This window comes from Phenylobacterium sp. RIFCSPHIGHO2_01_FULL_69_31, assembly GCF_001824475.1.
In the GTDB taxonomy this organism is placed as follows: domain Bacteria; phylum Pseudomonadota; class Alphaproteobacteria; order Caulobacterales; family Caulobacteraceae; genus Phenylobacterium.
Map to the genome: position 1 here is coordinate 7,850 of NZ_MHXN01000003.1, position 114,220 is coordinate 122,069.

Consider the following 114,220-nt stretch of genomic DNA (forward strand, 5'->3'; position numbering starts at 1 on the left):
CGCCGCTAGACCGGCGAGTGCTGGTGAAAAGCCAGCTTCCAGCCGCCGTCGCGCCGGACGTAGCCCGAGCTGATCAGGGCTGAATAGGGTTCGCCGTCCGCGCGGGTGACGTCCGCCCGGTAGCTGATGACCGCCACATCGTCGGTCACCTCGAGCAGCAGCCGGTTGCTCATGGTCAGGTCACGCCAGCGCGTCGGCGAGGTGACGGTTTCGGCCACCTGCTGGTTGGAGAAGATTCCGTGCATCTCGCCCGCCTGCGGAAAGGCCAGCAGGCAGGACTCGTCCACGTGCTGCCGGAAGTGGTCCTTGCCGGCAAGCCAGAACCCCTGCTCGACTTGGAACAGATCGTCTTTCACCGACATCGCTTAGCTCCTCGCTTGGCGAACGGGCCGTTCCCAGGCCGGTTCCCCGCAGCAACGGTCGATGCCAACAGGAGTGAGAGTGTGCCTTGCCTCGAGCCTACGCATTGCGCGAATTCCCGCGTAGAGATGCCAGTCACAACTAGGGGTTTTTTGATCTTTGGACCTCGTTACTCATTTTGGGTCCGGACAGTGCGACGACTCACAGATTTGATAGTCATCAATGTCAGTTGTGTGAGGCCGTGAGAGCTCGCCCGCCCCGCTCGCCGGGGCCCAGTTTATTTGGTTAATACATGAGTAAGACCGAAACCGCCGCACCGCCCACTCCGGGCGCCGCGTCGATGCTCCTTGCCTCGGAACCACCAACGGACCGTCAGGCGGCGGTACGCCGGGACGCGCCGCAGCGGACAAGGCGCGTCCACACGATTCCGATCAAGTTCACCGCCGCGCTTTCGATCGCCGTGAGCTGGACGGGCATAAGCGTGTGGCTGTCGGTCCCTTGGCTTCGCGACCTGTCGGCCGCCACCGCACCGGCCTTTGCGGTCATCTCGATCGCCTTCATCGCCTACGTCCCCGGCTTCATGAATGCGTTTCTGTTCGCCACATTGGCCTTCGACCGTCGGCCGGAGCGGATCAAACCTGCCCAGTATCCCCCGGTGAGCATTCTGGTCGCCGCGTTCAACGAGGCCGGGGCGATCGCCGATACGCTCAAGAGCCTAAGGCTACAGGACTACCCTGGCGAAACTGAGATCCTGGTGCTGGACGACGGCTCGACGGACGCTACGGCGCAGATCGTCGGCGAAGCCATCGTCACCCTCGCCTTCCCCGGCCGGTGTACTGCCCGGTTGGTGCGCTACCCGCAGAACGCCGGCAAAGCGGCTGTGCTCAACCGCGGACTGGCATTGGCGAAGCACGATCTGATCGTCACCGTCGATGGCGATTCCTGGATCCACGCCGACGGTCTGCGACACCTTGTCGAACGTCTGATGTCCGATCCGCCCGAGACGCAGGCGGTAGCCGGCGCCGTCATGGTCCGCAACTCGCGGATCAACCTGCTTACCAGGTCGCAGGAGTGGGACTACTTCCACGGCATCGCGGCCGTGAAACGCATGCAGAGCATGTTTCATGGCACGCTCGTGGCGCAAGGCGCCTTCTCGATCTATCGCCGCGCGGCCCTGGAGGCTGCCGGAGGATGGCCGCCGTGCGTCGGCGAGGACATCGTCGTCTCGTGGGGCATCCTCAAGCGTGAAGGTCGGATCGGCTACGCGGAGGACGCGCTCTGCTTCACCAACGCTCCGACAAGCCTCCGACAGTTCGCGCGGCAGCGACAGCGGTGGTCGCGCGGCTTGATGGAGGCGTTCAAGGCTCACAAGGAGCTGTTGTTCCGGCGGCATCTGCGCACCGTGTTCATATGGTGGAACCTGTGCTTCCCGCCGATGGACGTGGTCTACACCTTCGTGTTCATCCCAGGTCTCATCCTCGCCGTCTTCGGACAATTCTACATTGTCGGACCGGCAACCCTGGCCATCCTGCCGCTCGCCGCAGCCTGGAACCTATTCATCTTTCGCATCCAGCGGCGGACCTTCGCGCATGAGCACCTGGTCGTCCGGCGCAACGTCGGTGGGTTCCTGTTCTACGCCTTCGCCTACAATCTTCTCGTCCAACCGGTGTCGGTCCTCGGCTATGCGTCGGAGGTCATGGGGCTCCGCAAGACATGGGGCACCAAATGATCCGTCCAGCCCTCGGCCTGGCTGCCAGCCTTGTGTTGTGTGCCCAGGCGGCGGCCGAAGGACCGTCGCCGTCCCCGTCCATGGGCGTCGATGTCTTCGCGTCGTCGGACGCCGAGGACACGGAAGTTCGCAAGCTCGGCGTGAGTGTCGACTGGCGGAACTTCGGCCCAGATGATCTCTCGGGCTTGCGACTCGAGAAGGCGACCTTCAAGCCTCTGGGCGAGGATGCGCAGACGGACTGGCGAATCTACTATCGGTTCGGCGAGGCTGCTGCCGGCTGGACCTGGAACGGGCAGGTCGGCACGGACGGCGCGGAGCCTCTGGGCGCCCTTACCGTCCACAACGAGGGCCGCTTCCGCCAAGAGTATTTCCTAGAGCGGGAGATCATCGAGACACCTCAGGGCCTCGAACGCGGCGTCTACTACACCTTCGTCGGCGGAGCGTTCGATGTTCCGCTGGGCGCGCGCGACAGCGCTAGCGTCGTTGTGGCAGCGCAGGAGTTCACCGGAAGAAACCTCCGAACCCACTTACGCCTGAACTACGTGCGATCGCTTCGTCCCGAGTGGGGGCTCACCGCGCAGCTTCGCGCTCGCTACTTCCACAGTTCGCACCCTGGCGAATTCGACTATTTCTCGCCGCGCAACTTCGTGCAGGTCACCCCGACACTGCAGCTCCGCCGTCGCACAGGCGGATGGCGCTACGTGGTGGCCGCCGGACTGGGCGCCCAGCGTCAGACCGCTGGAAAGTGGCGTCCGGCGCGTTCGCTCAGCGCTCAGGTCTCGAGCCCCCCCGCCAAGGCGGGATGGAGCGTGGAGGGGGCCGTCGCCTACAGCAATACGCCGGTCGGCGCAGGCGCCACCTACGACTATCGACAGATCACGCTGGGCGTGCGGCGCGCCTTTTAGGCGCCGTTGCCCCCTATGCCGCCCGCTGGTTGTCTCCGTAGACCGGCGCGTCGTCCGGCGGCAGGAAGGCCTTGCCGCGGATGGCGTCGGAGATCTTTTCGGCGATCATGATGGTGGGGGCGTTGGTGTTGCCGCCCACCAGGGTCGGCATGACCGAGGCGTCGACCACGCGAAGCCCCTGCAGCCCCTGCACGCGGCAGTCGCCGTCGACCACGGCCATGGCGTCGCCGGGCGCGCCCATGCGGCAGGTGCCGACCGGGTGGTAGATGGTCTCGGCGCTCTTGCGGATCCAGGCGTCGATCTCGGCGTCCGTCTGGACCGCTGGGCCGGGGGCGTATTCGGCGCAGATGTAGGGCTTCAGCGCCGGCTGCTTGGCCACCTCGCGCATCATCTTCACACCCTCGCGCAGCGCGCGGCGGTCTTCTTCGGTGGCGAGGTAGTTGGCGAAGATGGCCGGGTCGTCCATCGGGTCGGCGGACTTCAGGCCGACGCGGCCGCGGCTCTCGGGTCTCAACTGACAAACGTGGAAGGTGAAGCCGTCCTTGGCCACCTGCACCTTGCCGTGGTCCTGCATGATGGCGAGCACGGTGTGGATCTGCAGGTCCGGCCGGTCTAGGTCGGGCCGCGAACGCAGGAAGGCCCCGGACTCGAGGAACTGCGAGCGACCGACCCCCTTCTTGAACAGCATGTAGGAGAGGCCGACGCTCAGGGTTTTGATCAGGCCCTTGCGCAGGGAATAGAGGGTGATCGGCTGGGGGCACTCCCACGACAGGCAGACGTCCAGGTGGTCCTGCAGGTTGGCGCCGACGCCCTTCAGCTCATGCACCACCGGGATGCCGTGCTTGGTCAGCTCGTCCGGATCGCCGATGCCCGAAAGCTGGAGGATGTGCGGCGACTGGACCGCGCCAGCCGACAAGATCACCTCGGCGTTGGCATGGATCACGCGGCGGCCGCCCTTGGCCTCCTGGATCTCCACGCCCGTGGCGCGGCCGTTCTCGATGACGATCTTCGTGGTGCGGGCGCCGGTGAGCGCGGTGAGATTGGGCCGCCCCAGCGCCGGGTGCAGGTAGCCGCGCGCGGCGCTCCACCGTTCGCCGTCATGGATGGTGAGCTGGTAGGGGCCCCAGCCTTCCTGCTGGAAGCCGTTGAAGTCGCTGGTCAGCGGATAGCCGGCCTGGCCGCCGGCCTCGATGGTCGCCTTGTAGATCGGGTTGGGGGACGAGGCCTTGGAGACCTTCAGCGGCCCGTCGCCGCCGTGCCAGGGATCGCCGCCGCCCTCGAGGCTTTCGGAGCGCTTGAAGTACGGCAGCACGTCCGCATAGCCCCAGCCGCCGAGGCCCATCTGGCGCCACTGATCGTAGTCGCGGGCGTGGCCGCGGATGTAGATCATGCCGTTGATCGACGAGGAGCCGCCCCAGCCCTTGCCGCGGGGCCACCACAGCTTGCGGTCGTTCAGGTTCGGCTCGGCCTCGGTCCAGAAGCCCCAGTTGTAGGCGCCCTGCTTCTGGATCAGCGTGCCGACCCCGGCCGGCATCTTGACCATCAGCGAGCCGTCCTTGCCGCCGGCCTCCAGCAGCAGGACCGTTTTGGTCCCGTCCTCGGTCAGGCGGTTGGCCAGCACGCAGCCGGCCGAGCCGGCGCCGATGATGATGTAATCGTAGCGGTCCAACAGCCGCCCTCCCCCTGAACCGTGTTTAGTTGGCGGCACCGTGGCAAAGGCCGCGGGGGGACACAAGGTGGCCCGCGCAAAAAGATGACGCAGGCGTCACCATTGCCGCGACTTCAGGCCATGTTGAGCCAGAGGATGGCCAGGAGGAAGAACGACAGCGCGATCGAGCAGAAGATCAGCAGGAAGGTGGTGCGCCAGAGGGCGGAGAAGCCGCTGAGGCCGTAGGCGCCCTTCAGCTGGTAGAACATGTGCGCCGGGATGATGAACGGGGTCACGCCATAGGCGATTGCCGCCGTCAGGCCGCCGATGCGGCCGGCGATCGCCACCAGCATGATCAGCAGCGACATGAAGGTCAGCGAATAGAGAACGAAGACCCCGTGGTCGTAGAGCGTGAAACCCCGCTTCCACAGGAACAGCAGGGCCACGAACGGGATCGAGATCGGGATCAGCAGGAACGAGAATTTGTAGAAGGTCTGCTGCAGCTTGTAGAGCGCCAGCTCGGGGTTCTCGAACTTGTGCTGCAGCTTCTCGTCCAGCTTCTTGCTGCCGGTGGAAAAACCCAGCTGGCCGGAGGCCGCGTCCTTGCTGAGCTCCTCCTGCCAGCCGTCGACTTCGGCGGCCTTGGGGGTGTTGCCGATCCGGGACCTTGCCGCGTCGACGTTCGCCTGGGCGAGCGTCACGGCCGCCTCGGCTGCGGCGCGAGCCTCCGGTGGCGCCTCTTTCAGCGCGGCGCGGGCCTCGGCGAGCTCGCTGTTCCTGCGCGCGAGGTCGGCGGTAGCCACCGCCTGTCGGCCCACCGTGCTCCCCTCCTCCGGCTTAGGCGCATAGCTCAGCAGCATGAACATGACGAAGATCGTGAACAGGAAGACCGCCAGCGGCGAGACGTAGCGGGTCCGCTTGCCTTCGCACCATCCGCGGGTCAGCCGGCCGGGGCGGAACACCAGCAGCGGCAAGGTGCGCCAGGTGCGGCTGTCGAAGTGCATCACCCCGTGCAGCAGCTCCTCGCCCAGGTGCAGCAGCGTCCGGTGGACGTGAGCGGCGTTGCCGCAGTTGTGGCAGAACTTTCCGACCGTGACCGTGCCGCAGTCGGCGCAGGCATTGTGAGGCTCCCCGGCCCTGCCGGTCGGCTTCTCGAACGCGCCGGCGATCAGCCCGCCGGTCGCCGCGCCGCCCACCGCCTCCAGATCCACCATGATACGCCCCCGTTACCCGCGCGGAATGTGACGGGATTGCCGGGGAGCGGCAATATTGCGGGGCGATAAGAGACAGCCGTTGAGTCTAGCCGCCTACCGCCCCTTCCACTGCGGCGGGCGCTTCTGGGCGAACGCCAGCGGGCCCTCCTTGAAGTCCTCCGATGTGTAGAGCGCCGCCACGGCCGGGTACTTGTTCTGGCCCTTCAGCGCCGCCTCCAGGCTGGGCTCGTCCAGGCCTTGGTAGACCGCCTGCTTCGAGGCGCGGATCGACATCGGGCCGAGCTCGCAGATCGACTTGGCGAGTTCCCGGGCGGTGCGCATCAGGTCCTGCGGCGCGGTCACCTCGTGCACGAACCCCAGCTCCTTGCCCTCGGCGGCCGACACGCGGCGGGCGGTCAGGATCATGCCCATGGCCCGCTTGGTCCCGATCGCCCGCGGCAGGCGGTGCAGCCCCCCGGCCAGGGCGGCCAGGCCCACCCGCGGCTCCGGCAGGGCGAAGACGGCGGCCTCCGAGGCCACGATGATGTCGCAGGCCAGGGCGATCTCGAATCCGCCGCCCATGGCCACGCCGTTGACGGCCGCGATCAAAGGCTTGGTCAGGTCGAAGCGGGAGGTCAGGCCCGCAAACCCCGACGGCGGGCTCTTCAGCGCCCCGCCGCCGGCCTGGTATTTCAGGTCGTTGCCGGCCGAGAACGCGCGGTCGCCCGCGCCGGTGACGATGCCCACCCATTGGTCGGGATCGGCCGCGAAGGCGTCCAGCGCCTCGTGCATCTCGAAGTGCGCCGGCGAGTGCATGGCGTTCATGACGTCGGGCCGGTTCAGGGTGAAGATCGTCACCGGACCTTCGCGGTCGACCTTGATGAATTCGTACGCCATGGCGTCCTCCCGTTTGCGCGGACCGTCGGAGGGCGACGCTAGGGACGTCAAGAGACCAGCGACAGCTCGCGCTTGTAGCGCTTCCAGTTCTCCACGTAGTGCGCGGCGCCCAGGGCCACGCGGGCGGCCTGCTCGGGGCTGAGCTCTCGGATCACCTTGCCCGGCGCGCCCATGACGAGGGAGTTGTCCGGGATTTCCTTGCCCTCGGTGATCAGGCAGTTGGCGCCGATCAGGCAGTTCTTCCCGATCTTCGCGCCGTTCAGGACGATGGAGCCGATGCCCACCAGGCTGCCGTCGCCGATGGTGCAGCCGTGGAGCATGACGAGGTGGCCGACGGTGACGTTGGCGCCGAGCGTCAGGGGCGATCCGTGGTCGGTGTGCAGGACGCTGCCGTCCTGAACGTTCGAGCCTTCGCCGATGACGATCGGGTCGTTGTCGCCGCGCAGGGTGGCGCCCCACCAGACCGAGGCGTTCTTCTTGAGAATCACGTTGCCCATAACGGCGGCGGTCGGCGCGATCCAGTATTCGTCATCGTTTGGTAGCTCAGGTGTCACATTGCCCAAGTTGTAGACACTCAATGCCGCACCTCATTTCTTGGCCCGTGGGGCTGTTTAACGGATCCTAAAGGACGTTAGGATCATTCTAGTGATGCGATTCGAAGGGGCGAAAGCCCCCGAGAGATCGCCGCGGAGGTTTCCGCCTTCGTGTTCTCGCGCTGGACGGGGTGGATGGCGCTGAGTCTGTTGTTCCATCGGGCCGTTTCGCCCGGACCCGCAGATGGCGAAGGACCTCCGGGATCCTTTCGCGCCCGGCCTGCACGCCGCCGCATCCTACGTTTCCAATCATTCGAAGGGCGCTCCCATGTGGGACGCCCTTTTTTCTTGCCCCCTGAGGAGGCCTTATGAGCAAGCGGGCTCTGAAGCGACAAGTGCGCGAAGGCGCGTTCGACGCCGGTCAATTCCAGGGGGACGATAAAATCCGCAGGCTTCCGGTCGACAGGGGCTGGTCGCCGTTGCAGCACCACAACGACGACCGCGAGCAGGCCTATCTGAAGACCATCAAGGCCAAGTCGCCGGGCCAGCAGGAACTGATCGACGCCATCGACGCCAAGAACCTGGTCCTGGCCCTGGGCCCGGCCGGCACCGGCAAGACCTACCTCGCCATCGCCAAGGCCGTGGAAGCCCTGGAAGCGGGCCGCGTCGGCCGCATCGTGCTGTCCCGCCCGGCGGTCGAGGCCGGGGAGTCCATCGGCTTCCTGCCCGGCGACGCCGAGGACAAGCTCGCCCCCTACCTGCGGCCGCTCTACGACGCCCTGTCCGACCGGCTCTCCATGAAGCGGGTCCGGGCGCTGATGAGCGAAGGCGCCATCGAGATCGCGCCCGTGGGCTTCATGCGCGGGCGGACGCTGAACAACGCCTTCGTGGTAATCGACGAGGCGCAGAACTGCACCTACACCCAGCTCAAGATGCTGCTGACCCGCCTGGGCTGGCACTCGACCATGGTGGTCACGGGCGACCCCGATCAGTCGGACCTGCTGCCGGAGTTCTCGGGCCTCGGGCCTGTGGCCCGCAAGCTGGAAGAGGTCGGCAACATCTCGGTGGTGCGCCTGCACGACCGCGACATCGTTCGCCACCCCCTCGTGGCCGAGATGCTGGGCGTCCTCTAGGCCCGGAGACCAGGCGGCTCAGGCCGCCTGGTCCTCGAAGCTGGCGAGTTGGTCGCGCAGCGCGCGCTGGAAGGCCGGGCGCGCTTCGCACCGCTCGAGATAGGCCTGCAGCCGCGGCTCGCCCGCCACCAGGTCGGTGTGCCGCAGGATCTGCAGCACCGTCGCCATCATCAGGTCGCCGATGGTGAACTCGCCCTCCAGATAGGGCTTGTCGCCCAGCGCGGCGGCCAGTTCGGAGAGCCGCTTCTTCACCCACACCTCCGCCTCCGGCCGCATCGCCTGCGCCCAGGCCTCCTCGGCGTGAAAGAGGTCGACCTCCGCCAACCGCTGGATGGGCGGCTCGATGGTATTGAGCGCGGAGAACAGCCAGCAGATCGCCCGGGCCCGGGCTTTCGGTTCCGCGGGCAGCAGCGCCTCGCTCTTCTCGCCGATGTGCAGGACGATGGCGCCGGACTCGAACAGCACCAGCCCCCCCTCCTCGTAGGCCGGCACTTGGCCATAGGGCTGGCAGGCCCGGTAGGCGGGGCTGTTCTGGTCATCGCCCAGCCCGATCAGCCACTCCTGATAGTCCAGCCCCACCTCTTCCAGCGCCCAGCGCACGCGCAGGTCGCGCACCAGGCCGCGGGCGAAGTCTGGGACCCAGCGGTACGAATAGAGGGTGATCATGGCAGAGGCTCCTGTGTCACGCCCTCGGCATAGGCCAGCTCGCGATCGAAGGCCTCGCTCCAGCCTCCGATATGGCTGTCGCGGCTCGCAACGTCGCGGAAGGGCGTCTGATGGAAGAGCTGGACGGTCTTGCCGTCCCTCTCGGTGAAGATCAGCGTGATGACCGTCTCCGGGTGCGACGCATCGTGCACCCAGCGGAACGTCATCACGATCCGGCGGCCCGGCTCGATCTCGAGGTAGCGGCCGGCCATTCGGGACTCGCCGTACTGGTCGGAGACCATGGTGGCGCTCCAGTCGCCGCCCTCCCGGAAGTCCAGCTCCGCCGCGGTGCAGGTGAAGCCGACCGGCCCCAGCCAGCGCATGAAGTGGCTGCGGTCCGCCCACATGTCGAACACCAGGCGGGCCGGGGCGGCGAAGGTCCTCTCGATCAGCAGTTCATTGTCGGCCAGGGCCCTACTCGCCATCGCGCTCCTCCTTCTGAATCTGCGCCAGGTAGGCGTCCATCCGCTCGAACCCGGCGTCCCAGAGACGCCGATAGGCCCCGATCCAGCCGTCCGCCTCGCGCAGCGCCCGCGTTTCCAGGCGGCAAGGACGCCACTGGGCCTCGCGCCCCTGGGAGATCAGGCCGGCGTTCTGCAGCACCTTCAGGTGGCGCGAGACGGCCGGCAGGCTGATGTCGAAAGGCGCCGCCAGTTCGCGCACCGTCGCCTCACCCTCGCTGAGCCGAGCCAGGATCGCCCGGCGCGTCGGATCGGCCAGGGCGGCGAAGGTGGCGCTGAGCGGATCGGCGGACGGCGTCATTTATCTCACTCGTTAAATAACGGATGCGTTAAATACAAGAGCTGAGAGACCAGTCAAGTCGGCGGTTGCACACAACGCCCACGCAAACTAGATAGTTCGGCGACCTAACTATCATGCCCGACACGCCGCCTGACATCGTCGCCCTCGCTGAAACCCTGCGGCCCGCCCTGCTGCGGGTGTCGCGGCGGCTGCGGCTGGAGGCGCAAAAGGTAGGGCTGTCCGCGCAGGACGCCCTCTTGCTGGGCCACATCACCAAGAACCCCGGCATCGGGGTCAGCGCCCTGGCCGAAGCCGAGAAGATCTCGCGCCCCACCATGAGCGCCCATGTGAAGCGCCTCGAGGCCGAAGGCCTGATCGCCCGCAGCGACGACGCCAAGGACGGCCGCCGCTCCGGCCTCGCGATCACGCCCGCGGGCACGCGCAAGCTCGAGATCATCCGGCGCGAGCGCAACGACTGGCTGGCCGCCCGCCTCGGCCGTCTGTCCCCCGAGGATCGCGCCCTGCTCGAGGCGGCCGCCGGCGCCCTGCTCCGCATGGTGGACGCATGAGCCCCACCGACGAGCCGCTCGGCGAAGCCCTGCCCGAAGCCTCGGCCCCCAAGGACGCGTCCGTCGTGACGCGCGGCTGGCTGGTGCCGGCGATCATCGGCTCGGCCTTGCTGATGCAGACGCTGAACGCCACGGTCATCACCAACGCCCTGCCCGCCATGGCGCGCGCCTTCGACGTCGAGCCCCTGCGGCTCAACACGGCGATCACGGTCTACATGCTGTCGGCGGCGATCTTCCTGCCGCTGTCGGGCTGGCTGGCCGACCGTTTCGGCGCCCGGCGCGTGTTCATGTGCTCCATCGTCCTCTACGCCGCCGGCTCTGCAGCCTGCGGCTTCGCGGGCGACCTCTGGCAGCTGATCCTCTTCCGCTTCCTCCAGGGCGCGGCCGGCGCAACCCTGATGCCGGTCGGCCGCCTGGTGCTGCTGCGGACCACCCCCAAGCGCGAGCTGGTGGGCGCCATGTCGGTGGTGACCATGCCGGCGCTCCTGGGGCCGGTGATGGGCCCCGTCATCGGCGGCGCCATCGTCACCTTCGCCGACTGGCGATGGATCTTTTTCATGAACCTGCCGATCGCAGTGATCGGCCTGATCCTGGTCTGGCGCCATGTGCCCGAGGTGCGGGAACAGGGGCCATCGCCCGTAGACCTCCCGGGCATCGTCCTGACCGGCCTGGGCCTAGCCGCCCTGATTTTCGGCTTCGAGAACCTGGGCCGCGAAGCCCTGGGCCCGTGGGCGGTAGCCGGCCTGTTTGCGCTCGGCCTCGCCAGTCTGGGCCTCTACGCTTGGCACGCCGGCCGCACGCCCCACGCGGTCATCCAGCTCGGCATCTTCCGCAAGCCCACCTTCACCGCCTCGGTGATCGGCGGCGGCTTCATGCGCGTGGCCATGGGCGCCAACCCATTCCTGCTGGCCATGCTGCTGCAGGTGGCGTTCGGGATGAGCGCCTTTGCCGCCGGCCTGATGACCTTCATCTCGGCGGTCGGCGCCCTGGTGATGAAGACCACCGCCCCGCCGATCCTGCGCCGCTTCGGCTTCCGCACGGTGCTGCTGGTCAACGCCGTGATCGTGGGGCTCAGCTTCGTCGCCTACGCCCTCTTCCGCCCGGACTGGCCGCACTGGGCGATCATGGCGGTCCTGGGCGTCGGCGGCTTCTTCCGCTCGCTGCAGTTCACGGCCCTCAATGGCCTGGCCTATGCCGACGTCGAGAGCGACGAGATGAGCCGCGCGGCGACCACCGCCTCGATGGTGCAACAGCTCGTCCAGTCCATCGGCATTGGCCTCTCGGCCAGCCTGCTGCACCTTCTGATGGTCACGGCCGGCGCGACCCGGCTGACCGTCGAGACCGTGGCGCCGGCCTTCGTGATCGTGGGGCTGGTGACCATGATCTCGATGTTCTGGTTCGCGCGTCTGCCGACGGATGCGGGCGATGAGATGAACGGTCGGCGGGTCGCCTAGGAAAGGGCGCCGCCCGTCCCTATGGTGCGCGCTTCATTCTTGCCGCCCGAGTCCCCTCCGATGAAATTTCTTGCCGCCGTCGCCGCCGTCCTCCTGGCGACGGCCGCCCCTGCCTTCGCCGGCGCCGCGCCGGCGAAGCCGGTGGCGTCCACACGGATCGTCCTGCCGACCGACGTGCGGCCCGATCGCTACGACATCCGCGTGGCGCCGGACGCGGCGAAGCTGACGTTCACCGGCCAGGCCCGGATCGAGCTGACGGTGGTTCGGCCCACCGACCGGATCGTGCTGAACGCCGCCGACCTGACCTTCGGCAAGGTCGGCCTCTCCGGCCAGCCCGCGGCCCCGAAGATCGTGCTGGACGAGCAGCAGCAGACCGCCGCCTTCGTCTTTCCGAAGACGCTGGCGCCCGGCCGGTACACGCTCTCCATCGACTACGCGGGCAAGATCTACCAGCAGGCCTCGGGCCTCTTCGCCCTCGACTACGAGGACGAGGACGGGACCAAGCGCCGCGCGCTCTTCACCCAGTTCGAGAACTCCGACGCCCGCCGCTTCGCGCCCATGTGGGACGAGCCGGGGGTTAAGGCGGTGTTCTCGCTCACGGTGGTTGCGCCGCAAGAGCAGATGGCCGTCTCCAACATGCCAGAGCGCAATGACGACGCCGTCGTCACGAGCGATCACGAGCGCGGCGATGGTACGGTGGGGTCGCATTCCCCCGTAAAGCAGGCCGTTTTCGCCTCTGCCCTCAAGATGAAGACCGTCACCTTCGCCGACAGCCCGAAGATGAGCTCCTACCTGCTCTTCATGGCCCTGGGCGACTTCGAGCGCATCCATCGCCAGGTCGGCAAGACCGACGTCGGCGTGATCGTCCGCAAGGGCGACGCGGCCAAGGGCGAGTTCGCGCTGGATGCGGCGGTGAAGCTGCTGCCCTACTACGAGGACTGGTTCGGAACCCCCTACCCGCTGCCCAAGCTCGACCTGGTGGCCGGCCCCGGCAACAGCCAGTTCTTCGCGGCCATGGAGAACTGGGGTGCGATCTTCTACTTCGACTACGCTCTGCTGATCGACCCGAAGCTGTCGACCGAGGCCGACCGGCAGAACGTCTTCATCGTGGTGGCCCACGAGGTGGCGCACCAGTGGTTCGGTAACCTGGTCACCATGGGGTGGTGGGACGACCTCTGGCTCAACGAGGGCTTCGCCTCGTGGATGGAGAACAAGGCCACCGACCACTTCCACCCCGAGTGGAAGGTCTGGCTCTCGACCCAGGCCGGCCAGCAGGGCGCCATGCGGTTGGACAGCCGGGCGGGCACCCACCCGGTGATCGCCGACATTCCCGACGTCTTCGCCGCCGCCAACGCCTTCGACGCCATCACCTATCAGAAGGGCCAGGCGGTGATCCGGATGCTGGAGGCCTATGTGGGCGAGGACGCCTTCAAGGCCGGCGTCCGCAACTACATCCGCGACCATGCCTACCGGAACGCGGTCAGCGACGACCTGTGGCGCGCCCTGGATCAGGCCGCGCCCGACAAGAAGGTGGTCGACGTGGCGCACGACTTCCTGCTGCAGCCCGGCGTGCCGCTGATCCGGGCCAAGGAGGCTTCCGGCGGGATCTTGCTGACCCAGGAGCGCTTCGGCGTCGACGCGAGCCAGCGCACGCCGCAGACCTGGCGCACCCCTGTGGCGGTGGAGGCCGCCAACGGCCGCTGGCTGGAGGTGGTCAGCGCCGATACGCCGAAGACGGTCCCGGCCGCGACGCCGGCCGTCATCAACGCGGGACAGACCGGCTACTTCCGCAGCGCCTATTCCCCCGCGCTCTGGACCAGCCTCGCACCGACCTTCGCGCGCCTCCCGGCGGCCGACCAGCTTGGCCTGCTGTACGACAGCCGGGCCCTCGGCGAGGCCGGCCTCGCGCCCATGAGCGACTTCCTGGCCCTGGCCCGCAACGCCCCGGCCGACGCGGACCCCGTGGTGCTGGACGCGCTGGCCAGCCAGCTCGGCGCCCTCGACTGGCTATATGGCGGACGCGCCAGCCAGCCGGCCTATCGCGCCTTTGCCCGCGGCCGACTGGCGCCCATCGCCGCGCGGCTGGGCTGGGACGCCAAGCCCGGCGAGAGCGACAACGCCGCGGTCACCCGCCGCGCCGTGCTGGGCCAGCTCGGCGAGATGGGCGATGCGGCCACCGTGGCCGAGGCGCGCCGCCGCTTCGACGCCTGGCTGAAGGATCCCGCCACCCTCTCGGGCGCGGCCCGCAGCACCGTCCTGTCCATCGTCGCCGCCAACGCGGACGCGGCGGCCTGGGAGGCGATCCATGCAAAGGCCAAGGCGTCCAAGGACCCCACCGACCGGGCGCGGCTCTACGGCTACCTGGGCTCTAGCGAAGACGCCGCCCTGGCCGACCGCACCCTGGCCCTGGCCCTGAGCGGCGAGCCGCAGCCGACCGAAGTCCCCGGCATCATCGCCGCCGTCGCCGGGGCCTTCCCGGACAAGGCGTACGACTTCGCCTTGGCCAACCGCGCGAAGCTTGAGGCGTTCCTCGAGCCCACCAGCCGCATCACCTATTTCGCGCAACTGGCCACCGGCTCGCGCGATCCGGCGATGCTGGACAAGCTCGCGAAGCTCAAGGCCACCGTGCCGGCCTCAACCCGCGGCGAGGTCGAGAAGGCCGAGGCGGCGGTCCGTTATCGTCTGGGCGTGATCAGGGACCGGGTGCCGGAGATGGACCGCTGGCTGGCCGCAAACGGCGGCTAGTCGCAGGGCGCGGTTTCGCCGGTCTCGGGGTCGATGCGGAAGCACTGGCGCTCGCCGGTGTCCAGGTCCTCGACGTAGAGGCTGACCTCGTTGTCGGCGTCGGCCACGGGGTGGTGCTCGCCCAGGAAACTCAGGGCTGCGTCCTCGAAACTGACGCCTTCAATGAGGTGGGCGCGGGACGCCGACTCAGCGACGCCATGGACACAGAAGCGGCGGGTGAGTTCGCTCATGTCCCCTCAACGCACGACTCAGCCGTTTGGATTCAAGCGGCGGCGTAAACCTGTGGACGGAGGGGGGTGATCCGCACCGACAGCCCCGGACCGACGCCCGGCGGCAGGCTGGGCCCGTGGGCTTGCAGCTCCATAGGCGCGCCCTCTACGTGACAGTCGATCCGCACGTCCGGACCGCGCTGGGCGACGCCGCGCACCTGGGTCGCAAGGCCCGTCCCGCCCGGCGGCGCAAAGGCCACCTCGTCGGGCCGGAAGAACACCTCGACCGGGCCCTGGGGCGCGCCGGCCGGCGCCTCGCCCTCCCAGCCGGCGATCCGCAGCCGCCCCCCGTCCACGACACCGGGCAGCCGGCAGGCCTGGCCCAGGAAGTCGAAGACGAAAGGCGTCGCGGGATGCTCGTAGACCTCGTTGGGCGTGCCAAGCTGGATCAGCTCGCCGTCCTTCAGGATCGCCACCCGGTCAGCCAGGTCCAGCGCCTCCTCCTGATCGTGCGTGACGAAGACGGTGGTGACGCCCGCCCGGTCGTGCAGCTCGCGCAGCCAGCGGCGCAGCTCGCGCCGGACCTGGGCGTCGAGGGCGCCGAACGGCTCGTCCAGCAGCAGCATCCGCGGCTCGATCGCCAGCGCCCGCGCGAGGGCCACGCGCTGCCGCTGGCCGCCCGAGAGCTGGGAGGGGTAGCGCTTGTCGAGCCCCTCGAGCTGCACGAGCTGCAGCAGGTGCGCCACGCGGTCGGCGATCTCGGCCTTGCCCGGCTTTTCCGCCCGCTTCCGGACCGTCAGCCCGAACGCGATATTCTGTGCCACGGTCATGTGCCGGAACAGGGCGTAGTGCTGGAACACCATCCCGACCTTCCGGCGACGCACCGGCAGGGCCAGGAAGTCCTCACCCGCGAAGCGCACTTCGCCGGCGTCGGGCGTCTCCAGCCCGGCCAGCACGCGCAGCAGCGTCGTCTTGCCCGAGCCGGACGGCCCCAGCAGCGCCAGGAATTCCTTGTCCTTGGCCTGGAGCGACACCTGCTTCAGCGCCGGAAAGCGGCCGAAGGCCTTCGAGATCCCCTTGATCTCAAGGGCGGTCGGGGTCGGGGCGCTAATGTCGTCGGCTTGCCGAAAGTTCACCGGAATGACGCCATTCGAGGACGGTCTTGAGGACCAGGGTGAGGAGCCCGAGGCCGGCCAGGATTGAGGCCGCCGCGAAGGCGCCGACGAATTCGTAGTCATTGTAGAGCACCTCGACGTGGAGCGGCAAAGTGGTGGTCAGGCCACGGACGCTGCCGGAGACGACGGAGACCGCGCCGAACTCGCCCATGGCGCGGGCGTTGCACAAAAGGACGCCATAGAGCAGCGCCCACTTGATGTTCGGCAGCGTCACCCGAAAGAAGGTGGTCCAGCCGCCGGCGCCCAGGGTGAGCGCGGCGGCCTCTTCGTCCGCGCCCTGGTCCTGCATCAGCGGGATCAGTTCGCGGGCGACGAATGGGAGCGTGACCAGGGTGGTCGCCAGGACCAAGCCCGTGGTGGCGAAGATGATCTTCACGCCGTGGTCCTGCAGCCAGGGGCCGAACCACCCCTGGGCGCCGAACAGCAGCACCCAGACCAGGCCCGAGACCACCGGCGACATGGAGAACGGCAGGTCGATGAAAGTGACCAGGAGGCTCTTGCCCCGGAACTCGAACCTGGCCACCGCCCACGCGGCCGCCACGCCGAACACCGCGTTCAGCGGCACGGAGATCGCCGCCACGACCAGGGTCAGCCGGATCGCGGCCAGGGCGTCGGGCTGCTTCAGCGGCTCCAGATAGGCCTCAAGCCCCCGGGCGAACGCCTGGTGGAAAACCACGCCCAGCGGCAGCACGATCAGCACGCCCAGGACCAGGAGCGTCAGGGCCAGGAACAGGGGCGCAAGCCCCGGCAGACGAACGAGGGGGCCCCGCCCTGCGAAGCCTTGGCGAAGCAGGGTCATGCGCGGCCTCGCCGGGCCAGGACGAGCTGCAGGCCATTGACCGCCAGCAGCGCGCCGAAGGAGATCAGCAGCATGGCCAGCCCCACCGTGGCGGCGCCGGCGTAGTCGTACTGTTCCAGCTTGATGACGATCAGCAGCGGGGCGATCTCGGACTTCAGCGGCATGTTGCCGGCGATGAAGATCACGCTGCCGTACTCGCCGACCGCCCGCGCGAAGGCCAGGCTGAAGCCCGAGACCAGCGCCGGCAGGACGGCTGGAAGCACCACGAGGCGAAAGCGCTGCAGGTTGGTGGCGCCGAGGGTCTGGGCGGCCTCCTCCACCTCCCGGTCCAGGTCCTGCAGCACCGGCTGGACCGTACGCACGACGAACGGCAGGCCGATGAACAGGAGCGCGATGTAGATCCCGATGGGATTGTAGGCGGCCTTGATCCCCAGCTTCGCCAGGGGCTCGCCGAGGACGCCGGTGGGGCCATAAATGGCCGTGAGCGCGATGCCCGCCACCGCTGTCGGCAGAGCGAACGGCAGGTCGACGAGCGCGTCGATGACCCGTCGGCCCGGGAACTCGTATCGGGTGAGCGTCCAGGCGGTCATCAAGCCCAGCGGGATGTTGGTCAGCGCCGCCAGGAGCGACACGCCGAAGCTGAGGCGCAGCGCGGCCAGCACCCGGTCTTCGGTCAGGGTCGACCAGATGCCCGAGAGCCCGACCTCCCAGGGCCGAAGCACGAGGGCGGTGAGCGGCAGAACCACCACGAGGCCCAGCCACATGAGGGTCCAACCCATGGCCAAGGGGAAGCCTGGGAGGATGCTGGGCTGCAGCCAGCGACGGCGAGGCGTCCGCGGCGGGGACGCCAGTGCGGCGACGGTCATCCGGCGCTAGCGCCTGTAGATGCGGTCGAACACGCCGCCGTCGGCGAAGTGCGCCGCCTGGGCCTTTCGCCACCCGCCGAACTCGCCATCGATGGTCACCATGGGCAGCTTCCGGAACTTGGCCCCGTACTTGGCCAGCGCCTTGGGGTCGCGCGGCCGGAAATGGTGCTTGCCGATCAGATCCTGCGCCAGGGGGCTGTAGAGGAAGTTCAGGTAGCCGGTGGCGACCACCCGCGTACCGTGGCGCTGGACGTTCTTGTCCACCAGGGCCGCCGTCGGCTCCGCCAGGATCGAGAGGCTGGGATAGACGATGTCGAACTTCGGCCCGAACTCCTCCAGCGACAGATAGGCTTCGTTCTCCCAGGCCAGCAGCACATCGCCCAGGCCGCGCTCGGCGAAGGTCGTCGTGGATCCCCGCGCGCCGGTGTCGAGGACGGGCACGTTCTTGAACAGGGCCGACAGATAGGCTTCGGCCTTCGCCGGCGTCCCCCCCGGCTGCTTCAGCGCCCAGGCGTAGGCGGCCAGGTAGTTCCAGCGCGCGCCGCCCGAGGTCTTGGGGTTCGGGGTGATCACCTGGACGCCCGGCTTGACCAGGTCGCCCCAGTCCCGGATGCCCTTCGGATTCCCCTTCCGCACCAGGAACACGATGGTCGAGGTGTAAGGCGCAGAGTTGTTGCGCAGGCGGCTCTGCCAGTTCGCGGGCAGCAGCTTGGCGCGCGTGGCGATCTCGTCGATGTCGTAGGCCAGGGCCAGGGTGACGACGTCGGCTTCCAGGCCGTCGATGACCGCCCGGGCCTGCTTGCCCGAGCCGCCGTGGCTCTGGTTGAGGGTCAGGGTCTGGCCTGTCCGCGACTTCCAATAGGCGGCGAAGGCGGCGTTGACGTCCTTGTAGAGCTCGCGCGTCGGATCGTAGCTGACGTTGAGCAGCGTCAGCGACTTGCCCGACTCGGCGCTGGCCCAGCCGGGAACCACCGCCACGGCGGCTGCGGTGGCGATGAGGCGGCGGCGGTTCAGTATCTCGTCGATCGACATGGCAGGCTCCCGGAGCGGTCCAGCAACTAAGCCAGATCATCCCCATAGATTAAATAGGAATAAGATGAAGGCGACCGCAGTTTTTCTGCGCCCGCCTGGTCAGAACGCTGCCTTCAGCGTTACGCCGAAGGTCTGCGGGTCGCCCGGCGTGCCGGCGATCAACCCGGTGTTGCTGGGGCCCACGGCGAGCTGTTCGAAGTAGTCCTCGTGGAAGGCGTTGCGGACCCAGGCGTAGAGGTTCAAGCCCTCCGGCGTCCGGAAGCCGGCCCGGAAGTTGGAAAGCGCATAGCCGTCGACCCAGGTGTAGGCGGAGGGCGAGGCGTTGGACGAGAAGTTCGACCGGTAGCTGCCGTCGTAGCCCAGGTAGAGCTCGCCCTCATTGCCGAGCAACGTCGCCGGCGCATTCATTTCGGCGCCGAACGAGAGGCTCCACTTGGACACGCCCGGAAGTCGCTGGCCCGAGATGTCGCAATTGGCCGGGCTGAGGCCGCCAGGCGTTCCCGGCGCGCTCGGGGTCTGCCCGGCGCCGACCGTCGTGCCGCCCGACAGTTCCGGCGGGCACGGGGCGTCCACGAACTTGCGGTAGGTGGCGTCGGTATAGGCGCCGTTGAGATAGGCGTTGAACCGTTCGCTGGGCCGGACGGCGAAGTCGAACTCGAAGCCCTGGCTGCGGACCTTGCCGGCATTGGCCAGGTAGCCCCGCAGGACGCCCAACTGACCGTTCGTGACCGTGGCCTGGTAATCCTTGATGTCGGTGCGGAAGGCCGAGAGGTTGAGGGTCGCCCGCCGATCCCAGAACTGGGTCTTCAGGCCCGCCTCGTAGTGGTCCACGTCCTCGGGCTTGATGGCGCCCGCCGCCAGGATCGGGTTTCCCGCCGCGTCGGTCGGCAGGCCGTTCTGGTTCACCCCGCCGGTCTTGAAGCTCTTGGCGTAGGTGGCGTAGCCCAGCACGTCCCGAGCGAACCGGTAGCTGGCCGTCAGGTCGTAGCTGAAGTTCCAGTCGCTGAACTCCGGCGCACTGAGCTGCGGCGTGAAGACGGCAAGCTGCGCGGCCCGGCGGGCGCCCGTCTGGCCCAACAGGACGGGAAGCCCCTGCCCGTCGAAGACGAGGCGCTGATAGAACCCCTCCTTCTTGTCGTAGTTCAGCCGCACGCCCGGCTGGATCGTAAGGTCCTCAGTCAGCTTCCAACTCGCCTGGCCGAACAGGGCGAAGCTGGTGTTCTTGAGCGATTGCGTATTGCGCGCCACCAGGCCGTCCAGGACGGTCGGATCGTTCGAAAGCGGGTTGCTGGGGGTGATGTTCCAGCGGCTGGACGCAGGTCCCTGCTGCTCCACGCCCTGGGTGTCCACCCGTTGCTTGAAGGCGAAGGCGCCCACCACGAGATCGAGCCGCTCGTTTGCGTAGTTGTAGCGCAGCTCCTGCGAGTACTGGTCCTGCTGCGACGGGTTCTGCGACTTCGAGACGATCGACAGCCCCAGGAAGTCGCGGTCGTTCTCCGGCTTCCAGTCCCAGAAGCGCCAGGCGGTGATCGACGTCAGCGTGCCCGGCCCCACGTTCCAGACCACCCGCGCCGAAGCCCCGCCGATCTTGTTGCCCGCGTTGAGATTGGCGTCGACGTCGGTGAGGCGGTCGAAGGGATTGGTGCTGACGACCGAATAGCCCTGCGCGGCCGCGAGGGCGGCGTACTGGCGGTTCAGCGGCCGCTGGGTCGCGCCGGTCCGCACATAGATCTGGGCGCAGCACTCGGCGTCCTGCTTGCTGTAGTCGGCCGCGAACGTCACCGCCAGATTGTCGCTCGGCCTGTAGAGGATCTGACCGCGGACGCCGAGATTGTCCTGGGCGTTCACGTACTGCCGGCTGGTGACATTGTAGATCGTCCCGCGGCGGGTGGTGGTCGAAACGGCCAGTCGCGCGGCGATGGTGTCCGTCAGCGGGCCCGAGATCGCCGCCTTCGCCTGCTTGAACTGAAGGTTGCCCACCGAGACCTCCGCCTTGCCTTCGAAATCGAAGGTCGGCTGGTTGGTGGTGATGTTCACCGCCCCGGCGGTGGTGTTCTTGCCGTAGAGCGTGCCTTGCGGGCCGCGCAGCACCTCGATCCGCGAGATGTCCAGGAAGTCGAACGTCGCCGTGGCGACGCGGGCGTTATAGACGTCGTCCACATAGAACCCGACGCCCTGCTCGAAGCCGTCGCTGGTCAGGCCGAACGGCACGCCCAGGCCGCGGATATTCACGGCCGTGTTGCGCGGGTTCGACGAATAGTACTGCAGGGTCGGCGTGAGCTGCTGTAGGCGGCCGACGTTGAACGCGCCGGTCGCGTCCACCTTGTCCGCCCCGATCACCGAGATCGCCAGCGGGACCGACTGCACCGTCTCCTGCCGCCGCCGGGCGGTGACGGTCACCTCCCCCACCGTCGCGCCGGCCTCCTGGTCCGCCGCGATGGCGGCCGCGTCGGTCGCAGGCGCCGGCGCGGCCGTCTGGGCGATCGCGCCTGTCGCGACCCCGCAGAGCAGCAGGGTTAGGAGGGCGGGCGCGATCTCGCGCAGGGCTGGTGACGTCATCTCGAATCCCCCGGTTGCGGTCCGGGAGACCTTACACCCTTTAATCCTATCGACTAGATGGGATTAAGCTGAGCCTCGCCGCAGATTTCCTAAAGCCTACTCCGCCGCCATCAGGACGCGGCCCGCGGTGAAGGAGGTCTTGGTGGCGAGTTCGGACTTGGCCCGCTCGTACTCGTCGGACAGGCGGCCGACGAGCTCGGCCACGGTCGGCACGCTCTTCACGGCGCCGATCCCCTGGCCGCAGCCCCAGATGTCGCGCCAGGCCTTGGACTTCTGGTTGCCGCCCGATCCGAAGTTCATCTTCGACGGGTCCGAGTGCGGCAGGTCGTTGGGATCCATGCCCGCAGCGATGATCGACGGCTTCAGATAGTTGCCGTGCACGCCGGTGAAGAGGTTGGTGTAGACGATGTCGTCGCCGCTGGAGGCCACGATCATCTCCTTGTACGCCGGGTCGGCCGCGGCCTCCTGCGTGGCGATGAACGCCGAGCCCATGTAGGCCAGGTCCGCGCCCATGGCCTGGGCGCCCAGGATGGCGTGGCCATTGGCGATCGAGCCCGACAGGGCGATCGGCCCGTCGAACCACTCGCGCAGTTCCTGCACCAGGGCGAAGGGCGAGAGCTGGCCGGCATGGCCCCCGGCGCCGGCCGCCACGGCGATCAGGCCGTCGGCCCCCTTCTCCACGGCCTTGCGGCCGAAACGGTCGTTGATGATGTCGTGCAGGACCACGCCGCCATAGGAGTGCACCGCCGCGTTCACGTCCTCCCGCGCGCCCAGCGAGGTGATGACGATGGGCGCCTTCCACTTGGTCGAGGCCTCCAGGTCATGCTCCAGCCGGTCGTTGGTCTTGTGGACGATGTGGTTCACGGCGAACGGCGCCGACGGCGTGTCCGGGTGGTCGCGATCCCACGCCGCCAGCTCCTCGGTGATGCGGTGCAGCCACTCGTCCAGCAGCGAGGCTGGCCGCGCGTTCAGCGCCGGGAACGAGCCGACGATCCCCGCCTTGCACTGGGCGATCACGAGGTCGGGGACCGAGATGATGAACAGCGGGCTGCCGATCACCGGCAGGCGGAGGCGGTCGCGGAGAACGGGCGGCAGGGCCATGAGAGCGATCCTCGATGTTTGGCAGATAGGCCAGTTGTTAGATTTACGTTGTACGCAAACATGACGCGGCGGGCAATATCCCGACCCAGCGCGGAGATGTTGCCACCCTGACCCGACGGCGGCCAAGCCCGCTGCGATAGAACAACATTGCCGCTTCGACCCTGAGTTGGCCAAGATGCGGAGGCTTCACCTCCGGAGGCGTCCCATGGCCGCGATCAAGGTCTTCTTTGCCACCAACCGCAACTTCCAGCCGGGCAACAAGCTCCAGGCCTTCGGGGGCAAGTTCAACCCGGACGGCGTCGCGGCCCTGCGCTTCGGCTATGCGGAGTTCAACGCCGGCGCGGCCGGGCCGCAACTGGCCGGCGTGACGGTCTATCCCGAGCGCACCACCCAGACCGGCATCAAGGGCGGCTCCGAACGGTTCCTCGAAGACCTGCGCACCCTGATGAAGGGCGGGCTGTCGGACACCCTGGTCTTCATCCACGGCTTCAACGTCAGCTTCACCGGCGCGCTCGAGGCGGCCGCGCGGCTCGCGCAGGACGTGGTCATCGACGGGCGGCAGGTGAACGTCGTCCTGTTCAGCTGGCCGTCCGACGGCCAGGCGGTGCCGCTGATGTCCTACTACAGCGACCGGGAGGACGCGCGGGCGACCGGCCCTGCCCTGGCCCGGACCTATCTGAAGCTGCGCGACTACCTCGTGAAGCTGGACAGCGAGGAATACTGCCAGCGGCGACTTCACCTCCTGGCCCACAGCATGGGGGCCTATGTGCTGCGCCAGGGCCTCCAGGCCCTGATCGCCAAGGAGCCCACCGCCCTCAACCGCTTCTTCGACCAGATCATGCTGGCGGCGCCCGACGAGGACGACGACACCTTCGAGCACGACAGCAAGCTGAAGCTGCTGCCGCGCCTCGGCCGGCAGGTGACGGTCTATTTCAACCCCAACGACCGGGCCCTGCTGATCTCGGACAAGACCAAGACCAATCCCGACCGCCTGGGCTCGGACGGGCCGCGGCTGATCGACATGATCCCCAAGAAGATCGTGCTGGTGGACTGCCGCAACGTGGCCGGCGACGCCGACCCCCTGGTGCTGCACAGCTACTACATCCGCAGCCGAGCCATGGCCCGCGACCTCACTGAAGTCCTCCGCGGCGCTCCGCCTGAAAGCATCGGCAACCGGGCGTACATCACCGAGCAACGAAGCTGGCGGCTCGTGGCGGAGCTGGCGCCCTGACGTCCAAGGCGTTCACGCCCTCCTCTCCCCTTGCGTGAACTTGACGCCCGCGCGTGCGGGGGCGCAATTCCCGGCATGGCCGACACGACCCTTCTCGACCCTGGAATCCCACCCGCCGGCGAAGACGCCTGGCGCGCCCTTGTGGCCAAGACGCTGGGCGACAAGCCCTTCGAGAGCCTGGTCAAGTCCACCGTCGAAGGCCTCGAAATCGCTCCACTCTATGCGGCCAGCGAGCGGCCGGCCGCCTTTCCAGCCCGCCCCTTCGATGGCGAGCGGCCCTGGGACATCCGCGTGCTTTCCGCGCACGCTGATCCCGCGCGTGCAAACGCGGAGCTGCTGGCGGACCTGGAGGGCGGCGCAGCATCCGTGATCGTGAAGGGCCATGCCTCCGCCGAGGCGCTCGGCCGGGCGCTGAAGGACGTGATCGTCGAACTGGCCCCGGTCGGCCTTGACGCCGGATTCCTCGGTCCCAAGGCGGCCGACGCGCTGCACGCGGTGGCGAAGTCCTCGCCGGGCGCCAAGCTGAACCTCAACCTCGACCCCTTGAGCGCCTTCGCCGAGACAGGGAAAAGCCCTGGCCCGATCGAGAGCCACCTGGTCAGCGCCGCGACCCTGGGCGTGCGGCTGGCCCAGACTTATCCGCAGGCGCAGCTGTTCCTCGCCTCGGGCCGGGTGGCCCACGAGGCCGGCGGCGGCGAGGCGCTGGAGGTGGCCGTGGCCGCCGCGACCGCCATCGCCTACGCCAAGGCGCTGGTGCGGGCCGGCATGCCGGTGGCGGACGCCTTCGCGCGGATCACGTTGGGGCTGGCCGCCGACGGCGACTACTTCCTGACGCTGGCAAAGCTGCGCGCCGCGCGCGCCGTGTACGCCCGGATCGCGACGGCCTCGGGCGCCGGCGCCCTGGCCCGCATCGAGGCGCGCACCTCGCGCCGGATGCTGACCGCCCAGGACCCCTGGACCAACATGATCCGCCTGACCGCCGCCGGCTTCGGCGCCGCAGCCGGCGGGGCCGATGCGGTGGTGTTGGGATCCTTCACCGACGCCCTCGGACTGCCCACCGCCTTCGGCCGCCGCCAGAGCCGCAACACCCAGCTCGTCCTCATGGAAGAAGCCGGCATCGGCCGGGTGGCCGACCCCGCCGCCGGCTCCGGCTACGTCGAGTCCCTCACCGACCAGATCGCCCGGGCCGCCTGGGACCGGCTGCAGGCCATCGAAGCGGCCGGCGGGATCATCAAGGCGCTGGAAAACGGCTTGGTGGCGAAGGACGTCGAGGCGGCGGTCGCCGCGCGCGGGGAGCCCAAGATCCTCGGCGTCACCGCCTTCCCCCCGACCGACCCTGCGCCTGTGGAGGTGGAGCCGGGCGCCGCCGCCGCCCTGGATCCCGAAGCGGCGCGGCTCCCCGGCCCGGACGGCAAGTGCGTGGCGCTGAAGCCGGTTCGGCTGTCGGAAAAGCATGAGGTGACGGCGTGAGCTTCCCCGACTTCTCGACCCTGCCGTTCGACGGCGAGTTCGCCCCTTTCCCCGCCCCCGCCGGCGAGGCCTGGGCGACGCCCGAGGGCATCGACGTGCGCCCGGCCTACGCCGCCGCCGACATCGAGGGGCTGGCCGCGCTGGGCGGCTATCCGGGCCTGGCGCCGTTCGTGCGCGGCCCCTACCCGACCATGTACGCGACGAACCCGTGGACGATCCGCCAGTACGCGGGCTTCTCCACGGCCGAGGACTCCAACGCCTTCTACCGCCGCAACCTGGCGGCCGGGCAGATGGGCCTGTCGATCGCGTTCGACCTCGCCACCCACCGCGGCTACGACAGCGACCACCCGCGCGTGACCGGCGACGTCGGCATGGCGGGCGTCGCCATCGACAGCATCTACGACATGCGGACGCTGTTCGACGGCATCCCGCTCGACAAGATGACCGTCTCGATGACCATGAACGGCGCCGTTCTGCCGATCCTGGCGCTCTACATCGTGGCGGCGGAAGAACAGGGCGTGCCGCACGAGAAGCTGGCCGGCACGATCCAGAACGACATCCTGAAGGAGTTCCTGACCCGGAACACCTACATCTATCCGCCCGGCCCCTCGATGCGGATCATCGCGGACATCTTTGCCTACACCAGCAAGGAGATGCCGCGGTTCAACTCGATCTCGATCAGCGGCTACCACATGCAGGAAGCCGGGGCGACGCTGGACCTGGAGCTCGCCTACACCCTGGCCGACGGGATCGAATACGTCCGCGCAGGTGTCGCGGCCGGCATGACGGTCGACCAGTTCGCCCCGCGCCTGTCGTTCTTCTGGTGCGCCGGCATGAACATGTTCATGGAAGTCGCCAAGCAGCGGGCCAGCCGCCTGCTCTGGGCCAAGCTCATGAAGCAAGAGTTCGACCCCAAGGACGCCCGCTCGCTGGCCTTGCGCGCCCACACCCAGACCAGCGGCTGGAGCCTCGCAGCCCAGGACGTCTTCAACAACGTGCCGCGCACGGCCGTCGAGGCCATGGGCGCCACGGGCGGCCAAACCCAGAGCCTGCACACCAACTCCCTGGACGAGGCCCTGGCCCTGCCCACGGACTTCTCCGCCCGCATCGCGCGGAACACCCAGCTCTTCCTGCAGATGGAGAGCGGCCAGCCGCGGGTGGTCGATCCGTGGGGCGGCAGCTTCTACGTCGAGCGCCTGACCGCCGACTTGGCCAAGCGCGCCCTGACCCACATCGCCGAGGTCGAAGCCCTGGGCGGCATGGCCAAGGCCATCGAGGAAGGTCTGCCCAAGCGCCGGATCGAGGAGGCCTCGGCCCGGATCCAGGCGCGGATCGATAGCGGCAAGCAGAGCGTCGTGGGTGTGAACCGCTACCGCCCCGACGTGCCGGACGACATCCCGGTGCTCAAGGTCGACAACTCGGCGGTGCGCGCGGCGCAGATCGCCAAGCTGAACCGCCTGAAAGCCGAGCGCGACCCCGAGGCCGTAGCCGCGGCGCTGGACGCCCTGACCGCCGGCGCGGCGGGCAAGGCCAACCTCCTGGAACTGGCGGTCAACGCCGCCCGCGCCAAGGCTACGGTCGGCGAGATCAGCTTCGCCCTCGAGAAGGTGTTCAACCGCCACAAGGCGCACGCCGATGCCGTGAAGGGCGTCTACCTGCGCGAGGCCGGCGCCACCGCCGCCTCGGACCGGGCGCGGGCCATGACCGAGGCCTTCGTCCAGGCGGACGGCCGCAAGCCGCGGATCATGGTGGCCAAGATGGGCCAGGACGGCCACGACCGCGGCCAGAAGGTGATCGCCTCGGGCTTCGCCGACCTCGGCTTCGACGTGGAGATCGGCGACCTGTTCCAGACCCCCGCCGAGGCGGCCGCCGAGGCGGTGGAGACCGGCGTTCATGCGGTGGGCGCCAGCTCCCTGGCCGCCGGCCACCTGACCCTGGTGCCCGAGCTGAAGGCCGAGCTCGCCAAGCTAGGCCGGCCAGACATCCTGGTGTTCGTGGGTGGCGTGATCCCGCCCGAGGACTTCAAGGCCCTGGAGGACATGGGCGTCGCGGCGGTCTTCGCGCCCGGCACGGTGATCCCGGAAGCGGCGATCACGGTCCTGGACCGCCTGAACGAACAGCTCGGCTACGCCCAGGAGACGGCGGCGCAGTAGGCCCTACTTCGCCGCCAGGTCGAACATTCCTAAGTCCACCTGCTCGTCCAGATAGCGGGAGATGAGGACCGTGCCGTCGGGAGCCAGCCCCAGGGCGCTGGAGGCGGTGGGAACCACGGCGATCCGGCGCGCCGGCCCCTCCCAGGGGTGCAGCCACACCGCCGGCGGCGCTTCTCGCCGGGCGCGCAGCACATAGACGCCGTCGCGGCCCACCGTCCACGAGTCGCTGCCGGAGACGCTGACCTGCGGCCCCGGGCCGTCGAGCGGGCGAACCTGATCGCCCGTCGCCGCCCGGCCGAACAGCCGCCCGTCCGGCGCGATCTGAAGCTCGCGCACACCGGTGGCCGTCGTCGCCTGCGGCTGGCCCCCGCCCGCGGCGATCTTCATGACCCGGTAGCCCGCCGCGGTCCGCTGGACGTAGCGGATGCTGCCGTCCGGCGCCCAGACGGGGTCCAGCTTGTCCAGCCCATCCGTCGTGATCGCCCGCAGTTGCGAGCCGTCGCGGCGGACGGTGTAGAGCTCGGCCCGCCGTCCCTTCACCGCCACGAAAACCAGGCTGCGCCCGTCCGGCGACCACGACGGGCAGTGGACATAGCTGCCGCCGATGTTCGTCAGCCGCACGGACTGGCCGTTCGGATAGGTCACCCAAAGCTCCGATCCGCCGTTCCGGTTCGAGGCATAGGCCACCGCCCCGTCCGCCGCGCCGACGGGGTCCCAGTCGCTGCCGGTGGCGTTCGTCACCGGCTGGGTCGTCCCGTCCGGCGACAGCGCCAGGATGTTGGTGCGGATGCGCGAGGCCTCGACGACCACCCGGTTGCGCCGGTCGATGGACATGCGGCTGAAGCTGAGCTGGCCGGCGCCCAGGCTGATGCGCGTCGGGGGTCGGTCGCGGGCCGTGTCCACGGTCCACAGGCCGAACTCCCCGCCTCGGTTCGACGAATAGAACAGGTGCCGCCCGTCGGCCGACCACACGTAGCCGGCCGCCTTCCAGCCGTCGGTGGTCAGGGCGCGCTCGCGCCCGGTCTTCAGGTCCTTGAGGAACAGGTCGTCGGCCCCGTGCAGCAGGCTGCGGCGGAAGGCGATGTAACGGCCGCCCGGTGAGGTACTGGGATCGCTGTCACCCAGGGTCTCCGCCGGCGGCGCGGTCAGGTCGCGGGCGGCGCCGGTGGTCAGGTCCACCGCACGGATCCGCCAGAGCTGCCCAGGCCCGGGGCGGTCACCGATAGCCACGGTGTTGTCGTCCAGCCAGGCCACCCGGGTGTAGGTCGAGGACTGGCAGCGCGCGGCCACCCGTTCCGGCCCCACCGGCGCCGGGGCCACCACCAGGCTGCACGCCCCGTCCGGATGGCTGCGGACGAACACGATCCGGTCGCCACGGGGCGACCAGGCCGGGCTGTGGTCGTCGTGCGGGTGGCTGGTCATCCGGACCGGCGTGCCCTGGTCCACGCCGCGGATGTAGAGGTCGCGCCCCACCGTGGAATCCGGCCGCTGCGCATAGACCAGCTGCTGCCCGTTGGGCGAGATCGCCGGGTGCGTCTCCATCCCTGTCTCGGAGGTCAGCGGATGGTAGGCGGCGGTGGTCCAGGTCACCGGGCGCGGCGACAGGGCCAGCACCAGCACGCCCACGGCTGCCACGAGAGCAACGCCCAGCGCGATGACGAGCCGCCGCCGCGGCGCGCGCGGGGCCGACGTCGGCGCCGGTGCCTCGTTCGCCGCCACCGGCCGCACGCCGGCCCCGGCCTGGAGGCGGTAGCCCACCGTCGGGATGGTATCGAGGCGGATCTGCGGGTTGTCGCCCAGCGCCTTGCGCAGGTGGGCCACGCAGCGGTTCAGGGCGCCCTCAGTGACGATGCGGCCTTCCCAGCAGAGGTCGATCAGCTCGTCGCGGCTGACCGGATGGCCCTTGGCCCGCTGCAGCGCCACCAGGACCTTCATGACCCGCGGCTCCAGCGTCGTGACCTGCCCGCCGAACTCGACCTCCAGGGCCGAGGGACGCACCAGGGTGCCGGCCAGGCTGAACGGCAGCTCCCGGGCCAGCGCCAGCTTCGGCCATAGCGCGACATGTTCGTTCATCGCGAAACCATCACGTAGAAATCACGCCCGCAGCCACGCCGTCCCCGCCGCAACATCTGACAAACCGCCCGGTCTGAACAGTCAGGTTCGCCGGGATTACAACGATGTCACGCATCACCCGTCCGCTCTTCCTCGCCCTGGCGGCCGTCACGCCCGCCGCGGCCCAGGACAGCGCGGTGAAGTCCGCCGCCGACGCCTTCGGCGAGCGCGTGGGGATCGAACAGCTCGGCCTCTACAGCGAGGGTCAGGTGCGCGGCTTCGACCTCGGCGCCTCGGGCGCCTACCGGATCGAGGACGCCTACTTCAGCCGGGCCTCCCCCCTGAACGACCCGGTGCTGGCGGGCGTGGGCGTCCGCGTGGGGGTCAACGCGGCGCGCCTGGCCTATCCCGCGCCGTCGGGCGTGGTGAACTATCGCCTGCGCGAGGCGGGCCCGGTGAACCAGTTCAGCCTGGGCGCCGGCCTGCGCGACTTCGGCACGCGGACCATCGAGGGTAACGGCTCCTGGAAAAGCGAGGACGACCGGTTCAGCCTGACCGGCGGCTTCGTCGCCCGGCCCCTGGTCCGCTGGGCGCCCGGCACCGAGGGCGAGGCCGTGGATGTCGGCGTGGTCGGCGCCTGGCGGGTCTCGCCCGGCCAGAGGATCCGCGCCTTCGTCAGCCACTACGCGCGGAACTACGACGGCGACTACGCCATGAAGGCGGCAGACGGCGCCGTGCCGCCGAACCCGCGGGCGGTGCACAACTATGGCCCCGACTGGGCGCGGGTGGAGGCGGCCAACACCAACCTGGGCGTCCTCTACGACGGCGCGTTCGGCGACTGGTCGGTGAACCTGTCGGCCTTCCGCTCGATCTTCGACAACGACCGCGCCGACTTCACGGTGGTCGAGACGCGGGCCGACGGCTCGGTGCGAGGCAAGACCCTGGTCAATCCGGGACGCACCAACGTGTCCGACAGCGCCGAGGCGCGGGTCAGCCGCGTGGTCCGCACGGGCGAGCTCAGCCACCTCTTCAGCATCTCGGCCCGCGGCCGGCGTAGCGAGGTGGACCTGGCCTCCAGCCTCGCCGTCGACATCGGCGCCTACACCCTGGCCGGCAAGCCGCCACCCAGCGCCGAGCCCCGCTGGTCCGGCGCCCGGGGCCTGGACGTGGTGGAGCAGGTCACCGGCTCGGTGGGCTATGGCCTGGCCTGGGGCGACCGGCTGCAGCTGCGCCTGGGCGCCCACCGCACCCGCTACGACAAGACCGTCGACACGGTGAGCGGCGCCCGGACCCGCGGGGTCAGCGAGACCACCCTCTACAACGCCTCGGCCATCGTCAGCATCACGCCACGCACCGCGGTGTTCGGCAGCTGGGTGACCGGCCTGGAGGAATCCGGCGTCGCCCCCCAGTCGGCTGCCAACCGCAACGAGGTGCTGCCCCCCGTCGAGGCCGAGCAGTTCGAGCTGGGCGTGCGCCACGCCCTGACCCCGGACCTGACGCTCATCGGCGCGGTCTTCGACGTCTCCAAGCCCACCACCGGCTTCCGCGCCGACGGCGCCTTCGACCTGGTGGGCCGCGTCCGCCATCGCGGGATCGAGGGGTCGCTGGCGGGCAAGCTGGACGAGAAGACCAGCATCGTCCTGGGCGCCGTGGTGTTCGAGCCCGAGGTCACCGGCCCGCTGGTGGACGCCGGCGTGGTCGGATCGCGCGCCGCCGGCATCTCGACCACCGTGGTCAACGCCAGCGTCGAGCGCGAACTCGCCGCCGGCTGGTCCGTGGACGCCCAGTTCACCTACTGGGGCGAGCGGTGGGCGGACAGCGGCAACACGTTCAAGACCCCCGCCGCGCCCCTGCTCAACATCGGGGCCCGCCGGCGCTTCGAGCTGGCCGGCCGGCCGGCGCAGTTCCGGGTCCTGGCCTCGAACATCACCGCCGAGGGCGGCTACTGGGCCTCGCCCTCCAGCCTCCTGTGGCCCATCGCGCCGCGCACGGTGAGGGCCATGCTGACCCTCACCTTCGGCCCGAAGGGCTAGCGGCCGCCCGTCGGCCGGGCCGGCGCGTTGCTGGCCTCGGCGGAGCCGCGGCGGCGGCCGGGAAGGAGGGCCTGGGCCGCCGCCAGCTCGGCCTTGTCCAGCGCGCCGTCCTTGCTGGTGTCGATGCGGTCGAAGTAGGTGGCGATCATCGAGCCGAGCTGGCCCTTGGCCTCGGCCTTCTGCAGCTTGCCGTCCAGGTTGTCGTCCATCATCCCCATCAGGCGGGTCGGCGCGAACCGGGCGTCGCTGTCCACCTGCTTCGCCGCCGTCTCGTCCAGCCAGCGGAACGACAGCTGGGTGAACAGCATCTCCTCGTGGCTCTGCTCGCCCCAGGTGACCTTGATGGTCGGGTCGGGGTTGGCCGGGTTCCGCTTGGAGTTGTCGTAGACGTAGTTGGCGATGATCCGCGAGCCCGCCGGGATCTTCACCGGCTTTTCGAACGTGTAGGCCCGCTGCCAGTTGAAGTCGTAGCGCGGCATGCTCAGCAGCAGCGTCTTCTTCCCATCCGGCGTCTGCAGCCACAGGTCGTTGGCGTAGGCGCGGTAGTGGGCGTGCGGGAAGGCCGAATAGAGCAGCGCGTCGTTGGGGAACTCCACATAGGCCACTTCCTTGTGGCGGCCGCTGTTGGCGGCGATCGTGATGGTGGGGTCGATCACCACCACGCTGCGCATCATCAGCTCCGGCGGCTTGTCGTAGAAATAGACCCCGATCTTGGAGTTATCGACCGCCTCCTTGCCATAGGGCGTGTAGTGCATCTGGAAGCCGATGGCCCCGCCCGGCGGCAGATAGCTGCCCACGTTCGACGCATAGATGTTCGACTCCGCGCCAACGGCATAGCCGCCCACCGAGCCCTTCCACCGGGTCTCCGACGACTGGCCGTTGGCCGGCATCTCGCTCATCCAGCCGGTGAGGACGTGGTGCACCGACTGGCGGTCGCCCGGCTTCACCGTCGTGGCGCGGATCCACTTGCCCTCGGTCAGGGTGTTTGCAATCGCCGGCCGCTGATAGTCCACGATGCCGGAGGCCGGCACTTTGAACGCCGGGATGTCGATCACCATGTCCGGCTTGCCCAGCGGCCACTCGGCGGCCACGTGCTTCACCGCGCCCAGCGGGTCGGTCCCCTCGCCGCGCGGCGCCCCGGCCTCGATCCAGTGGACCAGCGTCTTGATCTCCGCCGGCGACAGGTTCTTGTCGTCCGAGAATTTCCCCACATGCGGATCGGCGTTGTACGGCGGCATCCGGTCGGTGCGGATCACCTCGCGGATCATGGGCGAGAAGCCCTTGACCATCTCGTAGTTGGTCATGGCGAAGGGGCCGATGCCGCCCTCCTGGTGGCAGGCCACGCACTTGGCCTCCAGGATCGGCGCCACGTCCTTCACATAGGTCAGCTTCGCCCCCGCCCCGCGCTCGGGGAACGCGATCGGCGCGCCCGTCAGCGCCGCGGTCGAGGCCGGGATCGGCTGGCCGGCCGCCAGGGCGTCCAGCGCCGGGCCCACGCCGGCCACCGGACCGCGATAGACGACCTGCCAGGTCTTGGGGTTGATCACGAACGCCTCGGCCGAGCGGGTGACCCCCAGGCCCTCGCCCACCAGCTGGTTCACGTCCATGAGGATCGGCAGCTCGAAACCCACCTTCCCCGCCTCGGCCAGGATCGCCTCGCGGCGGTCCTTCAGGCTGGAGTTCAGCAGCCTGAACTCCACGCCCTTGGCGCCGTAGGACGCGGCCAGCGCCTTCAGCGCCGGCGCCGCCGCGCGGATCGCCGCATCGCCGTTCGCCTGGGTCACGATCACCACCGCGGGCGCGTCCGACAGCCGGTACAGCTCGTGCGCCTCCAGGCCCGCGTCCACCAGCATGAAGTTGTCCACGTTCGCCGGCGCCGAGGCTGAGGCGCTGATCGCCGACCCCTGCGCCATCGCGCTGGGAGCGGTCGTGTCGGTGGCGCAACTCGAAAGCAGGGCGGTGGAGGCCAGGAGGGCCAGGACGCCATAGCGGGCGGTGCTCATGAGTTGTCCCCCAAACGAATTTTCTGAGCCGGTCCAGCCGGCATAGTTGAACGCCCCGTCACTTTCCGGGCCCAACATTACGCCAATATTTCGAAAGCCCGGGATGCCCCGAACGCGGCGCCCGTGTCGGCGTCGGCGCCACGGACCACGGACGCCCCTCCTCTCCCCCACGCGAAGAGAGAGGGGAGAGGAATCAAAGTTAGCGACCCATCCGTCTGCGACCCCGGAAGACCCGCTTGTCGGCCATCGACGAACGTCCGCTGTCTGGCTCACCAAGAGAGACCGCCTTCGACCCTTAGCGGTCGGGTTCCACAACCGCCTTCCTAGAATCTCCCTAGTCGGATGCGCGAGCGCGGACGACCTTGCCGGTGGCCTTGTCCACCGTGATGATCGGCCCGCCCGTGCCCGTCACTCCCCAAGGGGGCGGCGGAGGGAAGTGCACTTCCCACTGTCCTCGAACATCAGCGATCCGAGCTGGTCGCGCAGTTCTTTCCCGAAGGCGAGGCAGGCGTTCCGCATAGGCGCGTGCGACGGATACTGCCCTCACCTCGTCCGGATGAGATGGCACACGGGTCTGCACTGATCCGTCTTGTAGATAGAGGAGAGCCAGGACGGGCAGAAGGATGGCCACGGCGACCAGCGCCAAGAGCTTGCCGTTTAGCGCTGGGGCCATCTGGGCTTCCGGAGTGACTGAGCTTCAGCTTAGTGGGCTCAGAGTCCGCAATCCACCCCGCGCAGCCATTCCTCAGGTCCGCTTCCGCGGCGACACACCTGCCCCCCGCCAACATGCGGATCGTCGCCGGCCAGGTTGCCCTGACCGTCAGCCGTTCCCCAGCATCACCAGGTTGCCCTCGCTGTCGCGGAACAGGGCATAGCGCTCGCCCGGCCGCCAGGGCGCGTCCTGGGGGCCTTGCGTGAACACCACGCCCTTGGCGCCCAGCGCGGCGAAGCTGTCGTCCACGTCATCGGAGATCAGGATCAGGTCCGGCTCGTCCGACGGCAGATCGTCGGGCCGCCGCGTGAAGACGATCCGCGTCTCAGCCTCGCCGACCGACAGCTCGATCCAGCGGAAGCCCTCGCCATAGGGCTCGTCCGCCGCGACGGTCAGGCCCAGCCTGTCGCGCCAGAATTCAAGGGCTCGGTCCTGGTCGCGCACCGGCAGATTGGCGAATTTCACGTGCCGCAGCATGGCCCGATCCTAGAGGCTGCCAGGAACTGAGGCGATCCTTGGCATCTCCTCACCCGGAGGGGGAGGGGGACCGCCCGCAGGGCGGTGGAGGGGGAACGCTCCATCCGCCGAGCTCGTGGCAAAGCCCCCTCCACCATGCTGCGCATGGTCCCCCTCCCCCTACGGGTGAGGAGAAGGAGCCAGGAAGCCGGCCCGCCAGTCCCCAAGAGCCTCCAGATCCAGGCTCCAGACACGGAAACGCCCTCCCCGGGTGCTAACTAGGGAGGGCGTTTGGCATCGGCCCAAAGGCGTCAGCCTCCCGTCTGCGCCTTCCCACCAGGCGCGGCGACGATCGTTTGGGTCGAGGCTTGAGCAGCCGATCGCCCCAAATTTCATCAGCTCTATGGTTAAGCCTGATCACATCCGCGCCACATGGTCCACCCCTCTACGCCTGCCAGGCGAATACCTGGGCTTTACCTGCGCGCCTTTTCAACTCGCAGGCGAATCAGCGGGGTTGAGGCTCGGACGACCCACCGGCCTTTCTGGCGCATCCGTCAGTTTTCACCGCGACGGCGGTGACACGCGCGCGCCCCACAACCCCCCTAGACTGACCTTACGGACGGAGAAGAACCTGCGGGGAAAGAACGCCTAGCCTCGCGAGGAAAGACCATGCCCGAAGCCCTGATCATCGACGCCGCCCGCACGCCCCGGGGCGTCGGCAAGGTCGGCAAGGGAGCGCTCGCCGACGAGCATCCCCAGCGTCTCGCCGCCACGGTCCTGGCCGCGATCGCCAAGCGCAACGACCTCAACACCGCCGACGTCGACGACGTGATCTGGGGCACCTCGTCCCAGCGCGGCAAGCAGGGCAATGACATGGGCCGCATGGCCGCCCTGGACGCCGGCTACGACATCAAGGCCAGCGGCGTCACCCTCGACCGCTTCTGCGGCTCCGGCATCACCGCCGTGAACCTGGCCGCGGCCCAGATCATGTCGGGCATGGAAGACCTGGTCATCGCCGGCGGCTGCGAGATGATGTCGTACACCGCCGCCAGCGCGCCGCAGCACGCCGCCTTCTTCGAGGGGCCGGCGCTGATGGACGCCGGCAACACCCACCTGCGCAAGCTGCACCCCCAGTCGCACCAGGGCATCTGCGCCGACGCCATCGCGACCATGGAGGGCATCAGCCGCGAGGCGCTGGACGAGCTGGCCTACGTCAGCCAACAGCGCGCGGACCACGCCATCCGCAACGGCCACTTCGACCGCTCGCTGGTGCCGGTCTATCACGAGGACGGCACCCTGGCGCTGGACCGCGAGGAGTTCCCGCGTCCGCAAACCACCCGTGAGGGCCTGGCCAGCCTGAAGCCCTCGTTCGAGGCCATGGCCAATGCGCCGCTGGACGACAAGGGCACCACGTTCGCGGGCCTGATCAACCAGGTCTATCCGGACCTGAAGATCCAGCACTTCCACCACGCGGGGAACTCCTCCGGCGTCGTGGACGGCTCGGCCGCCGTGCTGCTGGCCTCGCCGGAATATGCGGCCAAGCACGGCCTGAAGGCCCGCGCCCGCGTGGTCGCCATGGCTAACGTCGGCGACAGCCCGACCCTGATGCTGAACGCCCCGGTCCCGGCCGCCTACAAGGTGCTGAAGAAGGCGGGCCTCACCCCCGACGACATCGACCTGTGGGAGATCAACGAGGCCTTCGCCGTCGTCGCCGAGAAGTTCATCCGCGATCTCAAGCTCGACCGCGAGAAGGTCAATGTGAACGGCGGCGCCATGGCCCTGGGCCATCCGATCGGCGCCACCGGCTCGATCCTGATCGGCACCATCATCGACGAGCTGGAGCGCCGCGACCTCAAGCGCGGCCTCGTCACCATGTGCGCGGCGGGCGGCATGGCCCCGGCGATCATCGTCGAGCGGGTCTGATGAGCCTTCCGGGCGGGGAGACGATATCCGCCTCGCCTGCACTGTCGCGCCAGCGCCGGTTCGTGACGCCCGGGCCGGACGAGACGGTGGAGGCGCTCGCCCTGCGGGCCCTCCCCGGCCAGCCGGTGGAGGCGGCCGTGGACGCCATCCGGAGCTGGAACCTGCACATCTTCGCCATGCGCAAGCCGGCGGGACTGCTGTTGGGTTCGGACGTGGTGTTCGTGGAGCCGCCGCTCGGATGAGTCCGCGGGCCGGCGAGGGCGAGGCCGTCATCGTCGGCGCCGAGGTCGTGGCCGGCCATGACGGCTCGGCCGAACTGGTGGTGCGCCTGCGCCACGCGAACGGCGCGGAAGCGCCGCTGGTGCTGGATGAAGAGGCCGGCCTCAGGCTGATGCGGAACTGCGGGGCGTCGCACGTCGACGACCTCGCAGGCCAGTCCTGGCGGCGGATCCTGGAGGGAAGCTGATGTTCGACGTCATCGTGCGGGGCGGCCTGGTGGTCGACGGCTCGGGCCAGCCCGGGTTCCAGGGCGACGTGGCGGTCAAGGACGGCCGCATCGCCGCCGTGGGCCGGGTCGAGGGCGAGGCCCGCCAGGTGGTGGACGCCGCCGGCCGCGTCGTCGCGCCGGGCTTCATCGACCCCCACACTCACTTCGACGTCCAGCTCCTGTGGGACGGCGCGGCCCGGCCGGCGCTGGAGCACGGGGTCACCTGCGTGGTGCCCGGCAACTGCTCCCTGTCGCTGGCGCCGCTCAAGGCCGCCGACCGCCCGCGGGTGGTGGGGATGTTCCAGCAGATCGAGGAAATGCCGCCCGAGGCCTTCACCACCGCCTTCGACTGGACCTGGGAAGACTTCGCCGGCTACCGCGCCGCCATCGAGAAGGCGCTGTCGATCAACGTCGCCCCGCTGGTCGGCCACAGCGTCATCCGGCTCTGGGTCATGGGCCCTGCGGCCCAGGAACGCGCTGCCACGCCGGACGAGATCGCGGCCATGCAGGACCTGCTGCGTCAGTGCCTCGACGCCGGCGCCGTGGGCCTCTCCACCAGCTTCGTGGACATCGACGAGAACGGCCGCCCGGTGCCCAGCCGCTTCGCCCAGTTCGAGGAGTTGGACGCCCTCGCCGCCGTGCTCGGCGAGTACGGCCGGATGCTGCAGTGCGTGCCCGAGTTCTACGCCACCGACATCACCATCGCGCGCATCGACCAGTTCGCCGAGCTCAGCCTGAAGCACAACATCCCCACCACCTTCTCGCCGCTCTTCGACACCTCGGCGGTGCCGGACAACGCCCCCCGCGCCATCGCCCGGGTCGAGGAGCAGTTCGCCCGCGGCGCGCGCGTCTGGCCGCAGATGCAGACCCGGCCCATCGACATCAGCTTCAGCCTGCTGCGGCCCAGCCTGTTCTTCGCGCGGCTGCCGCGCTGGGTGCGGGTCCTGCGCCTGCCGCTGGAGGCGCGGCTGGCCGCCCTGCGCGACCCCGACACCGTCGCCAAGCTCGTGGCCGACACCGGCCCGGATGGCGGCGAGGCGATGATGGGCCGCCTGATCCTGCGCGGCGGCGACGCCGCCCCGGCTGAACTGGCCGGCAAGACCCTGTCCGAGATCGCCAAGGCGCGCGGGCAGGTCCCGGCCCAGGCCCTGATCGACCTCAGCCTGGAGCATGGGCTGGACGTCGCCTTCCTGTCGGCCAGCCAGGGACACCAGTCCACCGACCGCATCGGCCCGATGCTCGCCCACCCCCTGGTCCATATCGGCGCCAGCGACGGCGGGGCGCACATCGCCTCGTTCTCCACCTACGGCGACACCGGCTACCTGTTCAGCGAGTTCGTCCGGAAGGGGCGCCACCTCAGCCTGGAGCAGGCCGTGGCCAAGATCACCGGCGAGACGGCGGACATCTGGGGCCTGAAGGACCGCGGCCGCCTCCAGCCCGGCCTCGCCGCCGACATCGTGGTCTTCGACGCCGAGACCATCGACCGCGAGGCCGAGCTGCCGACCTTCGACATGCCGGGCGATGGCATGCGCTATGTCCGCGCCGCGCGCGGAATCGACACCGTGCTGGTGAACGGCGAGGTCGCCTACGCGAACGGCGCCTACACCGAAGCGAGGGCCGGCGTGGTCTGCGTCTGAGGGCTCCGGCGCGAATCTGAGGGGCCGCCTGCGACTAACCGCCCCGTCGGGCGTTAGCGAAGCCAGCGCATCTCGCCTCAGCTTCCAGGACGCTCACCCATGCCCAATTCCAAGGGCGCGCCGACGCGCGCCGCAAACTCGACCGTGGGAAATGGCGGGGAGACCCACCAGACCGCCTCGACGCCGGACACGCGCCTGACGACGAACCACGGCACGCCGCTCAGCGACAACCAGAACTCCCTGAAGGCCGGCGGCCGCGGGCCGACGCTTCTGGAGGACTTCATCCTCCGCGAGAAGATCCAGCACTTCGACCACGAGCGGATCCCTGAGCGGATCGTCCACGCCCGCGGATCGGCGGCCCACGGCGTCTTCGAGCTGACCAAGTCGCTGTCGAAGTACACCCGCGCCAAGGTGCTGACCGAGGTCGGCGAACAGACCGAGGTTTTCGTGCGCTTCTCCACGGTGGCGGGCGGCGCCGGTTCGGTGGATACGCCCCGCGACGTCCGCGGCTTCGCCACCAAGTTCTACACCAAGGAAGGCAACTGGGATCTCGTCGGCAACAACATCCCGGTCTTCTTCATCCAGGACGCGATCAAGTTCCCCGACCTCGTCCACGCGGTGAAGATGGAGGCGGACCGCGCCTATCCGCAGGCCGCCAGCGCCCACGACACGTTCTGGGATTTCGTCGGCCTCATGCCCGAGACCACCCACATGATCATGTGGGCCATGTCGGACCGAACCATCCCGCGCTCCCTGCGGATGATGGAAGGGTTCGGGGTCAACACCTTCCGCCTGCTGAACGACAAGGACGAGGCCACCTTCGTCAAGTTCCACTGGCGGCCGAAGCTGGGCACGCAGTCCACCTGCTGGGACGAGGCGGTCAAGATCGCCGGCGCCGATCCGGACTATCACCGCCGCGACCTGTTCGAGGCCATCGAGAGCGGGAACTTCCCGGAATGGGAGTTCGGCGTTCAGCTGCTGAGCCAGGCCGAGGCGGACGCCCTGCCCTTCGATATCCTGGACGCCACCAAGGTGATCCCCGAGGAGCTGGTCCCGATCCAGATCGTCGGCCGGATGGTCCTGAACCGGAACCCGGACAACTTCTTCGCCGAGACCGAACAGGCCGCCTTCCTGCCCACCAACATGCCCCCCGGCATCGACGTCTCGGAGGACCCGCTGCTGCAGGGTCGGCTGTTCTCGTACCAAGACACCCAGCTCTCCCGCCTGGGCACGGTGAATTTCCACCAGATCCCGATCAACCAGCCCAAGGGCTGCCCCTTCCAGAACCTGCAGCGCGACGGCCACATGCAGATGCTGGTCCCCAAGGGCCGCGCCAACTACGAGCCCAACAGCCTGGCCGAGGTCGGCGAGGTGGGCGGGCCGCGTGAGGATCCCAAGGGCGGCTTCCGCAGCGCGCCGGTGGCCTTCGACGGGCCCAAGGTCCGGCTCCGCGCCGAGACCTTCGCCGACCACTACAGCCACGCCCGGATGTTCTTCCACTCCCTGACCGCGGTCGAGCAGGCCCACCTGGCCAGCGCCCTGGTGTTCGAGCTGTCGAAGTGCAGTTTCGAACACGTGCGCAACCGCGTCATGGGCAACCTCCAGAACGTGGACGCCGACCTCGCCGCCCGGGTGGCCAACGGCCTCAACATGCCGCTGCCGCCGGCCAATCCGGCCGCCGCGCCGCCGCAGGACATGGCGCCGTCTCCGCCCCTGCGCCTGGTCGGCAAGTACCCGGACACGCTGATGGGCCGCGCCGTCGCCATCCTGGTGACGGACGGCGCCGACGGCGCGATCGTCGAGGCCGTGCGGTCCGCCGTCGTGGCCGAAGGCGCGAGCGTGAAGATCGTGGCGCCCAAGGTCGGCGGCGTGACGCTGAAGGGCGGCAAGGCGCTGCCCGCCGACGGGCAGCTCGCCGGCATGCCCTCGGTCCTGTTCGACGCCGTGGCCCTGGTGGTCTCGGCCGAGGGCTGCGCCCAGCTCCTCGGCGAGAGCGCGGCCACGGACTTCGTCGCGGACGCCTTCGTACACTTGAAGGCCATCGGCCACACCCCGGAAGCTCAGCCGCTGCTGGACAAGGCCGCCGTCCAGCCCGACGCCGGCGTGGTCGACCTGACCGGCGACGCCAAGTCCTTCGTCGCCCCGGCGTCCACCCGGCAATGGGACCGGGAGCCCAAGGTCAGAATGCTGGCCTGACCGACCTAAATACTTACCAAGAAGTTAACGCGGCGCCTTTTGACTCAAGCCAGATCAAGAGGCGCCGTCGTTTTGCCCCATTTAGACTGCAACCATGGGAACTGACGACCGCAATCAGTTGTTGAACAACTACGCGGCGCAAAAGGCGACGTCTCGTATGAAAACAGGCTTGGCCCTAGTATTGGAATAACCCCGCATGTTCGCCGCCGCGACATCCGACCCCGGTCTGGCCCGAGAGCTCTCCGCCGCCCGCGCGCAGCTCGCCAGCCAGGAGCGCCAGATCCAGGAACTGAACCACCGCATCGCCAACAGCCTCCAGCTGGCGGCCGACATGCTGGTGTTCGAACAGCTCCGCTCACGCGATGCGGTGGCCTCCGCGGCGCTGGAGGCCAGCCGGGCGCGCCTGGTGGCCGTGGGCGAACTGCACCGCTATCTCTACGAGCACGCCGGCCGCGCCTCGGTCGAGCTCAGCCCCTTCCTGTCGGGCCTCTGCCAGGCGATCGCGGCCACCACCGGTCTCAGCTGCACGATCCAGGCCGACCCGACGAGCGTGCCGGGCGACATGGCCCAGCAGCTGGCCATCGCGATCAACGAATTCGCCATCAACGCCGCCAAGCACGCCTATGACGGCAAGCCGGGCGGCCGCCTAGTGGTGACCAGCCGCCGCGACGGGCGCGAACTAGTCGTCACCGTGGCCGATCAGGGCAAGGGCCTGTCCGGCGGCATGGGCCGGCAGGGCGGCCTTGGCATGTCCATCGTCGCAGCCATCGTGCGCGACCTGAAGGGCACGCTGACGGTCCAGGGCGACAGCGGAACCGCCTTTACGATCCGCGCGCCGATCCCGGGCGCCGCCCCCGTGGTCGACCGCTCGTTCCAGGCCTGGATGGAATAGACGCCGCTCAGGCGGCGCGGCCCATCCGGGCGCGGGCGTCGCGAACGATATCGCTAGGCGCCCGTTCGGCCGCCTTGGCCATCAGGCCCAGCACGCGCCGCGCCACCGCCAGCCGCCAGGGCCGGGCCTTCAGGCCGAGCTTGGCGCGGATGTCCGCCGGCACGAGGTCGATGGCCGCCTCCACCACCAGCGGCTGCAGCGCCCGCCCGGGCAGGCCCAGCGGCGAGGTGGTCGAGACGATAGCCAGAAACTCGTCGATGATCGGATGGGGGACCAGCTTCGGCCGCATCCGGTCGAACCACCCCTCGACGCTCGCCACGCTGTCCGGCGGTTCGGGGGCTCCGAACAGACGGCCGAGCCGCCCGCCCTCGGCGAAATAGCGGTCCTTGTCGGCCGCGCCGAGACGCGCCACGTGCCGGTCGTAGGCGGTCAGGAAACCCCAGCTCGCCGTCACATGCACCCAGGTCATGAGCTCGGGCTCCAGAGCCTCGTAGGCCTGCCCCTCGGGCGTCACGCCGCCCACGCGGGCGTGCATGCGGGTGACCATGGCAACGCGCGCCTCGGCCGCGCGGGTCGGACCATAGGTCGTGATAAGCGTCGCCTCGCCTGTCCGCTGCATGCGCGCCAGCGGATCTGTGCGGAAGGTGGAATGCTCCCAGACCCCTGTCCGCACCCGCGGCTCGGCCAGTTCCAGGATCACCGCCGCCACGCCACCGATCGCCAGAGCGACGGGATTTGCGTGGACCCGCCAGGCCATGGAGTCGGGACCGAACAGGCCCGGGTCGCCCGGTGGCGCTCTATAGTCGACCTTGCCGCCGCCAATGACGTTCAGTCGCGGCTGTGGAGCAAAGTCTTCGAGCGCGCTCAGGAATCCAGCTCCGCCTTCAGGTGCGGGTACTTGGCCTCGATGAGCGCTGCGGCCTTCTTCAGTTCGTCGATCGCCTCGTCCACATGCTGGCGCTGCTGTTCTAGCTGCTCGACACGGCGGTGGTGGATGCGGAGCGCCTCGGCGTCCTGCGCCGCGGTCCCCTCCTCGTCGTAGGTGTCGAGGATGTCCCGGATCTCCGCGATGGACAGCCCGACGCGCCGGCCGCGCATGATCAGCTGGAGCCGCGCGCGGTCCTTGTAGGAATAGACCCGGCTGGTGTCCCGCCGGCCCGGCGAGAGCAGGCCCTGTTCCTCGTAGAACCGCAGCGCACGGGGCGTCGCGCCGAACTCGCGGCAGAGCTGGGTGATCGAATAGGTGCGGTAGGGCGGACGGCGCAGGTTCAGGAACGTCGACATCGGTCTTTCCTCCCTCACAGCCCGAGAACGAGCCGGGCGATGATATCCCTCTGGATCTCGTTGGAGCCACCGTAGATCGAGGCGGCCCGGTTGTTCAGATAGCGCGGCATGGCCACCAGACCCTCCTCGGGCCCGACGGCCTCGATGTTCGAGCCGGCCTCGCGCGCCGCCGGCTCGTCCACGCCCGCATAGGCGCCCAGCCCCGCGACCGAGATCTCGTCGATCCGCTGCATGGCCTCGGTGCCATTGATCTTCAGCATCGAAGACGCCGGCCCGGGGTTCTTGCCGCCGGCCAGCGCCGCCAGGACCATGCGCTCGGACATGTCGATGGCGGTCACCGCAATCTGCGCCTCCGCCAGCCGCCGGCGATGGGCCGCATCGTCTCCGCTGGCTGCCTCCGCGATCCGCTGGGCCCGCTCCAGCCCCACCATCAGGCCCGGCGCCGACCCGCCCCCGCGTTCGAACTCCAGGAGGTACTTGGCCACCGTCCAGCCCTGGTTCTCCGCGCCGATCCGGTTCGCCTTGGGCACGCGCACCCCGTCGAAGAACACCTGATTCACCTCATGCTCACCCGCGAGGGTGATGATCGGCTTCACCGAGATGCCGGGCGTGTCCATCTCCAGCAGCAGGAAGGTGATGCCCTGCTGCGGCTTGCCCTCGGTGGACGTGCGCACGAGGCAGAACATCCGGTTGGCGAACTGGGCGTGGGTGGTCCAGATCTTCGAACCGTCCAGGACATAGTGGTCCCCGTCGCTGACGGCGCGGAGCTGCAGCGACGCCAGGTCCGAGCCTGAGCCAGGCTCGGAGTAGCCTTGGCACCAGTAATCCTCGCCGGACAGGATGCGCGGCAGGTAGTACGCCTTCTGCTCGGGCGTCCCGTAGCCCATGATCACGGGCCCCACCATCTTCAGGCCCATGGGCGACAGCGTCGGCGCGCCGGCCCTCGCGCACTCGGCCGCAAAGATCGCCCTTTGAACCTCGCTCCAGCCCGGACCGCCGTACTCCCGCGGCCAGGCCGGTGCGGCCCAGCCCCGGGCATGGAGGATCTTCTGCCAAGGCAGGCTGTAGCGGGGTTCGCAGAAGACGCTGGTCAGGCGCTCGCCGGCGCGCCGCAGCTCCGGGGTGAGGTTGGCCTCGATGAAGGCGCGCACCTCGTCGCGGAAGGCCAGATCGGCGGCGGTGAGCTCCAGATCCACGGTTGGGCGCTCCCTAGAACTTCGACCGCAGGGCCACGCCCCAGGTCCGCGGCGCGCCGAGGAAGGCCGCGTAGGTCCCAGACTGCAGCGGCTGATCCACCACCACCTGGTAGTAGTCCTCGTTGGTCAGGTTCTGGGCGAACAGCTCGACGGTCCAGCGCTCGTCCTCGGAGCCAACGCCGATCCGGCCATTCCAGAGCGTGAGCTCCTTCTGGTTCTTCAGCGGGTCGAGGTTGGAGCCGGTGTTGTAAGCCGAGGTGTAGCGGCCCGAGAGGCTGGCCCGCAGCCGGAGGCCCGCCCCGATCTCGTTCTCGTAGGCCGCGGACCAGGACGCCGACCACAGGGGCGCGTAGGACAGCCGCGAGCTGGGCAGGCGCGGGCCGACGCCCGCCGTCGGCGCGAAGTTGCCGAATTGGGTCACCGCATATGTCACCCCGCCCGTCGCCGTCAGGCCTCGCACCGGCGTGCGCCACACGAGGTCCAGATCGACGCCCTTGGACGTGACCTTGGGGATCGAGGCGACCACGAAGCTGATGCCGGTGAAGGTGTTGAGCTGGAAGTCCTTGAACGTCTGGTCGAAGGCGGCGGCGTTCAGGATCAGGCGGTTCTCGAGCAGCTGGCTCTTGAAGCCGAGCTCGTAGCTCTCGACCGTCTCGGCGTCGAAGCTGGTGTCGGGGTTGATGACCCCGGCGCCGAAGCGGGCCCGGTCGAGGTTGAAGCCGCCGCTCTTGTGGCTGTTGGCGTAGGATGCATACGCCATGAACGTGGGCGAGAAGCGGTAGCTGGCCTTCGCCGTCCCACCGAGACGATCCTCGGTGCGCTTCTGGCGCGTATCGACGTTGTTAAATGCCGGATCGGCGCCAGGCGCGCACAACGCCGAACGGGCCGCGGCCGGGATCGGGCGGGCGATCGCGGCGGCGCAGGCCAAGCCCGGCGCCGTGTTGCGATACTGGGCGAAGACCTCCTTGGTGTCGTCGCTGTAACGCAGCCCGAAGGTCAGCTCGAGGGCCTCGGTCACGCGCCAGGTGTTGTTCGTGAACAGCGCCCAGCCCTTGCTGGAGTGGTCGAAGCGGTCGTACGCGCCCTGCCCCGGGATGAAGTTCTGGCCCGCCGGGATGCCGGTCAGGGCCGAGACGGCGGTCGGATTGGTTCCGCCCGAGAGCAACAGGCTGAAATAGGTTTCGTAGGACGTGCCGAACGGGGTGAAGGCGCTGTTGTCGAGCTGTTCGTCGGAGTAGTAGCCGCCGACCATCCAGTCGACCGGCCCGGTTTGGCCGGCCAGGCGCACTTCCTGCGAGAAGGTCTCGAACTTGTTGAAGGTGCGGCCGTCGCTGGGCCGGTACCAGATGTCGGCCGACGAGAAGTCGATGTCCGCGCCCTGGACGTTGGACCAGTCCCGCCAGGCGGTGATCGAGGTCAGCGTCAGGTCGGGATTGATCTCCCAGTCCGCCTGGAGGGAGACGCCCTTGTCCTTAAGCTCCTGGTTGGACTCGCGGTTTGCATAGACGAGGCGGCGGAAGGGATCGGCGGGGCGCAGCGTACCCTCGTCGGCGGCCACGGCGTCGATCAAGGCGCCCGTGGGACCGACCAGCGTCGTGGCCGTCAGGCAGCAGTGCTCATCGCGCTTGGTGTAGTCCGCCATGGCGCGGATGGTCAGGGTGTCGGTGGGCAGCCACAGCAGCTGGCCGCGGATGGTCGCGACATCCTGGTCGTCGTTCCGGCTCTGGGTGCTGGGCCCCGCGCCGTTGCGCACATCGTTGAAGCCGTCGCGCTTGCGGATGGCCGCGAACAGGCGGCCGGCCACGGTCTCGCCGATCGGGCCGGTGATGCTGGCGGACGCCCCGCGGGCGTCGTGGTTGCCGTAGGTGACCTCCGCGTTGGCCCCGAAGTCGAACTCAGGCGCCTTCGTGATGACGTTGATGACGCCGGCTGAGGTGTTCTTGCCGAACACGGTGCCCTGCGGACCCTTCAGCACCTCGATGCGCTCGAGCTCGCCCAGGTCGCCGAAGGCCACCCCGCTGCGCGCCCGATAGACGCCGTCGACAACGGTGCCGACGGAGGATTCGAGGCCCGGGTTGTCGCCGATGGTGCCGACACCGCGGATACGGATGGAGGTCTGCGCGCTGCCGGTGGACGAGGTGACGCTCAGGCCCGGCGTCAGCACCTGAAGATCCTTCACATCGCGCACGCCGGCGTCCTGAAGCTGCTGCCCGGACACGACGTTGACGACGATCGGCACGTCCTGGAGGTTCTGTTCCCGCTTCTGGGCCGTGACGATCACGGCGTCGACTTCGGGCGCTTCGGTCTCCTGGGCCTGAACCTGGCCCGCGACACAGACCGCGGCCAACACGGCGGCCGACGGCGCCCATTTACGCAACTTCATCATTCCTCCCCTTCGCCCTATGGGCGTTCGTTATTCCCGCTTCTTACACGTGAGCGAGGCTCAAAGCTTGCGGGTTGCGGCGCAACCAAACAAGCTATCGGAAGTGATAGGGGACGGCCGTTTGCTTACCGACGCCGAAGCGCTCGCCCGGGAGATCGACGAGACGGGCGCCCGCATCGGCCTGCCGTTCGTCGCGGCGGCCACCGACATCTCATCGACGACCCCACCGGTCGGCGCCGACGGTCGGCCGCTGGCAGAAACCCTGTTCCGCTGGGTCGACCCCAAGCTGCGCTATTGGGAAGATCACGGCTTCGCCCTGCGCGCCGCCTTCATCCACGCCTCGCGCGCCTGTTCGGAGCCGTTCTATTTCCAGCACGGCCGGTTCGCCTCCTGGCGGCCGAACCGGGCCCTGGACGCCATCACCGCCGAGGGGCCTGTCGACACCTATGGCGTGGGCGCGGCGATCGTCGCGCCAGCCTACCTGCCCGGCGGCGTCATCGGCGCCGTAGTCTGGGCGACGGCCGACCCCGCGTTCGACGTCGCGGCGACCTTTGCAGAGCACGCGGCGGCCCTGCACGCCCTCGCCCTCCGGTTCGTCGCCACCTACGAAGAGGCCGTCGCGGGCTCGAACCAGCCGCCCGCCCGCCTGACCCGGCGCGAGATCCAGTGCCTGAAATGGGCGGCCGCGGGCAAAACTGACGCAGAGATCGGTCACCTTGTGGCCATATCCCTGCCCACGGTCCGGTTTCATGTCACCAACGCGGCGCGAAAGCTGGGTGTTTCCGGGCGGTCACAGGCCATCCAGCGTGCCGCAACCTTGGGCTACATCGGGTCCGGAGGCTCCGGTGCGGCGTCAGGTCCCGTGCGGTCACAGGCGCCAACCGGGTAAGGTTACCCCGTGGGAGATTCGTGAGAGGACGGGCGTATGCGTCCCGGAGCTTGGCGCGCGGGCCTGACGGCTGCTGCGCTGCTCAGTATTGCTTGTCCTGACGCGTCGGCTTTTGCCGCCGGCGCGGCGCCGATCCCCCGTGCCCTGACGGCGGAGGAAACCGCCGCGTGGCAGGCGCTGGTGATCCAGGCCGAGGCGGCGAGAACCGCTGGCCGATGGTCCGACCTCGAGAAGGTCACCCGTCGGCGCGCGGCGATCGAAGAGCGAGCGTACGGCCCGGACGCGGTGGTGACGGCCATCTCGTGGTCGTGGATCGGCCAGGCCCTGGTGCGGCAGGGACGCGACGCGCAAGCCGAGCCGTTCTACCGGCGCGCCCTCGAGGTCGACCGTAAAGTCTTGGGTCCACGCGACCCTCAGACCCTGCTGGCCATCTCCAACCTCGCCGGCGTCTTGGAGCGCCGCGGCCGCTTCGGGGAGGCCGAACCCCTACGGCGCGAACTTCTGGCCACGAGCCGAACCCTGTTCGGCGATGGGAGCGCGGAGCTTGCGGCCGCCGCCGTCGCCCTGGCCGATGTTTTGCGCGCCCAGGCCCGGCCGCGCGAGGCCGAACCGCTGTATCGCCTGGCGGTCGAGGTCGACACCCGCCTGCTGGGCGAGAAGGATCCCGGACTGGCGGCAGACCTGGGGTCGTTGGCGGCCACGCTCGACGAGCTCGGCCGGCACGTCGAGGCCGAGCCCCTTCACCGGCGCTCCCTGGCGATCCGCCGCGAGGTGTTCGGCGAGCGCGACGCGGCCACTGCCCAAGCCTATGCGCGAATGGGAGCGAACCTGGACGCCCAGGGCCGGCACGAGGAGGCGGAGCCGCTGCTGCGGCTGGCGCTCGCCACCGATCGCGACGTCCGAGGACCGCACCACGCGGCCACCGCCGCCGACGCCGCCGCCCTCGGCGCCAACCTCAACGCCCAGCACCGGCCGCGGGACGCCGAACCGCTGCTCCGCGAGGCCCTGGCCCTACGCCGCTCGCTCCTGGGCGAGAAGCACGCCGATACCGGTGTGAGCTATGGCGCCCTTGGCGACAACCTAGCGGCCCGGGGCAAGCGGCGCGAAGCCGAGCGGCTGCATCGCCGCGCCCTGGCGATCCTGCGCGCCGCCAGGGGCGAAACCGATCCCGCGACCGCCAAGGCCTATGCCGCGCTGGCCGGCGACCTGAACGCCCGCGGCCGCTATGCCGAAGCCGAGCCCATGCTGCGCCGCGCCCTGGACGTGCGTAAGGCCACACTTGGCGAGCGTCACCCGACCACCGCGGCGACCTATGACGCCCTGGCAGAGAACCAGCACCACCTTGCGTCCAATACGCGGGCCGAGGCGCTGTCATCCAAGGCCGTGGCCATCGTCCGGGCCCGCCGTTCGGCGGACCTGACCGCCATCGGATCCGATCCGGATGTCGCACTGCGTCGCGCCCGGGCAGACGCCGAGACCGGCGAAGCCGCCGAGCCGGTGTTCCGCCGCTATCTGCGCCTGGCTTGGCTGGCCGCGGCCGAGCAGCCGGCCGAGTTGCCGCGCCTGCGGGACCGGGCGTTCACCGCCGCCCAGGACCTGGAAGTCTCACCCGCCGCGCGCGCCCTGGCCCAGACCGCGGCCCGCGCCGCCTTCACCCGCAAGGCGGCGGCGGGCGACGCGCGGGTCCGCCAGGATCTCGCCGGTCAGGTTCGCCAGATCGAGGGGCAACTGGCTCAGGCCCTCCCCCAGGACGATCCCGCCAAGGCCGCGCGGGTCGGGGCGGCGCTCGACGCGGTCGGCCGCGAACTCGCCAGTCTCGATGCGCGGCTGCAGAAGGACAATCCGCGTTACGCGGAGACCATCGCGCCGCCCGCGCTGTCCATCGCCCAGGCGCAGGCGCGACTCCGCGCCGGCGAGGGCATGCTCTTCATCGTCCCGACCGGCCAAGACATCCACGTCTTCGCCCTCTCGCGGACGAAGGTGGCGTGGCACCGCATCGAGGGCGGCCAGGCCGAGTTGGAGAAGCGCATCCGGGCGCTGCGATGCCAGGTGGACGACGGCGCCTGCGGCGGCAAGACTAGACTGGTGGGCGAAAGCCCGATCGCGCCCTTCGACCTGCAGACCGCCTACAGCCTCTACCGCGACCTGATCGCCCCCGTCGAAGGCGCGCTGGGCGGCGTCGACCGACTGTTCGTGACCACGTCGGGCGCGTTCGGCGGCCTGCCTTTGGGTCTGCTGCCCACGGAGAACGTGCGAACGCTGGCGCAGGCGACCTGGCTCGGCGACCGCTACGCCCTCACCACTCTCCCGTCCGTGGCGAGCCTGCGCACCGCAGCGCCCGCCCGGCGGCCCGCCGGCCAACGCTGGGCCTTCGTCGGCTACGGCGACCCCGCGATCGACGCCGCCGCGCTCGACGCGCGCCGCCCCCAGGGTTCCAAGGCACTCGGCGCGGTCTTCGCGCCGCTGCCGGGCACCGCGGACGAACTCCGTGCAATGGCCAAGACCCTGGGCGCGCCGGCGAGCAGCGTCCGCCTCGGCGGCAAGGCGACTGAGGCCTCGATCAGGACGTCCTCGGACATTTCCCGCGCCGGCGTCGTGGCGATCGCGACGCACGGCCTGCTCGGTCACGAGATCAAGGGCCTGGACGAGCCCGGACTAGTGCTGACCGCCCCGGGCAAGCCGAGCGCGCAGGACGACGGGGTGCTGACGGCGACCGAGGCGGCCGCCCTCGACCTCTCGGCCGACTGGGTGATCCTATCGGCCTGCAACACCGCGGGCGGCGACGGGGCCCCAGGCGCGGACAACCTGTCGGGCCTCGCCCGGGCGTTCCTCTACGCCGGCGCACGCGCGCTGCTGGTCAGTCACTGGCGGGTCTTCGACGACGCCACCGCTGCCCTGACCGTCCAGACCCTGGCGATCCAGAAGGCCAACCCGCGGCTCTCGAAGGCCCAGGCCCTCCAACAGGCTATGCGCACCGTCCGCACAGGCCGCCGATCCGACGGATCGCCACTCCCCGGCTGGCGCGCCGAGTGGGCCCACCCCGCCTACTGGGCGCCTTTCGTCGTCATCGCCGCGGACGGCTAGCTCGCCGTGCGCCGGAAGAGCTCGGGGTAGGCCTGTTTCAGGCGCATGCCCACGCGCCGTGAACCCTCCAAGGTGAAGTGCCCGGCGTCGAAATAGAGATAGCGACCGTCGGGCCCGAGGATCTCGCACCGCCGCCGCTCGCCGCACTGGAGGTCCAGCATCGAGACGTAGCGGACGTCCCGCCAGCCCGAGCGTGCAAAGAAGGCCTTGAGCGCCCTGTCTCGATCGATCTTCGCGACCTCCTGATAGTCCAGCGCGAAGGCGTTCACGCCCGCCACCGTCGCGTGGCGCTGGTCCTGCGCCTTCTTCGAGATCGAAAGGGCGTCGTCGGTGAAGGTCATCTTCGGCCCGACGACGTAGATGGGCGCGTCCGAGACCGCGCGTAGGGACCCGATCATCTCCGCCAGCCCCCTGGCGTCATAGCCACCCCAATTGTCGTGGAGCAGGACGACGTCGGCCGCCCTCAGCTGGGAGCTGTCCAGCACCGCCCGGCGGCGTTCCTCGCAGAGCTTCGCGTCGGCCGGCGCGACGGGATCGTGGCCGAAGTTGAAGCACTGGTGGAAGGTTTCCAGAATCTCCAGCCGCCCGGCGAAGCCGTTTTCGATCAGGGCGTAACCCAGATCGAATCCGTGGGAGTTGCCCACGATGAGCACGCGGCCCCCGTCCGGCGTGGGCTGGGCGAACGGGCGGGCCGGGAACCCCTGCCAGTAGCGATTGCGCTCGGCCGTGAGTTCGTCCTGCGTCAGGAGGGCGTAGGGGAACCGCTCCGGCAGGCCGCTCTTCAGGTGGATATAGGCCGGCGCCGCCAGCGCGACGGCGAGGCCGAGCGCGGCGAGGGGCAGCCCTTGCGCGGGCCGGCGCTCGAGCAGGCCGCGGAAACCGGTCTCCAGCAGCCGCCAGGAAAGGTAGCCGCAGAGCAGCGATCCGGCGACGATCGCCGCGCTGACCGCCGGCGTGATCGCGATGTCCTGGTACCTGAGGACGCTCACGATCGGCCAATGCCAGAGGTAGACCGAATACGAGATCAGCCCGACAAACACGACCGGCCGCAGGCAGAGGCCGCGGCTGACCACGCTCGGGCCGAACTGCGGGGCCGAGATCAGCGCAGCCGCGCCCAGACAGGGGACCAGGGCCGCCATTCCGGGAAACCGCGTACCCGCGCTGAACACTGCCGCCGCAGCCGCGATCAGCAACAGGCCCCCGCCGGACAAGGCGTTGGCGATCCAGGGGTTCGGCGCGCGGTCCTGCCGCCACAGCAGCCACGCGAGCGCGCCGGCCAGGAATTCACCCGCCCGCGGCGCCAGGAAGAAGTAGGCGTCCGCCGGGTGTCGGCCCGCCTCGTAGTGGCCGTAGGCGAAGGAGGCGGCGGCCAGAAGGCCGACGGCCATGGTCATGATCGCCCGCGACCTCAGCTTCAGCAGGAGCAGCAGAGCCGCGGGCCAGACCAGATAGAACTGCTCCTCGACCGATAGGGACCACAGATGCAGCAGCGGCAGGGCTTCAGCTTCCGGCGCGAAATAGCCGCCGGAGGTCCGGGCGAAGAAGATGTTCGAAACCAGGGCGATCGCACTCAGCGCGCCCTGAGCGAGCACGCTGTAGTCGGCGGGTGTGAGCAAGGCATAGCCTACCGCCGTCACCACAAGCAGCAGGACATAGAGGGCTGGCAGCAGGCGCCTCGCCCGCCGCAGGTAGAAGTCGCCGAACCGGAAGTCGCCCCGCTCCCGCTGGCCGGCGATGATCCCGGTGATCAGAAAGCCGGAGATCACGAAGAACACGTCGACGCCGACGAAGCCGCCCGGCAGCCAGGCGACGCCGGCATGGTTGAAGACCACCAGCATCACGGCCAGCGCGCGCAGCCCGTCGATGTCGGCGCGATAGCCCAGGTCGCGCGACAAGGGGGCGCTCCCCACCGTCTGCGCCGGCATCACTGCGTCAGACGTCATCTTGCGCCGCCCGCCCCTGCTCCTCGCGGCTTGCATACTTCCCCGGATCGCGTCGCGACTAGGCTCAACAGACCGAGGAGACGCGTGTTGCGACGAACGGAGGCACTATCGCGACGGCCCGCGCGGCTGGGGGCGTCGGAGCCGCTCAGGTCTCGTCGACCAGCCGGGCGAAGGCGGGCGACATCCATTCGGTGAGTCCCGCCTGCCCGCGCGAGACGATCCGGGCGGCGATGTCATGCTCGCAGGCGAACGCCTCGCCCGCGGGACCAAGAACCGTCAGGGCGGTGCAGAGCGCGTCGGCTTGCATGCAGGAGGCGTGCAGCACGCTCACTGACGCGACCGGCCCGGCGACGGGCGCCCGCGTGATGGGATCCAGCGTGTGGCTGTAGCAGCCACTACCGTCCGACCAAGTCCGGCGCCAGTCGCCCGAGGTGGCGACCGACAGGCCGTGGAGGGCGATGAGGATGCGCGGCTGCGGAAGCTCGCCGCCCGGCGGCGACTCGATCTCCACCCACCAGGGCTCGCCGTCGCCCTTCACGCCGCCGCCGCGAAGCTCGCCGCCGATCTCCAGCAGATAGTCGCGTACGCCCAGCGCCTCCAACGCTTCGGCTGCGAGGTCGACGCCGAAGCCCTTGGCGATGCCGGAGAGATCCAGCCTCAGGCCGCCAGGCTGGAAGAGGCGCCCGTCCGGCCGATCCAGTCGCAGTTTCCGCCAGCCGGTCGCCGCCAGGTTTCGGCTGGCCCGGTCTGGGGCGGCCGCGACCGGCCCGGCAGGCCCGAAGCCCCAGAGGTCGGTGAGCGCACCCACCGTCAGATCGAACGCGCCGCCGGTCTCCTCCGCCAGGTCGTACGCGGCCGCGACCACGCTCATCAGGTGAGGCGGAACCTCGACCCACGCGCCCGCCGGCGCGGCGTTGAAGCGGCAAAGGTCGCTGCCGGGCTCCCACGTGCTCATCTGCGCCACCACGAGGTCGCAGGCGCCCTGGACGGCCGCCGACAGTACGGCATCGGTGAGTCCACGAGGGACCCAGGCCCGCAGGCTCCAGGTCACCCCCATCGTGGGTCCCTCAAGCGACGCGGGCCGCCCGTCCCGCGGCCGTGTCGACTCGGCGGTCAGCGACAGCGGAACGGCGACCCGGCGCATCGTCGTCAGTCCGGGAGGACCTCGAAGGTCGCGGCATAGCCGGCGTTGCTGGCGACGCCCGCGGCGTCCTTGCCGCGCACGGACGCTTCGACCCAGTAAAGGCCTGGTTCCGGCCACTGGACCTCGAACACCCCGTCGGCGCCCGTCTTCACCTTGAACTCCGGCGCCTTGCTCCGATAGCGCGTCGCGCCGAGGACCACCTCGACCTCGACGTCCGGCGCGGGCTTTCCGTCCATCAGCAGCTTGAAGCGCGCCTTCTCGCTGGCCACCAGGTCGTTGGGATGGGTGATCGGCTCAAGCTCCAGGCCCTTGCCGGTGATCTTCAGGGCGCCCGTGCTGGGCGCGCCCGAGGTGACGAAGGTTTCCACCCGACGCGAGTTCCTCGAGACCTGGACCTCGGTGGCGTCCTTGGGGATGGCCGTGGCGAGATCCGCCTCTTGCCCGCGCCAGCGCTTGGTCTCGCCGCCCAGCTTGTACGAAGCCATCATACCGCTCGACGCATTGGCGATCTTGTAGGTGCCGGGCGTCTTGAGCTGGAGGTCGAAGGTCGAGCGGTACTTCCCCGTCGAGCCGTTCTGGATCTGGACGGGCGCGCCGTCGGGCCCGATCGCCGTCAGCCCGTCCAGGCGCATGGCGACGTGGTCGGGATAGAAGAGGGTGTTCGAGACGGCGCCGTCCACCGTCACCCAGGGTTCGGAGCCCGAGAGCACCGTTGCGGACGGCGCCAGCCAGGAGCGATGGGCCTGCGCCGCCGGCGCGACGGCCAGGGCGATGACCGCGGCGATGGCGGTGCGGATAGCGATCGACATGATGCAGGCTCCGGAGGTTTCAGGGCTTGGTGCTGACGCTGATCGCGCCGAGTTCGGATGCGCCCTTGGCGGACGCCGGCCTCGCGCCGGCCTTGGGCGGCCAGGAGAACGGCACGCGGACCACCTCGCGACCGCCGACTTCGCGGGCAGCCTCGATGGCGAGATTGTACTGGCCGGGGGCCAGGCCCGACAGTTGGGCCGCGGTGAAGACCGCCTGGTGCTTGCCGGGCGCCTTGGTGGGGCCGCTGACGCCGTCGGCCGGCAGGGTCATGCTGCGGCCGGCCTTGCGCCACCACTGGCGCATGTCCTTCAGCCAGGTGGCCCCTTCGCCCTTCGCCAGCTTGGTGTCGTACCAGACCGCCAGGGTCTTCACGGCGGCGGTCTCGTCCGGCCGCTCGATCCACAGCGCGACGTAGGGGCGGTGGTACTCGGCCACCGACAGCCGGGGGATCTCGACCGAGACCGTCAGTTCGGCCGCGTCGGCCGCAGCCGGCACGGCCGCGACCCCGGTGACGGCGGCGAAAAGGGTCGGGGTCTTCATCGCGCGCATCGGGGTCTCCTCAATGGATCAGGAACAGGGCCAGCAGCAGGGGTATGACGAAGCCCATCCCCACCAGCGGCCAGGTGGACGGCCGCGCCTTGGAATGCAGCTGAAGCAGCAGCAGGCCGGTGACGCAGAACACCACGCAACCGGCGGCGAAGATGTCGATGAACCAGCTCCAGGCCGGCCCGGTGTTGCGACCCTTGTGCAGGTCGTTGAGGTAGGCGATCCAGCCCCGATCGGTCCGCTCGTAGGCCACGGCGCCGCTCTCGGTGTCGATGGTCACCCAGGCATCGGAGCCCGGCCCCGGCATCGCCACATAGGCCTCACCCGAGGACCATTCGACGGGCCCCGCCGGGGCCTTGATCTTCAGGTCCCGGGCCAGCCAGGCGCGGGTCGCGGCGGGCAGATCGCCCTTGGCCGCCTCCGCCGCCTGCAGGGCCGGGCGCAGGTCGGCCGGAAGCTCCCCTTCCCGTTCCACCGTCTGGGGCTTGGCCATGATCGCCCCGGCATGGTTCAGCGTGATGCCGGTGATTGCGAACAACAACATGCCGATCAGGCAGATGGCCGCGCTGATCCAGTGCCAGCGCAGGGTCTGACGCAGGAAAGCGGCGCGGGCGACCGCGCGCTTCTTCGCCTTGGCGCGTTCAGCCGCCGCACGTTCGGCGGCGGGATCAGCAACGAGTTCGGAAACCGGCGGCATGCTCACTGGCGAAACGGGATGCGCCCCGCATGCGGAGCCTTAGCTAAGAATGCTTCGCATTATCATGCCGTGTCGACAAGGCAAGCGGCAAGCGCCGCCGCCGGCCCCGAAACCGCGATTAGCGGGGTTGCATGCGAATGGCGCCGTCCAGGCGGACATCCTCGCCGTTGAAGTAGCCGTTTGTGATCATCGTCTCGGCCAGCTGGGCGTATTCCTCGGCCATGCCTAGCCGCTTGGGGAACGGCACCGAGGCGGACAGTCCCGCCTTCACATGCTCGGCCGCCCGTGCCAGCAGGGGCGTGTCGAAGATGCCGGGCAGGATGGTGTTCACCCGGATCGCTTCGCTGGACAGATCCCGCGCGATGGTCAGGGTCATGCCAACGATGCCGGCTTTCGAGGCGGTGTAGGCGACTTGGCCAATCTGGCCGTCCTCGGCCGCCACGCTCGCGGTGTTGACGATGGCGCCGCGGTCGCCGTCCTCCAGCACCGGCAGGCTCAGCATCCCGGCCGCGCTTTTGGTGATGCAGCGAAAGGTGCCAATCAGGTTGATCTGGACGATCCGCTCGAAGTTATCGAGCGGGTACTCCTTGACGGCGCCCGTCTCCTTGTCGCGCGAGACGGTCTTGGCCCCGCCGCCGACGCCGGCGCAGTTGACCAGGATCCGTTCCTGGCCGTTCGCGGCGCGCGCCTTGGCGAAGGCCGCGTCGATCTCCTCGCTGGAGGTCACGTTCGCCTTGCAGAAGACCCCGCCGATCTCTTTCGCCAGCGCCTCGCCGAGGTCGGCGTTCAGGTCGAACAGCGCCACCTTGACGCCATGGCCGGCGAGGCGCCGCGCGGTGGCCGCGCCTAGGCCCGAGGCGCCGCCGGTGATGACGGCCGAGATGGTGTTGTCGAGTTTCATGGTCGCTCCCAAGACTTGGGCGCGGACCCTTCCACCCCGCACGCAACGTCAGGCAAGGCTTGCGGTCACGCGGTCCGGGCCAGGCCGGCCGACAGGGCCACACCCGCGGCGGCCTGGGCCGCGACCTCGCCGACGATGAGCACCACCGGTCCGGCGACCTGCGCCGCCGCCAGGGTCGCGCCGAGGTCGGCCAGCACACCCGCCAGCGCGCGCGCATCGGGCCGGCCGGCGTTCTCGACCGCGATGGCCGGCGTCTCCGGCGCGCGGCCTTCGGCTATCAGGCGTTGGGCTGCCGCCTCCAGACGGTCGCGGCCCATGTAGAGCGCGACCGTGGTCTGCGGATCCGCCGCCGCCCGCCAGCCGCCGTCGGTCAGCGCCCCGTTCTGGGTGGTGGCCGTCGCGATCAGCAGCCGCCGCGCCTCGCCGCGATGTGTCAGCGGGAAGCCGAACTGGGCGGCGGCCGCACTGGCGGCGGTGACGCCGGGCACGACCTCGGTCTCGACGCCGTGGGCGTGCAGGAACGCGGTCTCCTCGCCCACCCGGCCAAAGATCGATGGGTCCCCGCCTTTCAACCGCACGACGTCCAAGCCGCGGCGGGCCAGACGCAGCATCAGTCGGTTGATCGTCTCCTGCTTCATGCTGGTCCTACCCGCGCGCTTGCCGGTCTGGATCTTCAGGCAGGCGGCCGGCGCCAGCGCCAGCACCTCGTCCGAGACCAGGGCGTCGTACAGCAGCGCCTGGGCGCCTTCGACGGCCCGCGAGGCGCGAACGGTCAGCAGGTCGGCCGACCCCGGCCCGGCTCCGACGAGGCGGACGCGTCCCAGTTCAGGCGGCATGGCGAACCTCTCCCTTGGCGATCAGGCGTGCGATCTCGGGGCGGCACGAGCCGCAGCTGGTCCCGGCCCCGGTGGCCTCGCCCACGGCGTCCACGGTGGCGCAGCCGGCGGCGACGGCGGTTTCGATGCGCCCGGCGCGCACACCGCGGCAGGCGCAGACGATCGGGCTGGCGTCCACGGCCCGCCCCGATGGGCGGCCCATCAACAGGGCCATGCGATCGGCCGCGGTCAGGGCGTCGGCCTCGAACAGATCGGCCAGCCATTCGCGGGGCGGGAGAGCGCCGACGGTGGTGAAGAAGATTACCCGGTCCAGCCGATCGCCGTCGATCCAGGCTTCTCGAAGGCTGCCGGCGGCGGGATCCTCGTAGCGGAGGACGTCGCCGGCCTTGCGGGTCAGCGCCTTCTGGACCGCCGACCGCTCTCGCGCGTCGCCGCGGCCGGCGAACTCGTGCAGTTGGCAGCCCGCCTGCGGAATGCGCCGCCAGACCAGGTCCAGGCCGCTGGGAGCCGTCCAGGCGCCGCGCGCCAGGAAGAAGCCGCGCCAGGTCTCGCGATAGGCCCGCACGCGCGCCGGCGTGTGCTTGAACTCCGGCTGCCCCGAGCGCGGGTCGACCTGAGGCCCCACCAGCGGGTTGGCGCGGCCGGACGGCGCGAAGGCCTCGGTCCAGTGCATCGGCATGAACACCGATCCGGGACGCTGGCGATCGGTCAGGCGGGCCAGGGCCACCGCCTCGCCGCGCGCGGTCTGGACGCGGGTCAGCGCCCCTTCCCCGATCCCCAGCGGCTCCGCGTCGGCCGGGTGCATCTCCACGTATGGCTCGGGCGTGTGGCGGCAGAGCTCGGGCGCCAGGGCCGTGCGGGTCATGGTGTGCCAGTGGTCGCGAACGCGGCCCGTATTCAGCGACAGCGGGAAGGCGCCCGATGTGGCCTCGGCCGGGCCACGCGCCGCCACCGGAACCATGCGGGCGCGGCCGTCAGGGGTCTGGTATCGGCCGTCCGTGAACAGTCGCGCCGTGCCGCCGGCTGCCGTCACCGGCCACTGCACCGGCTCCAGCGCCTCGTAGGCCTCCGGCGTGATCGTTGCCATCGGGCCCAGGTTCAGCACCCGGCCGGCATTCTCGTAGGCGGTCAGGCGCGCCCATTCGCGGAAGACCTGGGCGGGGTTCCGCCAGCCGAAGCCGTCGCCGTAGCCCATGGCGGCGGCCACGTCGGCGATGATCTTCCAGTCGGCCCGCGCCTCGCCCGGGGGATCGAACAGACGCCGCTGGCGGCTGATCCGGCGCTCGGAGTTGGTGACCGTTCCGTCCTTCTCGCCCCACGCCAGGGCCGGCAGCTTCACATGCGCGAACGAGAGCGTGTCGGTCTCGGCCATGCAGTCCGACGCCACGACGAAGGGACAGGCCGCCAGCGCCGCGCGGATCCGGCTGGCGTTCGGCAGGCTGACCGCCGGATTGGTGGCCATGATCCAGATCGCCTTGACCCGCCCGTCGGCCACGGCGTCGAACATGTCGATGGCCTTCAGGCCCGCCGCCGGGGCGATGGTCGGCGAGCCCCAGAACCGCTGCACCCGGGCGCGGCCGGCGTCGTCGAAGTCCATGTGTCCGGCCAGGGTGGTGGCCATGCCGCCGGTCTCGCGCCCGCCCATGGCGTTCGGCTGGCCGGTGATCGAGAACGGACAGGCGCCGGGCTTGCCGATCCGGCCGGTGGCCAGATGGACGTTGAGGATCGCCGAGCCCTTGGCCACGCCCTGCGCCGACTGGTTGGCGCCCATGGAGAACAGGCTGACCGTGCGCGGTGTCTCGGCGAACAGGCGGAAGAAGGTCTCCAGGTCGGCGAGCGGCACGCCGCAATCGGCCGCCACCGCGGCCGGCGACTGGTCGGCCTGGGCAAGCTCAGCCTCGACATCGGCGAAGCCGGCCACGTGAGCGGCGACGTATCCGCGGTCCACGGCGCCGCGCCGGATGAGATCGGCGAGCAGGCCGTTCCACAGGCGCACGTCGCTCTGCGGGGCGAGCGCCAGATGCAGATCGGCGGCTTCGGCGGTGTCCGTCCGCCGCGGGTCGATGACCATGTGGCGCTGCCCGCGCGTCCGGGCGACCTCCATGCGCCGGTAGAGGACCGGGTGGGTCCACGCTGCGTTGTGACCCGAGAAGACCACCAGGTCGGCCAGGTCCAGATCCTCGTAGCAGCCGGGCACCAGGTCCGCGCCGAACGCCAGCTTGTGCGCGATCACCGCCGACGCCATGCAGAGCCGCGAATTGGTGTCGATGTTCCCCGAGCCGATGAAGCCTTTCATCAGCTTGTTCGCCGCGTAGTAGTCCTCGGTCAGAAGCTGGCCAGAGACGTAGAAGGCCACAGAGTCCGGCCCATGCCGCGCGATGGTCTCGGCGAACCGGCCGGCGACGCGCTGGATCGCCTCGTTCCAGGCGACGCGGCGGGTCCCGATCATCGGATGCAGCAGCCGGCCTTCGAGGCCCACCGTCTTGGCCAGCGCGGTTCCCTTCGAGCAGAGCCGGCCGAGGTTGGCGGGATGCTCCGCGTCGCCCATGACCGCCAGCGCGCGGCCGTCGGGCGCCGCGCGCACGCCACAGCCCACGCCGCAATAGGGGCATGCGGTGCGGACGCTCACGTGTCAGATCCGGCCCAGCAGGAGGCGGCCGTCGCGCACTTCCAGCGGCACGACCGGCGCGCAGCCCTTCCCACGGTCGGCGCCCATGGCCTCGCCCGTGGCGAGTTCGATCGACCAGTTGTGCAGAGGGCAGGTCACGGCGTGGCCGTGGACGATCCCCTGGCTGAGCGGGCCACCCTTGTGCGGGCACCGGTCGCGGAGGGCGAAGACCCGCCCGTCGCCGGTCCGGAAGATGGCGATGTCGCCATCCGCCGTCGGCACCCGGCGCGAGCCGCGCAACGGCACGTCGGTCACGGCGCCGACGTCGGTCCACATGATCGGGTCCTTGACGAGCGCGTTCATGCGAACTCCATGCGGCGGCTGAGCGGGTTGAATTCGTGGGCGTCTCGGCCCGCCACGCGCTCGGCCCAGGGGTCGACGCGGTAGAAGCGCTGCGAATACGAGAAGCGGTCGTAGAGGGCGCGGCGGCGCTCGGGGTCCTCGACCGCGGCCTTGATCGCACCCAGGCCGATGCGCTCCATCCACTTGTAGACCCGCTCCAGGTACCAGGCGTCCTCGCGGTAGAACTGCATGACGGCGCAGATCGTCCAGACCGCCTCGTCCTCGGTCGCGACCTTGGCGAGAACCTCGGTTCCCTTGATGTGCAGGCCGGCCGCGCCGCCCACGTGAATCTCGTAGCCGCTGTCGACGCAGATCACGCCGATGTCCTTGCAGGTCGCCTCCGCGCAGTTCCGCGGACAGCCGGAGACCGCCAGCTTCACCTTGGCCGGTGACCAGGACCCCCACATGAACTTCTCCAACCGCACGCCCAGGCCGGTGGAATCCTGGGTGCCGAACCGGCACCAGTCGGTCCCGACGCAGGTTTTCACGGTCCGCAGGCCCTTGGCGTAGGCGTGGCCCGAGACCATGCCCGCCGCGTTCAGGTCGGCCCAGACGGCGGGCAAATCGTCCTTCTTCACACCCAGAAGGTCGATGCGCTGGCCGCCCGTCACCTTGACAGTCGGGATGTCGAACTTGTCGACCACGTCGGCGATGGCGCGCAGTTCGTCGGCGCTGGTCACCCCGCCCCACATCCGCGGCACGACGGAATAGGTCCCGTCCTTCTGGATGTTGGCGTGGACCCGTTCGTTGACGAACCGCGATTGCCGGTCGTCCCGATAGTCGCCGGGCCAGGCGCAGACGAGGTAGTAGTTCAACGCCGGCCGGCACGATGCGCAGCCATCGGGCGTGGTCCACTCCAGCGCCTGCATGACGGCCGGGATCGACTTCAGCTCCTCGGCGAGGATGCGGCGCCGCACGTCGTCGTGGCCGTGGTGGGTGCAGCCGCAGACCGGTTTGGGACCGGTCTGAACCTGGAACGCAGCGCCCAGGCTGAGCTTGAGCAGCTTCTCCACCAGCGGGGTGCAGGTCCCGCACGAGGCGGACGCCTTGGTCACCGCCCGCACGCTCTCCAGCGTGGTCAGGCCCTGATCCGTGATGGCGGCGGTGATCTCGCCCTTGCAGACGCCGTTGCAGCCGCACACCTCGGCGGTGTCGGCCATGGCCGCAACGGCCGCGCTAGGGTCCAGGCCTCGAAGGCCCTCCGTGGCCGCCTGGCCGAACACCAGGGTCTCGCGGAAGGCCGCGACGTCCTCCCCCGACTTCATGAGGTCGAAGTACCAGCCCCCGTCGGACGCATCGCCGAACAGCACCGCCCCGGCGACCTTGCCCTCTTCCAGGACGATCCGCTTGTAGACGCCGCGGCCCGCGTCGCGGAACACGATGTCCTCGCAGCCCGGCCCGCCCAGGTGCTTGCCCGCCGAGAACACGTCGACGCCGGAGACCTTGAGGCGGGTCGACAGGCTGGAGCCCTCGTAGGCGGCCTCACCGTCCGTCAGCGCCTCGCCCAGCGTGCGGCACATCTCCCAGATCGGCGCCACCAGGCCGTAGCACTGGCCCCGGTGCTCGACGCACTCGCCGATGGCGTAGATGGCCGGGTCCGAGGTCCGCAGGGAGTCGTCCACCACGACGCCGCGGTTAACCTCCAGCTCGGCCGCCTTGGCCAAGGTCCCGTTCGGCCGGATGCCGACCGCCATCACCAGGAGATCGCAGTCCAACACCCGGCCGTCCTTGAGGCGCAGGCCGCTGACGCGGCCGTTCGCCCCGAGGATCTCTTCCGACTGCGCCTCCAGCACAGTCTCGACGCCCTTTTCCGCCAGGGCCTCGGTCAGCAGAAAGCCCGCCGAGGCGTCCAGCTGGCGTTCCATCAGCACGTCCATCAGGTGGACGACGGTGGCGCCCATGCCGCGCTTGGAGAGGCCGTAGGCGGCTTCGATCCCCAGCAGGCCGCCGCCGATCACCACCGCCTTCGCGCCCGGCTTCGCGGCCGCGATCATGGCTTCGACATCGTCCAGGTCGCGGAAAGTGACCACGCCGGCGAGGTCGGCGCCCGGCAGGGGCAGGCGGATCGGATCCGAGCCGGTCGCGAGGATGAGCCGGTCGTAGGGCGCCTCAGTCCCGTCAGCGGCGCGCACGAGGCGAGCTTCGCGGTCGATCACCTCGACCCGGGCGCCGGCGCGCAGGTCGATGCCGTTGTCGGCGTACCAGGCCTCGTCGTTGATCACGATGTCGGCGAACGACTTCTCGCCCGCCAGCACCGGCGACAGCATGATCCGGTCGTAATTCACCCTGGGCTCGGCGCCGAAGATGGTGATGTCGTAGCGGCCGGGGTCGCGCTTCAGAACTTCTTGCACCGCGCGGCAGCCGGCCATGCCGTTGCCGATGACGACCAGTCTCTCCTTGGTCATGGCGATCCCCTTAGAGTCGCAGGGCCGAGGCGGCGGCGCCGGCCAGTTCCGGCCAGGTCTTGCGCCACCGGGCCTTCACGCCGGTCAGGCCGACCAGGGCGAGCAGAGCGAGGCCGCCAAAGGCCAGCAGGCCCAGCTGGTACGAGCCGGTCGCCTCCTTGGCCCAGCCCAGGCTGGCGGCCAGGTAGAAGCCGCCGATGCCGCCGGTCATCCCGACCAAGCCGGTGACGACGCCGATCTCCTTGCCGAACCGCTGCGGGGCGAGTTGGAAGACCGCCCCGTTGCCGGCGCCCAGGGCCATCATGGCGAACATCATCAAGGCTAGAGCCACCCAGGCGCTGGGTTGCTGGAAGCTCACCAGCGCCAGGCCAAGCGCCGCCAGGACATAGACCACGGTCAGCGTCCGAACGCCGCCGAACCGGTCGGCGAGCGCGCCGCCCACGGGCCGGACGAACGAGCCGGCGAACACGCAGGCCGCGGTGAAGAAGCCCGCGGTGACCGCCGGCAGGCCGTACTCGGCGTTGAAGTAGATGGTCAGCGACGACGAGAGACCGACGAAGCCGCCGAAGGTGACGCCGTACAGCGCCATCAGCCACCAAGCGTCGCCCGTCCCCAGCACGCTCATGTACTCGGCCAGGGTCTTGGGCGGCGGCCGGTTCGGCGCATCCTTGGCGAAGACAAGGTACACCACGAAGGCCACAAGCAGCGGCAGGGCGGCCAGGCCGATCACGTTCTGCCAGCCGAAAACCTGGGCGAGGCCGGGCGCGAACAGCGCAGCCAGGGCGGTGCCTGAGTTCCCGGCCCCGGCGATGCCGAGCGCAAGACCCTGGTGCTCCGGCGGATACCAGCGCGAGGCCAGCGGCAGGGCCACGGCGAACGAGGCGCCAGCCACCCCCAGGACCACGCCCAGGGCCAGGACCTGATGGTAGCTGTGCACGCCCAGGAACCAGGCCACCGCCAGCCCCGCCAGCACGACGAGCTGGCCGATGAGGCCGGTCTTCTTGGGGCCGATGTGGTCGACCATGACGCCCGCCACCAGGCGGAGCAGCGCGCCCGACAGCACCGGCACGGCCACCATCAGGCCCTTCTGCGCCGGCGTCAGCCCGAAGTCCTTGGCGATCGCCACGCCCAGCGGGCCCAGGACCACCCAGGTCATGAAGCTCAGGTCGAAGTACAGGAAGGCGGAGAGCAGAGTCGGCGTGTGACCCGACTTCAGGAACGAGCGGCTGACCATTGGGAATTCGGCCCCATGCTGGAGTGGACAGGCGGCGTCGCCGGGAAAGGGAAGGCTCAACCTCGAGCCGATCCGGAAGCCGCGAACGCCGTTGTCCTGGGCCGTGAACCTAAGAGACCGCAGTCGTAGGCCATGGTCACGGGGGATAAGCCTGCGGGCCCCGCCGATCTCGCTGCAGTGCAAAATTCAGGCGCCGGAATTGCGACCGGCGCCTCCGAATTGGGCTAGGCGACGGTATCAGCCCGCGGAAACACGCCGACTCCGAGCCTCGTCGGCATACGCCTGGGCCGTCGCCAGCCGGAATGGCCTCTCGCTTCCGAAACCCTCTAGCACCTCCAGCGGCGGCGCTTCCGGCATGCCTAGCGCCGCCGCGGCGATCGCGTAGAGGTCGGGGCGATAGACGCGGCGCGCGACGGCTTCGATGTCGATGGTGGGATCGATGTGGGACCACCTTGCCATCTGGCTCAGCAGCCAGGCCGCATGAATGGGCTGCGGCGCGCTGGCGCCGCCCGCGTGGAAGATCATGTCTGCCAACGACGCTTCGATCACCTGGGCCTCGGCGCCCACGTAGTCCGGCTGGGCCAGCATCATGGCCAACGCCGCGCGGTTGGCCGGGTCGTCGGCCCAGGCGCCGGCGCGCAGCATGGCGCGCGCCAGGGCCTGCAGCTCGTCGGGGCGGGCGTTCGCCCAGGCCTCCGTGACCGTGAACACCTTGTCCGGCGTGCGCGGCCAGAACTGCGAGCCGCGCACCACCACCTGCCCGGCGCCGGCTGCCACGGCGGCCGTGTCCCAAGGCTCGGTGACGCAGAAGCCCTCGACCACGCCACCCACCAGCAACTCGGTCATCCGCGACGGCGGCGCGATGGTGAGCCGGACGTCGCGGTCGGGGTCGATGCCTGCCCGGGCCAGCCAGTCCCGCAGCAGGTAGTTGTGGACCGAGAACGGGAAGACGACCGCCAGGGTGATGGGGCTCGCCCCCTCCTCCCGCCGCCGCGCCACAAGACGTGCGAGGCCGTCGGCCGTCTGGCCCTCGCCGATGACGGCCATCAGCCGCGAGGCCACGGTGATCGCCGGGCCGTTGATGTTCAGGGCCAGCGGGGCCGCCAGCGGCGTCGCCTCTGCGCCGGCCGCGCCCAGGCTGATCGCCAGGGCGGTGGGCGCGAGCATGTGGGCGCCGTCCAGCGCGCCGACGCTCATCTTGTCGCGCACCGTCGCCCACGAGACCTGGCGGCTCAGCTCGACGTCCAGGCCTTCGGCCGCGAAGAAGCCCTTCTCCTTCGCCGCGATCAGCACGGCGGCGTCGTTCAGCGCGATGAAGCCGAGGCGCAGAGGCCGTTCGCCGCTCATGACCCGTTCCCCTTCAGCACCCCGGCGAAGGCCACGAGGTCCGCCGCGACCGCGCCGATGGGACGGCCGGTGTCCATGGAAAGCTTGCGCAGCACGCGATAGGCGGCCTCTTCCTCCAGCCCACGCTCCTTCATCAGAAGGGCCTTGGCGCGCTCCACCGTCTTGCGCGAAGCAAGGTCAGCCTTGGCCTTCTCAAGGTCCTGACGCAGGCCGTTCATCAGCTGGAAGCGGCTCATGGCCACCTCCAGCACCGAACGCACCCGGGCCGCCGAGAGGCCGTCGACCACATAGGCGGACACCCCCGCCAGTACCGCCTGCTCGGCCAGCCCCCGCTCGGATCGGTCGACGAACATGACGACCGGCCGCGGGTTGGCCGCCGTCGCCTCGCGCAGGCTCTCGATGGTGTCGCGGTCGGGGCTGTCGGACGCCACGACGATCACGTCCGGCCCGAACACCGCCGCCTCGACCTCGTTGAAGATCGAGGCATGCCGAACCTCCAGCGGCTCGACGCCGGCGAGGCCTTCCGCCACGAGGGCGGCGCGGGCTGGGTCGGGATCGACGACAAGGACGCGCATGCCCGCCGACTAGGCAGCGGCCGCCGCCAGCGTCGCCATCGATCCCCGCCGCGCCCGCCACGGCGGCCAGCGACGCCTAGCGGCTGATCAGGCGGCGCCGACTTCTTGGGCAGAATAGCCCGCGGCGGACGGTCTCACGCAGACCGGATCACCAGACGTCGATGAACGAGCGCGTCTTGGCGCCCGGGGACCGGGGCGGGCAGGACTTCACGCCGCGCACGATCCAGTCCCGGGTCTCCGCCGGGTCGATCACGGCGTCGATCTCGTTCACCTGCGCCACGGAGATCGCCTTGCCGGTCTGGTACATGCGTCCGACAAGCTTCTGGAAGAGCGCCTCGCGCGCGGCCGGATCGGGCTCGGCGTCCAGCTCCTTGCGGTAGCCCAGGCGCACGGCGCCCTCCAGGCCCATGGGCCCGAACTCGGCGGTCGGCCAGGCGATGGTGAAGGCCGAGGCCGAGAAGTCGCCGCCGGTCATCGCCTGGGCGCCCAGGCCATAGCCCTTGCGCAGCACAACGGCGAACAGCGGCACGCTCATCCCCGCCGCCACCACGAACAGGCGCGAGCCCCGGCGGATGGCGCCGGTCGCCTCGCTGTCGGGGCCGACCATGAACCCCGGCGTGTCGCACAGGGATAGCACCGGCACGCCGAAGGCGTCGCAGAGCTGCAGGAACCGGCCGCCCTTCTCCGCGCCTTCGGAATCGATCGCTCCGCCCAGGTGGCGCGGATCGTTGGCGATCAGGCCCAGCGGCCGGCCCTCGATCCGCAGGAAGCCGGTGATCATCCCCCGGCCATAACCGCCGCGCAGCTCGATCCACGATCCTGTGTCGGCAAGGGTCTCGATGATGCGGCGCACGTCATAGGCCCGGACGCGGTTCTCAGGGATCAGGTGACGAAGCATGCGCTGATCGGCGCAGGCCCATTCCGCGACGTCGCCCTGGAAGATTCCCAGCAGTTGGCGGGCCGCTGCGGTCGCCGCCGCCTCGTCCGCCACAAGCAGGTCCAGCGCGCCATTGGCGTACTGCACGGCCGAGGGGCCGATCTCGTCCGGCGTGAACACGCCCAGACCACCCCCCTCGATCATCGCCGGGCCGCCCAGCCCGATGTTCGAGTATTCAGTGGCGATGGTGATGTCGGCGCAGCCGAAGAACACCGCATTGCCCGCAAAGCAGCGGCCGGAGTTGATCGCGATCCGCGGCGCATTGCCCGACAGCCGCGCGAAGGTGGTAAAGCTGGTGGTGTCCAGCGATGATGCCGACAGTCCGCCCACGTCCACATCGCCCGGCCGGCCGCCGCCGCCCTCGGTGTACCAGACCACCGGCAGCTTCCAGTGCTCGGCGAATTCCAGGATGCGGTCGGTCTTCTTGTGGCTGAAGTGGCCTTGCGTGCCCGCCAGGACGGTGAAGTCATAGGCCAGGGCCACGCAGCGCGCGCCGCCCACCTCGCCCACGCCGGTGACGATGCCGTCGGCCGGCGTGTTGGCCTGAAGGTCCTCGATGGAACGCCGCCGCTTCTGGGCCGCGATGGCCAGGGCGCCGAACTCCTTGAAGGTGCCGGGATCGAACAGGTCGTCCAGGTTCTCCCGCGCCGTGCGCTGGCCGGTGCGTCGACGCCGGGCCACTGCGTCGGGCCGGTTCTCGTCGAGCGTCAGGGCGTTGCGCGCGATCACCTCGGCCAGGTCCGGCCGGACCAGGTCCAGGTCGATCTGTTCGTCAGCCAGGGCGTGCAGGGCGTCCTCGCCGGGTTGTATGAAGGCGAGCGGCGCGCCTTCGTCCAGCGTCTCCCCGACCGCAGCGGCCAGGGCGTGGATCAGGCCGGCCACCGGCGCGGTGACCACATGCTGCATCTTCATGGCTTCCAGCACGGCCACGGGCTGGCCGGCGGCAATGGCCTCGCCAACCGCGATCTCCAGGCTGACCACGGTCCCGCGCAGCGGCGCGGCGGCGGGGTGCGTGCCGGGCGGGGTCGCTGCCTGCGTGCGACCCGCGGTTTCGGTTGCTTCAGCCAGGGGCTCGGGCGACAGCGCCTCGGCGCGCGCCAGCAGTTCGGGAAGGTTGGCTTCCAGGAAACCCGTGTCGGCGCGGCCCTCCAGGAACTCAGGGCGCTCGAGCACCGCGCGCAGCAGCGGCAAGGTCGAGGGCGCGCCCTCGATCCGGAATTCGGCGGCCGCGCGACCGGCGCGGGCGGCGGCAGCGGCCAGGGTCGGCGCCTGGACAATCACCTTGGCGATCAGGGAGTCGAACGTCGGATTGGTGCGGTAGCCGCCGTAGCCATAGCCGTCGACCCGGACCCCAGGGCCGCTGGGCGGCTCGTAGCGCGCCAGGACGTCCCCTGCGCCGCTGGTCACCTGCCCGTCGGCGCTCAACCACTCCAGGTTCACGCGCAACTGGATCGCCGCGCCCGTCACCGGCGGCGGCCCTTGATCGAGGCCGCAGTCCCCCAGACTGGCGCCGTCCGCCAGGCGAAGCTGAAGCTGGACGAGATCGAGGCCCGTCACCGCCTCGGTGACCGTGTGCTCGACCTGCAGCCGCGGATTGGTTTCGATGAAGGCGGCCGTCCGCCCGTCGCCCGCATCCAGGAGGTATTCGAAGGTGGCCAGCCCGCGCAGCCCGGCGGCCGTCGCCATGCGGACCGAGGCCTCCTGCAGCATCGCCCGGACGTCATCGGCCAGCCCGATAGCCGGCGCCACCTCGACCAGCTTCTGGCGGCGGCGCTGGATGGAGCACTCGCGGTCGTGGATCGCCACGGCCCGGGCGCCGTCGCCGGCCACCTGCACCTCTACGTGCCGCGCCCGTGGGATCACCGCTTCGGCATAGAGGCGCCCGTCCCCGAACGCGCCCTCGGCTTCGCGGGCGCAGGTCTCGTAGGCCGCGGCCGGATCCTCGCCCGCGGCCACGGTCCGCATACCGCGTCCGCCGCCACCGGCGATGGCCTTGATCATGATCGCGCCGACAGTGGCCTGCAGCGCGCGCACCTCGTCCAGGCTGGCGGAGGCCCCCGTGCCGGCCGCCAGCGGCACGCCGTGCTCGGCCGCGAAGGCGCGCGCCCGGGCTTTGTCGCCGAACAGGTCGAGCGCATCGGGACCAGCCCCCACGAAGACCAACCCGGCGGCCTCGCAGGCGCGGGCGAAGGCGGCGTTCTCGGAGAGGAAACCGTATCCCGGATGCACCGCATCGCAGCCGGCGCCGACCGCGGCGGCGACCATCCCGGCAACGTCGAGGTACGCCCGGGGGCCGATCCCTTCCAGCGGGACGGCCCGGTCCGCCAGGCGCACATGCAGGGACGTGGCGTCGTCCTGCGAATGGACGGCGACCGTCTCGATGCCGAGATCGGCGGCGGCGCGGGCGATCCGGATGGCGATCTCGCCCCGGTTGGCGATCAGCAGGCGCTTCAGGCGCGCACCTGTTCGGATTGGGGGCGTGACAGCATCGCCCACATCATAGGCGCCCCGGCCCCCGCGCCGGAACCCCGCAATTGTCACCGGGAGCCTGATCCCCCTCGCCTTTCGCCCGCCTTGCCGCTAGAGGCTCCGCCCCATGACCGCAGAGGCTGTCCAGATCATCGCCCGTGGGCCCCGCGCCGACGCAGAGGCCGCCGCCGCCGCCCTCGAGGCCGAGCCCGCGACGGAGGCCCTGACCTTCTCGATCCTGGAGGAGGACGAGGACAAGGACATCTGGCGGATAGACGCCTTCCCGAATGCGCCCGAGGAACAGGCCGCCATCGGCGAGGTTCTGGCCGGCTATCCGACCCTGCGCGTGGTGACCGAAAAGCTGGCCGACGCCGACTGGCTTGCCATGGCGCTGTCGGGGCTGCCTCCTGTGCGCGCGGGCCGCTTCTTCGTCTACGGCGCCCACGACAAGGGCCTGGCGCCGGCCAGCACCGTCAACCTCCGCATTGAGGCAGGCGCCGCGTTCGGCACCGGCCACCACGGCACGACCGTCGGCTGCCTACAGGCCTTCCACGACCTGCTGAAGGCGCGCCGTTTCGAGCGGGTCCTCGACGTGGGCTGTGGCACCGGCGTCCTGGCCATCGCCGCCGCCCGGACGGGGTCGCCCATCGCCGTCGGCACCGACATCGACGGGCCCTCCGTCCGGATCGCCAACGAGAACGCCGCACTGAACGGGGCCAACGCCCGCTTCGTCCACGCTTCCGGGCTGAACGACCCGCTGGTTCGAAACGACGGCCCCTACGACTTGGTGTTCGCCAATATCCTGGCCCCGCCGCTGGTAGCGCTGTCCCAGGATATAAAGCTGGCCCTGAAGCCCGGCGGCGTCGCCATCCTGTCCGGGCTGCTGCGCACCCAGGAGCGGCGGGTCCTGGCCGCCTACATGTCGAAGGGCTTCCGCCTCATGCGCCGCCTGCACCGCGACGCCTGGGCCACACTGGTGCTGCGACGGGCCTGACCGCCGGAACCCGACCTCTGCCGTGGCGTTCTTCCGCCGGTCCAAGCAGGGCCTTGAGAGGAAGGACGCGAACATGTCCGAACAATACGAACGCACCACGGTGACCCCCGAGCCCGAGCGTGTGGTGATCCGCGAACGCAGCGGCGGCGCCGGCTGGTGGGTGGCGGCCCTGGTGGCCATCGTCGCCCTGGTGGCCGTCTTCTTCTTCATGAACAACCCGGGCGCCACGCCGGACCAGCTCGAGGCCGCCCGCGATCAGGGGGCCGCCGAGGCCAGCCTGGCCGCCGCGACCCAGAGCGCCCAACAGGCCGCCACGACCGCCGCCCAATCCGCCCAGCAGGCGGCCGAGAACGCCGCCTCGGCGACCGAAAGCGCCGCCAGCGCCGCCGCCGCCCGGACCGACCAGGCTATCGACGACGCCTCGAAGGCCGCGCAGGAGGCGACCACGATCGAGCCGGTGAACTAACCCACGGCCTTCTTCGCGCCGAGCGCCGCCAACCAGTGGCGTTCGCGCGCCTTGATCAGGTCTGCGAGGCCGAGGGGCGTGAGTTCCTCGGCCTCAATGTTTTCAACGATCTCGAAGGCCATGGCCGCCTCGCCGTGGACGGCCCAGGCGGCCTGGATCGCCTTGTTCGTGTGGCTGCCCATGCGCAGGCCGAACCAATGTCGGGCCTTCTGGCCCTCCACGTTCGCCGCCCCCGCGATCCAGACGTCGCCGGTGGCGACGCAGCGCACGGCATAGACACCGGCCCGGGTCTTCCTCTCCTTGTAGTCGCGAATGGCCTCGCGGCGGCTCTGCTTATCCATGCCGATGGCATAGTCGAACGCCCCCCCGTCGTCAATTTTACCCGGATTAAATAAGGGCGACACTCGTCCCTTTGCCCGCGGCGGCCGAACCGCTTACATGCCGGTCATGCGCCAGACCTTCGACGAAAGCACCGATCCGTCCTTCGGCCCCCGGCACGTGCCGCTGATCCGCCAAGCCATGGCCGCTCAGGGGCTCGACGGCTTCCTCGTGCCGCATGAGGACGAGCATCAGAACGAATACCTGCCCGCTGCCAACGATCGTCTCGCTTGGGCCACCGGCTTCACCGGCTCGGCCGGCGCCGCGGTGATCCTTAGGGACAAGGCCGCCGTGTTCGTGGACGGCCGCTATACCCTTCAGGTCCGCGACCAGGTGGACGCCGGCCTGTTCGAGATCCGCGACCTCGTGGAAGGCGGCGTGCCAGCCTACATTGAGGCCGCGACGGGACGGGGCCAGAAGATCGGCTACGATCCTCGCCTGCACAGCCCCGACGCGCTCGGCCACCTGAAGGCCGCCGCCGCCAAGACGGGGGCCGAATTGGTCGCCGTCAACGACAACCCGCTGGACCAGGCCTGGGGCCAGGCGCGTCCGCCGCAGCCGATCGCCCCGGTGCTGCCGCACCCGGCCGAATTCTCCGGCGAGGACTCCAGCGCCAAGCGCGCCCGGGTCGGCAAGGCTGTACAGGCCAAGGGCGGGGACGCCGCGGTCCTGACCGCCCCCAGTTCCATCGCCTGGCTGTTCAACGTCCGCGGCGGCGACGTCATCCGCTCGCCCCTGCCCCTGGGCCAAGCGATCCTCAACAAGGATGGCACCGCCCGGCTGTTCCTCGACCCGGCCAAGGTCACCCAGGACCTTCCGGCCTGGCTGGGAAATCAGGTGCGGCTCGAGACGCCGGACGACCTGCCGGCCGCCCTCGCCGAGCTGAAGGGCAAGAGCGTGGTGGTCGATCCCGCCCAGTCCTCGGCGTGGTACTTCGACGCCCTGGACCAGTCCGGCGCCACCGTGATCCGGGCCGAGGATCCGTGCGCCCTGCCCCGCGCCCAGAAGAACGCGGTGGAGATCCAGGGCTCGCGCAACGCCCACGCCCGCGACGGCGCGGCGCTCACCCGCTTCCTGCACTGGCTGGCCACCGAGGGGCAGGTCAACCCGCCGGACGAGGTCGAGGCGGTCAGCAAGCTGGAGGCCTTCCGCGAGGCCACGGGCCAGCTCAAGGACCTTTCGTTCGACACCATCGCCGGGGCTGCCGCCAACGGCGCCATCGTCCACTACCGGCCCACCCAGCGGCTCAACAAGCGCGCCGAGCCCGGCTCGCTGTTCCTGGTTGACTCGGGCGCCCAATACCTGGACGGGACCACCGACGTGACCCGCACGGTCGCCATCGGCGAGCCCAGCGCCGAGATGCGGCAGCGCTTCACCCTGGTGCTCAAGGGTCACCTGGCCCTGGCCGCGATCCGCTTCCCTGCCGGCACCACCGGCTCGGCCCTCGACGTCCTGGCCCGCCATGCCCTCTGGATGCACGGCCTGGACTACGACCACGGGACCGGCCACGGCGTCGGCAGCTACCTGGGCGTCCATGAAGGCCCGCAGCGGATCTCCAAGGCGCCCAACACCGTCGCCCTGAAGCCCGGCATGATCCTCTCGAACGAGCCGGGCTACTACAAGGAAGGCGGCTACGGCATCCGGATCGAGAACCTCCAGGTCGTGACGCCAGCCGAGCCGATCCCCGGCGGCGAGCGGCCGATGCTGGGCTTCGAGACCCTGACCCTGGCCCCCATCGACCGGCGCCTGATCGACCGCGATCTGTTGACGGCGGACGAGCGCGACCAGCTCGACGCCTATCACGCCCGCGTGCGCGAGGTGATCGGGCCGCAGCTCGAGCCCGAAGTGCGAAGCTGGCTCGCCGATGTGACGGCGCCGATCTGATGAGCGAGGCCAACGCCCAGCAGGTCGCCTATTGGAACGAGTCCGCCGGCCCCACCTGGGCCGAGCTGCAGGCTCCGCTGGATCGGCAACTGGCGCCGCTCGGCCGGCGCGCGATGTCCGAGCTCGATCTGGGCCCCGGCCGGCGGGTCCTCGACATCGGCTGCGGCGCCGGCGAGACCACGCTGTCCCTGGCCCAGACGGGGGCGGAGGCCGTGGGCGTCGACATCTCGCGCCCATTGCTGGAGATCGCCAGAAGCCGGTCGGAAGGCCGGGCCGAGGTGACGTTCCTGGAAGCCGACGCCCAGACGCACCCGTTCCCGCCAGGCGCATTCGATGCGGTCTTCTCGCGCTTCGGCGTGATGTTCTTCGCCGACCCCGCCGCCGCCTTCGCCAACATCCGCCAGGCCTTGAAACCCGGCGGCAAGATCGCCTTCGTCTGCTGGCGCACGCCGGCCGAGAACCCGATCATGAGCCTGCCGATGCAGGCGGCCCTGGCCCATGTGGACGCCCCGCCGGCGCCGCCGGAGCCCGGCGCGCCGGGCCCCTTCGCCTTCGCGGACCCCGATCGCGTGCGGGCCATCCTGGCGGCCGCCGGCTTCGAGAACGTCGCCATCACCGCGCACGACGAGGCCATCGGCCCGGGCGACCTGGAGACCACGCTTGCCCTCGCCCTGCGGGTCGGGCCGCTGGGCGCGCTGCTGCGCGAGAACCCGGCGAAGCGGGATGCGGTGATCGCCGCCGTTCGCGCCGCGCTGGCGCCGTACGACGGCCCCGACGGGGTGAAGCTGGGATCGGCCACCTGGATCGTCACGGCGGTCTCGCCGGCGTGAGAGCCTGGGCGCAGGGCGGGCTGGTCGCGGCCCTGGCCGGGGCGGCGCTAGGCCTGCTCGGTCCCTTCGGAACCTACGGCGATTTGTCGGTCGCCGAACGGTATGCCTATTGGATCGGCCTGACACTCCTGATGTGGGCGCAGACCGCCGCCTTCTTCGCGGCCCTGCGCCGGGCGCCGAGCTTCCTTGGATGGCCGTTGTGGGCCCAGGCGGGCAGCGCCGCCCTGCTCGGGGCCGTCCCCACGACCTTTGAAGTCGCCTATGTAGAGGGGCTACTGCGGGTCGGCGGCGTGCTCACGCCCCGCTCCTTGGCCGAGACCTACGGCAGCGTGGCCGTTATCGCCGTGGGGCTGTTCCTGCCGCTGACCATGATCCAGCAGCGGCGTCCGCGCGCGCCCGCCGTCGAAGCCGCGAGCTTCACCAGGGCTCTCCCGACCGAACTGGGGACAGGGGTCGTCGCGCTTGCGGCGGAGGACCATTACCTGCGGGTCCATACCGACCGCGGCGACAGCCTGATCCATCACCGCTTCTCCGATGCGGTCCGCGAGATGGGCGACGCGGGGGTCCAGGTCCACCGTTCGTGGTGGGTCGCCAGCAACGCCGTGGAGCGGGTGGAGCGGGACGGCGACCGCCACGTCCTGGTGCTCCGCGGCGGACTGCGCGCGCCGGTAAGCCGGACCTATGGCCAGGCCGCGCGGAAGGCCGGCCTCATCCCCTGATCGCCACTGCCATTGGCGAAACCGTTCGCGATTCCACGAAACCCGCGTTGCGACCTTGCCGAGCTCCGCCCCATCAGCCCGTCGCCGGCGCGGATGCCGGCGCTCGGAGACTTTTGATGAAGACCCTGCTCGTTGCGGCCCTCGCCTGGGCCGCCGCCGGCGCCGCATTGGCCGCGCCGCCCTCCCCCGCCGACGTGCGGGCCCTGCGCGCCCTCGGCGAGGCGGCGGACGCCGCTTGGGACGCGCGCGACGCCGACCGCATGGCCAGCTACTACGCCGCCGATGCGAGCCTGTTGGTCGGCGGAGGCGGAACGGTTCAGCTGGGCCGCGAGGACATCCGCGCCTACTTCACCCGCGCCTTCGCCCAGCGCGCCGGCACAATGCGGCACATCAGCGAATTCCGCGGGCAGGATGTGGTGGCGCCGGACCTCGTCCTCACCGACCTCTGGGTGCGGGTGGAGGAGCGCCAGCCGGACGGGACCTGGAAGGAAGTGCGCCGCTTCAACAACATCTCGCTGGCCGTTCGCGAAGCCGACGGCTGGAAGATGAAGGCCGTGCGCGCCTATCCAGTGGGCTAGCGTGAAGCTTGGAACCCGTGTCTCCTCCCGCGCGGAGGAGACACCATGACGCCGCTGATTCCGACCGCCCTTGCCCTGCTGGCGCTCGCCGGCCCCGCCATGGCCGCATCCACACCCGACGAGAACGCCGCCATCAACACGGCCCAGCGATTCTTCGACGCCATGGCCGCCAACGACGGCGCCGCCGTGACCGCCATCACCCTGCCCGCCAGCGTCTTCACGGCCATCCGGCCGGCGCCCGGCGGGGGCGCGAAGGTCTCGCGGATGACCGTCGAGGAGTTCGTGAAGAACCTAAGACCTGGTCTGCACGAGGCCATGTGGGCGCCGCGGGTCTCCATTCGCGGCGGCATGATGGCGACCGTCACGGCGCCCTACGAGTTCAAGCTCGAGGGCAAGTCCACCCACTGCGGCATCGACGTGTTCGAGCTCGCCAAGGTGGACGGACAGTGGAAGGTGGCCAGCCTGATCTGGACCGCCGAGCCGGACGCCTGCCCCGAGCTCAAGACCCAGAAGGCCGCGGGCTAAGGCGCGACCCTGAAGCCCTCGGCCGGCGACACCCAGCGAACGCGCTGATCCAAAGCCGGCTGGCGCTTGCCGTCGATGCTCACCTGACCGGTCATCTCCTGATCCTTGGGAACATAGGCCGTGCAGACCTCTCGGTTCAGCAGCGGCGCATAGCCCGGCCGGACCGCCCGTCTCAGCGCTTCGGCGTTGGCCGCGTCGGCAGGCTCGCCGTCGATAGAGAACGCCGCCGCTTGCAAATCCCGCTCGGTGATAACCCCGCAGATTGCGCCGTTCTTCACGACCACTGGCGCACGGCTACGCATCACGATCCGCGGTTCTGGACGCAGCAGCACGGTGGCCGTGTTCTGGATCGTCCCGTCGGCGTCCTTCTCATAAGCGCCGATCGATGCACAGGTCTTCCGCGCGGCGTCGGGCTGGTAGCACTGGACCTTGCCCTCGAAGGCCGGCGCCAGCGGATCGTTCAGCGCAGCGGATGACGCGGCGAGCCAGAACGCCAACAGGATCATACGCAACTCCTCTCAAGGGTTTCGCTGGATCGCCCGGCCCGGCATCAGCCCGCGACCATCGCCAACCACTCGTCCTCGGTCATCACCTGGATTCCCAGCTCGGTGGCCTGCTTCAGCTTGGAGCCCGCACCCGGTCCGGCGACCACGATGTCCGTCTTCTTCGACACCGAACCTGAGACCTTCGCCCCCAGGCCCTCGGCCTGGGCCTTGGCCTCGTCCCGGGTCATCTTCTCCAGGGCGCCGGTGAAGACGATGGTCTTGCCGGCCACCGCCGTGTCGGTCTTCGGCCGCTCGGCCGGGATGACAGTGAGCTGGGCCAGCAGGCTGTCGACCATGGCGCGGTTATGGTCCTCGCCGAAGAACTCGGCGACCATCCGCGCCGCCACCACGCCTACGGCATCCACCGAAGCCACTTCGAGGAAGGCGTCGCCCGGCGTCTCCGCGGCCGCCTGGCGCGCGGCGGCCTCGAAGCTGGCCCAATCGCCGAAGCGCGCGGCGAGCGCCGCCCGGGCCTTCGAGTTCAGCTTGGGGATCGCCACCCGCAGATGGGCGTCCAGCGAAATCTCCGGCGGGATCAGCAGCGCCTGGCCGGCTCGCGCGAAGTCCAGCACGGCCGACACGGCCGTCGGGCCCAGGCCGTCCAGGTCCGAGAGTTCGGCGTACATCGGCCCGGCCATCTGATTGGCCGCCGCCTTCGCGGTCTCGACGAACCGTTCCACCGTCTCGAAATGTCGGGCCAGGGCCAGGGACGTGGTTTCGCCCACGTGCCGGATGCCCAGGCCGTAGATGAAGCGGTCGAGGGCGATGCGGCGGCGGCTCTCGATGCTCTCCAGCAGATTGCCCACGCTGGTCTCGCCGAACCGCTCGGTCTCCAGCAGTTCGGCCCGCTTCTCATGCAGGCGGAAGATGTCGGCAGGAGAGTCTAGCCAGCCCCGCTCCGAGAACAGGGTCAGCTGCTTCTCGCCCAGGCCCTCGATGTCGAAGGCGCGCCGCGACACGAAGTGGCGGAGGTGAGCCAGCTTCTGGAACGGGCATGCGAACTCGCCCGAACAGCGGCGCACCACCGTCTCGGCGCCCGACGCCGTGGTCTCGCGCACGATCTCGGTACGCAGCGGGCACGGGCACCGGGTGGGGAAGGCGAAGGGCTCAGCGTCCGGCGGCCGCTCATCCAGCACCACCGACACGATCTGCGGGATCACGTCGCCGGCCCGCTGCAGGATCACGGTGTCGCCGACGCGCACGTCCTTGCGCTCGATCTCATCGGCGTTGTGCAGGGTCGCGTTCACCACCACGACCCCGCCGACTGTCACGGGATGAAGGCGGGCGACCGGCGTGATCGCCCCGGTGCGGCCCACCTGGATGTCGATGGCCTCCAGGACCGTGCGGGCCTGCTGGGCCGGAAACTTGCGTGCGATCGCCCAGCGCGGGGTCCGGGTGATGAAGCCTAGCCGCTGCTGCCAGTCCAGCCGGTCGACCTTGTAGACGACGCCGTCGATGTCGTAGCCCAGCCGCGGCCGCACCTTCTCCATCGCCGCATAGGCCTCCAGCAGGCCCCCGGCGTTCTCGACCCGGCAGCTCTCGGGCGTGGTCTGGAAGCCCCACGCGTTCAGCTTCTGCAGCGCCTCCCACTGGGTCTGCGCGAAGGGTTCGGTGTGCGCGCCCCAGGCGTAGGCAAAGAAGCGCAACGGGCGGGCGGCGGTGACCGTGGCGTCGATCTGGCGCAGCGAGCCCGCCGCAGCGTTGCGCGGGTTGGCATAGGTCTTTTGCCCGGCAGCGGCCGCGGCGGCGTTGAGGTCGGCGAACTCCTGGTGGCCCAGATAGACCTCGCCACGCACCTCGATCTCATCGGGCCAGCCGGCGCCGGACAGCCGGTGGGGGATCTCGGCGATGGTGCGGACGTTGGCGGTGACGTCCTCGCCCACCCGCCCATCGCCCCGGGTGGCCGCCCGAACCAGCTCGCCCTTCCGATAGAGGATGGAGCACGAGAGGCCGTCGATCTTGGGCTCGGCCGTGTAGCCGACCACCTCATCGGCCGGGAGGCGCAGGAACCGGCGGATGCGGGCGTCGAAGTCCACCGCCTCGTCGTCGGCGAAGGCGTTGTCGAGGCTGAGCATCGGCACGCCGTGCTCGATCGCCTTGAACTTCTCCGACCGCGCCGCGCCAACCTTCAGCGACGGCGAATTCTCGCGCACCAGATGCGGGAAGCGGGCCTCGATCGCCAGGTTGCGCTGCTTCAGCGCATCGTAGTCAGCGTCCGAAATCGTCGGATCGTCCTGCTGGTGATAGCGGATGTCGTGCGACGAAATCTGGTCTGCGAGCCGGGTCAGCTCCTCGACGGCTTCGGCTTCGGTCAGGGCGTCGACGGGGATCGGGGAATCCATCGGCAAGCTGTAACCCGTCGGGCCGCGCGGGCGGAAGGGGCCGCCCCGCGCCCGGCCGTCGTGGTGATCGGATCAGGCGTCCATCAGCGCGCGGGCCGCCGCCCGGGCCGCGTCGGTGATCTGGGCGCCCGCGAGCATGCGGGCGATCTCTTCCTCGCGGTCGGCGGGGGACAGCACCTCGACGGCGGTGCGGATACGCTCCGCGTCCCCGGCTTTCGCGATCCGCCAGTGCGCCTCGGCGCGGGCGGCCACCTGGGGGCTGTGCGTGACGACCAGGACCTGCGCCGCCGAGGCGAGGCGCTTCAGGCGCAGGCCCACCGCGTCGGCGACGGCGCCGCCCACCCCCTGGTCCACCTCGTCGAAGATCATCAGCGGCTGGGCGCCTGCCGCCCGGCCCGCCAGCGCCGCTTTCAGCGCCAGGGCGAAACGCGCCAGTTCGCCGCCCGAAGCGATTGCGCCAAGGTCGCCGAAGGGCGCGCCCGGGTTGGTGGAGATCTCGAACGCCACGCGGTCCAGCCCGGCCGGACCGGCGCGATCCTCGGCCAGCGGCTCGACCGCCACGCGGAAACGGGCCTTTTCCAGCTTCAGCGGTGCTAGCTCCGCCATCACCGCCTCGGCCAGCCGGTCGCCCGCCGCGCGGCGGGCCTGGGTGAGGGTCCCGGCCGCGGCTAGATAGTCAGTGCGCGCTGCCGCCTGTGCCGCCTCGGCCGCCTTCAGGCTCTCCTCGGAGGATTCCACCGCGCGCAGCCGTTCGGCGAACTTGACCCGGAGCGCCGGGAGCTCTTCCACCGGCACGTTCAGCTTACGGGCCAGGCCACGTAGGTCGAACAGCCGCTCCTCGGTCTTCTCCAGGCGATCGGGTTCGAAATCGAACGCCGCTGCGGCCGCATCGATGGCGGCCTCGGCCTCCGCAGCCTCCATCAGCACCCTGTCCAGCGCTTCGGCGGCCTCCGCCAGCCGGGAAACGGCGGGCCCCTCCGCCGCCGCGCCCGCGGTCAACGCCCGCTCGCGCGCCCGTTCCAGGGCTCGGATGGCGCCCGCCACCTTGCCGCCCAGGCCGTCGAAGGTGTCGCGGGCCGAGCCGATGTCGGCCAGGGCCTTTTCGGCCGCGCCCAGCACCGCGCGGGCCTCGGCCAGCTCGGTCTCCTCGCCTTCCCGCGGGTCCAGGCGGTCGAGCTCCGACAGCCGGAAGGTAAGCTCCTCGGTCTCGGCCGCGGACCGCGCCACGTCTTCGCGCAGCGCGGAAACCTGGTCCCGGGCGGTCCGCCACGCGCCCCAGGCGTCCGCGACGGCGCGCGCCTGCCCGTCCAGCGCGCCATAGGCGTCCAGCAGCGGCCGGTGCGTGCGGGCGTCCAGCAGACCCACGGTCTCGTGCTGGCCGTGCACCTCGAGCAGGGCTTCGCCCAGTTCCTTGAGCACGCCGACGCCGGTCGCCTGGTCGTTGACGAAGGCCCGACTGCGGCCGTCGGCGCTGAGCGTGCGGCGCAGGACGAGGTCCTCGTCCCGGGCATAGGCCAGGCCCTTCTCTTCCAGCAGATCCCAGACCGGGTGGTCGGGCGCAGGCGCGAAGGCGGCGGTGGCCACGGCCTGGGCCGCCCCGCGCCGCACGAGACCTGCGTCGCCGCGCGCGCCCGTGGCCAAACCCAGGGCGTCGAGGATGATGGATTTCCCCGCGCCGGTCTCACCGGTGAGCGCGGTGAGGCCCGGGCCGATGGACAGGTCCAGGGCCTCGATCAGCACCACGTCGCGGATCTGCAAGCCGATCAGCATCGCTGGGAAGATCGTATGGAATCAGCCGGGAAAGAAGGGCCTGGACGGCTTTTGTTCCGTCCGGGGGCCACGTCGCGGCCCTAGTTCGGCTCGGGCGTGGCTTCGACCGGCGGCAGCTTCTCGTCCTTCTTGCCCAGGGGCAGGGAGAAGATCTTGCGCTGGTCTGAGCCCTTGCTGGCCTGGACGGCCGCGTTCGGGTCGGTCGCCTCGGGCGGCTGGATCGTCTTGTCCTTGTCGCGCCGGAACGGCATCCGGAAGATGCCACGGCCGCCGCCCGCCTTGGGCTCGACCGCCGGCTTCAGCCCCTTGGACGTCAGCAGCCGGTAGGCGTCGCTGTACCAGGGGTCGCCCGGATAGTTGTAGCCCAGCACCGCGCCATTGCGCTTGGCCTCTTCCATCAGGCCCAGGGTCAGGTAGCTCTCGACCAGCCGGTACAGAGCCTCGGGCGTGTGGCTGGTGGTCTGGTAGCGGTCGACCACGGTCTTGAAACGGTTGGTGGCGGCCAGGGTGTCGCCCTGGCGCAGGTACCAGCGGCCGATGGTCATTTCCTTGCCGGCCAGCTGGTCGTTGACCATGTCGATCTTCAGCCGGGCGTCGGCGGCGTATTCGGTGCGCGGGTAGCGCTGCACCACGTCGCGCAGCGCGCTGAGGGCCTGGCCGGTGGCGGCCTGGTCGCGGTTCACGTCCACGATCTGCTCGAAGTAGCAGATGGCCTTGATGTAGTGGGCGTAGGCCGCCGTCGGATTGCCCGGATAGAGCTGGATGAACCGGTCGGCGTCGCCCACCGCCTCGGCGTAGTCGTTGCCCTGGTAGTGCGCGTAGGCCTGCATCAGGATCGCGCGGCGGGACCACTCCGAATAGGGGTGCTGGCGCTCCACTTCCTGGAAGTAGTTGACCGCCTGGTTCCACTGCCGCCGGTCCAGCCGATCGGCGCCAGTGGCGTACAGCAGTTCCACCGGGCGCTCTTCATAGGCCAGGCGCGGCTTGCTCTTCTTGTTGCCGGCGCAGGCGGAAAGGGCGAGAGCGCAAGCAGTCACCACGAGCACAGCACGGGTGGAATTTCGAACCGACGACACCTTCACCTCAAGACCAGCGCGCGCGCCCCCACGCGGAGAGTCGCTTCTACACTACGACTTGTGGCGAGCAAACGGCGGCGCGGTGGCGCGTCAGAGGGTTTGTTTCAGCCCTTCGACCTCCTGGGCCTGGGTCACCTGGGGCTTGGCCATGCCGAGCTGGTCCATGACCATCTCGGAAAGGGTCGGCAGGCTGGCGCGGTCCACCCGGTGGCTGTCGCCCCATAAATCCGCCCGCATCAGGGCCTTCGGGCAGTGCAGATAGGCCTCGCGGACCTCGATCCGCAGCAGCGTCCTCGGAACCTTGCCGAACTCCTCGAACTCCGCGGCGAGCGCGTCGTCGACCAGCAGCTTCGCCGCGCCGTTTACCCGGTAGATATCGTCGACACCGGGGATCATGAACATCAGACCGACCTCGCCCGCGCCCTCGGCGATGTTGCGCAGAGAATCGAGGCGGTTGTTGCCGGGCCGGTCGGGTAGCAACAGATGCCGCCCGTCCTCGGAGACCCGAACGAAGCCCGGACCTCCGCCGCGCGGCGAGACGTCCACGCCGCCGTTCGGACCGACGCTCGCCAGGGCGGCGAACGGTGAAAGCGAGATGAAGCGGCGGCCGTGCGGGTCCACATGGTCCAGGCACTTCGCGACCGTAAGCGGGTGCGGCGGCTTGTAGAGCGCGTCGAGCTGGGCCGTGGCGTCGTCTGGCATGGGCAGGTCTCCCTGCCGGCATTAGGCCTCAGTTGCGAATTGCTCGCAACCTAGACGGCCTCGCGCAGGTCCTCGACCAGGGTGCGGACGCGCCAGGCGTCCGGGCGGGCCAGCAGGGCGCGGACCACGGCGTTGTTCAGGCCGTGGCCGGCGAGTACGCCTTCGAAGCGGCCCAGCAGCGGGCCGCCGAGGACGTAGAGATCGCCAATAGCGTCCAGCGCCTTGTGACGGACGAATTCGTCCGGCCGGCGCAGGCCCTCGGGGTTCAGCACCCGGTCGCCGTCCAGCACCACGCAGTTCTCCATCGAGCCGCCGCGGGCCAGGCCCATGGCGCGCAGGGCTTCGACCTCGCGCAGGAAGCCGAAGGTGCGGCAGTCGGCAAGCTCGTCGCGGAAGGCCTGGCCGTCCATGGCCATGTCGATCGCCTGGCGGCCGATGGCGGCGCTGGGGAAGCTGATCTCGAAGGCGACCTCGAAACCGTCGGCCGGCTTCAGGGTCGCGCGCTTGTCGCCGTCGACCACCTCGACGGTGTCCAGGATCTCGATATAGCCGCGGGCGGCGTCCTGCGGGCGCAGGCCGGCGCGGTCCAGGATCCGCACGAAGGGCAGCGCCGACCCGTCCATGATCGGCATCTCAGGGCCGTCGACCTCGACCACGGCGTTGTCCACGCCCAGCATGGCGAAGGCGGCCATCAGATGCTCGATGGTCGAGACCGTCACGCCGGCGTCGTTGCCGATCACCGTGCCCAGCTGTGTCTTGCACACCGCCTCGCCGCTCACCGGCACGACGTTGTCGCGGTCCTTCACATCGGTCCGCACGAAGACGATGCCGGCGTTCGACGACGCCGGCCGCACCGAGACGCGGGTGTAGGCGCCGGTGTGCACGCCGATCCCGGCGAACAGGGCCGGAGACCTGACGGTGTGTTGGAACGCGGCCAAGGTGGACCTTCCTGCAACGAACGCGGTGCGACGACCGACCTTTGCCCCTAACGCGCTGGCTAAGCTGGTTGATGCAACGCAGCAAAGCACTTCGTGTTTCGCAATGTTTCGCTTCAGGATTGGTTAACGGACGCGGTCAACCCAGCACTGTTTTTGCTCGGTTTTGCCGCGCGAAGGTGAATCACACCGCAGGGTACAGCTGGGTCCCGACCAGGTTGCGCGCCCGGTCCAGGATCCGCACCTGCACCGCCCGGCCCAGCTTGGCCAGGCAGGCCGCCAGGCGCTTGGCCTGGGCCTCGGCGCGACCGCCCGAACGGAAGACCAGCGGCTCGATCCCGGCGCAGAGAACGGCCCAGCCGTCGGCCAGCGGCGAGACCCAGATGATGCGGTTGGCGCTCATGGGAAACCTCCCGGAGTTGCCCCCGGGAGGTTCTACCAAGTCCCGCCGTTCATCGGCGTGACGATTTCGTGGAATTTTGTTGCGAGCGCCGTGCGCTAGTTGGCGAGCCGCCGCAGGAAGGACGGGATTTCCAGGTCCTCGTTCTGATCGAGGTCCTCGACCTGCTGCTGAGCTTCCACCGGCTGGGCGCCGCCGCGCGACGGCGCCGGCGCGGTCCGCGGCGCGGGCGCCGAGGCCTGGGGCGCGGCGGCCGGCGCCTGCGGGGCGTCGTAGCGCGGACGACCGCCGAAGATGCTCAGGAACCCACCCCGCGGCCGGCGCGGCTCATAGGCCGGTTCGGCGAAAAGCGGTTCGTCCTCCGGCTCGGCGGCCTCGGGATCCACGATGCGGGTCACGGGCTGGACAATCGCCGGCGCGACAGGCGCGGCGGCGGGAGCGCTGAAGATATCGGGCTGCTCCTCCTCGCGGGCCTCCAGGACCGGCTCCGGCTCGGCGGCCATGGCGGCCACCGGCTCGAGAGCCTCGGCCGTAGCCGGTTCCGCGGCGCGCGGCGTCACGGTGGCGCGCAGCGGCTCAGCTTGCAGCGAACGCCGCTCGATCTTGGGCTCGATGGCCGCGATGGAGGCTCCGTCCATGCCGGTGGCGACCACCGACACGCGGATCATGCCTTCCAGCGTCGGATCGAAGGCTGCGCCGAAGATAATGTTGGCTTCCGGATCCACCTGTTCGGAGATGGCGTTGGCCGCCTCGTCGACTTCCAGCAGGGTCATGTCCAGGCCGCCGGTCACGTTGACCAGCACCGCCTTCGCGCCCTTCAGCGAAACCTCGTCCAGCAGCGGGTTCTGGATGGCGTTCTGGGCGGCCATCAGGGCGCGGTCCTCACCGGTCGCTTCGCCGGTGCCCATCATCGCCTTGCCCATCTCGGTCATCACCGTGCGGACGTCGGCGAAGTCGAGGTTGATCAGGCCGGGCAGCACCATCAGGTCGGTGATCGAGCGCACGCCCGAGTGCAGCACCTGGTCGGCCATGCCGAACGCTTCGGCGAACGTGGTCCGCTCGTTGGCCACGCGGAACAGGTTCTGGTTCGGGATGACGATCAGCGTGTCGACGTAGCGCTGCAGCTCGCTGATCCCGGCGTCGGCCAGGCGCATCCGGTGACGGCCCTCGAAGTGGAACGGCTTGGTGACCACGCCGACGGTGAGGATGCCGCGCTCGCGGGCGCACTTGGCGATGATCGGGGCCGCGCCGGTGCCGGTGCCGCCGCCCATGCCGGCGGTGATGAAGACCATGTGGGCGCCATCAAGGTGCTCACCGATCTCGGGAATGCTTTCCTCGGCCGCGCTCATGCCGACCTCGGGGTGGGCGCCGGCGCCCAGCCCTTGCGTCACCTGCACGCCCAGCTGGATGCGGCGCTCGGTCTTGGCGAACTGGAGCTGCTGGGCGTCGGTGTTGCCCACCACGAACTCGACGCCTTCGAGCCCGGCTTCGATCATGTTGTTGACGGCGTTGCCGCCGGCCCCGCCGATGCCGAAGACGACGATCCGAGGCTTCAGTTCGGTTGCGCGCGGCGCGGAAAGCGAAATGGCCATGGGACGTCCTGTCCTTCCCCAAATTGCGGTCTAGCGCGCCAGACACCCCTTCGCCGACGCACCTGAGTAACGATGCGTTAAGTACGCGCCGACACCCTTAATCGAGTGTTAACCGCATACTCTGAGTCGTAAGGTCGTCGAGCTTGGCTGAACGTGTTTTTCCGCCTGAACCCCAAGAGGAGAGCCGGCGAATCAACAGTAAAGCTGCGGCATCTGGACTCAGGGATCGCGGCGCGTCGGTCAAGGCGCACCCCGCGGTTGTCCACGGTCCATAGAGCGCGGCCGGGCCGGTGGGCTTAGGGCCGAAGACCCAGCGCCTCCTTCACCTCGCGCCAGTCGACAAGCTTGAAGTTCTGCCGGGCCCGCTTTGCGCCGCCCCCGGCCTGGCCATGGTCTTCGTCGTCCTGCATGACCACCAACCCCTCGGGGAAGGCGCCGACCGGTCCCCCCAGGGCCGCGACGCCGTCGGTGCCCGTCACTGCGTCGACGGCGCCCGCGGCCGTGACGCTGAACCGGCCGCGGTACTCGGGCTTGGGTCCGTCGACCCGCCAGACGGCGAAGGCCGAGTCTCCCTGGCTGGACGCGATAAGCCAGGTCACAGGTCCTTCGCGCAGCAAGGTCAGGCCCTCTACGTCCGGGGTGAGCATTTCGGACGGCGCGACGGCGATCTTCTCGCCCTTGGCCGGCCCGGCGCCGACATCGAAGCGCCAGACGCCCGCCCCTTCCTCGCCCAGGTAGAGACGGCCCGTCGCGTCGTCGGCCACGCAGCCCTCAGGCTGGCTGGGCACCGCGAACCGACGCTCCTCCTTGAACACCGGCCGCCCATCGGGGCCCGCGGCGACCGTGTGCTGGCGCACTTGCCCGTCCGTGCCGTTGACGATGACCAGGAACGTCTCGCCGCGCCGGGCCAGGCAGAGGCCGTAGGGCTCGGCCAGGTCCACCGGGACCTCACCCCACAGGCTGAGCTTCAGCGTCGCAGGATCGAGAAGGAAGAGGGCCGCCCCTGCTCCGGGCCGGCCGCGATCGGAAGCGGCCACCAGCACGCGGGCCCCTTGCGCCGTCGGGAAGCCGTCGCGCAGATCGACGTTGTTGGGCTTGCCGCCCGGGACGTACTGGAGCTGCTTTCCCGTCAGGTCGTAGACGTAGAGCCCGGCCTGTTTGTCGGTGCCGATGATCACGCCGCGGCTCGCGTCCTTCGGATCAACCCAGATTTCCGGGTCGTCGGCGGCGTCACGGTCCCCGGTACCCACGGCTGGGGTCTCGGCGGCGGCCGGGACGGGCTTGCCCTCGCCGACCGTCATACCTGCGGAATCCGAAACGTCTTCTGGCCCAAGTCTAGCGCAGGAACTCAAAAGTAAAGCCGCCACGGCGACTGACATCAATCTGTCATGCAATTGCCGCCGAAACATCACTGGCCCTCATCATTTCACGAAACTAAGTCGACCCCCGAATAGGCGTGGCCGTGTTCTTCCGTCAACCGGCCGATGATGGGGATAGACCAGATGAAAAAGGCGATGCTTTTCGCCGTGGCTTCGCTCGCGCCTCTGTTGGCTGGGGCGCCCGCATGGTCCGCCGACGCCGCAGCCGACGAGGCCGAGCGCACGAAGACCGTCGAAGAACTGGTGGTCACCGGCGAGATCACCTTCCGCAACCGCACCGACGAGGCGGCCCCCACCCTCTCGTACGATCTCGAGTACTTCCAACGCTTCGAGCCTCTCACCGCCGGCGACGCCCTGAAGCGCGTGCCCAGTGTGGCCTTCCTCTCGGACGTCCTGGAGTCGGACGGCGCGCGCTTGCGGGGCCTGGACCCCGGCTACACCCAGATCCTGATCAATGGCGAACGGGTCCCCGGCGCCGGCGTCGACCGCTCGTTCTTCGTCGATCGCATCCCCGCCGAACTGATCGAGCGGGTGGAGGTGGTCCGCTCGTCCTCGGCCAACCGCAGCGGCGATGCGATGGCCGGCGCGCTGAACATCGTGCTGCGCGACGGCTACACCTTCGACGGCGGCTATGTGCGCGCCGGCGCCCTGCTGTTCAGCGACGACCGGGTGCGCGAGACGATCGGCGGCGTGTTTTCCGCGCCGGTGGGTCCGGGTCGCATGGTGATCGGCGCCAACTATCAGGGCCGTCGCAACCCGAAGCAGAAGTTCAGCCAGCGCTTCGACGAGCCGGGCGGCACGCTCGACAACGTCGAGATCCAGTCCGACACGCGCAACGGCGAGGACTATTCGCTGAACGCCAGCTACGACGTCCAGATGGAGGACTCGACGCTGAAGCTGTCGGGCTTCTTCGTCCGCACCGACCGGCTGGAGGACGAAGACTCCTACGAGTACGCCGGGGGCCGGGTCGGAACGGCGGACTTCCTGACCTACAACAACAACAACGTCGATATTCAGACCGACAACTGGGCCCTGCAGGCGCGCTACGAGCGCGACATGGCAGGCGGCAAGACCCGCTTCAAGCTGGGCTACGCCGCGCTCTCCGACAAACAGGACGAGATCGAGGAGGAGTACGAATACCTCCGCGACACCCGTCCGTTCCCGGACGACGACCGCTTCACCGGCGACAAGACCCGCACCCGGCTGGAGGACAAGGAGTTCTCGGGCGAGCTGTCGCACAAGCGCGACGTCGGCGCCGCAAAGCTCGAGTTCGGCGTGCAGTACACCAAGAAGGATCGCGACACCGACATCACCACGGTGCGCAACCGGGTCACGATCCCGAACCCGCCGGCGGCGCGACCGAACCTGGGCGCGTACGGCGCCTATGCCCCCGTCGTGGGCGGCGTGAACACCATCGAGGAAGAGCGGATCGACCCGTTCGCCATGCTCTCCGGCGAGACGGGCGCCTTCGGCTGGGAAGCCGGGGTCCGCTGGGAGAACACCGACACCACGATCAAGGACGCGACCGCCCCGGCCGGCGCCCGGAACGTCAAGAACGACTACAGCTTCCTGCTGCCGTCGGCGCATCTGCGCTGGAACCTGTCGGCGGACGACCGGATCAAGCTGTCGGTGGCGCGCACCGTGCGGCGGCCGAACTTCAACTTCATTTCGCCGGCCCTGATGGAAGCCGAGTTGGGCGATAACGACCTGCTTGGCAATCCGAACCTGAAGCCGGAATCGGCCTGGGGTGTGGACCTGGGCTTCGAGCGCCGCCTCGGCACGCGCGGCGTCGCCGGCGTCAACGTCTTCTATCGCGACGTGAAGAACCTGATCGAGGTGGCCAGCACCGGCCAGGAGGGCAGCGAGGGTCCCGGGACGTTCGTCCTGCAGCCGCGCAACACCGGCGACGGCTCGGTCTGGGGCGTGGAGTTCGACCTCTCGACGCCGCTGACGGCCTTCGGCCTCGACGACACCGGGGTGTTCCTCAACTACTCCTGGCTCGACAGCGACGTGAAGGACGACTTCGGCAAGCGCCGGTTCAACGACCAGGCGAAGTACGTGTTCAATGTCGGCTTCATCCAGGACCTGCCCAACTGGGCCGCGGCCTTCGGCGCCACCTATCGCAAGCAGGGCCGCGCTTTCGGCCGCGTCATCGGCGAAGAGGTGACCACTACCTATGGCGCCGACCTCGAGGTCTTCGTCGAGAAGCGGTTCGGCGAGCGCTACGTCGTCCGCCTGACCGGCGCGAACCTGCTCGACTCGAAGAAGAAGGAAACCTTCAACAAGTTCACGACCATCGCCGACCAGCGCGCGCGGGACTTCGACGAGTACGAACTGGAGCGCGAAGAGGCCGGGCCGGTCTTCCAACTCGTGGCGCGGGCGACGTTCTAGGGTCGCACGCACCGTGGCCCCGTCGCGCATGGCCTGCCTCGTCTTCGCCGCCGGCCTCCTCGGGGCCGGCGGCGCGGTGGCCCACGAGGGGCCGCACCGCTTCGATCCCCCCGCGCCGCGGGCGGGCGCGCCCAAGGTCGATCCGGCCAAACGGCGCTGGCTGGCCGGGGACCACCATGTCCACAGCTGGTTCAGCGTCGGCTGGACGCCGGCCGCCGACGGCAAGTCGCCGCCGGCCCCGGTCAAGGCCGGCGACGCCAGCAACCCCATTCCCACCAACGCGACCATGGGCCTGAAGCACGGCCTGTCGTGGATGGTCTCGACCGATCACGGCGGGCCGAACCATTCCAAGATCAACCGCGACCAGGCCTATCCGGAGTTGCTCCGCTCCCGGCGCCAGCATCCGGGGCTGATCCACTTCTTCGGCATGGAGCTGGACGTTCCGGGCGCCGAGCACGCTAGCGTGATCCTGCCGCGCACGTCCGCAGAACGGGACGACCTCTTCGGGATCGAGAGCCGCTACAGCCGGCGCGAGCCCTGGCCGGCCGATCCCGCCTGGAACACCGAGGCCCGCATGACCGAGGCTCTGACGCACATGGGATCGATCGCCACGCCACCCGTGGTGATCGCCAACCACCCGTCCCGCACCGCGACGGCCGTGGGCGCCTATGGCGTCGTCTCGCCGGGCGAGTTGCGAAACTGGAACGACGCGGCGCCCCACGTGGCCGTCGGGATGGAGGGCGCCCCTGGTCACCAGGCGGCGAGCCTCAACACCAGGAAGGCCGCCGACCCGGACGATACCTTCCGCGGCAGCTACCGCCGCGCGCCCACCATGGGCGGCTTCGACCAGATGACCGCCCGCCTCGGCGGCTTCTGGGACTCCATGCTGGGCGAAGGCCGCAACTGGTGGGTGACCTCCACCTCGGACTCCCATCGTCACTATACCGAGGGCGGCAACGACTTCTGGCCGGGCGAATACTCCAAGACCTACGTCAAGGCCGCCCGGACCTACGACGACGTCCTGGATGGCCTGCGCAGCGGTCGGGTGTTCGTGACCCTGGGCGACCTGGTCTCAGAGCTGGACGTGACGGTCCAGCCGGCGTCGGGCGGCGCGCGCGCCGAGATCGGCGGCCGCCTCAAGGTCCCGCGGGGCTCGGACGTGACCGTGGTCATCCGCCTGCGCGACCCTGCCGGCGCCAACTTCGGCGGGCGGTCGCCCGACGTTCGCCGCGTCGACCTGATCCGGGGCGACATCACCGGCCCCGCGCCGGACCGGACGGTGGACAGCAACCCCAGCACCCGCGTCGAGGCTAGGTTCGGCCCCGGCCAGTGGGCGCGCGACGGCGAGCGGATCTCCATCGCCTACACCCTGCGCAACGTGACCCAGTCGACCTACATCCGGGTGCGCGGCACGAGCGGGACGGAGCCGGAGCCCGAGCCGGACGTGGCGGGCGAGGATCCGTGGGCGGACCTGTGGTTCTACGCCAACCCGGTCTTCATCGAGATCGAGGGCTAGCTAGAGATTTTCCCGCAGCCACTGCGCCGCCTTGGCCACCGGATTGGCCCGGGGGTCCAGGGGCTCGCGACGCAGCTTCGACGAGGAGAGCTGCTTGCTCGACACCGCCTCGCGCGGGCCGAAGGCGGCGCGGTGCAGGATGCCCGCCGCGGCCGTGAACGCCGGCCCCGAGGCGGCGTCGGCCAGGTGCGGCACCCGCCGCGGACGGCCCAGGCGCACCGGCCGGTCGAACACGCGCACCGCCACTTCCCGTACCCCCGCTAGCTGGCTGGCGCCGCCCGTGAGCACCAGGCCCGCGCCCGGTTCGATCGGGGCGCCGGCCGCCTTCAGCCGGTCGCGGAGCAGTTCCAGAGTCTCTTCCACGCGCGGGGCGATGATGCCCTTCAGCAGGCTGCGCGGCGCCACGACGGGGCCCGCGCCGGGGTCGTCGCCCCGGGGCGGCGCCTCGATCATCTCGCGGTCCTCGTTCGCCGAGGCGATGGCCGAGCCGTGCAGCGTCTTGATCCGCTCGGCGCCGGCGATGGAGGTGGACAGGCCGCGGGCGATGTCTTGCGTCACGTGATGGCCGCCCACCGGCACCGTCTCCACGTGAACCAGCGAGCCGCCCCGGAACACCGAGGCCGACGTCGAGCCGCCGCCCATGTCGATGCAGACCGAGCCCAGGTCCATCTCGTCCTCCTCCAGCGCCGCCAGGGCGGAGACGAAGGGCGCGGCGACCACGCCGTCCAGCTGCAGGTGAGCGCGCTCGACGCAGGCGCCCAGGGTGTTGAAGACCGTCTCGGCCACCGAGACCACCAGGAGCTCGACGCCAAGGGTCTTGCCGAACATGGCGCGGGGATCGCGCACCCCGCCCTGGCCGTCGACGGCCCAGGCCACCGGCAGGATGTGGATGGCGCGCCGGCCGGGCAGCTTGATCTGCGCCAGGGCGTTCTGGATCGCGCGCACCAGGTCGTTGTCGCCGATCGGCCGTGCGCCGATGGAGACACGGCCCTGGACCCGCGACGAGCTGAGCTGGCCGCCAGCCGTCGCGATGGTCACGCCCTGGACGTTCACCCCGGCCACGTTCTCGGCGCGCTCCACGGCCTGGGCGATGGCCTCGGAGGCCTCGTCCATGTTGACGATCGCCCCGCCGCGCACGCCGCGCGACTGGACATAGCCGACGCCGCAGGTGGTCAGGGTGCGGTCTCCGCGCCGCACGCCGTCGGGCTTCATGATGAAGCAGGCGACCTTGGCCGCGCCCAGATCCACAGCGGCGACGATCTTCGGCGGCGCCAAGGCCGCCTTCAGGCCGTCACGGCCGTTCTTGGGATCGGCCTTCTTCGCAGGCGTCTTGGCGTCGGGGCGTTCGGCGGTCTTCAGCATGGGCGGGCTCGGTTTCATTACACGCCCTCGGCGGGCGCGGTGACGGCGGCGGTGGTGGTCGTCATGAGGTCGGGCGTCGGCTGGGGCGCGCGCGGACGGACGGCGACCACGTCGGGATTGCGCAGGTCGATGCGCTCGAAGCCCAGTTCCAGGATGCGCGAGCGCAGGTCGAGCTGTTCCAGCTGCATGAGGGCCTGCTCCTCGTCGACGGCGGGGAGCTGGATCAGGGCGCCGTCCTTCATGCGCAGGTCCCAGCGGCGGTCGTCCACCCGCACGAGGGCCTCCATCCGGGCCATCAGCTTCGGACGCTGGGCCAGGGTCGGCAGGATCTCGCCGGCGTGCTTGGCGCCCCCCGCGCCCACCACCAGCGGCAGGTCGGTGAAGCTGGCCGGATCCGCTTCGGGGATCACCCGGCCCTTGTCGTCGATCACCACGCTGCGGCCGCCATGCTGCCATACGGCGAGCTGACGGCGCTCCTTGACCGCAATGACCAGGGTGTCCGGCAGCAGGCGCACGACCCGGGCCTCCTCGACCCAGCCGACCTTCTCGACCCGTTCGCGCAGGGCGTTCAGGTCCAGCCCCAGGAGCGGGTCGTCCTTGTGGACATTGGCCGCGCGAACGATGTCGAGGGTGGCGAGGGCCGAGGCGCCCTGGACGTGGACGGTCTCCAGGCGGAAGCCGGCCTCGCCGAACTTGCCGCTGACGCCTGCGCCGACCGCGTCGGCGATCTGCTGACCGCGCCCACCAGTGGCCAGGGTGACGCCGAGCGCCAGCGTCAGGACGCCGCCGGCGATCATCAGGATCTGTTTCGGATTCAGGCGTGGGGCGACAGCGCCCTCCGCCTTCGCCGCCGGGCGCTTGGCCTGAGGACTAGCGGGCGCCTTGGCCCGAGGTTTCGCCGCGACTCGCGATCCCCCCCGCCCCACTGCGGGCATAAGCGTCCTCCGTGATCCACAGCACCAACCGGTCGAAGTCCACCCCGCCCGCCGCGGCCTGCTCCGGTACGAGCGAGGTCGGGGTCATCCCCGGCTGGGTGTTCACCTCCAAGAGGACCAAAACATCGTTAATGTCGTCATAACGGAGGTCCGACCTGGTAACGCCTCGGCAACCCAGGGCCGCGTGCGCCATCTCGGATAGTTTCTTTGCTTTCTCCGCAACTTGCGGGGAAATCCTGGCTGGAACGATGTGCTCGGAACCGCCTTCGCCGTACTTGGCCTCGTAGTCGTAGAATTCGGTTTTGGGGACGATTTCGGTAACGGTCATGGCCTTGCCATCCATGACGCCCACCGCGAGCTCCATTCCGCGGATATAGGGCTCCACCATCACCTCCTCGCCGAAGGTCCATGAGGGGGCCACGACCTCCTGCGGCGGGCGATTCGCGCCGTCGCGGACGATGAACACCCCGACCGACGAGCCCTCGGCGTTCGGTTTCACCACATAGGGTGGCGGCAGGACGTGGCCGGCGGCCACGTCGAAGCGGTTGAATAGGCCCCCGCCCGGCACGATCACCCCGGCAGCGGCGAGCACCGCCTTGGCCTTGGCCTTGTCCATGGCCAGCGCCGAGGCCAGCACCCCGCAGTGGGTGTAGGGCACGCCCAGCGTTTCCAGCACGCCCTGGACACAGCCGTCCTCGCCCCACTCGCCATGCAAGGCGTTGAAGCAGACGTCGGGCTTCAGGTCGGTCAGGACCTGGGCCACGTCGCGGCCGGCGTCCACACGGCTGACCCGGGCGCCCAGGCGCTCCAGGGCGTCGGCGCAGGCGCGGCCCGAGACGAGGCTGACCTCGCGTTCAGACGAGGGACCGCCCATGAGGACAGCGACGTGGTGGCCGGAAAGGGGGGCGGTCATGGCGACTCGTAGCGTAGGAGGAAACGTGTCCTGCCGGTGGCGGACGGCGCCATCCCGGTCAAGGGCGCTTCAGCTTTCGGTGCACCCGCGAGGCGGCCCAGAACAGGGTCGCCAGGCCGCAGCCGGCGATGATCCCCGCCATCAGGTCATGCGCGACCGTCAGGCCGAAGGTCGCCAGCAGGACGGCGCCCGCCCGCCAGTTGGTCATGAGGCTGGCGAACTCTCGCCGCTCGGCCATGTTCCAGGCCACCACCACCAGCAGGCCGGCCAGGGCGGCCAGAGGCACGTAGGACGCCAGCGGCGCCGCCACCAGCATGAACACCAGGATGAAGACGGCATGCAGCATCCCAGCGACGGGGCTGCGCGCGCCGGCCCGGATGTTCGCCGCCGTACGGGCGATGGTGCCGGTGACGGCGATGCCGCCGAAGAGCGCCGAGCCCACATTGGCCAGGCCCTGCGCCACCAGCTCCATGTTCGACCGGTGCACCCGGCCCGTCATGCTGTCGGCGACCTTGGCGGATAGCAGGCTCTCGAGGCCACCGAGGAGCGTGAAGGACAGGGCCGCGGGAAGCACCGCCACGACCAGCGACCAGGACAGATGCGGCAGTTGCGGCGCGGGCAGGCCCTGCGGGATGCCGCCGAAGCGGCTGCCGATGGTTTCGACCGGCAGGTGCAGGAAGGTGGCCGCCAGGGTCGCGGCCACGACCGCGATCAGCATGCCCGGGAGGCTGGGCTTGAGACGGCGAAGACCGAGGATGACCGCGGCCACGCCCACACCCACCGCAAGGGCCGCCGGATTCAGGGTCGCCAGGGCCTGGCCAAGGGCTGCCAGCTTGGGAATGACCGGTCCCGGCTCGGGGCCGGCGAGCTTGAGGCCTGCAAGGTCCTTGATCTGGCTGGCCAGGATGGTGACCGCAATGCCGGCGGTGAATCCGACGGTCACCGCGTGCGGGATGTGGCGGATCAACGAGCCCAACCGCAGGAGGCCGACCAGCGCCAGCATGGCGCCGGACAGCAGAACGGTGAGGATCAGCCCCTCGATCCCGAACTTCGCCACCGTGGCCGAGACCAAGACGATGAACGCCCCTGCGGGTCCGCCGATCTGGTAGCGGCTGCCGCCCAGCGCCGAGACGAGGAAGCCGCCGACGATCGCCGTGTAGAGGCCGCGATCCGGCGAGACCCCCGAGGCCACCGCGATCGCCATGGAGAGCGGCAGGGCGAGAATGGCCACCGTCAGGCCCGCCATGGCGTCGCCGCGCAGGTCGCCGAGGCCGTACCCCTCCTTCAGAGTGGTGGCGAGCTTCGGCCGATAGAGGTTCGAGGTGGCGGTTCCGTCCGGCATGGGACTCAGTCGCGTTTGGACGCCACCTTAGCCTTGATCGGTCGCAAGGCGATGCGTTCCGCCGCCGCAGCGGCGATTCGCGCGGCCTTGCCTCACTCCGGCGTCGCAGCCTTAGGGCGGAAGTCCACGTCCGAATTGGCCACCGTGTAGAGGAAGGCCGCCCACACGGCGACGTTCTGCGACAGCTCGGCCGGGTCGATCTTGTCCAGGGTGTCGTCCGCCGCGTGGTGCAGGTCGAAGTAGCGGTTCATGTCCTGGCTGAAGTCCACGAAAGGCACGCCCGCCGCTATAATTCCCGCGACGTCGGCGCCCCCGAAGCGCGGCGCCTCACTGCTCGCCGCCACCTTCAGCTTGGGCAGAACGCTGCGGAACGCGACCATCGCCGGATGGCCCGCGGCCGCCCGCGGCGTGCTGACGCTCCAGATGCGGCCGGCGCCGCCGTCGCTCTCCCCGGCCACGACCATCTTGCCGACCTCGTCCTTGTGCGCGGCGGCATAGGCGCCCGACGAGCCGCCCTGCTCTTCCGATCCCCACATGACTACGCGGATGGTCCGCTTGGGTCGGCCCGGCGCGGCCGCCAGCTTGGCCGCTGCGGTGGTGATGGCGATGCCGGCGGCGTCGTCCACGGCGCCGGTGCCCGGGTCCCAACTGTCGAGGTGGCCGCCGATCACGATCACTTCGTCCGGCTTGTCCTTGCCGCGGATCTCGCCCGAGATGTTCCAGGCCGGGGCGGCGGGATTGGTCGAGGACTGCATGTCCAGCTTCACCATCACCGGCTTGCCGCGCGCCGCCAGGTTCTCCAGCAGCTCGGCATCCGGCGGAGACAGGGCCGCGGCCGGAATCCCGCCCGGCGCGCCGCCGCCCGTGTGCGGCAGGCGGGTGTCGTCGGTGGAGATCGAGCGTATCAGGTAGCCCACCGCCCCGCGCTTGGCGGCCTCGGCGGCGCCCGCCCGGCGCTGGACGCCCACGGCGCCGTAGCTGGACCCGTCCTGGGTGCGGCCCATGGCCTGGGTGACCACGGCGATCTTGCCGGTCAGCGCGCCAGCGGGCTGGTCCAGCATGGCCTGGTAGCTCTTGAACACCACGATGGGGGCCGTCAGGCCGCCCGCGGGCGTCGGCGAGGAGTTGCCCAGGCCCAGGATCGCCAGCTTGTGCGGCCAGGGCCCCACCACCTCGGCCGACTCCGCCCCGCGCGACCACGCCGGCGTCGTGAACGCCTCGACCTTGATGTTCTCGAAGCCAAGTTCCTTGAACTTCGCCACGCTCCAGTCCCGCGCGCGCTCCATGGCGGGCGAGCCGACCATCCGCGCGCCGACCTCGGAGGTCAGGGACTCCGCGATGGCCCAGGCGGTGGTGTCGGCGAGCGCCTTGTCCCGGACGGCGGCCGCGCCGGCGGCGAGGTCCTGGGCGAAGGCGGGGGAAGCGGCGACCAGGGCCGCGGCGAAAGCGAGCTTGGGAAGGATGCGCATGCCCTGCGCGTCCCATCCCCGCGGATTCCCGTCAAGCGCCGCTCCCGCCACCATGGTGTCAGCAGGTTGTCGGCAGGATGGCAGGGCATAAAGGAGTTCCCATGCCTGTTCCGACCGCTCTCGACGGCCTGCCGCGCCCGCCCTGCGCCGAACTTCTGGGCTGGGAGGTGGTGGAAGTCCGGCCCGCCGACGGCTGGATCCGCCTGCGCTTCGAGGGACGGCCCGAGTTCGTGAACCCCGCCGGTTACATCCAGGGCGGTTTCCTCGCGGCCATGCTGGACGACACGATGGGACCGGCCATGTTCGTCTATTCCGAAGGTCGCCTCTTCACCCCCACCATCGAAATGCATGTGAGCTTCCTGGCCCCGGCGCGCCCCGGCCCGCTCTATGGCGAAGGCCAGGTCGTCCAGGCGGGCAGGAGCATTGCCTTCCTGGAGGGGCGGCTCATGGACCTGTCGGGAACGGTGATCGCGAGGGCGACCGCCACCGCGCGGTTGGTGCCCAGCGAGAAGGCCCTGGCCGCATAGGCCATTCGGGCAGCGAAGTTACAGACGCTCGATCAGGCCACCCTCGGCGTCGAAGACGAAGGCGTCGGGCGTGTGGAGGTTTCGCCACAAGTCGTGGGCGTCGAGGCCCAGAAGCTTGGCCACGTATAGGCTCAACACTGTCCCGTGGGTCACGGCGACCAACGGCCGGACGGGGTGGGCCTCCAGCGCGGCGGCGACCCGCCGGCAGGCTTCCTCCGCGCTCTCGCCGCCCGGCGCCGGGACGTGCGGATTGGCGAACACCTGCGCAATCCGCTGGCGGAAGTCCTCCTCGGTGCCGAAGGAGGTGTGCTGGCGCTTGTGCTCGTGCAGGCCGTGTTCGACCTCGACGGCCAGGCCCAGGCGCTGGCCGATGATCTCGGCCGTCTGCAGAGCCTTGGGCTCGGGGCTGGAGATCGCCGCCTTGGGCGCGAACGCAACCAGCTTCTCGGCCAGGGCGGCCACCGCGTCGCGGCCCTCGGGGCACAGGCCCCACTGCGGCGGCGGGATGTCGGGGTTGATCACGGGCCGCCCGTGACGCACCAGAATGAGCGAGGCAGTGGTCATGCCGGCCTGCCGATCCGCTTGATCTCCCAGTGGAGATCGACCCCGGTCTTCGCCTTCACGTCGGCGCGCACCGCCTCGCCCAGGCCTTCCAGATCGGCCGCCGTCGCCTCGCCCGTGTTGATCATGAAGTTCGAATGCAGGGTCGAGAACATCGCCCCACCATACGGCTTTCCACGCCATCCCGCCTCATCGACGAGTTTCCAGGAGGAATGGCCGGGCGGATTCTTGAACGTGGAGCCGCCGGTCTTCTCGCGAATGGGCTGGGTCGTCTCGCGCCGCGCGGTAATCTCGGCGATCCGCGCCTGCACCACTTCGGGATCGTCGGGACGGCCCTGATAGGTCGCCTCGACCCAGATGATGTCGCCGGGCGCCTCTGAGTGGCGATAGGTGTAGCCGAAGTCCTGCAACGCCAGCTCCCGCCGGATTCCAGAGCGATCGTAGCCCCACGCCGATACCAGCACGTCCTTGGTTTCGGAACCGTAGCAGCCGGCGTTCATGGTCAGGGCCCCGCCGATCGTCCCCGGGATGCCGGCATAGAATTCCAGGCCCGCGATGCCGGCCTTGGCCGCCGCCCGCGCGACGGTTGCGTCCAGCGCCGCCGAGCCGGCGACCACGCGATGGGTCGCCGGATCGGCCTCCACCGCCGCGAACGCCCGGCCTGCCAGGCGAATAACAACGCCCACCACCCCCCCGTCGCGGATGATGACATTGGAGCCGACGCCCAGAACCGTCACCGGCACGCTGGCCGGCAGCGCCTGCAGGAAGTCGCGCAGATCCTCGTGATCGGCCGGCAGGAAGAGCACCTCGGCCGCGCCGCCGACCCGGAACCAGGTGAACGGACCCAGCCGCTCGTCGCGCAGCAGCTTGCCGCGGACGGCGGGCAGGACGTCGCGCCAATCGGTCACGCCAGCGCTTCCAGTTCGCCGGGCAAGGCATAGGCCCAGCTCGTGATGTCGCCGGCGCCGAGCAGCACGACCAAGTCCCCCTCCGCTGTCTCACCCTTCACCAGCCCGGCCAGGGCGGCGGGCGATGCCAGCGGCAGGACACGACGATGGCCATAGCGGCGCATGCCCTCGACCAGGCTGTCCTTGCTGACGCCCTCCAGGGGCGCCTCGCCGGCTGCATAGACGTCGGCCACGATCACGGTGTCGGCGTCGTTGAAGCAGGCGCAGAACTCGTCGAACAGGTCGCGCAGGCGGGTGTAGCGGTGCGGCTGAACCACTGCGACGACCTTGCCGCCGGTGACGGCCCGGGCGGCCTTCAGCACCGAAGCGATCTCCACCGGGTGGTGGCCATAGTCGTCGACCACGCGCACGCCGTTCGCGACACCGGTGGTGGTGAAGCGCCGCTTCACCCCGCCGAACTCGGCCAGCCCCTTGCGGATCCCCGCCTCGTCCATCCCCAGTTCGCGCGCCACGGCGACGGCCGCCAGCGAGTTCAGCACGTTGTGGTGCCCCGCCATGGGGAGATGCAGGCCGTCGAACCGCATCGGCGGGCCGTCGTGCGGCCGGATCACGGCATCGTAGCGGGCGCCGTCCGGCCCCATGGTGATGTTCTCGGCGCGCACCTCGGCTTGCGGATTGACGCCATAGGTCACCAGCCGGCGGTTCTCGACCCGCGCGGCCATGGCCTGGACCTCGGCGTGGTCGGTGCAGATCGCCGCGAAGCCGTAGAAGGGGATGTTCTCCACGAAGTCGCGGAACGCCTTCTTCACGGCTTCGAACTCGCCGTAGTGGTCGAGGTGCTCTGGGTCGATGTTGGTGACCACCGCGCAGGTGGATTTCAGCTTCAGGAAGGTGCCGTCGCTCTCGTCGGCCTCGACGACGATCCAGTCCCCCGAGCCGACCTTCGCATTGGTGCCGTAGGCGTTGATGATCCCGCCGTTCACGACCGTGGGGTCCAGGCCCCCGGCGTCCAGCAGCGAGGCGATCATCGAGGTGGTGGTGGTCTTGCCGTGCGTGCCGCCCACAGCCACCGAGAACTGGAGGCGCATAAGCTCGGCCAGCATCTCGGCCCGGCGCACCAGCGGCAGCCGCCGCTCGCGCGCGGCCACCATCTCGGGATTGTCATGCTTCACCGCGGTCGAATAGACGACGGCATAGGCGCCTTCGACATTGGCCGGATCCTGACCGATGAAGATCTTCGCGCCCAGTTTCTCCAGCCGCTCGGTGTTGGCGCTGGCCTTGGCGTCAGACCCCTGCACCGTATAGCCGGTGCGCATCATGATCTCGGCGATGCCGCTCATGCCGATGCCACCGATGCCGATGAAGTGCACGGGGCCGATTTCGAAGGGGACGGGTCGTCGCGTCATCCCAGCGTGCTAGCCCATCGCGCCGCGTCGGGGAATATCCGCCCTACTTGCGCGCGGAGGCCTCGACCACGTCGGCCAGCCGCTCGGCCGCATCGGGGATGGCGACGGACCGCGACGCCGCGGCCATGCGGGCCAGGCGGTCGGGGTTGTTCAGCAGCTTGGTCAGGGCGCCCGAAAGCGACTCGACGGTGAGCTGGTTCTCCCGCGCCACCTCCGCCCCGCCGGCGTCGGCCAGCAGCTTGGCGTTCTGGCCCTGGTCGTCGTCGATGGCGATCGCCAGCGGCACCAGAATGGCCGGCTTTCCCGCCACGGCGAACTCGCAGACGCTGCCCGCGCCCGAGCGGCCGATCACCAGGTGGGCATCGCGCAGGCGGCTGGCGATGTCGCGGAAGAAGGGCGCGATCTCGGCGTCCACCAGGGCGTCGCGATAGGCCCGGCGAGCGGTGTTCATGGATTCGGCGCGGGTCTGCTGCTGGACGATCAGCCGCTTGCGCAGCTCCTCCGGCATCGCCTTCACCGCCTCGGGCACGAGCTCGGAGAGCAAGCGCGCGCCCTGGCTGCCCCCGGTCACCAGCAGGCGCAGCGGGCCGTTGGGTTCCGGCGGGATGTAGGGAGTCTCGGCCAGCGCCCGGATCGGCGGCCTGACCGGGTTGCCGACGACACGCGCCCGCTCCGCCACGCCCTTGGGAGCCTTGGTCAGCGTCGGGAAAGCGCAGGCGATGGTCTGGACGTGCGGCGCCAGGAACCGGTTCGCCCGGCCCATCACCGCGTTCTGCTCATGGATCACGGTGGGTCGGCGGTCCATGATCGCGGCCACCAGGGCCGGCGCCGACGGATAGCCGCCGAAGCCGACGACGACGTTGGGATTGATCTCCCGGAACACCGATCGCGCCTGCAGCGCCCCGCGCAGCACGGCGACGCCCGCGCGCATCATCCCGATGGGGTCGCCCGGCTTGAAGGTCGCCGCCGACAGGCCGATGCGGCGCTCGGCGGGGAAATCCTGGGCCAGGCCCGCGACCCGCTCATCAGAAGCCAGGACAATCCCCCAGCCGCGCGCGATCAGGGCCTCGGCCAGGGCCTGGGCGGGGAACAGGTGACCGCCGGTTCCCCCGGCGGCGACGACGGCGATCTTGCGCATGCCTGGACCGCTGCTCACGCGAACGCGCCGGCCTTGGCGAGGCCTTCGCTGGGCGTGTACGCCCCCGGCCTGCGGCGGGTCAGCGCCAGCGCCAGGCCCATGGTCAGCCCCATGGCCAGCATGGACGAGCCGCCGTAGCTGATGAACGGCAGGGTCATCCCCTTGGTCGGGATGAGGTTGAGATTGACCGCTACGTTGATGATCGCCTGCTGCCCCACGAGCACGAAGAGGCCCGCCGCGGCCACCTGTTCGAATGGGTCGCTCAGTTTCATGGCGCGATAGAGGCCGCGGACCACGACGAAGGCGAAAAGCGAGATCAGCAGCAGGCTGAGCACTAGGCCGTACTCCTCGGCGCCTACCGAATAGATGAAGTCGGTGTGGAGGTCCGGCACGTGGCGCTTCATCACCCCTTCGCCCGGGCCGCGCCCGAACGCGCCGCCAGCGGCGATGGCTTCGGCCGCGCGATCCACCTGGTGGGTGTCGGCCTTGTCGGGGCTCAGGAACCGGTCGACCCGGCTCGCCACGTGCGGGAACAGGAAGTAGGTGGACGACAGGCCCGCGATCGCCGTGGCCCCCAGTAGCATGACCCATGACATGGGCACGCCCGCCATCCAGAACGCAGCTCCGAAGGCGACGGTGATCAGCACCGTTTGGCCCACGTCCGGCTGGATCAGCAACAGGCCCACCGAGACGGCGTAGAGCCCAAACGCGACCGAGACGCCCGGCACGCCCTGCCCCTTCTGCCCCTCGGCGAACATCCAGGCGACCAGGATGATCAGCGCGGGCTTCATGTACTCGGAGGGCTGGAAGGTGAAGCCGCCGAACTCCAGCCAGCGGGTGGCGCCCTTGGCGTTGTGACCGATGAACGGCAGCGCGATCATCACGGCGATGGCGAACAGCCAGATGAAGAACGACGCCCGGCGCACGCCGCGCACATCCAGCATCGAGACGCTGATCAGGACCACCGCGGAGGCGGCGGCGAACACGCACTGGCGCACGGCGAAGTGAAACGGATCGCCGATGTTCATCCGGGCCGCCGCCGCCGGGCTTGCGGCGAACGACATCAGGACGCCGATCCCGATCAGGATGCCCACGACGCCCAGCATCCAGCGGTCGACCGTCCACCACCAGACGCCCAGCGGCGAACGGTCCGAGCGCGGGAAGGCATGCGCGTTGCTGGCGGTCGTCATGCGGACGCCTCCGTTGTCTTGCCGGCGGCCAGGGCGGCCACGGCGGCGCGGAACGCCTCGCCCCGGGCCTCGAAGTCGGCGAACTGGTCGAAGGAGGCGCAGGCCGGCGACAGCAGGACGATGGCGTCCTTGCCGGAATGGGCGGCGTCCCTGTAGGCGGCCTCCACGGCCGCGGCGATGGTCCCGCTCTGTACGGCCGCCGCCTTGCCCTGAAGCACGTCGGCGAAGGCCGGCGCGGCCTCGCCCACGAGGTAGGCTTTGATCACCCGCGGGAAGAGATCGGCCAGATCGTCGATGCCGCCCGTCTTCGGCTGGCCGCCGGCGATCCAGTAGAATTTCGGATAGCTCGACATCGCCTGACGCGCGGCGTCGGCGTTGGTGGCCTTGCTGTCGTTGACGAACCGCACCTTGCCGAGGGTCCCGACGGTCTCCATCCGGTGAGCCAGGCCCGGGAAGGTCATCAACGCGCGGGCGGCGGCGGCGGAATCGATGCCCAGGCCCTTGGCCGCGGCATAGGCGGCCGCAGCGTTCTGCCAGTTGTGCCGGCCGGGCAGCGATCGCGCGCGCTTTAGGTCCGCCACCTGCGTCGCGCGCTCGCCCGCGGCGTCGTACAGCAGGCCGTCGAGGGCATAGACGCCGCGGCTCATGGCCTTGTTGGCGGAGATCGGCACGATGGTGCGCCGGTTGGCGGCGGTGATCTCGGTGCAGATCCGCTGGCCCCAGGCGTCGTCCACGCCGATGACGGCCGTGTCGCCCTTGTCCTGATTGGCCAGGATCCGCTTCTTGGCCGCGACATAGCCCTCCATGTCGCCGTGCCGCTCCAGGTGGTCGGGCGAGACATTGAGGATCAAGGCGACGTCGGCGTGCAGGCTGGAGGTCAGGTCAAGCTGATAAGACGACAGCTCCAGCACATAGACCGCACCCCCGTGCATATCCTCCAGGCTCAGCACGCCCGTGCCGATATTGCCGCCGATCCGCACGTCCCGGCCGGCCTCGGCGCAGATGTGGCCGATCAGCGCCGTGGTGGTCGACTTGCCGTTCGTGCCGGTGATGGCGACGATCTTCGGCCGCTTGTGCTCCGGCGCGGCGTTCACGGTGCGCGCGAAGAGTTCGATGTCGCCCAGGATCTCGACGCCGTTTGCGCGGGCCTTGTCCACGGTCCAGTGCGGCTTGGGATGGGTCAGGGGCACGCCCGGCGACAGCATCAGCGCCGCGAAACCCGACCAGTCGGCCGACGTCAGGTCGGTGACCTCGAAGCCGTCGGCCACCGCGGCGTCGCGGGTGGCGGGCTTGTCGTCCCAGAGCGCCACCTTGGCGCCGCCGGCCACAAGAGCGCGCGCCGCGGCCAGCCCCGTGCGGGCCAGCCCGAAGACGGCGACGGTCTTCCCCTCAAAGCCGCGGACCGGGATCATGACGCGGGGCGCACCTCCCTACCGGAGCTTCAGGGTGGCGAGACCGACCAGCGCCAGCATGACCGCGACGATCCAGAACCGGATCACGACGGTGGATTCCGACCAGCCCAGCTTCTCGAAATGGTGGTGCACCGGCGCCATGCGGAACACGCGCTTCCCCGTCAGCTTGAACGAGGCCACCTGCACCACGACCGACAACAGTTCGGCGACGAACAGGCCGCCGATGATGGCCAGAACGATCTCGTGCCGCGCGGCGACGGCGATGGCGCCAACCGCGCCGCCCAGGGCCAGCGAGCCGGTGTCGCCCATGAAGATCTTGGCCGGCGGGGCGTTGTACCAGAGGAAGCCAAGGCCGGCGCCGATCAGCGCCCCGCACAGCACCGCAAGCTCGCCGACGCCCGGGACGAAGTGGAGCTGCAGATAGTTGGCGAAGACGTAGTTGCCGACGAGATAGGTGATCAGCCCATAGGCGGCGGCGGCGATCATCACCGGCACGGTGGCGAGACCGTCCAGGCCGTCGGTGAAGTTCACCGCATTGGCCGCGCCCACGATCACGAAGGCGCCGAACAGCAGGTAGAACCAGCCCATGTCGATGAAGAGCTGCTTGAAGAGCGGGAACGTCACCGACGTCAGCAGTTCGGGGCTCTCCGGCGGCTTGGCCGCGAAGAGGATGATCAGGACGATGGCGGCCATGGCGATGGCCGCCTCCAGCACCAGGCGCACGCGCCCCGAGATGCCGGCCGTCGTCTGCTTTGTGACCTTGGAGTAGTCGTCCAGGAAGCCCAGCAGGCCATAGCCCGCCGTGACCAGCAGCACGGCCCAGACGTAGACGTTCGACAGGTCGGCCCACAGCAGAGTGCCGGCGAACAGGCCAGCCAGGATCATCACCCCGCCCATGGTGGGGGTGCCGGCCTTCTCGACGATGTGGCGCTCGATACCCTCGGCGCGGATCGGCTGCCCCTTGCCCTGCTTGGCCTTCATCCAGCGGATGAACCGCGAGCCCAGCAGCACGACCACCAGCTGGGCGGTCACGATCGCCAGGCCCGTCCGGGTGGTCTGGTACTTCAGCAGGTTGAGGATCGGAACGTAGCCGGCCGAGGCGAACGTCAGGTAGAGCCAGTAGAACATCAGCCGCGCTCCTCGGACTCGAGCGCAGCCAGGCTCTGGGCGATCAGCCCGGCCTTCGACCCGTTCGACCCCTTCACCATCACCACGTCGCCGGCCTCTACGGCCTGTGCGAGCTGCGGCGCGAGGGCGGCAGCATTCTCGGCGTAGCCGCCTCTCCGAGTCGGCGGAAGGGCGTTCCAGAGGGATTCCATCAGAGGACCGGCGCAGAAGACGAGGTCGATTGACGCAGCCTCCAGCGGCTCGGCCAGTCCTCCGTGGAACGCCTTGGCTTCCGGCCCCAGCTCCAGCATGTCGGTCAGGGCGACGATCCGCCGGCCGGGCGCCGTCCGCGCGCCCAGGGTCCGGATGGCCGAGGCCATGGAGATCGGATTGGCGTTGTAGCTCTCGTCGATCAGGGTGAAGGCCCCGCGGGGCCCCTGGACCGTCTTCTCCGCGCCCCGCCCCGCCAGCGGCTCGAACGAGCCAAGCGCGGCCAACCCCTTGTCCAGGTCGACGTCCAGCGCGTCCAGCATCAGCAGGACCGCCATGCTGTTCAGGCCCCAGTGAAGGCCCGTCTGCAGGATGGGGAAGTCCATCGCCTTGCCGTGCAGGCGCGCCTGCACCACCGCATGGCCGCCGGGAACCTGGAAATCGATCAGGCGCGCGTCGCAGTCCTCACCGGTCCCGAAGGTGCGGATCGTCGCGCCCGCCTTCACCGCCTCGGCCTTGAGCAGGTCGAACCAGCGGTTGTCGGCGTTCAGCACCGCCACGCCGCCGGGCTCCAGCCCCTCGAACACCTCGGCCTTGGCCCGCGCCACGCCCGCCTCGCCATCCGGGAAGTTCTCGGTGTGCACCGGCCCCACGGTCGTCACCAGGGCCGCGTGCGGGCGAACGAAGTGGGTCAGCGGCCGGATCTCGTCGGCGTGGTTCATGCCGATCTCGAACACAGCGCGCTGGGTGGCCTGCGGCATCCGCGCCAGGGTCAGGGGCACGCCGATGTGGTTGTTGTAGCTCTTCACAGACGAGTGCGCCGGCCCGGCCAGCTTCAAGCCCGCCATAATCGCCTGGGTGACGCTGGTCTTGCCGACCGAGCCGGTGACGGCGCCCCGACGGGCCCCCGTCGCCCGCTCACGCGCCGCCACGCCGAGCTTCTCAAGCGCCGCCAGCGTGTCGGCGGTCTTCACGAAGGGCGCGTCGACGTCCTGCGCTACCAGGGCGCCCGCGGCCCCCTTAGCCATGGCCTGGGCCACGAACTCGTGGCCGTCCCGCACGCCGGCCAGGGCCACGAACAGGTCGCCGGGCTCCAGCGTGCGGGTGTCGATCGAGACTCCGGTGGCGGTGAAACCTGCGCCCTCCACCCCGCCCGTCGCCCTCGCTAAGTCTGCCGAGGTCCAGAGCGGGTCAGCCATGGACAAGCTCCAGGGCTTTGGCCGTCTCCTCGACATCATCGAAGGGATGGGTCACGCCGGCGACGATCTGGCCCTGCTCATGGCCCTTGCCAGCCACCACCAGGATATCACCGTCCTCGAGCATCGCCGCGGCGGCGCGGATCGCCTCGCGCCGGTCGCCGATTTCCTTGGCGCCCCTCGCCCCGGCGAGGACCTCGGCCCGGATCGTGGCGGGGACTTCCGAGCGTGGGTTGTCGTCGGTGACGATGGCGATGTCGGCCAGCCGCGCGGCCGCCTCGCCCATCAGCGGGCGCTTGCCCTTGTCGCGGTCGCCGCCGGCGCCGAACACCACGATCAGCCGGCCGCGCACGTGCGGGCGCAGGGCGCTCAGCACGGTTTCCAGTCCGTCCGGCGTGTGGGCGTAGTCAACATAGGCCTCCCCTCCGCGCGGCCCGGCCCCCACGCGCTGCAGGCGGCCCGGCGCGCCGTTCAACCGCTCGAGCCCGGCGAAGGTCTCTTCGAAGCTCAGTCCCGCCGCCCGGCACAGGCCCGCCGCCACCAGGGCGTTCGAGGCCTGGAAGGCGCCGGCCAGTGGCAGCCGCACGTCCCACAACCGCCCGTCAGCGCGGATCTTCAGCCGTTGGCCGTCGGGCAGCAGGGACCGTTCCATCAGCTTCAGCGCCTGGCCCGTCTCGCCGACGCTCATCACGCGCTGGCCCGACACCACCGAGGCGGCGGCGAAGAACGGGAAGGCCTCGTTGTCGGCGTTCAGCACCGCCGTGGCGCCCCGGGGCATCAGCTGCTCGAACAAGCGCAGCTTCGCCTTCATGTAGGCGTCCATGGTCAGGTGGTAGTCGAGGTGGTCCTGGCTGAGGTTCAGGAACCCGGCCGCCGACAGCCGCACCCCGTCCAGCCGGCGCTGGTCGATGCCGTGCGAGGAGGCTTCCATGGCGAAATGGGTCACGCCCAGCCGGCTGATGTGCATCAGCAGTTCGGCCACGTCCCCGGCGTCGGGCGTCGTCAGCCCAGGCGGCGTCACCTGCAGGTCGGCCTCGCCGGGCCGCGAGACGGTCACGCCCAGCGTCCCCATGCTGGCGGAGACGTGGCCCGCGCCGGCGAACATCTGGCGGCAGAAGTTGGCCACCGAGGTCTTGCCGTTGGTGCCCGTCACCGCCACGCAGGTCTGCGGCTGGCGGCCCCAGAAGTTCGCGGCGGCCAGGGCGTAGCCGCGGCGCGGATCGCGGCAGACGACCGTCGGCACGGAGAGGTTCAGGTCCTGGTCGGCGATCACCGCCGCCGCGCCCGCTTCCACGGCCTTGGCCGCAAAGGCCGCGCCGTCGACCGTCGAGCCCGGCAACGCCGCGAACAGGAAGCCCGGCTTCACCTTGCGGCTGTCGGCGGTGACGCCCGTGATCTCGGGGTCGACGCCCAGGTGGCGCTTCACGAGGCTGGTCAGGCGAACGGTCATTGCCCTTCGCCCATCTGTTCGACGCTGGGCGGCTCCACCGGGATCGCCTGGCCCACGTCGGCGCGCCGGGTGACGCCCAGGAACGGCGCGATCCGCTCGATCACCCGGCCGGCCGCGGGCGCCGCCACCCAGCCGCCGGTGGAGTAGCCGGCGCTGCGGGCGGTGCCATGGGGCTCGTCCAGCAGGATCAGGACGAAGTAGCGCTTGGCGTCCACCGGACCCGTCGTGGGGAAGACCGCCGCGAACGACGACACCTGGCGGCTGCGGCTGTAGCCCCGGATCGCCGGATCGTACTTCTCGCCCGTGCCGGTCTTACCGCCCACAGACAGGCCCGGCATGTTCGCCGACCGGCCGCTGCCGCTCTCGCCGCTGACGTTGGCCCGCATGATCGACAGCATCTGCAAGGAGGTGCGTTCGGACATGACACGGGGACCATCGACCTTCGCGCCGGGTTCCAGCTTGCGGATGGTCAGCGGGATCAACTTTCCGCCGTTCAGGATCGTGCCGTAGGCGCGCGCCAGCGCCAGCGGCGTGACGTTGATGCCGTGGCCGAACGAGGTGGAGGCGACGGCGTCGTCGTTCCACACCTTGGGCGTCAGCGGACGGGCGCTCTCGACCAGCTCCACCTTGGCCGGCGTGGTGAGGCCGAGCCCGGCGAAGTAGCGGCCCATCTGCTGCGGCCCGACACTCTCGGCCAGCTTGGCGGTGCCGATGTTGGACGAGTGCTGGAACACCTCGACCAGCGTCAGCACCTTCCGGGCGGCGTGGTAGTCGTGGATCGTGCGGTAGCCCAGCTTGTAGGGGTTGCGGGCGTCGAAGGTGCTCTCGGGCGTCGCGACGCCGCTGTCCAGGCCGATGGCGACGGTGAAGGCTTTGAACGTCGAGCCCATCTCATAGACCGTGGCCGCGGCGCGGTTGGTCTGGGCGTAGACGCCCGCCTTGCCGGGCTTGTTGGGATCGAACGCCGGCCAGCTGGCCATGCCCAGGATCTCGCCGGTATGGACGTCGGTGACCAGGCCCACCGCGCCCTTGGGCGTGAACTCGGCCACGGCCTTGTAGAGCTCGTCCTCCAGGGCGCCCTGGACCCGCAGATCGATCGACAGCGGCACCGGCGCGCCATTGCGGGCCGCGGCGCGGATGTCGTCGTTGAAGGCGGCCTCGGCGCCCGAGATGCCCTCGCCGCCGGCGTCGGAGAAGCCCACGATATGCGCGGCCGACGTGCCCAGGGGATAGACGCGGCGCTGCTCGGGCTCGAAGCTGACGCCCGGCAAGCCCAGCTCGTGCACCCGGTTGCGCTCCTGGGGCGTCAGGGCGCCCAGCACGAAGATCCGGCGGTTGCCGCGGAGCGCCCGCTCCAGGCGCTCGGGCTCCAGGTTCGGCAGGGTGCGGAGCAGGCTGCGGCGGGTCTCCTCGGTTTCCCAGATCTCCCGCGGGTCGATGTAGAGGCCGTAGTGCAGCAGGTCGGCCGCCAACAGCATGCCGTTGCGGTCGACGAGATCGGCGCGCGAGGCGCCCAGCGCCGCCAGGGACCCGCCGCTCCGCACGTCCGAGAACAGCGCGGCCCGCGTGGCGCCGATGGCCAGCGTTATGAAGCCCAGCGTGAACAGCGCCAGCACGAAGAAGATGCGCAGCCGGGTGTCGTCCTCGGCCTTGCCGGAGGCGCGGGCGCGCTCGAACGCATGCTCCAGGCCCCAGACGCGTTCGATCAGCCAGCGCGGCAGGCCCGTACGGCCGAATGCCTGTTGGCTGAAGCTCATCGCGGAACCTCGGGCGGACGCGGCGCCTGGGCCACGCGCACCGGGTTTGCCTCAGGCGGCGGCGGCGGCGGCACGCCGGGGATGACGTTGGCGCCGTCGACCATCGCGGCCACGGCGGAGACGGCCTTGGCCTTCTTCGGCGGGCCGGCCCGGGCCAGGTCGATGATCTGGTCGGGCGTCGCCTCGCGATGGGCCGTGACCGGCTCCATCTTCAGGTAGGTGACCGACAGGCGCTCGAGCCGGCCGGGCTGTTCCAGATGCGCGACCTCGGCCTGCAGCAGGCGGATGCGGGCCTTCTCGGCCTTGATCTGCCGCTCGATGGTGGCGATCTCGGCCCGCTCGCGGCCGGCCATGGTCTTGGCCAGGTAGACGCCGAGGATCACGGCCACCAGCAGGCCGACACCCACCAGGTCCAGAAGGCGGAAGCCGCGCACGCGGCGCGTGAAGACGCTCATGCCGCGACCCTCCACGCCGGCGCATCGGTGCGCACGGCCGCCCTCAGCTTTGCCGAGCGGGCGCGGGGATTGGCGGCCGTCTCCGCCTCGGACGGAGCCTTGGCGCCGTTGAACAGCAGACGGAAGCTGGGCTCGGCGCCCTTGGCCACCGGCGGCGCGTGGCGCGACCCCGCGGGCGTGCGGCCGGACCGCTCGCCCAGGAAGGTCTTCACGATCCGGTCTTCCAGGGAATGGAACGTGACGACGCAGAGGCGCCCGCCGGCCTTCAGCACGCGCTCGGCGGCCACGAGACCAGCCTCCAGCTCGGCCAGCTCCTCGTTCACGGCGATGCGCAGGCCCTGGAAGGTGCGGGTGGCCGGGTGGATCTTGGCGCCGCGGCGGCCGCCCAGCGCCTTCTCCACGAACTCGGCCAGCTCCAGCGTACGGCTGAAGGGCTGCTCCTCGCGACGGCGGATGATGGCCCGGGCGATCCGGCGGCTCTCCCGCTCCTCGCCATAGACGAAGATGATCCGCGCCAGCTCTTCCTGTTCGAGCGTGTTGACCAGGTCGGCCGCCGTCGGGCCGGTGTCGCCCATCCGCATGTCCAGCGGACCGTCCTGCATGAACGAGAAGCCCCGCTCGGCCTGGTCGATCTGCATCGAGCTCACGCCGAGGTCGAGGGCCACGCCGTCAGCGTGACCCTCGCCCAGCACCGCGTCCATCTCCGAGAATCGCGCTTCCACCAGGCGGAAGCGGTCGTCCGGAAATCCCGCGGCGAAGCGACGGACCGTAGGGTCGCGGTCAAAGGCCACGACCTTCGCTCCCGTCGCCAGGAAGGCGCGGCTGTAGCCACCCGCGCCGAAAGTGCCGTCCACCACGACGTCGCCCGGCCCGATGGCCAGGTGCTCGACGACCTCATTGAGGAGGACAGAAATGTGCGGGGCGCCGGTCATGCCGCGCCTCCGAGGCGGGCGGCCCGTTGCTTGGCCCGCATGTCGGCCAGGCCGCTGCGCGCGCGCTCGCGGTCGGCGGCGCGCTGGGCCCGGTAGGCGTCCCGCTCCCAGATTTCGAAGCGGTCGCGGAGGCCCACCACGGCCACCCAGTCGGTGATGCCGTACTGCTCGCAAAGCAGCTCTGGCAGGGTGATCCGGCCGGCGGTGTCGAACGACAGTTTCTGCATTTCCCCGAACACGTTGCGTTCGATGGAGTCGCGCAGTTCGTCGCCAAATTCCAGCTCGTCGGCCATGGCGCCGTAGCGATCGAACAGGGCCTGGCCGCCGCCCTCGATGCAGTCGGAGCGGATCGACGGAAACACGAAGACGCCGTCCGCCGGCCCCGAGAGCGCGGCGCGGTATTCCTGCGGCACAACGATGCGCCGCTTCGCGTCCAGCTGCTTCTCGAAGGTCGAGAGAAACATCTCTCCGTCCGGCCCCCTGCCCTTCGTCGACCAGCCTGAGTTCGCGCCCCGACCCGCCACTCTGACCGACGAATTGCAATTGGGTTAACATGGGATCGAGTGGGTTTCAATGACACTGACTGACTATTTGAGCCGAAACAAAGGTGTCTCTTGGTCGCACACCGGACCGCCCCAAGTTGTCCACAGAACATACGCGGAACTATTAGTTAACAGCAGCGCTTCTTCCTTCCGCACAGGCGGCGAAGGGGCTGCAGAAAAGGAAAATGCGGATCAGACGGCCTATAAGCCGGGTTCTGTGCCGCCCCTTGCGGGACGCGGCGGTCATTCCTCTGGACCGCTCCTCGCGGAGCGGTTCTCGCGACCTACCCGGACCCCTCGGAGCGGCAACGCTCCTACCCGCCAGTATCCTTGCGGACTTGGCCGGGCGCGGGATCCCTATTCGGTCTTGCTCCTGGCGGGGCTTGCCATGCGACCTCTGTTACCAGCGGCCCGGTGCGCTCTTACCGCACCCTTTCACCCTTACCGGCGCCGAAGCGCCGGCGGTTTGCTCTCTGTGGCGCTATCCCTGGGGTCGCCCCCGGCGGGCGTTACCCGCCGCCATGTCGTCGTGGAGCCCGGACTTTCCTCGACCCACCAACTTGCGTTGAGAGGCCGCGACCGCCCGGCCGTCTGATCCGCGCGGAAAGTGGTCGGCGGGGCGCGAAAGGTCAACCTTCAGAGGAATTTGGTCATGGCGAGGTCGTCCTCGACCGTACCGTCGCGGAGCCGCACCCGGTCGGCGAACCGTCCTTCCACGACGAACCCCATGCGCTCGTAGAGCCGCACGGCGCCGGCGTTGCCGGCGCGCACCATCAGCTCGACCCTCGCGACCGGCGGCGCCATCGCCCGCGCCTCGTTAAAGAGCGCCTCGAACAGGAGCCCGCCGATGCCCTGTCCCTGGAACTCGGGATGCACGGCGATCGTCAGGTCCGTCACCACGTGGTGGAACTGGCGCGGCCCCATCCGGTAGGCGTGGATCTCCCCCACGAGGCGGTCGCCCGCCCAGGCCCCGAGCGTGATCGTGGCCTCGCTCAGGAACTTGGCGATGTAGCCGATCTCGATCTCGTCCGGTTCCCGCGCCAACCCGCTGACGCCAGACGCGGCGGCGCGGTGCAGCGCCATGATCGCCTCGGCGTCCCGCGGACCGGTCTTACGGATCTCGATCCCGCTCACGCCGCCATCCGAAGCAGGGCGATGAGGCGCGCCCGCGTCTCCCCATCCGCGATCCCGTCCACGCGCTCCGGCCGCCAGTGGCGTTGAAAGGCGCGGACCACCGTCGCTGTGTCGGCGTCAAAGGTTCCGGAGGGCGGCAGGTCGTAGCCCAGGCGCGTGAAACCGGCCTGGAGGGCGAACACGGCGGCCCCAGTCTCACCCTCCCCGATCGGCTGCCCCGGCGCGGGCGACGCCTCCGCCCACAGGCCATGGCCGGCTTCGGCCAGGCGCTTCCACGGGAACAGCTCGCCAGGGTCGTCCTTGCGGGCGGGCGCCACGTCGGAATGGCCGACGATGTCGCGGTCCTCGATCGTCCAGCGGGTGCGGATGTCGGCGGTCAGGGCGATCACCGCCGCCACCTGCGCCTCGGGGAACGGCCGGTAGCCGAACTCGTGGCCGGGATTGACGATCTCGATGCCGATGGAGTCGCCATTCACGTTGCGGCGGCCACGCCAGTAGGAGACTCCGGCGTGCCAGGCCCGGCGCTCCTCCGGCACCAGCCGGAAGATGCGTCCATCCTCCTCCACCACATAGTGGGACGAGACCTTGGCTTCGGGGTCGCGCAAGCGCGCGATCGCCTCCTCGCCCGTGCGCATGCCGGTGTAGTGCAGCACCAGGATGCTGGGCGTGACCGTGCGCGGGTCGAAGTTCGGCGAAGGGGCCTCGATCACGTTCATTCGGGACGGTTCCGCATGGCGAGCAGCATGGACATCACTTGGTTCGCCCTGAGCGCGATGATCAGCACGCCGGCAAGCGCCAGGACGCTGCCGATGGCCAGCCGAGGGCCGAACGGCTCGTCCAGCACCGCGACGCCCAGTCCGATAGTGGCCAGGGGCGTCACCAGGATCAACGCCGAGATCAGGTTGGCCTCATAGCGCTGCAGCAGGGTGACATAGAGGGTGTGTGCGCCTACCGAGACGACCACCGCGGAGAAGACCAGGGCGGCCCAGAACGGCAGGCCAGCCGCGAGCGCCTTGTCCACCTGCCCCGGCTCCAGCCACGCCGACAGCAGCGCCATGGGCAGGACCGAAACCAGCCCCACCCAAGCCTGGAAGGTGATCGGGCGCATGCCTTCGATCTGCTTGGTCAGGATCACGCCGATCCCCGACATCACGGTGGCCCCGGCCACCAGCAGCAGCCCGGCCGAGAGCGTGAAACCGGCGGGGTTCCACATGACGGTCAGCACCCCGGCAAAGGTCAGCGCGATGCCCAGGCCGCGGCGCCAACGGATCCGCTCGCCCAGGAAGATCACCGAGAGGATGAGCGTGATCGGCATGCCCAGCTGCAGCACCACGGCGGCCGTGGAAGCGGTCGAATACTTCAGGCCGACGAACATCAGCCCGAAGTTGCCACCGCCCATCAGGAACGCCGTCAGCACCAGACGCCAGGTCGGCTTGGGCGCCGGGCGCAGGAACGGGACCAGCATCGCCGCCACGATGGCGAAGCGCGCGGCCGCGTAGAACAGCGGCGGCACGTCGAGGTCGCTCACCACGTACTTCGAGATGATGTTGTTGACCGCCCAGACCACGCACATGGCCATCAGCAGGCCGAAGTCGCGGAGGGCCATGCGCCCGGGTTAGGACGCTATGGCCCCCCGGCGCAACCTCAAGCCTTGAAGAAGGCTTCTAGGTCGGCGTTCAACTGATCCATATGGGTGACGAAAAGCCCATGCGGCGCGCCGGGATAGACCCTCAGTTCCGCGCCCCGGATCCCCGCCGCCAGCCGCTGGCCGGTGATGGCGAGCGGCGCCGAGGCGTCCTTGTCGCCGTGGATGACCAGTGTGGGCCGGTCGATCTTGGCCAGGTCCGGCCGCAGGTCCTTGCCGATCAGCGCCTTGAACGCGGCCACCGCCACCGGGACGGGCGTCGCGACCAGCTGGTCGGTCAGCCACGCCTTCATCGCTGGCGAGGTCTCGGGCGTGAAGA

General features: G+C 69.9%; 95 protein-coding genes, 1 other RNA gene and 1 pseudogene (1 of these 97 only partly in view). 28 read left to right on the top strand and 69 right to left on the bottom strand.

Annotation, left to right across the window (positions count from 1 at the left end):
* Positions 1–5: 5 nt before the first annotated feature.
* Positions 6–362, bottom strand: coding sequence for a hypothetical protein (locus tag A2790_RS00305; protein ID WP_293386715.1), 357 nt, complete (start codon positions 360–362; stop codon positions 6–8).
* 290 nt (positions 363–652) lie between these two features.
* Between A2790_RS00305 and A2790_RS00310 the strand changes: the two genes are divergently transcribed.
* A complete protein-coding gene (locus A2790_RS00310) occupies positions 653–2,089 on the top strand; it encodes a glycosyltransferase (RefSeq protein ID WP_293386716.1) in 1,437 nt (478 codons plus the stop codon).
* An 80-nt stretch (positions 2,090–2,169) separates the two neighbouring features.
* The gene (locus A2790_RS00315; RefSeq protein WP_293386717.1) at positions 2,170–2,994 is read left to right on the top strand and encodes a hypothetical protein; all 825 of its coding nucleotides are present in this window, start codon (positions 2,170–2,172) and stop codon (positions 2,992–2,994) included.
* A gap of 13 nt (positions 2,995–3,007) precedes the next feature.
* Here A2790_RS00315 and A2790_RS00320 read toward each other — a convergent pair whose 3' ends face one another.
* From A2790_RS00320 to A2790_RS00335, 4 genes are all read right to left on the bottom strand, one after another.
* Entirely contained in the window at positions 3,008–4,663 is a 1,656-nt protein-coding gene (locus tag A2790_RS00320) for a choline dehydrogenase (RefSeq protein WP_293386718.1), read from the bottom strand.
* Positions 4,664–4,776: 113 nt separating this feature from the next.
* The gene (locus A2790_RS00325; RefSeq protein ID WP_293386719.1) at positions 4,777–5,856 is read right to left on the bottom strand and encodes a DUF3667 domain-containing protein; all 1,080 of its coding nucleotides are present in this window, start codon (positions 5,854–5,856) and stop codon (positions 4,777–4,779) included.
* Positions 5,857–5,949: 93 nt separating this feature from the next.
* Positions 5,950–6,732, bottom strand: coding sequence for an enoyl-CoA hydratase-related protein (locus A2790_RS00330; protein WP_293386720.1), 783 nt, complete (start codon positions 6,730–6,732; stop codon positions 5,950–5,952).
* Positions 6,733–6,779: 47 nt separating this feature from the next.
* Complete coding sequence (locus A2790_RS00335; protein ID WP_293386721.1) at positions 6,780–7,310, bottom strand: gamma carbonic anhydrase family protein; 531 nt, start codon at positions 7,308–7,310, stop codon at positions 6,780–6,782.
* Positions 7,311–7,633: 323 nt separating this feature from the next.
* Here A2790_RS00335 and A2790_RS00340 point away from each other — a divergent pair, with 323 nt between their 5' ends.
* Positions 7,634–8,398 carry a PhoH family protein gene (locus tag A2790_RS00340; protein ID WP_068877092.1) on the top strand — a complete coding sequence of 255 codons (765 nt, stop codon included), beginning with the start codon at positions 7,634–7,636 and terminating at the stop codon, positions 8,396–8,398.
* An 18-nt stretch (positions 8,399–8,416) separates the two neighbouring features.
* On the opposite strand, the gene A2790_RS00345 is transcribed toward A2790_RS00340, so the two are convergent.
* The 3 genes from A2790_RS00345 to A2790_RS00355 are packed head-to-tail and all read right to left on the bottom strand — an operon-like array spanning position 8,417 to position 9,865.
* Entirely contained in the window at positions 8,417–9,064 is a 648-nt protein-coding gene (locus tag A2790_RS00345) for a glutathione S-transferase family protein (protein ID WP_293386722.1), read from the bottom strand.
* The gene (locus A2790_RS00350; RefSeq protein WP_293386723.1) at positions 9,061–9,528 is read right to left on the bottom strand and encodes an SRPBCC domain-containing protein; all 468 of its coding nucleotides are present in this window, start codon (positions 9,526–9,528) and stop codon (positions 9,061–9,063) included. The genes A2790_RS00345 and A2790_RS00350 overlap by 4 nt, the downstream gene beginning before the upstream one ends.
* Entirely contained in the window at positions 9,518–9,865 is a 348-nt protein-coding gene (locus tag A2790_RS00355; RefSeq protein ID WP_293386724.1) for a metalloregulator ArsR/SmtB family transcription factor, read from the bottom strand. Before A2790_RS00355 ends, A2790_RS00350 begins: the two co-directional genes overlap by 11 nt.
* Before the next feature lie 113 nt (positions 9,866–9,978).
* Here A2790_RS00355 and A2790_RS00360 point away from each other — a divergent pair, with 113 nt between their 5' ends.
* From A2790_RS00360 to A2790_RS00370, 3 genes are read left to right on the top strand one after another with little or no spacing between them, the layout of a single operon-like run.
* A complete protein-coding gene (locus tag A2790_RS00360) occupies positions 9,979–10,413 on the top strand; it encodes a MarR family transcriptional regulator (protein WP_293386725.1) in 435 nt (144 codons plus the stop codon).
* The gene (locus A2790_RS00365) at positions 10,410–11,867 is read left to right on the top strand and encodes an MFS transporter (RefSeq protein ID WP_293386726.1); all 1,458 of its coding nucleotides are present in this window, start codon (positions 10,410–10,412) and stop codon (positions 11,865–11,867) included. Before A2790_RS00360 ends, A2790_RS00365 begins: the two co-directional genes overlap by 4 nt.
* A 60-nt stretch (positions 11,868–11,927) precedes the next feature.
* Positions 11,928–14,612, top strand: coding sequence for a M1 family metallopeptidase (locus A2790_RS00370; RefSeq protein WP_293386727.1), 2,685 nt, complete (start codon positions 11,928–11,930; stop codon positions 14,610–14,612).
* Here A2790_RS00370 and A2790_RS00375 read toward each other — a convergent pair.
* The 7 genes from A2790_RS00375 to A2790_RS00405 all read right to left on the bottom strand — a co-directional run bounded on the left by A2790_RS00375 (position 14,609) and on the right by A2790_RS00405 (position 22,353).
* Positions 14,609–14,842, bottom strand: coding sequence for a DUF5961 family protein (locus A2790_RS00375; protein ID WP_293386728.1), 234 nt, complete (start codon positions 14,840–14,842; stop codon positions 14,609–14,611). The two genes, A2790_RS00370 and A2790_RS00375, sit on opposite strands and share 4 nt — an antisense overlap.
* Positions 14,843–14,874: 32 nt before the next feature.
* On the bottom strand, positions 14,875–15,957 hold the full coding sequence (locus A2790_RS00380; RefSeq protein ID WP_293386729.1) for a sulfate/molybdate ABC transporter ATP-binding protein: 1,083 nt from the start codon (positions 15,955–15,957) through the stop codon (positions 14,875–14,877).
* On the bottom strand, positions 15,929–16,795 hold the full coding sequence (gene cysW / locus A2790_RS00385) for a sulfate ABC transporter permease subunit CysW (protein ID WP_293386730.1): 867 nt from the start codon (positions 16,793–16,795) through the stop codon (positions 15,929–15,931). The genes A2790_RS00380 and cysW overlap by 29 nt, the downstream gene beginning before the upstream one ends.
* The gene (cysT, locus tag A2790_RS00390; RefSeq protein WP_293386731.1) at positions 16,792–17,661 is read right to left on the bottom strand and encodes a sulfate ABC transporter permease subunit CysT; all 870 of its coding nucleotides are present in this window, start codon (positions 17,659–17,661) and stop codon (positions 16,792–16,794) included. The genes cysW and cysT overlap by 4 nt, the downstream gene beginning before the upstream one ends.
* 6 nt (positions 17,662–17,667) lie before the next feature.
* The gene (locus A2790_RS00395) at positions 17,668–18,693 is read right to left on the bottom strand and encodes a sulfate ABC transporter substrate-binding protein (RefSeq protein WP_293386732.1); all 1,026 of its coding nucleotides are present in this window, start codon (positions 18,691–18,693) and stop codon (positions 17,668–17,670) included.
* Between the two features lie 99 nt (positions 18,694–18,792).
* On the bottom strand, positions 18,793–21,252 hold the full coding sequence (locus A2790_RS00400; protein ID WP_293386733.1) for a TonB-dependent receptor: 2,460 nt from the start codon (positions 21,250–21,252) through the stop codon (positions 18,793–18,795).
* Between the two features lie 96 nt (positions 21,253–21,348).
* Positions 21,349–22,353, bottom strand: a complete 1,005-nt coding sequence (locus A2790_RS00405; protein WP_293386734.1) for a nitronate monooxygenase family protein — start codon at positions 22,351–22,353, stop codon at positions 21,349–21,351.
* 205 nt (positions 22,354–22,558) lie between these two features.
* Between A2790_RS00405 and A2790_RS00410 the strand changes: the two genes are divergently transcribed.
* The 3 genes from A2790_RS00410 (at position 22,559) to scpA (ending at position 27,207) form a co-directional block, all read left to right on the top strand.
* Positions 22,559–23,584 (top strand): alpha/beta fold hydrolase, encoded by a 1,026-nt coding sequence (locus A2790_RS00410; protein WP_293386735.1) that lies wholly within the window; start codon positions 22,559–22,561, stop codon positions 23,582–23,584.
* 75 nt (positions 23,585–23,659) lie between these two features.
* Entirely contained in the window at positions 23,660–25,054 is a 1,395-nt protein-coding gene (locus tag A2790_RS00415) for a methylmalonyl-CoA mutase family protein (RefSeq protein ID WP_293386736.1), read from the top strand.
* Positions 25,051–27,207 carry a methylmalonyl-CoA mutase gene (gene scpA / locus A2790_RS00420; protein ID WP_293386737.1) on the top strand — a complete coding sequence of 719 codons (2,157 nt, stop codon included), beginning with the start codon at positions 25,051–25,053 and terminating at the stop codon, positions 27,205–27,207. The genes A2790_RS00415 and scpA overlap by 4 nt, the downstream gene beginning before the upstream one ends.
* A 3-nt stretch (positions 27,208–27,210) precedes the next feature.
* On the opposite strand, the gene A2790_RS00425 is transcribed toward scpA, so the two are convergent.
* Positions 27,211–29,280, bottom strand: coding sequence for a winged helix-turn-helix domain-containing protein (locus A2790_RS00425; RefSeq protein ID WP_293386738.1), 2,070 nt, complete (start codon positions 29,278–29,280; stop codon positions 27,211–27,213).
* Between the two features lie 104 nt (positions 29,281–29,384).
* Between A2790_RS00425 and A2790_RS00430 the strand changes: the two genes are divergently transcribed.
* Positions 29,385–31,292: a TonB-dependent receptor gene (locus A2790_RS00430; protein ID WP_293386739.1), complete on the top strand. Its 1,908-nt coding sequence runs from the start codon at positions 29,385–29,387 to the stop codon at positions 31,290–31,292.
* Here A2790_RS00430 and A2790_RS00435 read toward each other — a convergent pair.
* Positions 31,289–33,295 carry a hypothetical protein gene (locus A2790_RS00435; protein ID WP_293386740.1) on the bottom strand — a complete coding sequence of 669 codons (2,007 nt, stop codon included), beginning with the start codon at positions 33,293–33,295 and terminating at the stop codon, positions 31,289–31,291. The two genes, A2790_RS00430 and A2790_RS00435, sit on opposite strands and share 4 nt — an antisense overlap.
* A gap of 820 nt (positions 33,296–34,115) precedes the next feature.
* Positions 34,116–34,484: a VOC family protein gene (locus A2790_RS00440; RefSeq protein WP_293386741.1), complete on the bottom strand. Its 369-nt coding sequence runs from the start codon at positions 34,482–34,484 to the stop codon at positions 34,116–34,118.
* A gap of 648 nt (positions 34,485–35,132) precedes the next feature.
* Between A2790_RS00440 and A2790_RS00445 the strand changes: the two genes are divergently transcribed.
* From A2790_RS00445 to A2790_RS00470, 6 genes are all read left to right on the top strand, one after another.
* Entirely contained in the window at positions 35,133–36,386 is a 1,254-nt protein-coding gene (locus A2790_RS00445; RefSeq protein WP_293386742.1) for an acetyl-CoA C-acetyltransferase, read from the top strand.
* A complete protein-coding gene (locus A2790_RS00450) occupies positions 36,386–36,628 on the top strand; it encodes a hypothetical protein (protein WP_293386743.1) in 243 nt (80 codons plus the stop codon). The genes A2790_RS00445 and A2790_RS00450 overlap by 1 nt, the downstream gene beginning before the upstream one ends.
* Complete coding sequence (locus tag A2790_RS00455) at positions 36,625–36,852, top strand: hypothetical protein (protein ID WP_293386744.1); 228 nt, start codon at positions 36,625–36,627, stop codon at positions 36,850–36,852. Before A2790_RS00450 ends, A2790_RS00455 begins: the two co-directional genes overlap by 4 nt.
* Entirely contained in the window at positions 36,852–38,510 is a 1,659-nt protein-coding gene (locus A2790_RS00460) for an amidohydrolase family protein (protein ID WP_293386745.1), read from the top strand. Before A2790_RS00455 ends, A2790_RS00460 begins: the two co-directional genes overlap by 1 nt.
* Before the next feature lie 99 nt (positions 38,511–38,609).
* Positions 38,610–40,706: a catalase gene (locus A2790_RS00465; protein WP_293386746.1), complete on the top strand. Its 2,097-nt coding sequence runs from the start codon at positions 38,610–38,612 to the stop codon at positions 40,704–40,706.
* Positions 40,707–40,902: 196 nt separating this feature from the next.
* On the top strand, positions 40,903–41,598 hold the full coding sequence (locus A2790_RS00470) for a sensor histidine kinase (protein ID WP_293386747.1): 696 nt from the start codon (positions 40,903–40,905) through the stop codon (positions 41,596–41,598).
* Between the two features lie 7 nt (positions 41,599–41,605).
* Here the strand turns inward: A2790_RS00470 and A2790_RS00475 are convergent, their stop codons facing one another.
* From A2790_RS00475 to A2790_RS00490, 4 genes are all read right to left on the bottom strand, one after another.
* Entirely contained in the window at positions 41,606–42,355 is a 750-nt protein-coding gene (locus tag A2790_RS00475) for an oxygenase MpaB family protein (RefSeq protein WP_293386748.1), read from the bottom strand.
* A 107-nt stretch (positions 42,356–42,462) separates the two neighbouring features.
* On the bottom strand, positions 42,463–42,882 hold the full coding sequence (locus tag A2790_RS00480; protein ID WP_068877068.1) for a MerR family DNA-binding transcriptional regulator: 420 nt from the start codon (positions 42,880–42,882) through the stop codon (positions 42,463–42,465).
* Between the two features lie 14 nt (positions 42,883–42,896).
* The gene (locus tag A2790_RS00485) at positions 42,897–44,078 is read right to left on the bottom strand and encodes an acyl-CoA dehydrogenase family protein (RefSeq protein WP_293386749.1); all 1,182 of its coding nucleotides are present in this window, start codon (positions 44,076–44,078) and stop codon (positions 42,897–42,899) included.
* Positions 44,079–44,091: 13 nt separating this feature from the next.
* On the bottom strand, positions 44,092–46,461 hold the full coding sequence (locus A2790_RS00490; RefSeq protein WP_293386750.1) for a TonB-dependent receptor: 2,370 nt from the start codon (positions 46,459–46,461) through the stop codon (positions 44,092–44,094).
* 121 nt (positions 46,462–46,582) lie between these two features.
* Here A2790_RS00490 and A2790_RS00495 point away from each other — a divergent pair, with 121 nt between their 5' ends.
* Positions 46,583–47,350: a helix-turn-helix transcriptional regulator gene (locus A2790_RS00495; RefSeq protein WP_293386751.1), complete on the top strand. Its 768-nt coding sequence runs from the start codon at positions 46,583–46,585 to the stop codon at positions 47,348–47,350.
* Between the two features lie 36 nt (positions 47,351–47,386).
* Positions 47,387–50,434: a CHAT domain-containing tetratricopeptide repeat protein gene (locus tag A2790_RS00500; RefSeq protein WP_293386752.1), complete on the top strand. Its 3,048-nt coding sequence runs from the start codon at positions 47,387–47,389 to the stop codon at positions 50,432–50,434.
* On the opposite strand, the gene A2790_RS00505 is transcribed toward A2790_RS00500, so the two are convergent.
* The 14 genes from A2790_RS00505 to A2790_RS00570 form a co-directional block, all read right to left on the bottom strand.
* Positions 50,431–52,377, bottom strand: coding sequence for an acyltransferase family protein (locus tag A2790_RS00505; protein ID WP_293386753.1), 1,947 nt, complete (start codon positions 52,375–52,377; stop codon positions 50,431–50,433). The genes A2790_RS00500 and A2790_RS00505 overlap by 4 nt on opposite strands.
* A 145-nt stretch (positions 52,378–52,522) precedes the next feature.
* The gene (locus A2790_RS00510) at positions 52,523–53,521 is read right to left on the bottom strand and encodes an FAD:protein FMN transferase (RefSeq protein ID WP_293386754.1); all 999 of its coding nucleotides are present in this window, start codon (positions 53,519–53,521) and stop codon (positions 52,523–52,525) included.
* 5 nt (positions 53,522–53,526) lie between these two features.
* Positions 53,527–54,330, bottom strand: a complete 804-nt coding sequence (locus tag A2790_RS00515; protein ID WP_293386755.1) for a DUF4198 domain-containing protein — start codon at positions 54,328–54,330, stop codon at positions 53,527–53,529.
* Between the two features lie 19 nt (positions 54,331–54,349).
* Positions 54,350–54,880: a DUF2271 domain-containing protein gene (locus A2790_RS00520; RefSeq protein ID WP_293386756.1), complete on the bottom strand. Its 531-nt coding sequence runs from the start codon at positions 54,878–54,880 to the stop codon at positions 54,350–54,352.
* Positions 54,881–54,890: 10 nt separating this feature from the next.
* Positions 54,891–55,574 (bottom strand): PepSY-associated TM helix domain-containing protein, encoded by a 684-nt coding sequence (locus A2790_RS00525; protein ID WP_293386757.1) that lies wholly within the window; start codon positions 55,572–55,574, stop codon positions 54,891–54,893.
* A gap of 118 nt (positions 55,575–55,692) precedes the next feature.
* Positions 55,693–56,475, bottom strand: a complete 783-nt coding sequence (locus A2790_RS00530) for an SDR family NAD(P)-dependent oxidoreductase (RefSeq protein WP_293386758.1) — start codon at positions 56,473–56,475, stop codon at positions 55,693–55,695.
* A 65-nt stretch (positions 56,476–56,540) separates the two neighbouring features.
* Positions 56,541–57,311, bottom strand: coding sequence for a uroporphyrinogen-III C-methyltransferase (gene cobA, locus A2790_RS00535; RefSeq protein ID WP_293386759.1), 771 nt, complete (start codon positions 57,309–57,311; stop codon positions 56,541–56,543).
* Entirely contained in the window at positions 57,301–59,940 is a 2,640-nt protein-coding gene (locus A2790_RS00540; protein WP_293386760.1) for a nitrate reductase, read from the bottom strand. Before A2790_RS00540 ends, cobA begins: the two co-directional genes overlap by 11 nt.
* Positions 59,941–59,943: 3 nt before the next feature.
* Positions 59,944–60,282, bottom strand: a complete 339-nt coding sequence (gene nirD / locus A2790_RS00545; protein ID WP_293386761.1) for a nitrite reductase small subunit NirD — start codon at positions 60,280–60,282, stop codon at positions 59,944–59,946.
* On the bottom strand, positions 60,279–62,726 hold the full coding sequence (gene nirB, locus A2790_RS00550; RefSeq protein ID WP_293386762.1) for a nitrite reductase large subunit NirB: 2,448 nt from the start codon (positions 62,724–62,726) through the stop codon (positions 60,279–60,281). The genes nirD and nirB overlap by 4 nt, the downstream gene beginning before the upstream one ends.
* A gap of 10 nt (positions 62,727–62,736) precedes the next feature.
* Positions 62,737–63,960 carry a nitrate/nitrite transporter gene (locus A2790_RS00555; RefSeq protein ID WP_293387042.1) on the bottom strand — a complete coding sequence of 408 codons (1,224 nt, stop codon included), beginning with the start codon at positions 63,958–63,960 and terminating at the stop codon, positions 62,737–62,739.
* A gap of 237 nt (positions 63,961–64,197) precedes the next feature.
* Entirely contained in the window at positions 64,198–65,307 is a 1,110-nt protein-coding gene (locus tag A2790_RS00560; protein ID WP_293386763.1) for a CmpA/NrtA family ABC transporter substrate-binding protein, read from the bottom strand.
* On the bottom strand, positions 65,304–65,882 hold the full coding sequence (locus A2790_RS00565; RefSeq protein ID WP_293386764.1) for an ANTAR domain-containing protein: 579 nt from the start codon (positions 65,880–65,882) through the stop codon (positions 65,304–65,306). The genes A2790_RS00560 and A2790_RS00565 overlap by 4 nt, the downstream gene beginning before the upstream one ends.
* Positions 65,883–66,030: 148 nt before the next feature.
* The gene (locus A2790_RS00570; protein WP_293386765.1) at positions 66,031–69,315 is read right to left on the bottom strand and encodes a carboxyl transferase domain-containing protein; all 3,285 of its coding nucleotides are present in this window, start codon (positions 69,313–69,315) and stop codon (positions 66,031–66,033) included.
* A 100-nt stretch (positions 69,316–69,415) separates the two neighbouring features.
* Between A2790_RS00570 and A2790_RS00575 the strand changes: the two genes are divergently transcribed.
* Together A2790_RS00575 and A2790_RS00580 are read left to right on the top strand one after the other, a co-directional pair.
* Positions 69,416–70,282, top strand: a complete 867-nt coding sequence (locus A2790_RS00575) for a 50S ribosomal protein L11 methyltransferase (protein ID WP_293386766.1) — start codon at positions 69,416–69,418, stop codon at positions 70,280–70,282.
* A 73-nt stretch (positions 70,283–70,355) separates the two neighbouring features.
* Positions 70,356–70,748, top strand: a complete 393-nt coding sequence (locus A2790_RS00580; protein WP_293386767.1) for a hypothetical protein — start codon at positions 70,356–70,358, stop codon at positions 70,746–70,748.
* Here A2790_RS00580 and A2790_RS00585 read toward each other — a convergent pair.
* A complete protein-coding gene (locus tag A2790_RS00585) occupies positions 70,745–71,089 on the bottom strand; it encodes a GIY-YIG nuclease family protein (protein WP_293386768.1) in 345 nt (114 codons plus the stop codon). The two genes, A2790_RS00580 and A2790_RS00585, sit on opposite strands and share 4 nt — an antisense overlap.
* A 106-nt stretch (positions 71,090–71,195) precedes the next feature.
* Here A2790_RS00585 and A2790_RS00590 point away from each other — a divergent pair, with 106 nt between their 5' ends.
* The 5 genes from A2790_RS00590 to A2790_RS00610 all read left to right on the top strand — a co-directional run bounded on the left by A2790_RS00590 (position 71,196) and on the right by A2790_RS00610 (position 75,662).
* The gene (locus A2790_RS00590) at positions 71,196–73,010 is read left to right on the top strand and encodes an aminopeptidase P family protein (protein ID WP_293387044.1); all 1,815 of its coding nucleotides are present in this window, start codon (positions 71,196–71,198) and stop codon (positions 73,008–73,010) included.
* Positions 73,010–73,840 (top strand): class I SAM-dependent methyltransferase, encoded by an 831-nt coding sequence (locus tag A2790_RS00595; RefSeq protein WP_293386769.1) that lies wholly within the window; start codon positions 73,010–73,012, stop codon positions 73,838–73,840. The genes A2790_RS00590 and A2790_RS00595 overlap by 1 nt, the downstream gene beginning before the upstream one ends.
* Entirely contained in the window at positions 73,837–74,559 is a 723-nt protein-coding gene (locus A2790_RS00600) for a LytTR family DNA-binding domain-containing protein (protein WP_293386770.1), read from the top strand. The genes A2790_RS00595 and A2790_RS00600 overlap by 4 nt, the downstream gene beginning before the upstream one ends.
* 116 nt (positions 74,560–74,675) lie before the next feature.
* Complete coding sequence (locus tag A2790_RS00605; RefSeq protein ID WP_293386771.1) at positions 74,676–75,137, top strand: SgcJ/EcaC family oxidoreductase; 462 nt, start codon at positions 74,676–74,678, stop codon at positions 75,135–75,137.
* Between the two features lie 45 nt (positions 75,138–75,182).
* Positions 75,183–75,662, top strand: a complete 480-nt coding sequence (locus A2790_RS00610; RefSeq protein ID WP_293386772.1) for a nuclear transport factor 2 family protein — start codon at positions 75,183–75,185, stop codon at positions 75,660–75,662.
* Here A2790_RS00610 and A2790_RS00615 read toward each other — a convergent pair.
* The 9 genes and pseudogenes from A2790_RS00615 to A2790_RS00655 all read right to left on the bottom strand — a co-directional run bounded on the left by A2790_RS00615 (position 75,659) and on the right by A2790_RS00655 (position 86,433).
* Positions 75,659–76,168, bottom strand: coding sequence for a CBS domain-containing protein (locus tag A2790_RS00615; RefSeq protein ID WP_293386773.1), 510 nt, complete (start codon positions 76,166–76,168; stop codon positions 75,659–75,661). The genes A2790_RS00610 and A2790_RS00615 overlap by 4 nt on opposite strands.
* A gap of 44 nt (positions 76,169–76,212) precedes the next feature.
* Positions 76,213–78,549, bottom strand: a complete 2,337-nt coding sequence (ligA, locus tag A2790_RS00620; protein ID WP_293386774.1) for an NAD-dependent DNA ligase LigA — start codon at positions 78,547–78,549, stop codon at positions 76,213–76,215.
* 72 nt (positions 78,550–78,621) lie between these two features.
* Entirely contained in the window at positions 78,622–80,319 is a 1,698-nt protein-coding gene (gene recN, locus A2790_RS00625) for a DNA repair protein RecN (RefSeq protein WP_293386775.1), read from the bottom strand.
* A 272-nt stretch (positions 80,320–80,591) separates the two neighbouring features.
* Positions 80,592–81,401: pseudogene (locus A2790_RS00630) on the bottom strand (outer membrane protein assembly factor BamD); the annotation flags it as partial.
* Between the two features lie 84 nt (positions 81,402–81,485).
* Positions 81,486–82,097, bottom strand: coding sequence for an MSMEG_1061 family FMN-dependent PPOX-type flavoprotein (locus A2790_RS00635; protein ID WP_293386776.1), 612 nt, complete (start codon positions 82,095–82,097; stop codon positions 81,486–81,488).
* 50 nt (positions 82,098–82,147) lie between these two features.
* Positions 82,148–83,035 carry a UDP-3-O-acyl-N-acetylglucosamine deacetylase gene (lpxC, locus tag A2790_RS00640; RefSeq protein WP_293386777.1) on the bottom strand — a complete coding sequence of 296 codons (888 nt, stop codon included), beginning with the start codon at positions 83,033–83,035 and terminating at the stop codon, positions 82,148–82,150.
* A gap of 181 nt (positions 83,036–83,216) precedes the next feature.
* On the bottom strand, positions 83,217–83,435 hold the full coding sequence (locus A2790_RS00645) for a hypothetical protein (RefSeq protein WP_068877037.1): 219 nt from the start codon (positions 83,433–83,435) through the stop codon (positions 83,217–83,219).
* A gap of 95 nt (positions 83,436–83,530) precedes the next feature.
* The gene (ftsZ, locus tag A2790_RS00650; protein WP_293386778.1) at positions 83,531–85,024 is read right to left on the bottom strand and encodes a cell division protein FtsZ; all 1,494 of its coding nucleotides are present in this window, start codon (positions 85,022–85,024) and stop codon (positions 83,531–83,533) included.
* A 296-nt stretch (positions 85,025–85,320) separates the two neighbouring features.
* Positions 85,321–86,433, bottom strand: coding sequence for a phytase (locus tag A2790_RS00655; protein WP_363080147.1), 1,113 nt, complete (start codon positions 86,431–86,433; stop codon positions 85,321–85,323).
* 93 nt (positions 86,434–86,526) lie between these two features.
* Here A2790_RS00655 and A2790_RS00660 point away from each other — a divergent pair, with 93 nt between their 5' ends.
* Both A2790_RS00660 and A2790_RS00665 read left to right on the top strand, forming a co-directional pair.
* Positions 86,527–88,794 (top strand): TonB-dependent receptor, encoded by a 2,268-nt coding sequence (locus A2790_RS00660; protein ID WP_293386780.1) that lies wholly within the window; start codon positions 86,527–86,529, stop codon positions 88,792–88,794.
* Positions 88,795–88,807: 13 nt separating this feature from the next.
* The gene (locus A2790_RS00665) at positions 88,808–90,310 is read left to right on the top strand and encodes a phosphoesterase (RefSeq protein ID WP_293386781.1); all 1,503 of its coding nucleotides are present in this window, start codon (positions 88,808–88,810) and stop codon (positions 90,308–90,310) included.
* Here the strand turns inward: A2790_RS00665 and ftsA are convergent, their stop codons facing one another.
* The 5 genes from ftsA to A2790_RS00690 all read right to left on the bottom strand — a co-directional run bounded on the left by ftsA (position 90,311) and on the right by A2790_RS00690 (position 96,331).
* Complete coding sequence (ftsA, locus tag A2790_RS00670; protein ID WP_293386782.1) at positions 90,311–91,672, bottom strand: cell division protein FtsA; 1,362 nt, start codon at positions 91,670–91,672, stop codon at positions 90,311–90,313.
* A gap of 17 nt (positions 91,673–91,689) precedes the next feature.
* The gene (locus A2790_RS00675; protein WP_293386783.1) at positions 91,690–92,607 is read right to left on the bottom strand and encodes a cell division protein FtsQ/DivIB; all 918 of its coding nucleotides are present in this window, start codon (positions 92,605–92,607) and stop codon (positions 91,690–91,692) included.
* A complete protein-coding gene (locus tag A2790_RS00680) occupies positions 92,543–93,520 on the bottom strand; it encodes a D-alanine--D-alanine ligase (RefSeq protein WP_293386784.1) in 978 nt (325 codons plus the stop codon). Before A2790_RS00680 ends, A2790_RS00675 begins: the two co-directional genes overlap by 65 nt.
* 58 nt (positions 93,521–93,578) lie before the next feature.
* Positions 93,579–94,862 (bottom strand): SulP family inorganic anion transporter, encoded by a 1,284-nt coding sequence (locus A2790_RS00685; RefSeq protein WP_293386785.1) that lies wholly within the window; start codon positions 94,860–94,862, stop codon positions 93,579–93,581.
* Between the two features lie 92 nt (positions 94,863–94,954).
* Positions 94,955–96,331, bottom strand: a complete 1,377-nt coding sequence (locus A2790_RS00690) for a M20/M25/M40 family metallo-hydrolase (RefSeq protein ID WP_293386786.1) — start codon at positions 96,329–96,331, stop codon at positions 94,955–94,957.
* Positions 96,332–96,432: 101 nt separating this feature from the next.
* Between A2790_RS00690 and A2790_RS00695 the strand changes: the two genes are divergently transcribed.
* On the top strand, positions 96,433–96,858 hold the full coding sequence (locus A2790_RS00695) for a PaaI family thioesterase (RefSeq protein ID WP_293386787.1): 426 nt from the start codon (positions 96,433–96,435) through the stop codon (positions 96,856–96,858).
* An 18-nt stretch (positions 96,859–96,876) separates the two neighbouring features.
* On the opposite strand, the gene A2790_RS00700 is transcribed toward A2790_RS00695, so the two are convergent.
* The 18 genes from A2790_RS00700 to A2790_RS00785 all read right to left on the bottom strand — a co-directional run.
* Complete coding sequence (locus A2790_RS00700) at positions 96,877–97,422, bottom strand: histidine phosphatase family protein (protein WP_293386788.1); 546 nt, start codon at positions 97,420–97,422, stop codon at positions 96,877–96,879.
* A complete protein-coding gene (gene murB / locus A2790_RS00705) occupies positions 97,419–98,327 on the bottom strand; it encodes a UDP-N-acetylmuramate dehydrogenase (protein WP_293386789.1) in 909 nt (302 codons plus the stop codon). The genes A2790_RS00700 and murB overlap by 4 nt, the downstream gene beginning before the upstream one ends.
* Complete coding sequence (gene murC, locus A2790_RS00710; protein WP_293386790.1) at positions 98,324–99,733, bottom strand: UDP-N-acetylmuramate--L-alanine ligase; 1,410 nt, start codon at positions 99,731–99,733, stop codon at positions 98,324–98,326. The genes murB and murC overlap by 4 nt, the downstream gene beginning before the upstream one ends.
* Positions 99,734–99,776: 43 nt before the next feature.
* Positions 99,777–100,871 (bottom strand): undecaprenyldiphospho-muramoylpentapeptide beta-N-acetylglucosaminyltransferase, encoded by a 1,095-nt coding sequence (gene murG, locus A2790_RS00715; protein ID WP_293386791.1) that lies wholly within the window; start codon positions 100,869–100,871, stop codon positions 99,777–99,779.
* 14 nt (positions 100,872–100,885) lie between these two features.
* Positions 100,886–102,061 carry a putative lipid II flippase FtsW gene (gene ftsW / locus A2790_RS00720; RefSeq protein ID WP_293386792.1) on the bottom strand — a complete coding sequence of 392 codons (1,176 nt, stop codon included), beginning with the start codon at positions 102,059–102,061 and terminating at the stop codon, positions 100,886–100,888.
* Positions 102,058–103,473, bottom strand: a complete 1,416-nt coding sequence (murD, locus tag A2790_RS00725) for a UDP-N-acetylmuramoyl-L-alanine--D-glutamate ligase (protein WP_293386793.1) — start codon at positions 103,471–103,473, stop codon at positions 102,058–102,060. Before murD ends, ftsW begins: the two co-directional genes overlap by 4 nt.
* 18 nt (positions 103,474–103,491) lie before the next feature.
* Entirely contained in the window at positions 103,492–104,601 is a 1,110-nt protein-coding gene (gene mraY, locus A2790_RS00730; RefSeq protein ID WP_293386794.1) for a phospho-N-acetylmuramoyl-pentapeptide-transferase, read from the bottom strand.
* Entirely contained in the window at positions 104,601–105,989 is a 1,389-nt protein-coding gene (murF, locus tag A2790_RS00735; protein WP_293386795.1) for a UDP-N-acetylmuramoyl-tripeptide--D-alanyl-D-alanine ligase, read from the bottom strand. The genes mraY and murF overlap by 1 nt, the downstream gene beginning before the upstream one ends.
* The gene (locus A2790_RS00740; RefSeq protein ID WP_293386796.1) at positions 105,982–107,436 is read right to left on the bottom strand and encodes a UDP-N-acetylmuramoyl-L-alanyl-D-glutamate--2,6-diaminopimelate ligase; all 1,455 of its coding nucleotides are present in this window, start codon (positions 107,434–107,436) and stop codon (positions 105,982–105,984) included. The genes murF and A2790_RS00740 overlap by 8 nt, the downstream gene beginning before the upstream one ends.
* Positions 107,433–109,193 (bottom strand): penicillin-binding protein 2, encoded by a 1,761-nt coding sequence (locus A2790_RS00745; protein WP_293386797.1) that lies wholly within the window; start codon positions 109,191–109,193, stop codon positions 107,433–107,435. Before A2790_RS00745 ends, A2790_RS00740 begins: the two co-directional genes overlap by 4 nt.
* Positions 109,190–109,648 (bottom strand): cell division protein, encoded by a 459-nt coding sequence (locus A2790_RS00750; protein WP_293386798.1) that lies wholly within the window; start codon positions 109,646–109,648, stop codon positions 109,190–109,192. Before A2790_RS00750 ends, A2790_RS00745 begins: the two co-directional genes overlap by 4 nt.
* Positions 109,645–110,580, bottom strand: coding sequence for a 16S rRNA (cytosine(1402)-N(4))-methyltransferase RsmH (gene rsmH / locus A2790_RS00755; RefSeq protein WP_293386799.1), 936 nt, complete (start codon positions 110,578–110,580; stop codon positions 109,645–109,647). The genes A2790_RS00750 and rsmH overlap by 4 nt, the downstream gene beginning before the upstream one ends.
* Entirely contained in the window at positions 110,577–111,044 is a 468-nt protein-coding gene (locus A2790_RS00760; protein WP_068877015.1) for a cell division protein MraZ, read from the bottom strand. The genes rsmH and A2790_RS00760 overlap by 4 nt, the downstream gene beginning before the upstream one ends.
* A gap of 266 nt (positions 111,045–111,310) precedes the next feature.
* Positions 111,311–111,717: RNase P RNA component class A (rnpB, locus tag A2790_RS00765), an RNA gene on the bottom strand.
* Between the two features lie 41 nt (positions 111,718–111,758).
* A complete protein-coding gene (locus tag A2790_RS00770) occupies positions 111,759–112,256 on the bottom strand; it encodes a GNAT family N-acetyltransferase (RefSeq protein ID WP_293386800.1) in 498 nt (165 codons plus the stop codon).
* The gene (locus tag A2790_RS00775) at positions 112,253–112,972 is read right to left on the bottom strand and encodes an N-acetylmuramoyl-L-alanine amidase (protein ID WP_293386801.1); all 720 of its coding nucleotides are present in this window, start codon (positions 112,970–112,972) and stop codon (positions 112,253–112,255) included. The genes A2790_RS00770 and A2790_RS00775 overlap by 4 nt, the downstream gene beginning before the upstream one ends.
* The gene (locus A2790_RS00780) at positions 112,969–113,862 is read right to left on the bottom strand and encodes a DMT family transporter (protein ID WP_293386802.1); all 894 of its coding nucleotides are present in this window, start codon (positions 113,860–113,862) and stop codon (positions 112,969–112,971) included. Before A2790_RS00780 ends, A2790_RS00775 begins: the two co-directional genes overlap by 4 nt.
* A 38-nt stretch (positions 113,863–113,900) precedes the next feature.
* Positions 113,901–114,220: the 3' end of an alpha/beta hydrolase gene (locus tag A2790_RS00785; RefSeq protein ID WP_293386803.1), read on the bottom strand. Its footprint extends 577 nt past the window's final position; 320 of the gene's 897 nt are visible here — the last part of the coding sequence; its start codon lies off the right edge, out of view; its stop codon occupies positions 113,901–113,903.

What these genes read in the sequence shown, in the direction of transcription:
- A2790_RS00305 (WP_293386715.1), bottom strand. Translation starts at nt 362, where the DNA reads ATGTCGGTGAAAGACGATCTGTTCCAAGTCGAGCAGGGGTTCTGGCTT.
- A2790_RS00310 (WP_293386716.1), top strand. Translation starts at nt 653, where the DNA reads ATGAGTAAGACCGAAACCGCCGCACCGCCCACTCCGGGCGCCGCGTCG.
- A2790_RS00315 (WP_293386717.1), top strand. Translation starts at nt 2,170, where the DNA reads ATGGGCGTCGATGTCTTCGCGTCGTCGGACGCCGAGGACACGGAAGTT.
- A2790_RS00325 (WP_293386719.1), bottom strand. Translation starts at nt 5,856, where the DNA reads ATGGTGGATCTGGAGGCGGTGGGCGGCGCGGCGACCGGCGGGCTGATC.
- A2790_RS00330 (WP_293386720.1), bottom strand. Translation starts at nt 6,732, where the DNA reads ATGGCGTACGAATTCATCAAGGTCGACCGCGAAGGTCCGGTGACGATC.
- A2790_RS00340 (WP_068877092.1), top strand. Translation starts at nt 7,634, where the DNA reads ATGAGCAAGCGGGCTCTGAAGCGACAAGTGCGCGAAGGCGCGTTCGAC.
- A2790_RS00345 (WP_293386722.1), bottom strand. Translation starts at nt 9,064, where the DNA reads ATGATCACCCTCTATTCGTACCGCTGGGTCCCAGACTTCGCCCGCGGC.
- A2790_RS00350 (WP_293386723.1), bottom strand. Translation starts at nt 9,528, where the DNA reads ATGGCGAGTAGGGCCCTGGCCGACAATGAACTGCTGATCGAGAGGACC.
- A2790_RS00355 (WP_293386724.1), bottom strand. Translation starts at nt 9,865, where the DNA reads ATGACGCCGTCCGCCGATCCGCTCAGCGCCACCTTCGCCGCCCTGGCC.
- A2790_RS00360 (WP_293386725.1), top strand. Translation starts at nt 9,979, where the DNA reads ATGCCCGACACGCCGCCTGACATCGTCGCCCTCGCTGAAACCCTGCGG.
- A2790_RS00365 (WP_293386726.1), top strand. Translation starts at nt 10,410, where the DNA reads ATGAGCCCCACCGACGAGCCGCTCGGCGAAGCCCTGCCCGAAGCCTCG.
- A2790_RS00370 (WP_293386727.1), top strand. Translation starts at nt 11,928, where the DNA reads ATGAAATTTCTTGCCGCCGTCGCCGCCGTCCTCCTGGCGACGGCCGCC.
- A2790_RS00375 (WP_293386728.1), bottom strand. Translation starts at nt 14,842, where the DNA reads ATGAGCGAACTCACCCGCCGCTTCTGTGTCCATGGCGTCGCTGAGTCG.
- cysW (WP_293386730.1), bottom strand. Translation starts at nt 16,795, where the DNA reads ATGACCCTGCTTCGCCAAGGCTTCGCAGGGCGGGGCCCCCTCGTTCGT.
- cysT (WP_293386731.1), bottom strand. Translation starts at nt 17,661, where the DNA reads ATGACCGTCGCCGCACTGGCGTCCCCGCCGCGGACGCCTCGCCGTCGC.
- A2790_RS00395 (WP_293386732.1), bottom strand. Translation starts at nt 18,693, where the DNA reads ATGTCGATCGACGAGATACTGAACCGCCGCCGCCTCATCGCCACCGCA.
- A2790_RS00400 (WP_293386733.1), bottom strand. Translation starts at nt 21,252, where the DNA reads ATGACGTCACCAGCCCTGCGCGAGATCGCGCCCGCCCTCCTAACCCTG.
- A2790_RS00405 (WP_293386734.1), bottom strand. Translation starts at nt 22,353, where the DNA reads ATGGCCCTGCCGCCCGTTCTCCGCGACCGCCTCCGCCTGCCGGTGATC.
- A2790_RS00410 (WP_293386735.1), top strand. Translation starts at nt 22,559, where the DNA reads ATGGCCGCGATCAAGGTCTTCTTTGCCACCAACCGCAACTTCCAGCCG.
- A2790_RS00415 (WP_293386736.1), top strand. Translation starts at nt 23,660, where the DNA reads ATGGCCGACACGACCCTTCTCGACCCTGGAATCCCACCCGCCGGCGAA.
- A2790_RS00425 (WP_293386738.1), bottom strand. Translation starts at nt 29,280, where the DNA reads ATGAACGAACATGTCGCGCTATGGCCGAAGCTGGCGCTGGCCCGGGAG.
- A2790_RS00430 (WP_293386739.1), top strand. Translation starts at nt 29,385, where the DNA reads ATGTCACGCATCACCCGTCCGCTCTTCCTCGCCCTGGCGGCCGTCACG.
- A2790_RS00435 (WP_293386740.1), bottom strand. Translation starts at nt 33,295, where the DNA reads ATGAGCACCGCCCGCTATGGCGTCCTGGCCCTCCTGGCCTCCACCGCC.
- A2790_RS00440 (WP_293386741.1), bottom strand. Translation starts at nt 34,484, where the DNA reads ATGCTGCGGCACGTGAAATTCGCCAATCTGCCGGTGCGCGACCAGGAC.
- A2790_RS00445 (WP_293386742.1), top strand. Translation starts at nt 35,133, where the DNA reads ATGCCCGAAGCCCTGATCATCGACGCCGCCCGCACGCCCCGGGGCGTC.
- A2790_RS00450 (WP_293386743.1), top strand. Translation starts at nt 36,386, where the DNA reads ATGAGCCTTCCGGGCGGGGAGACGATATCCGCCTCGCCTGCACTGTCG.
- A2790_RS00455 (WP_293386744.1), top strand. Translation starts at nt 36,625, where the DNA reads ATGAGTCCGCGGGCCGGCGAGGGCGAGGCCGTCATCGTCGGCGCCGAG.
- A2790_RS00460 (WP_293386745.1), top strand. Translation starts at nt 36,852, where the DNA reads ATGTTCGACGTCATCGTGCGGGGCGGCCTGGTGGTCGACGGCTCGGGC.
- A2790_RS00465 (WP_293386746.1), top strand. Translation starts at nt 38,610, where the DNA reads ATGCCCAATTCCAAGGGCGCGCCGACGCGCGCCGCAAACTCGACCGTG.
- A2790_RS00470 (WP_293386747.1), top strand. Translation starts at nt 40,903, where the DNA reads ATGTTCGCCGCCGCGACATCCGACCCCGGTCTGGCCCGAGAGCTCTCC.
- A2790_RS00475 (WP_293386748.1), bottom strand. Translation starts at nt 42,355, where the DNA reads ATGGCCTGGCGGGTCCACGCAAATCCCGTCGCTCTGGCGATCGGTGGC.
- A2790_RS00480 (WP_068877068.1), bottom strand. Translation starts at nt 42,882, where the DNA reads ATGTCGACGTTCCTGAACCTGCGCCGTCCGCCCTACCGCACCTATTCG.
- A2790_RS00490 (WP_293386750.1), bottom strand. Translation starts at nt 46,461, where the DNA reads ATGAAGTTGCGTAAATGGGCGCCGTCGGCCGCCGTGTTGGCCGCGGTC.
- A2790_RS00500 (WP_293386752.1), top strand. Translation starts at nt 47,387, where the DNA reads ATGCGTCCCGGAGCTTGGCGCGCGGGCCTGACGGCTGCTGCGCTGCTC.
- A2790_RS00505 (WP_293386753.1), bottom strand. Translation starts at nt 52,377, where the DNA reads ATGACGTCTGACGCAGTGATGCCGGCGCAGACGGTGGGGAGCGCCCCC.
- A2790_RS00510 (WP_293386754.1), bottom strand. Translation starts at nt 53,521, where the DNA reads ATGCGCCGGGTCGCCGTTCCGCTGTCGCTGACCGCCGAGTCGACACGG.
- A2790_RS00515 (WP_293386755.1), bottom strand. Translation starts at nt 54,330, where the DNA reads ATGTCGATCGCTATCCGCACCGCCATCGCCGCGGTCATCGCCCTGGCC.
- A2790_RS00520 (WP_293386756.1), bottom strand. Translation starts at nt 54,880, where the DNA reads ATGCGCGCGATGAAGACCCCGACCCTTTTCGCCGCCGTCACCGGGGTC.
- A2790_RS00525 (WP_293386757.1), bottom strand. Translation starts at nt 55,574, where the DNA reads ATGCCGCCGGTTTCCGAACTCGTTGCTGATCCCGCCGCCGAACGTGCG.
- A2790_RS00530 (WP_293386758.1), bottom strand. Translation starts at nt 56,475, where the DNA reads ATGAAACTCGACAACACCATCTCGGCCGTCATCACCGGCGGCGCCTCG.
- cobA (WP_293386759.1), bottom strand. Translation starts at nt 57,311, where the DNA reads ATGCCGCCTGAACTGGGACGCGTCCGCCTCGTCGGAGCCGGGCCGGGG.
- nirD (WP_293386761.1), bottom strand. Translation starts at nt 60,282, where the DNA reads ATGAACGCGCTCGTCAAGGACCCGATCATGTGGACCGACGTCGGCGCC.
- nirB (WP_293386762.1), bottom strand. Translation starts at nt 62,726, where the DNA reads ATGACCAAGGAGAGACTGGTCGTCATCGGCAACGGCATGGCCGGCTGC.
- A2790_RS00555 (WP_293387042.1), bottom strand. Translation starts at nt 63,960, where the DNA reads ATGGTCAGCCGCTCGTTCCTGAAGTCGGGTCACACGCCGACTCTGCTC.
- A2790_RS00560 (WP_293386763.1), bottom strand. Translation starts at nt 65,307, where the DNA reads ATGAGCGGCGAACGGCCTCTGCGCCTCGGCTTCATCGCGCTGAACGAC.
- A2790_RS00565 (WP_293386764.1), bottom strand. Translation starts at nt 65,882, where the DNA reads ATGCGCGTCCTTGTCGTCGATCCCGACCCAGCCCGCGCCGCCCTCGTG.
- A2790_RS00575 (WP_293386766.1), top strand. Translation starts at nt 69,416, where the DNA reads ATGACCGCAGAGGCTGTCCAGATCATCGCCCGTGGGCCCCGCGCCGAC.
- A2790_RS00580 (WP_293386767.1), top strand. Translation starts at nt 70,356, where the DNA reads ATGTCCGAACAATACGAACGCACCACGGTGACCCCCGAGCCCGAGCGT.
- A2790_RS00585 (WP_293386768.1), bottom strand. Translation starts at nt 71,089, where the DNA reads ATGGATAAGCAGAGCCGCCGCGAGGCCATTCGCGACTACAAGGAGAGG.
- A2790_RS00590 (WP_293387044.1), top strand. Translation starts at nt 71,196, where the DNA reads ATGCGCCAGACCTTCGACGAAAGCACCGATCCGTCCTTCGGCCCCCGG.
- A2790_RS00595 (WP_293386769.1), top strand. Translation starts at nt 73,010, where the DNA reads ATGAGCGAGGCCAACGCCCAGCAGGTCGCCTATTGGAACGAGTCCGCC.
- A2790_RS00605 (WP_293386771.1), top strand. Translation starts at nt 74,676, where the DNA reads ATGAAGACCCTGCTCGTTGCGGCCCTCGCCTGGGCCGCCGCCGGCGCC.
- A2790_RS00610 (WP_293386772.1), top strand. Translation starts at nt 75,183, where the DNA reads ATGACGCCGCTGATTCCGACCGCCCTTGCCCTGCTGGCGCTCGCCGGC.
- A2790_RS00615 (WP_293386773.1), bottom strand. Translation starts at nt 76,168, where the DNA reads ATGATCCTGTTGGCGTTCTGGCTCGCCGCGTCATCCGCTGCGCTGAAC.
- ligA (WP_293386774.1), bottom strand. Translation starts at nt 78,549, where the DNA reads ATGGATTCCCCGATCCCCGTCGACGCCCTGACCGAAGCCGAAGCCGTC.
- recN (WP_293386775.1), bottom strand. Translation starts at nt 80,319, where the DNA reads ATGCTGATCGGCTTGCAGATCCGCGACGTGGTGCTGATCGAGGCCCTG.
- A2790_RS00635 (WP_293386776.1), bottom strand. Translation starts at nt 82,097, where the DNA reads ATGCCAGACGACGCCACGGCCCAGCTCGACGCGCTCTACAAGCCGCCG.
- A2790_RS00645 (WP_068877037.1), bottom strand. Translation starts at nt 83,435, where the DNA reads ATGAGCGCCAACCGCATCATCTGGGTCTCGCCGCTGGCCGACGGCTGG.
- ftsZ (WP_293386778.1), bottom strand. Translation starts at nt 85,024, where the DNA reads ATGGCCATTTCGCTTTCCGCGCCGCGCGCAACCGAACTGAAGCCTCGG.
- A2790_RS00655 (WP_363080147.1), bottom strand. Translation starts at nt 86,433, where the DNA reads ATGTTTCGGCGGCAATTGCATGACAGATTGATGTCAGTCGCCGTGGCG.
- A2790_RS00660 (WP_293386780.1), top strand. Translation starts at nt 86,527, where the DNA reads ATGAAAAAGGCGATGCTTTTCGCCGTGGCTTCGCTCGCGCCTCTGTTG.
- ftsA (WP_293386782.1), bottom strand. Translation starts at nt 91,672, where the DNA reads ATGCTGAAGACCGCCGAACGCCCCGACGCCAAGACGCCTGCGAAGAAG.
- A2790_RS00675 (WP_293386783.1), bottom strand. Translation starts at nt 92,607, where the DNA reads ATGCCCGCAGTGGGGCGGGGGGGATCGCGAGTCGCGGCGAAACCTCGG.
- A2790_RS00680 (WP_293386784.1), bottom strand. Translation starts at nt 93,520, where the DNA reads ATGACCGCCCCCCTTTCCGGCCACCACGTCGCTGTCCTCATGGGCGGT.
- A2790_RS00685 (WP_293386785.1), bottom strand. Translation starts at nt 94,862, where the DNA reads ATGCCGGACGGAACCGCCACCTCGAACCTCTATCGGCCGAAGCTCGCC.
- A2790_RS00690 (WP_293386786.1), bottom strand. Translation starts at nt 96,331, where the DNA reads ATGCGCATCCTTCCCAAGCTCGCTTTCGCCGCGGCCCTGGTCGCCGCT.
- A2790_RS00695 (WP_293386787.1), top strand. Translation starts at nt 96,433, where the DNA reads ATGCCTGTTCCGACCGCTCTCGACGGCCTGCCGCGCCCGCCCTGCGCC.
- A2790_RS00700 (WP_293386788.1), bottom strand. Translation starts at nt 97,422, where the DNA reads ATGACCACTGCCTCGCTCATTCTGGTGCGTCACGGGCGGCCCGTGATC.
- murC (WP_293386790.1), bottom strand. Translation starts at nt 99,733, where the DNA reads ATGACGCGACGACCCGTCCCCTTCGAAATCGGCCCCGTGCACTTCATC.
- murG (WP_293386791.1), bottom strand. Translation starts at nt 100,871, where the DNA reads ATGCGCAAGATCGCCGTCGTCGCCGCCGGGGGAACCGGCGGTCACCTG.
- ftsW (WP_293386792.1), bottom strand. Translation starts at nt 102,061, where the DNA reads ATGACGACCGCCAGCAACGCGCATGCCTTCCCGCGCTCGGACCGTTCG.
- murD (WP_293386793.1), bottom strand. Translation starts at nt 103,473, where the DNA reads ATGATCCCGGTCCGCGGCTTTGAGGGGAAGACCGTCGCCGTCTTCGGG.
- mraY (WP_293386794.1), bottom strand. Translation starts at nt 104,601, where the DNA reads ATGTTCTACTGGCTCTACCTGACGTTCGCCTCGGCCGGCTACGTTCCG.
- murF (WP_293386795.1), bottom strand. Translation starts at nt 105,989, where the DNA reads ATGGCTGACCCGCTCTGGACCTCGGCAGACTTAGCGAGGGCGACGGGC.
- A2790_RS00740 (WP_293386796.1), bottom strand. Translation starts at nt 107,436, where the DNA reads ATGACCGTTCGCCTGACCAGCCTCGTGAAGCGCCACCTGGGCGTCGAC.
- A2790_RS00745 (WP_293386797.1), bottom strand. Translation starts at nt 109,193, where the DNA reads ATGAGCTTCAGCCAACAGGCATTCGGCCGTACGGGCCTGCCGCGCTGG.
- A2790_RS00750 (WP_293386798.1), bottom strand. Translation starts at nt 109,648, where the DNA reads ATGAGCGTCTTCACGCGCCGCGTGCGCGGCTTCCGCCTTCTGGACCTG.
- rsmH (WP_293386799.1), bottom strand. Translation starts at nt 110,580, where the DNA reads ATGACCGGCGCCCCGCACATTTCTGTCCTCCTCAATGAGGTCGTCGAG.
- A2790_RS00760 (WP_068877015.1), bottom strand. Translation starts at nt 111,044, where the DNA reads ATGTTTCTCTCGACCTTCGAGAAGCAGCTGGACGCGAAGCGGCGCATC.
- A2790_RS00775 (WP_293386801.1), bottom strand. Translation starts at nt 112,972, where the DNA reads ATGAACGTGATCGAGGCCCCTTCGCCGAACTTCGACCCGCGCACGGTC.
- A2790_RS00780 (WP_293386802.1), bottom strand. Translation starts at nt 113,862, where the DNA reads ATGGCCCTCCGCGACTTCGGCCTGCTGATGGCCATGTGCGTGGTCTGG.